Raw genomic sequence first — 83,620 nt, forward strand, 5'->3', positions numbered from 1 at the left:
TGGCGCAGTGGCCGAAGGCGATTCGCGCGTGGCGCAGTGGCCGAAGGCGATTCGCGCGTGGCGCAGTGGCCGAAGGCGATTCGCCCTGCACGCAGCAGTCCCAAATCCGAACTCCTAACTAAGCCTCACCCAAACCGGTCCCGGAACCCTCCAAACACCCCTCTTTTCCCCTCATCTTCGCCCTGATCCATGGCCGAATAGCGCCTGTGTCCTGAAACGGCACACCGGAGCCAGCCATGCACGCCGCATCGCCGCACAACCCACGCCGTACCCGGGTCTTCCTCCGGCTATGGATCGCGATGCTCTGCGCTTTGAGGCTTCTCAGCCCGCCTCCCGCGCTTGCCGGTGGCCCGCGCTGGGTCGCTGGCGCTGCCTTCTTCAACGCCTCGGCTCTCGGGCAGCCCATCGTCTGGTCCGGCGGCCGGATCAGCTATTATGTCGACCTTGGCCCGCTCAGCACCACCGAATCGAACGGCGCAGCCACCACGCTGGTCACCAACGCCGCCGCGGTCTGGAACGCCGTCCCCACCGCCGCCGTCCAGCTCACTTTTCAGGGCAATCTCGCCGAGGACGTGAACGGCAGCAACGTGAGCAGCGCCGGCGGCACGCTCTCTGAACCGTCCGACATCGAGCCCACCGCCACCACGCGCCCCGTCGCCGTCATCTTTGACGCGGATGGCTCGGTGCTCACAGCGCTCTACGGCGCCGGAGCCGCCGATCCCACCGTCTGCCCGCAGACCGGCGTCTACTCGCAGGTCGACAACATGTCCGCCGACGGCCACATCGCCCACGCGCTCATCATCGTCAATGGCCTCTGTGCCACCAACGCAGGCATGGAAGCGGTGCTTGAGTACCAGCTCATCCGCGCCTTCGGCCGCGTCCTCGGCCTCGACTGGTCGCAGGCCAACGAAGAGCAGTTCGCCACCAGCTCGCCCACCGACGACGACCTCGCCGGATGGCCCATGATGCATCCCGTCGAGCGGCTATGCAGTGAGAACGCCGAAACCTGCCTGCCCGACCCCACCACGCTGCGCACCGATGACATCGCCGCGCTCAACCGCCTCTATCCCGTCACCACAGCCAACCAGTCGTCGTGGCCGTCGAAACAGCTCACCGCCGCAAATACCGTCACCGTGCGCGGCACCGTCAGTTTTCGCAATGGACAGGGGATGCAGGGTATCAACGTTGTCCTGCAGCCGCTGAACCCGCTCACCGGGCTGCCCGATCTCCGCTATACCGCGACGGCCGTCAGCGGCGCGTACTTCACAGGCAATGCGGGCTCAGTCATCGCCGCCGCGCCCGTTTCGACCGCATATCTGACCGGAACCTTCGGTAGTAACGACACGGCTCTCGAGGGCTACTACGAGATCAGCGGCGTACCACTCCCCGCGGGCGAAACCTCCTCCGGCTATCAACTCACGCTCGAGGCCGTGAACTCGCTTTACACGCAGAAGGAGTCGGTCGGCCCATACGTCACCGGGCAGGTCACGCCTTCAGGAACGCTGCCTACCGTCCAGCTCGGCGCGCTCGCCGCCGGAGCCGACCTCACCCAGGACATTACCATCGATGATTCAGCCGGAGAGAGCTTCTCCGGAAATGACGGCTCTCAGGCTTCGCCCGCCGCGGTGCCGCCTGCTGGAGAATGGACCTCCCGTCTCACCGGCTACGGCCACGCCAGCTGGTTCGCCTTCTCCCCAAAGGCCAACCGCGAGTACACCGTCGAGGCGCAATCTCTCGACGACAGCGCCCAGCCCACCACCGCAAAAGCCATGCCGCTCATCGGCGCATGGAACGCCTCGGACGCCCTCGGCACTACGCCCGACGTCTCCACCACGCAGCCCTTCAACGGCGGCGCAACCGGCCTCAGCTCGCTCGCCGTCGTCACAGTCGCGACAGGCGAAGAGCGCACCGCCATCGCCGATGCCCGTGGCGACGGCCGTCCCGACTATCTTTATCGCGGCCGCATCCTCTACGCCGACTCCGTCCAGCCCAGCTCGCTGCCCGCAGGCGGCGGCCCCATCGTGATCGAAGGCATCGGCTTCCGCATCGATTCGGTCGTCAAGGTCAATGGCCGCGCCGCACAGGTCACCAGCGTCTCGCCCACCGAGATCACCGCCATGGCCCCGGCCTCGAACGGCGCCACCGGCACCGTGCAGGTCGAGGTCGACGATCCCCTGACGCTCGGCGTCACCATCATTGCCGACGGCCTCGCTTACACCGCGCAGTCCGGCGACACCCTCACCCTCATCGCCGCGCCCACCGGCTCCGTCCCGATGAACGTGCCGCAACCGCTCACCGTCCGCGCCATGAACTGGGACGATGAGTGGCCCGCACCCGGAGATGCCGTGACCTTCACCGTCACCGCCGGCACGGCCACGCTCGGCTGCGGCCAGAGCACCTGCACCATCATCTCGAACGTGAACGGACTGGCTTCCACCACCGTGAGCGCCGGCACAACCGCTCTCACGCAGGTCACTGCTTCGCTCGTGAGCGGCGCATCCGTCCTCAGCGAATTCTATGGAGCCGCGCCTCCCTCCATCAGCGCGCTCACGCCTGCGCTCTATCTCGCCATCGGCAGCGCCTTCCAGTGGACACCGCAGGCCCTCGTCCTGAACGCAGGCAGTCCACTCTCCGGAGCTGCCGTGGCATGGACCAGCACTGCTTCTGACATCACTCTCGCCGCCGGTTCCAGCATGACAAACGCAGCGGGCATCGCCGCGCAAACGCTCACCGCCGGGCCATTCTCCTCCGGCGAGACGGAGACCGTCCGAGCCTGCTACGCAGCGGTCTGCGCCCCCTTCACGCTCTATGCCGTGCATCTTGAAACCGCTGTCCTCGCGCCAGTCAGCGGCACCACCCAGCAGACCGCTCCCGGCGTAGGCTTCGCGGCCGTCACGCTCGCAGTCACTGACGCTGTCGGCCATCCCATGGCCGGGGCCGCTGTCACCTTCTACGAAACCCTCCGCGCCTGGACGGCGCCGTGCCCCACGCAGGGCAGCTGCCCGCCTGCGCCGGTCCTCGCCCAGGCCGCCGCGCAGTCCATCTCCGCGGCAGACGGCACTGTCACGCTCACACCCATCAGCCTCGACGGCCAGCCCGGACGCCTCTCCGTCCTGGCCGCCGCAGGTCCCAGCGCCACCTACAGCTTCGAGCTCGACAGCCCACCTCCGACTGAGTAGCGGGCGTCTTTGCGCTGAAGCGCGATAGGCGGAGCGGTACGAACTCCTCTGTGCTCTCCGTGTCCTCTGTGGTGAATGGGTTCTTTCCTTCCCGCCCAAGCGGAGCTTGGACGTGCCACCCTCATCCTCCCGGCTGGAGGAAAACCGCAGGTTCCTCCACTGCGCGAGACAAAAAAACGTTTCGCTTCGGTCGGAATGACAGATTCACTGAGATTCGAGGAAGACCCACCCATAACCAACGGCGTGTCATGGGTGGGGCACCCGGTCTGATCGCGACCAGCGGGAGCGGAGGCGGGTCGCCCTGCGCGAAGCAGCCGGAGGCGGGTCGGGCCACGCGCAGTGGCAAAATGCTGGGACGGGCAATACCCAAAACGCAACTCTCTGACCGAAATGTGTGTCAGATAGGCTTGTAATCTTCGGGACAGGCGCCCAAACGCTCGCAGGCGCCGCAACATCGCTCTTAAGCCCGGGAGATGAGGCTACGATGAACACGAAAACGAATCTGCACGACTCCGCCGCCCGCACCCTCTGGTCCTTTGGACAGAAAGCCATTGCCGGCGCGCTCGTTTATCTGATGATTCCCATGGGCGTTGCCGATATGTGGGCGCAGGAAGCCCCGCCCCCGCCGCCGCCCGACCAGGCCCAACAGGGCTATCCGCAGCAGCCCGGTCCTGACCAGGGAGCGCCGCCCCAGCAGTACAACGCGCTCAGCCCTGAGCAGCTCGACCAGCTGACCGCCCCGATCGCGCTCTATCCGGACGCGCTGGTGGCCCAGATTCTTGCTGCGTCCACCTATCCGACGCAGATCGTCGAAGCCGACCGCTTCGTCCAGTCGCACCCCGGCTATCCGCCGGATCAGCTCGGCCAGATGGTCGACGGCATGCAGTGGGACCCCAGCGTGAAGGCGCTCGTGGCCTTCCCCTCCGTGCTCTCCAACCTGGACCGTAATCTCGACTGGACCAGCCAGCTCGGCAACGCGTATTACAACCAGCCGCAGGATGTAATGTCCTCCGTGCAGGCCATGCGCCAGCGCGCCTACCAGGCCGGCAGCCTGCGCAGCAACCAACAGATCGCCGTCGACTACGCGCCGAGCGAAATCGTGATCGCTCCGGCCAACCCGGCGGTCGTCTACGTGCCCTACTACAACCCGTGGGTGGTGTACGGCGGACCGGTCGTCGCGTGGCCGGGCTACTATGTCGCCACGCCGCCGGTCGGCGTCGCCCTTGGCGTAGGCCTGGCGATCGGCTTCGGTGTCGGCATCGCGATCGGCGCCTTCGGTCATTTCGGCTGGGGATGGCATAGCTGGGGCATGGGCTGGGGCGCACACTCCCTGGTCTTCCAGCGCAATGTCTACATCTCCCGCAGCGTGACGGTCGTGAACCACGGCTACTACGGCCACTTTGACCGCGCTCCCGGAGCCCGTGCCTTCAATGCCAACATGGCTGCCCGCGCCGGTGCCTTCCACGGCGGAGCACCCGGTGGCTTCAACCGCGGCGGCGCTGCCGGCGGGTTTAACCGCCCCGGCGGAGCTGCAGGCTTCAATCGCGGTGGTGCGGAGAACTTCAACCGCGGCGGAGCCGGTGCCCAGAACTTTAACCGTGGAGCCGCAGGCGGCGCGCAGAACTTCAATCGCGGTGCAGCCGGCGGAGCCCAGAACTTCAACCGTGGCGCTGCGGGCGCGGCAGGAGCCAACCATGCTCCGGCCGGAAACGCGGCCCGTCCGGCAGGCAATGCCGCCCAGGGTCACGCCGCCGGTGGAGCTCAGCATGCGGCGCCGGCCTCCCACGGCGGTGGTGGCCATCCCGCAGCCAGCCATAGCAGCGGCGGTCACGAACACCACTAAACCGAACCACGAAAGAATAGCGAAGGGCGGAACCTCCGGGTTCCGCCCTTTTCTTTTCATCCGATGTCGAGAAAGCCTTTTCTTCTCCTATTCCCTGCCCTTTCTTCGCCTTTTTTACGCCGATTTTGGTCCTTGACCGTTTTGTCTGTGAAAATAAACAAAGGAACCCCTCGTTCATAACGAATAAGAGAGACGGTGCTAAACATCTCAGCGCCCAGAAGAGGGTTCCGCGCATCAAGAGGTAAAGAGGAGAGAGGATGAACGCGACAGCGCAAGGAGCAGTACGGATTCCTGCCCTGCAACAGGGTCGGCGCCCCCGTCTGCTTGTTCTGGGAGGCGGTTTTGCCGGTACTCATGTGGCCAAGGCGGCCGCGCATTTGCCCATCGACATCACCATTGTCGACCGACGCAATCACTTTACATTTCAGCCGCTGCTCTATCAAGTAGCTCTGGCTGTACTTTCGCCGGCCAACATCGCATCGCCCATCCGCAGCATCGTAAGCGGCAAGCAGAACGTCGAAGTCCTGATGGACGAAGCCATCGGCTTCAATCTCGACGGCCGCCGCGTGCAGATGAAGAGCGGCGTGGAACTCGAGTACGACTACCTTGTCGTGGCCACCGGCGCCACCCACTCCTACTTCGGCAATGACGCCTGGGCTGCCAATGCGCCCGGCCTCAAGACCATCGAAGACGCCATCGAAATCCGCCGCCGCGTGCTGCTCGCCTTCGAGCTCGCCGAGCGCCAGATGCTCGAGACCGGCTCGCACCCGCCGCTCAACTTCGTCGTCATCGGCGGCGGCCCCACCGGCGTCGAACTCGCCGGCGCCATCTCGGACATCGCCAAGCTCTACATGAAGGAAGATTTCCGCCACATCGACCCGGCCAAGGCCCGCGTCATGCTGGTGGAAGGCGGTCCTCGTATCCTCGCCGCCTACCCCGAAGAGCTTTCGAAGAAGGCTGTTGAGCAGCTCACCGACCTCGGCGTCGAAGTTCACACCAAGATGCAGGTCTCGGACGTCCAGGCCGGCTATGTCGTCGCCAACGGCGAGCGCATCGATGCCGTCGTGACCCTCTGGGCCGCCGGCGTGCAGGCTTCGCCCCTCGGCAAGCTCCTCGGTTTTGAGACCGATCGCCGCGGCTGTGTCGTCGTCAACCGCAACCTGAATCCTCCGAACCGCCCCGAAGTCTTCATCTGCGGCGACCTTGCCCACGTCGAAATCAACGGCAAGCAGGTTCCCGGCGTGGCGCAGCCCGCCATGCAGATGGGCGACCACACCGCCAAGATGATCGAGCAGGACCTCGACGGCAAGCCCCGTACCGAGTTCACCTACTTCGACAAGGGCGATATGGCCACCATCGGCCGCATGGCCGCCGTTGCCAACGTGAAGTGGCCCTTCAAGGCGAAGTGGAGCGGCTTCCCCGCCTGGATCACGTGGCTGATGGTGCACGTCATGTTCCTCGTCGGCTTCCGCAACCGGGTCACCGTCTTCTTCGAGTGGATCTGGAACTACTTCACCTTCACGCACGGCGCGCGCCTCATCACCGGCAGCCAGCAGCTGCCCGGCTGGACCGATCAGCGCGGCGTGCAGCCCGGCGCAACTGGAGCCCTCGATCCGAACTCTCCCGGCGAAGTCTCCAAGGAAAAGGCCGGCGTAGCGTAAGCAGCAACGCCATCTCTGCAGCACAAGAGCCCTGCGCGCAAGCGCAGGGCTCTTTTTGTTGGAACGGGCCAGACGAAGAGACTCGCACCTGCGGCGCTACACCGCGCAGCATCCGCACGCCTCTCGCGTCTCCTCGCTTATTTCTGAGGCAGACACCCTGCGCGGACCAAAGGTCAGCAGGCTCGCGAGCGCCAGTATCCATGCGCCCGCTCCGCCATAGAGCATCACCACGAGAAAGCCATGCGTGAGCGCTGCATGGTAGATTGCGCCGTGCCCATCCAGGGAAGCCTTACCCGCGGCGACGCCTTCCGCCAGAGCATGCAGCTGCGCCGCATCGAGCCTTCCCGACAAGGCACGCGCAAGCGAAGAGCTGACGCCTTCCACGAGAAGAAATCCCATCAGCGCGATATTGATCGCCAGCGTGATCAGCCGCGCGCTGATGTCGATACCGCTGGCCATGCCCGCGCGGCTGCTCGAGACAGCGCCGGTCGTCGTGTTCGTCACCGGCGTATTCGTGAGTCCCAGCCCGACGCCCGCCAGCAGCGAGCCGGGCAGAAGGGTGAGCCAGCTCGCATGGGGCGCGCTCGCGCCATACGCCATCAGAAACAGGCCAAGGCCGATCGTGAACAGACCCGCCGGAATCACCACGCCCGGACGGTACCGCAGCGCGAGGCGCTCCGCATACGGCGGAACCGCAAGCGTCGGCAGCGTGTAAGCCAGCAGCGACAGGCCCGCCGTCATGCTGCCGTATCCGAGCCCGCCCTGGAAATACATCGGCAGATAGATCATGAACGGCCAGAAGCTGAAGTTCATCCCGATGGACCCGAAGATCGCGCCCGAAAAATCACGGATGCGGAAGACCGAGAAGTCGAACATCGGATGCGGCTGCGTTTTTTCGACCAGGAGAAACAGCAGGAAGCTCAGCACCGCGCCGCTCAGGATGCCGATGGCCGCAAGGCTGGTGAAACCGAGATCCGGCCCCTGCGTGATGAAGTACGCCAGGCCGAAGATCGCCAGGGAAAGCGTGACGATGCCTCCCACGTCGAGCTTCTTCGCCTGCGGGTCGTTCGACTCCTGCACTCCGCTCAAGACGAGCACCAACGTGATGGCAGCCACCAGTACATGCACCAGGAAGACCCACTGCCAGTTGGAAACCGCGGCGATCGCGCCTCCGATCAGCGGCCCGAATCCCAGGCCGAAACCGAAGATGATCCCCCACCAGCTAAAGGCGCGGCTTCGCTCCTTCCCTTCGCGGAACTGGTTCGCAAGAATGGCGACCAGGCAGATCAGCATCGCGCCTCCGCCGATCCCCTGCAGAAAGCGGCTGAGGATCAGCACCGTCGCACTGTGCGCCAGCCCGCAAAGAAGCGAGGCTATCCCGAACAGCACGATGCTTATGACAAACATCCGCCTTCGCCCGAAGCGATCCGCAAGCGTGCCGGTTGCCATCAGCACGGTGGTACACGCGATCGTGTATGCATTCATGATCCACTGCATCTGCTTGAGATCGGCATGCAGCACCCGCTCCAGCGTAGGGAGAATCGTCGGCACGCTTGAAATTTCGAGGCCGAACATCAGGGCAGCCAGGCAGACTGCAATCAGGGCAATGGTGTCTTTCCTCACTCGGGACCGGATCATGAGCCCATTCTGAGCGGCTCTGCATTCATGAATCAAACGATTCTTTTTCACCTTACTCAGTAAGATCCGTCATATATTATCCGACTATGGATTTCGATCCCGCCCTGATGCGCGCTCTGTCCGCCGTGAACGAGACCGGCAGCTTTACGCGCGCCGCCCAGCGCCTGCACCTGACCCAATCCGCGATCAGCCATCAGATCCGCCGCCTCGAAGAACAGGTGGGGCGGCCACTTCTGCATCGCACCACGCGGCGTCTCCAGCTGACCGAGGATGGCAACGAATTCCTTCGCCACGCCGAACAGATCCTCGCCTCGTTCGACGCGCTGCAGCAGCGCTTTCAGTCCTCCCGGATCTCCGGAGTGGTGCGCTTTGGCGTTCCCGAGGCGTTCATGAGCGATCGCCTGCCATCACTCCTTGCGCAGTTCTCGCGCAGCTTTCCCGCCATCCGTCTCGATGTAAGCGTGAGCAACTTTCTCGATCTGCAAACCATGATCCGCAGGGGAGAACTCGATCTCGCGGTGGTGCTTTCAAGCGCCTCAAAGCTCAAGGGAACGACGCTGCAGAAGACGCGCTTCCTGTGGGCAGCCGCCGAAACCCTCGAACTGCCACGGGACGGTTCGCTTCCCTTTGTCCTGTCACCGGCGCCCTGCGTCAATCGGCGGATCGCGGTCGACGCGCTCCGGCCGGCCGGCATCGAGTGGCACATCGTCTACACCTCGCTCAGCCAGCAGGGCATCCGCGCAGCCGTCCTCGCAGGGCTCGGCATCACCGTCATCACGCACGACGAGCTTGAGCCCGGCATGAAGATCCTGGGCAGGGAGCACGGACTGCCGCCTCTGCCAGAGGCCGACTACCTCCTCGTCTGGAGCTCGAAGAAAAAGACCGAGGCCGCCGTCGAATTCGGAAAGCTGCTCACCGCCATGTCGCCTCCATCCGCGCGGACGAGAAAGAAACAGCAGCTCATGCAGTAGATAATGCGTTTTGCCGAAGAACCGGGTACTTCACGTCTCGATGCTGAGACCTGGGTTCGCAATTCAGCTCGATACAGAAGTAGCCACACCCGGAGTCAGCCACGTGAGCCTGTCCTCGATCGCCCCAGCCGCAAATGCTGCTGCGATCACCGCGCGCGATTCCGTGAAGTGCTTCCAGCCCTCGAAGTGCGCGGGCACAATTCGCGTCTTCGGAAGGGCCTGCGAAAAGCGCACCGCCTCCTCGGCTTTGAATGTCAGGTGCGCGGGGTTCACGACCACCTTCGCCGCGCCCAGAAACAGGATGGCCACGCGGATCGAAGGAAAACGCCGCACGATCTCCTCCACGCCCTCGAACCAGACCGTGTCACCCGAGACATAGAGCACATCCTCCGGCGCATCGTCGAAGGCCAACAGGAAGCCCGTCACCGGGCCACGATCAGCCTCTGCCGAACCATGCCTCGCCGGAGTGCCGGTCACGTGCAGCCGTCTTCCGCTGGGTGAAGTCAGTGTCGTCGTCTGCCACGGTGCAAGCCCCACCGCGTTGCCTCCACTGCCGGCCCCGTTCAGCCGCTCCGCTGCATCCGGCGTGGTGAGAACCGCACCGGCCTGCGAAAGCAGTTGCCGCCCCGCATGATCCAGGTTGTCGCTGTGATGTTCATGGCTCAGCAGCACTGCGTCGAGCGCGCCGAGCGAAGATGCCTCCACCGCAGGCCCGGCAATCTTGTAGAGCGTCACCGGCCCAGCCGTATATTCATTCCCACCGGCGTCGAAAGTCGGATCGGTCAGCAGGCGCAATCCGCCAAACTCGATGAGAACCGTCGGTCCACCGATATACGTCAGCCGCACATCCTCTGCAATCGACATGGCATTTCCTCCCGGCTCGCAGGATCGCCCTGCGGGCCGCGCATACAAGATGCCACAACTGCACGCAGGGCTTCATCCGGCATCTGTCGCTTCCGGCCGAAGCGAAGGCCCCTGTGGCTCTTCAGAACCGGCGCAAACCCTGCCCCACTATCCCCTGCACCCTCTCCGCAAATAGACTGTTTCCAGAAAACGAGGGCCGCCGCAGTGGAAGCATATCCAGGTCATGCGTACGTAGAACGCGTCGTCGATCTCACCGATCCCAGCGATAACCAGATCCTCAACCAGTCTGTAGAGGACGCACGCGCCGCTGTGCTGGCCAACGATGCCGAGCGTGTCCGCCGCATCTCGGGCTCCTTTGCGCTGCTCGCGCGTGACGGCAAGACTGTACGCATGGCCCGCTCGCTCGACCGCCCCATGCGCTACTTTCTTGCCAAGCGCGCCGAGGGCCCGGCGCTGATCGTCGCTCCGCGCATCGATGCGATCTACAAACAGCTGGAGCTCGAAGGCCTCGCCGGCCAGTTCCATCCCGGCTACACGCGTATGGTGCCCGCGCACTACATCACCGAGCTGCAGCTCATCGGCTGCCCCGATCCCGACCCGACCTATACCCGCTTCTTCACGCCTGTCTCGAACGCGCTTTCGACCGACACCGCCGAGATCGGTCGCGCCTACATCGGCTCGCTTGCAGACGAGATCGCCGAGTGGCTCCAGTCCATCCCCGAGCACGAACCCATCGGCGTCTGCTTCTCGGGAGGCATCGACTCCGGCTCGGTCTTTCTGGTTACTTACCATGTGATGCTCAGGCTCGGCATGAGCCTGAGCCGCCTCAAGGCCTTCACGCTCGACCTCGGCGATGGTCCCGATCTCCGCCAGGCCCGCGCCTTTCTCGATTCGCTCGGCCTCGGTCTCTTCCTCGAAACCATCGAGGCCGATCCCACAACCTTGAACGCCGAAGACACCATCCGCATCACCGAGGACTACAAGGCGCTCGACGTCGAGTCCGCCACCATGGCCCTTGCGCTGCTGCGTGGCATCCGCGCACGCTATCCCGAGTGGAAGCACCTCATCGACGGCGACGGCGGCGACGAGAACCTCAAGGACTATCCCATCGAGGAAAACCCCGAGCTCACCATCCGCAGCGTAGTGCACAACCAGATGCTCTACCAGGAAGGCTGGGGCGTCGGCCGCATCAAGCACTCGCTCACGTATTCGGGCGGCCTCTCACGCTCTTACACGCGCACCTTTGCGCCCGCACGCCATTACGGCTTCAGCGGCTTCAGCCCTTATACCCGGCCCAACGTCATCGCCGTGGCCGAAGCCGTGCCCTTCATCGAGATCACGAACTACAGCGTGCCGCGCCTTTACGAACTCAAGGGTGAGATCGTCGCCGCTGGCGTCCGCGCCCTCACCGGCCTAGACATGCCTGTCTACGAGAAACGCCGCTTCCAGCACGGAGCGCTGCCGAAAGAAGCCATGCAGCGACACCTGCCCATGCGCGAAGCCGAGTACCGCCGCCAGTTCCTCTCGCTCTACCAATAGCCGCCATGGCCGAGCCGTTACAACCCGCATCGTTCAACGAGCGCTACCCCACATCGCCCAGCGGGCGCGACCGCTGGATCGTTGAGCATCGCGGCGCGGTGCTTAATGACGATGGCATCCCCATCGCCGAGCACCGCGCCGCGCTCTCGCCATGGGAACCCTACGGATATTTCCTAGAAGAAGAACCTGCTGCCAACGGCCGCGTCGCGGAATGCGTAACCATCCTGCTCACAAATCGCGAATGCCCGTGGCGATGCGCCATGTGCGACCTGTGGCGCAACACGCTGACCGCCACAGTTCCCACCGGGGCAATCCCCGCGCAAATCGACTACGCACTGAGCAGGCTTCTGCGTCCAGGTGAAAACCCGGGTGCCCCACGTCTCGCTTCTGAGACGTGGGAATCGTCGCAGAGCTCTAGAGAAGCCCGCGGTGACCCATTCAAGCCCGAAGTTGGTTTGAGTGGGGAACACAGGATTCAGGGTGTAACACCCGCCACACCCTACACCCCAAACCCTACCCCCTCGCAGATCAAGCTCTACAACGCAGGTTCCTTCTTCGATCCCCGCGCTATACCGTCTGAAGACGACGAGGCCATCGCCGCACGCCTCCGGCATTTCGATCGCGTCATCGTCGAATGCCATCCGGCCCTGCTCGGGGACCGCATCGGCGACCGCTGCCTGCGCTTCCGCAGCCTGATACCCGGCAGGCTCGAAGTCGCCATGGGCCTCGAAACCGTACATCCTGAAGCGCTCGAAAAGCTGAACAAGCGCATGACTCTTGCGAGCTTCCGCGCTTCTGCCGACTGGCTCCGCGAAAACGACATCGACCTGCGTGCCTTCATCCTCGTGCAGCCGCCATTTGTGCCGGCAAGTGAGGCACTGCACTGGACCTGCCGCTCGCTCGACTTCGCCTTCGACTGCGGCGCCACGGCGGTATCGCTGCTCGCCACCCGCGGCGGCAACGGCGCGATGGAGTCGCTTGCAGCCGGAGGTCACTTCCTCCCGCCATCACTCGCAAGCGTCGAAGCCGCCTTCGACTATGGCCTCAGTCTGCAACGCGGCAGAGTCTTCACCGATACGTGGGATGTGCCAAAGTCCGCGGCCTGCGATGGCTGCAGCGAAGCGCGCATCGCACGCCTGAAAGCCATGAACCTCTCGCAACAGATACAGCCGCGCATTGCCTGCGAACACTGCAACACCATCGCTCCGTAAACCAGCACGAAAACGGGTGCCCCGTCCAAGCTCCGCTGCTTGGGGTGGGAGAACGCAAATCTCACGAGACGACCGCAAAGCATTCACATGAAAGCATCGCATCCGATTCAGCAGTACGACCTCGCCATCACAGGCTCCGGCTTCGCAGGAACCGTCCTCGCAGCCATCGCCCGCCGTCTCGGCCTCTCTGTCGTCCTCCTCGAGAAGCACGCGCATCCGCGCGTCGTCATTGGAGAATCCGCCACGCCGCTCTCCGCACTGCTGCTCGAAGAAATCGCCGCACGCTACGACCTGCCCGCGCTCGCTGCTTTTTCGAAGTGGGGCACATGGCAGCGCAAACATCCGGAGATTGCCGTAGGCCTCAAGCGCGGCTTCACCTTCCATCATCACGCGCCGGGCCAACCTGCCGCTTCAGGCCGCGACACACAACTGCTCGTCGCCGCAAGCCCGAACGATTCCATCGGCGACGTGCACTGGTATCGCTCCGACTTCGACCACTTCCTGCTAAAAGAAGCGATTCGCCAAGGCGCGGATTACTACGATCACGTCGAGAGTCTCACCCCGGTCTTTGACAGCGAAGGCGTCACACTTAAGGCCACGCGTCACGGCGAGCCAGTCCACATCCGCGCGCAGTTCCTTATCGACGCCACGGGCCCACGCGGCTTCCTGCACCGCGCACTCGCACTCGGCGACGCGCCACTCCCCGGCATGCCCGCCACCGAGGCACTCTACAACCACTTCACACATGCAGCAAAGCTGGAGAGTGGAGCACACGCGCGCCTGGATGGCCAGCACCCTCCCTACCCTATCGACGACGCCGCCGTACACCATCTTTTTCCTGGCGGATGGGTCTGGGTGCTGCAGTTCAACAACGGCGTCACCAGCGCGGGCGTTGCCTGCACGCGCGAAACAGCTGCGCGGCTCAACCTTCGCGAAGGCGAACCCGCATGGCATCGCCTGCTCGAAGAAATCCCCGCGCTGAAAGAGCAATTTGCGCACGCAAAACCCGAGCGAGCCTTTACACATATCCCGAGCCTGAATTTCCGGTCCGCCAATATCGTCGATCCATATGAAAGACCGCGCTGGGCGCTGCTTCCCTCCGCCGCAGGTTTCGTCGACCCGCTGCTCTCGACAGGCTTCCCGCTCACGCTGCTCGGCATCAGCCGCATCGCGCGCATCCTCTCAGGGCACGCACCGGGAGCATGGCACAAGACAGACTTCGCACAGGAGTTGCAAGCCTACGCCGCGGCCACGGATGCGGAACTCCTCGCAGCCGCGCGCCTCATCTCCGCGCTCTATGCAAATCTCAACAATTTCCCCGTATTTACCGCGCTCTCGCTGCTTTATTTCGCAGCTGTGAGCTACTCCGAGACTGCGCGCCGCCTGGGGCGCAACGATCTCGCCCCATCTTTCCTGCTCCATGATCGCGCAGGCTTCGGTCCCGCAATGAAAGCTCTCTGCGAACGCGCCCACTCCTCACGCACGCCGCAGGAATCTGTGGCCCTTCTCGATGCCATCTACACAGCCATCGGACCCATCAATGTAGCCGGGCTCGGTAATCCCGAGCGCCGCAACTGGTATCCCGTCGAAGCAGCAGACCTCTACACCAACGCCTACAAACTTGAAGCCACGCAGGAAGACATTGCGGCTTTGCTCCAGCGCTGCGGCTTCAGCTAGGCCCTATCGAAGATCCTGCTTCGCCACGATCCCTTTTCCTTCTTCCACGGTTACAAATTGGTTCGGAGCCACGTCGGCCACCGTCTCCCGGCGCCCACTCGGCCACGCAATCTCGATCTTCGCAACGTTTTTCGCATCCGGCTTGCCGAGTCCGAAGGTCAGCGGCAACTCGCTCTGCGAGAGATAGCTCGAGCCTGACTTCACGCGCTCCGTCACGCGCAGCCCGCGAGCCGTCGTCACCGTCACTTTCGCGCCAATGCCGTCTTTATTGGACTTCACACCCACCAGCTTCACACGCAGCGCATCATTCGCATTGCCATTGTCATTGCGCAACAGCTTTGCCGCGCCATTGCTGATGTTCAGCGCCAGGTCCAGGTCACCATCCAGATCGATATCCGCATAGGCCGCGCCACGCCCGACCACTGGCTGACGCAGCGCCGAACCAACCTTCGCCGTCACATCCTCAAACTTTCCGTGCCCGATGTTATGGAACAGCAGCGGAGCCTCCGCATAGCTCAACGTCGGCGTCGTCACCGCTACGTCATCGGCCACATGCCCGTTGAAGGCGAAAATATCCGGCAGCCCATCAAGATCGTAATCAAAGAAGAAGCTCGAAAAGGTCAGAGACTTCGCCGACGGCCCCGCGATCCCCGATGCATTCGCCACGTCTGAGAACAAACCGCCGCCGTCATTGTGAAAGAGCGCCATGCTCTCATTCGTGAAGTTGCCCACCACGAAGCTCTCGCGGCCCGAGCCATCATAGTCCGCCGCATCCGTGCCCATACCCGCACGCGCTTTGCCTGCATCGCTGAAAGCCACACCCGCGGCGAATCCACTCTCCGTGAACGTGCCGTTGTGATTGTTGCGGTAGAGCTTGTTTGGCTGCGTATCGTTTGTCACAAACAGATCGAGCCATCCGTCATCGTCGAAGTCCACCAGCGCCACGCCCAGTGACTTGCTCGTCGCGTCTTCGAGTCCCGCCGCCTTCGTCACATCCTTGAACCGGCCGTTGCCTTCATTGTGGTAGAGCGTAGCCGACTCGCCCTTATAGAGCTCCGGCGTGCAATACGACTTATGCGTGCCATCGAGCGAGCAGCGCTGGTCTGTCGCCACGGACCACGTCACATAGTGAGCAACATACAGATCGAGCTTCCCGTCATTGTCGTAGTCGAACCACACCGCACCACTGGCGAATCCCGGCGACGCCACGCCCGCCTTCGTCGTCACATCTGTGAAGGTGCCGTTCCTTGCGTTGTGCAGTAATCGGCCTCCGCCAACAGCGGAAATGTAAATATCGTCGTAGCCGTCGTTGTCGAAATCCCCCACCGCGCAGCCCATGCCGTAAATCTCTACATCGAGATGCGCAGCCTTTGTCACATCGGTGAACGTGCCGTCGTGGTTGTTGTGATAGAGAGCGGGCGTGGAACGCTGGCGCTCATGCCCGGGCCAGTCCTTACCGTTCACAAACAGCACATCCTGCCAACCGTCGTTGTCGTAGTCGATGAAGCACACGCCACTGCCCATCGTCTCCGGCAAATACTTTTCGCCAAAGGCCCCACTATTATGCCGGAAATGAATGCCTGCAGCAGCCGTCACATCGGTAAAACGCACGGGACCCGCACCACGCATGCGCGCTGCGCCCGTCGTGGGAGCAGACTGCGGCGTGGCAATGGGTGAGGACGCGGATGCTGGCTTATTTGAAGCAGCTACAGGTGAGGATGTTGATGGCGCCGAGGAACGCTGACATCCGCTCAACGCAACCGCAAGCGAGACAAGTAAGACAGAGAAAAAGCGACGAAGCAACAAGCGTCAGCACCTTTGTTTACAAGTTCAGTATCGTTAAGCCGCGACCGGCTCAGACGAAAGGATTTTCTTCCGCCGCGCATCCAGCCACATCTCGAGCAGCAGCGCTGGCGGCCCTACCAGGAACAGCGCGTACAGCGGCGCATAGGTACTCTGCTCCAGCCGCAGCAGCATCTCTACAATCGCCACCACGACCACCACCGCGCACTGCCCCCAGCGCGTCCGCACCGTCGTCTTCGGGTCTGTAATCATGAAGAAGATAAAGAGTTGGTACTCGGGCCCCGTGATCGGCGCAATCTCCGATTGCCATGGCTCGTGAATCATCCACGCCCGCAGCAGCGCCAGCAGCAGAAACGAGATCACGTAAGTCGCAGTGATGTGAAAGCGCCGCAGCCGCCAGATAATCGCTGAGCCCAGCAGCCAGATCACCGCCATCGCCACCAGGTTATTGCCCCATTGAATGCCGAGCATCGCCACCGTCTCCGGCAGCAGGAACAGCATCACGCAGATGGCGAAATTCGATGGGTTCCAGATGTGCCGCCCGCGCACCCGCAGCACATATTTCGACGTGATCGCCAGGGCCGCGCACACCGCGAAGGGCCAGAAAGCCGGCGTGCGCAGCAGAATGCCCACGCTGATGCCCGAGATATACGCGCTCGCCAGGTTTGGATATTTGCCGAGGAAGATCTTCCCCAGCAGCAGTTCTGTAACCACCGCGGTGGCAATTGCCAACGCCGTGCGCGAGTAGCTCTCGAGGATGCCGTAGCTCAGCTGTGCCGCCAACAGGATCACAGTAATGAACACCGGCGGCACGTAGCGATTTTCGAGCGACAGCCACTGCTTCCATAACGGCTTTCCCGCCGCCGGCGGCGCGGGCATCGCGACAGCTGCTTCACTCATAACGCATCCTCACAACTCGGGCTCTTTCACTTCGTACAGCTTGTCCGGCGAAAGGTTCTCGAGCGTCTGCACTTTGCCCGAGGGCCAGCGGATTACAGCCTTCTCGATCTTCGGATCCTTGCCGAGCCCAAAGTGTACGTGCCGATCGTTCTCCGCGGCAAAACCGCATCCGCCCGAGACCTGCTGAAACTGTTTTTGCCCATTCCAGTAGAGCTGGACCTCGGCACCGATCGCCGAGCGATTGCTCTTCGTGCCTTCCAGCGCAAACTCGATCCACCTGTTTCCCTGCGCAACCGTATTCCTGTAGATCAGCACCGGGCCGCGCTCGTTCGCCACCAGCACATCCTGCACGCCGCGATTCCACAGGTCCGCCACCGCTACCGCGCGGCCATCGTAGTCATCGCTCACGCCCACTGCTTGCGCCACATCCTCGAACTTGCCCGCGCCGTCGCTGACCCACACCTTCTTCTGCTGATAGCCCGAGAGGCTCCGCCCCTGCATCGCCGGCCAGTTCTTCGCGTCCTCAATAATCGAGCGATTCCCTCCGGCCACCTTCGCAAAGTCATACCAATAGCTCCTGCCATGGTCCAGCGAGACGTTGCCGTTCGTCAGATACAGGTCGAGGTTGCCGTCGTTATTCAGGTCCGCGAACTGCGCGCCGAAGCTCCATCCGCCCAGCTCCACACCCAGATCGCGCGCCAGGTTCTCATACTGGATGCTATCGCCCGACGTGCCTTCCTTCGGCGTCCACAGGTTGTTGCCCTGGATCAGGTACCCCTCTTCGGAGATATTGGACACGTAAACCGAATACTTACCCTGGTTAAATATGTCTCCGAATGCGACATCCATGCCGCTCTTCGGCGCGAAACCGATGCCCGTCTGCCGGCCCATCTCGCGGAATCGCTTGCCATCGTAGAAGTAAAGCTCCGAAACCCCGTAATCATTGGCGATGAATAGATCCTGATGCCCGTTGCCGAGCAGATCCGCCGCGCCTGATGCCAGAGCCCATCTTCTGCTGTCGATGCCCAGCTGCTGGCTCACCTCTTCAAACTTGCCACCGCCGAGATTGTGAAAGAGGTACTTCCGGCCACCGTTCGATGCATACTCGAAGCTGTCCGGCATCATCTTCGTCGTCTTCAGGTGCCATAGGTCCACGTCTTCGTTGTAATAGCCGCCCACAAACAGGTCGAGCTTCCCGTCGCCGTCGTAGTCGAACCACACCGCGGTATTCGCGTTGATCCACGGGGGCAGGCCTGCCTGTTCGCTCACCCGCGTGAAGCCCTTGCCGTGATCGTTATGAAAGAGCTCCGGCCGTCCCCATTTGATCAGGTAAAGGTCTTCATACCCGTCATTGTCGTAGTCACCCCATACCGAGCCCATCGAGACGCCAGTGCCCGGCTGGTTCACATCCGCGATGCCCAGTTCCGGAGCTACGTCCGTGAATGTGCCATCGTGATTGTTACGATAAAGCGCATTCTTACTGCCCTCGCGGCTGTTCGTCACATAGAAGTCCGGCCAGCCATCGCGGTTGTAGTCCACGACGGTGACCGACGCACCCATCGACGCCACATCCGGCATAATGTGCGCAAGCTTCGGATCCAGCGTCGGCGCTTCGTTCACAAAGTGTACGCCAGCCTTTTGCGAGACCTCGGTGAGATAGAAGCCGTAGCGCTCGAGCGCCGCCTGCTGGCTCAGCCGCATCCGCTCTTCACGCCGATGCGCCGCGATCCGCTTCACCAGCAGCGGCGTCACAATCAGCCCAACAAAGATGACCGCCAGCAGCAGCCTTGCAACAGGACCACGTTTCATCGTGCTTCCGAACTCCTTAACGCGTTCACAAATCTCTCCGGCGACACCCATCGTGTCTGGTATGTCTGCCAGTCCTCCGGATGATGCTTATACACCCACTCGTCCTCGAGTCGCCCAGGCGCCGCGTCATACACGGTGCGCTCGTGGTATGGCAGCGGCTGCACTGTGGATGAGAAGGTAGAGTTGTAGTCACCGTCCTTCACCCATCCATCGCCGGCGATGATGAAGTCCCGCACCCAGCCTGCGGGCGGCGCAGCCGGAGCCGCAAAGCGCAGGCTCATCTCGTCGCCCGCATTCATAATCACGTAGCGATCGTCGGTCTTCGCCAGCAACTCGCGCACATCGCCATAGCGTGTGTAGTAGCCACTCAGGTCGCGCCAGATCTGCGTCGTCGCCATCAGCCTGTCATACTCCGGCACCTCCGGCGACGAATCATTCGGCTTATCGATCGTCGAGTAGCCACGATAGTGCAGGTCTGCCGAGGTGGCTGTGAGCGGCGTCACACGCACCTGCGCCTCCGGCGCGCCCTTCGCCCACTCGATCTGATCCCAGTAAATTTCGAGATTCGTGCGCAGCCGGACTTTGTGCGGTGCCCCCGGCAGGAACACACCCGTCAGGTCGATCAGGCATGTCTTCTTACGTCCGGCGGGAAAGCCAAGATTCGCCTTCGCCACATGCCAGTGACCATCGCGATCCACTACCTCAAGGCTCAGCGCTTTCGGCGCAGGATGTGCGCCCTGCTCCATCGCCACATTCACGGACGAGTCCAAAGGATGCAACCATCCGCTGGCGATCAGGTAGAGCGGCCCCGCGTCCGGCGCGTCCTTGCCGAGATCGAGCTCAACATAGTGGTCGCGTGTCACACCCTGGTACTGACCGCGCCCAAAGGTATCGAGATACTGGCCATCGCGCGCGCGCAGCGTGGCCGTTACATCGTGCCCAAGATCATCCGTAGCCTGCGCGATCGGCTCCGGCTCGGCCGTCGCCGTCACCGCAGGCTTCACAGCGGGGACGACAAACATTTCACCTGTGAAGATTTCCGTGCCTGCCGGATGATCGACAGCCAGCAGCTTCAGATGGTCGTAGTAGTAGGTCTCCCACAGCTCGCCGGTAATGCGCAGGTCATAATTCCCGTCGCGTGCAGCAAGCTGATCGCCGCGAATCTTGTACCACTCCTCGGTCGCTGCAATGGCAGCCGTGCCTACACCGTCAATGCGCAGCCCCAGCGCCGATCCCCACGGAACCGTATCTTCGACAAACTTCATCTCCTTGCCGTCCCACGCAAAGAGGAACGGGCAGGAGCCCTTCAGCCGCTGCTCGGTGAGCACCTGCTGGTCGGCCTTGAGCGCAAACTCCGCGCGCACGCTGCCATTCGGCCAGATGATCCGCGCCACCTCCGACTGCGTGTGCGTACCGAGGCCGAAATGCAGCTGCGGCCCTGCGATCACCTGCCGCTGCGTCAGCAGGCCCGAGCGAATCTCGATATCGCCGCCGATGCCGAACGAGTTGATGCGCTGATCGCCCGTCGCCGTGCGCGCCTTCGGCCGCACCGTCTGCCAGTGATAGCGCTTCGTTCCCTGCACCGTCAGCGCGGCCGCATGACCATCCGCGGTGAGACCCAGCAGAGCCATCTGCCCGTCAGCCTTCAGATCAGCAATGCCGAAGGCCTTCGCCAGCCCCTGCGGCTGCGGCGCCGGCAGAAAATTACCATGTTCATCGCCGAGCCAGACGCGCACGCCGGCGGCATCGCCCCCCACGGGCGACAGCACCAGGTCCACCGCACCGTTATTGTCCAGGTCGGACGCATACAATCTCACCGGCCCCTGCGTTGCGGCTCCATCCGCGAGCGTAGCCGTCGTCCACTGCGCGCCCGTGCTGCCCGCGTCGTCCTGCGAGGCTGCCAGCCGCACCAGCTTGCCGTCCGGCGTGGCCACCACCAGAGACAGCGATCCGCCCACATCCGCAACAGTGACGGCCTTCGCCTCGCTCACCGGCACAGGCGTCTCCGCAAACGCGCCCAGCCGCTGATTGATGAACATGTGCAGCTTTCCGGCAGCATCGATCAGCGCCGCATCCGGCAGGCCATCGCTGTTCAGGTCCGCCCACACGAACTGCGCCAGCCCATGCACGCCCGCAAAAGGATGCAGCACCGCGAAGGTTCCGTCACCATTATTGCGAAGCACCGTCACCGGCCCCGCAGCCGTGCCCAGCACGATATCCAGATCGCCATCCGCCTCGATATCCGCGGCCCATGCGCCGGTATACGCTGCATGCAGCACCGGCTCGGGCAGCTTCGTGGCAGGGGTCACATCTGTAAATTGCGCAGGAGAATCCTGCCGGAAGAAGCGCACACCGCCCTGCCCCGCAAGCACAAGATCCGTCTTGAAGTCGTAGTTGAAGTCCACCGGCAACACGCTCTCCGGCGTGAGCACGCCGGAAGCGCCTCCGGGGAACGCCATCTGCGCGCCGGAACTCAGCGTCACAAACTGCGCATTCGCTGTCGCCGTTACCGGCGCACCCTCCCCGGTCAGAGAGATCGCGCCCGCCCACGCTACCGTGTCGCTGCCCAGCGGCTCGGCCTTCCACTGCATCGCGGTATCCGCCGGAGCAGGCTCTGCGCTCGGCGCGGCCATCTTCAGCGGACGCGTCAGCGGCTGCGCCTCGTCGCCCGGCGCGGGCTTCAGCAGCGCCAAATCCTGGCGCACCGCGGGCACCTGCATCAACACATTGCGCAAAAAGAGCGTGCGCCGCGCCGCCGGACGCACATCGGGCGCAGCCGCCGCGGCCGCAAGCAGCTTCAGCTGCGCCTGCGCATCGGCCGGCCATCCTGCAGCCTGTTTTTCCAGATCCTGCACCATCGGCCGCAGCAGCGAGGCATTCCCGCTCTTCGCGGCCACCCGCGCCAGGTCCAGCTCCGCCACCACGTTGTGCGGATACACCTGCCGGATCTGCATTAGGATGCGCGCATTCATCTGGTCGCTGCCCGCACTCCCCTGCCGCTCCACCGCCTCGCCCAGCGCATAATTCACGCGGGCGTTCTGCGGATCGAACCCCGCGGCCAGTCCGAAATCGCTGACCGCGGCCTGCATGTTGCCGCGCTCGCTCTCCAGAACCCCCAGCAGGTAGTAGACCTGCGCATTGTGCGGCGCCAGCTTTGCCGCCCGGTTCAGCCGCTCCGCCGCCACATCGAAATTCCTCTGCCGCAGCGCCAGGATGCCCCAGTTCACCCACATCGCAGGCTCGCCCGGAGCCACCGCCGCCGCATCCGACAGCGCACTCTCCGCGCGCACGTCATCGCCGACCTGCAGCGCAGAAAGCCCCACGTAAAAGTCGGAGATGGCGCGGCTGTAGCTCTCACTCCCCGGCGCAGGAACATACTTGCCGGAATGGCAGCCGATTGCCCCCAGCGCCGCACAGCAGGCAAGGGTCAACAGGGGCCGGGAGAGATTCGTGGCTGAAGTGGAGAAAGCGGAAAGACCGGGTATGCGCATCCAGTCATCCATTGTGGGGCCTGCCGCGAACCTGCGGCAATCCTCGTATGGCCCACTTTCGTTCTCCGCCTGCACTCCCGCCAGCCCCTCTACATCCGTCCCGCCACTATAGGGACCGGGTACCACGATGGTCATCCACCAAAAGGTGGAGGCGGCTCAGAGCTCAGATAAAACCATAAGTCGGACGCCCGGTCCGAGTTCCGCTTGGACGGGAAAACGGGACCTTGGATCGCGACCAAAGGCAGCGGAGGCCGAAGGCGATTCGCCATACGCGCAGTATGCATCCAAGGTGCGCAGGGAGAGTCTCAGCAATGCATGCAAAACGGGTCTTTAGCTTAGCCGCCTGTAGCCTTTTGCTCGTCGGAGCCGGCTGCCGTAAAACCAACATCGTCGACAAGACGGCCTTCGAGTCGGCCATCAACCACTACTACAGCACCTATCCGCGCTGCGTCTGGTCCAGTTCGGAGAAGCTGCCCGCCCAGGCCGACACCTCGAACGACGAGCAGACCAAGGGCTTCGACGCACTCACCGACGCCGGCCTCCTCCAGCGCAGCTCGCAGGAGAAGAAGCGGTTCCTCATCGGCTCCAAGCAGGTCAACGACTATGACCTTACCGACAAGGGCCGCTCCACCTGGACCGCCGATCAGAGCCAGCCCGGCTACGGCAACTTCTGCTACGGCCATCTCGAGGTGAAGTCCATCGATACCTACACCCCAAGCGACAACCCCGACGCCACGCAATACACCGTGAATTACCACTACGACGTGGCCTCGCTCGCCGACTGGGCCAAGTCCACCGAGATCACGACGGCCTTCCCCAAGATCGCCACCGACAGCTCGGGCCAGCAGACCGCCACCGCAACCCTGACCAAGAGCAGCGATGGCTGGCAGGTCACCAACGTGAACCCATCTGCCGCCAGCGCCCCGGCCACCAACCTGCCGCAGTAGGACTGGCCGTCCAGGCCTTTTGCCTCCGCTTCCGCTGGTCGCGATCCAGCGGGAGCGGAGCTACCTCTCTTCAGAAGTTGTCATTCCGACCGAAGCGAACCAAGTGAGCGAAGCGAAGGAACCTGCAGTTCTCTTCGCACGAACCAAGGTCGGTCTTACAGCAAGTCGGCATCGATCCTACAAACCGAATGGCCAACCCCAGGGAAGGATCCCCTCATGTCCGAACCCAAGCGGTCCGATCCTCGCTCTCATCTCCCTCTCGACATCGCCTTCTGGAATTACGACCGCACCCAGGCTCTTGCGGACGGCAGGGTGAAAATCCCCGGCGTCGACACCACCTTCCATAGCGCGAAGATCGTGACAGAGATATTCGAGGGCGCGGTCCACGGAAAATACCAGGTCTCCGAACTAGGCCTGACCTACTTTCTGCGCACCTTTCAGGGATCGCAGTCACCCTTCGTCGCCATTCCGGTCTTTCCCAACCGCGCCTTCCGCCATGCGGCCATCTACGTGAACAAGGCCAGCGGCATCCGGACACCCTCGGACCTGAACGGAAAGACCATCGGCGAGCTGGCGCTGTACAGCCACGACGCCGGCATCATGGCCAAAGGCATGCTCATGGACGAGCACGGCTTCCGGCCCGAGAGCTGCCGCTGGATCGTCGGCGGACTCGACTGGCCCATGAAGCCGATCGACTTCGTCGCGAAACCGCATCCGGAGAACGTCGCGGTCAGCGATATTGCCGAAGGCAAGGAGCTCGGAGCCATGCTCGACTCCGGCGAAATCGACGCGCTCATCTCAGCCGACAACCCGAAGTGCATCCTCGAGAACTCGCCGAATGTCACGCGCCTCTTTCCCGACTACCCCGACGTCGAGCGCGCCTATTACCAGCGCACCGGCATCTTCCCCATCATGCACACCGTCGTCATCCGGCGCGATGTGCTGGCGCAAAGCCCCGGCCTCGCGCAAATCATCTACAAGGGCTTCTGCGAAGCCAAAGACGAGGCCGTGAAGCAATACGAGTTCGGCCGCATCTTCAACAACATGGCCAACATGATTCCCTGGCTCACGCACCGTATCGACACTGACAAGGAGATCCTCGGCAGCGATTGGTGGCCGTATGGGATCGAAGCCAACCGCAAGGCCCTCGAAGCCGTCCTGCGCTACCACTACGAACAGGGCATCACCAGCCGGCGCTTTTCCCTCGAAGAAATATTCGTTCCGGAACTACTTCAAACGTAAGCGCCGATACAAAACACAGACCCGCAGGACGGGACCCCGTAGGTCCCGCCCTGCGCCAGGCTCTATCGCTTCCACTTGAACCCGTTGAACGTGAATCCAGCCTTGGCCATGAAGTTTCCGCTCCAGTCGCCGTCGGTCTGCTTCGAGGCTACATACTCCGCGGGAATCAGCTGGAAGCTGATCGTCCTCGAGACCTTGGTGTTGAAGCCGAAGCCGCCCGCCGTCGACGCCATCCAGTTCACGCCGTAGTCCTTCGAGTCGCGCACCGCGCCGCCTTCCGCGAAGACGAACGGCTGCAGGTGATGCATCGGCGCGAAGGTCCACTCCGGACCGCCCAGGAAGGCGCGCACATTCTCACCGGCATGCGCGTGATAGTTGCCCAGGTCGTCGAACTCGGCAATCGCGCTCAAGTGCTTCGTGAAATAGTACTGCGGCATCGCATACCAGCCGATCGTATAGCTGTTCGCGACCGCCGGCGTGTCCTGCAGGTCCGTCTGCAGATAGCTGAAGCCCGCGGAGAAAGCCACCGTCGGCACCGGCTGCAGCATGACCTGCTTCGGGGCAGGAGCAGGCGCCGACGTCATCTGCGCTGTCATGGTTGTCGAACTGGAAGAGTCTCCCGCTGCACTGGAATCTGCCTGCTGCGCCATGGCGGATAAGGAAAAGCATGCTGCAATCGCTGCAGCCGAAAGCATGGTGTACTTCATGGGTCCCAACCTCAGAACGCCGCGCCGTACTGCGGCGCTCGTATAAATTCACGTCCTGTTCACAGAGAGTGGGATCGCTCTCCAATGGTTGGGTATGGTTTCCCACAGGGAATCCATCATGAGTCCCACACCGATTTCCATGTAACCAAACGTCTCCTGCTGCGTCGCGCAAATCCGGCGCTCTTTCGCATCGTGTTTACGCAATGCCACACGACATCCGGAGACATCCTGCGCAGATTCCCGTCTTTACCCATATGTCTTTCGCTGTACCGCTGAGCTCTTCCGGCAATGCCTCTTCCCCTGAGACGGCCCACCGCAACGGTGGCCGCCTGCGCGACGCCCTCGAGCTCACCATCGGCTACGCCCTGATCGTCTCCGTGCTATGGACAGAGGGTCCCGCGCAGCGCGTCTGCTACTGGTCCGCACTGGTGGTCGTGCTCGGCATCAGCATCGCCCGACGCAGGCCACTGCGGGAGATGGGCTTCACACTCGGCGGCTTCCTGCGCTCGCTCTGGGTTCCCGCAGTCGCGCTCCTCCTTGCGCTGATCGAAGCCGCCGTCGCCGCGCACCTGCACACCCTCCACCGCAACGCTGTGCCCATGCTGCTGCACTTCCGCTTCGCGGGATATGCGCTCTGGGCTCTCGTTCAGCAATTTCTCCTGCAGGATTATTTCTTCGCGCGCCTGCGTCGCCTCGTCCCCGCCACGCCCACCGGCACACGAGCCGCCGCCGTCGTATCCGCCGCGCTCTTCGCGCTCGCACACCTGCCCAGCCCCATCCTTACCGCGCTCACCCTCGTCTGGGGATGGCTCTCCTGCCTGCTCTTCCTTCGCTATCGCAATCTCTACACGCTGGGAATCGCGCACGCCATCCTGGGCATCACCATCGCACTCACCGTACCCGGACGCATCGACCACCACATGCGCGTCGGCCTCGCCTACCTGCACTACCATCCGCACTGGCCGCCCTACGGCCGCATGCACGGTCCGCACGCGTCAGGTCAGCAGCCGATCCAGCTACCGCCGTTGCCCTCCGCACACTGATTCCAGGGTTTCAAAACACTGTCATTCCGACCGAAGCGAGCTGAGCGAGCGGAGTGGAGGAACCTGCAGTTCGCAAACCAGGGCAAAAAATCACGCCCGTGACCAAAGGGAGCGGAGGCCGAAGGCGATCCGCGCCACGCGCAGTGACGAAGGCGAAAAAGCCTGGACGGCCAATCCCTAGCGCAGCAGCAGGCCCCAGAGCGTGTCCACCGTGGCGTGCGTAATCGCCGATGCGCCGATCCGCCGCCTCTCCCGCCACGCCCCCCCATAAAAGACACCGGCCAGCGCCGCCAGCAGCACATACTGCCAGTTGAAGAAGTGCGTTCGCTTGTTGAAGTGGGAGAGCCCAAAGAGCGCCGCCGTCACCGCGAGCGCACCGCCGCGTCCGATCCGCCGTTCGAGCAGGTTCTGCATCCAGCCGCGAAAGAAGATCTCCTCCGGCAGCGCGATCAGCACAAAGGTAAACAGCCACATCGGCAGCGCCAACAGCGGATGCTTCGGCGGCCAGTGAATATGCAGAAATCCCAGCCAAAGCCCCAGCGGAATCGCGATCGGCGCATAAAAGCACCACTCCCGCAGGCCGGTCCTCCAATCGCTCCAGCGCAGCCGCAGATCGAAGCCTACGCCGGTAAGCCCGCGCACCACGAGGAAGCCGTACAACCCGGCATCGAGCAGCAGGATCTTGCCGAAGGCCGCAATTCCGCGAGGCCAAGCCGGCTCCAGCCATCGCAGATCCACCGCCAGCCCCAGCGCAAAGAGCACTACGAACTCGAGCCAGTGCCCGCGCTGCTGCGGATCGCGCCGCGCCACCCACTCCAGGCAGCACGCCACCGCAACCGGAGCCAGCAGATACACCGCGAACCATGACCATCCGAACACGCCCGCAGGCACAGCCACCAGGAGATAAGGAATCGCCAGCACCGCCGGCAGCAGCATCCGCAAAGGCAGGGAAGAAAGCCGCGCGCGCAGCCGCGCCACACCTGCCTCACCCGCGAAACCGAACCAGAACAGCGGGGCCAGCGCCAGGATCGCCGCGCTCAGAACAACAGGATGAAGCCAGGGACTCGTCACGTCCCGATCATAAGATAGGCAGCCCCCATGTCCCCTTCTTGACTGCGTGTATCCACCTGTCGCTCTCAACACTCCGGACGCCACGGACTGCTGCATCGCATGGCCGAACTGGAGCTCCAGATCCCCATGCAACAGCTGGAGCCGCTCTACGAAGCCTTCCTTCATCTTGCCGAAAGAAAGAAGCACGTGAGCGACAGCGACCCGGTGAGCCGGGCGCACAAGCTGGGTATTGCGGATGCCCATGCAGCAGGTCTTTCACCAGACCACCGGTAATCCGGACCCCGTCCGCCGCAGCTGGCTCGATACACTCGATATCTCCCGGCTTGCCACCGACGCTTAAACCCGATGCCCGCTGGCGCGTCATGCTATTACTGGAAACGATCCAAACCCGAAGCTCGCATCACATCCTCTCGCATTTCATCTGTAGACGGGCTACTTATGAATCGGTTTCTGATGGTTCTGGCTTTGGCAGGAGCTGTGCTCCATGGGCACGGCGAACAGATCGGATCAACGGCTCCGCCCCCAAATAAGGCCATAGAGGTTCTGCAACGCACGACACGTGTGCTCGAAGAGCCGCAGGCCGTACGCTACACAGTGGAGCGCATCCCGGCTCATCCAGTCACACCGGACGACTCCATTGCCTCCGGCCGCACCGATGTTCTCGCTGCAACACGCCAGCCTTCGCGGTATGAAGCAAGATTCCTTCCTGCTGAGAACTCACAGGTACTGGAGTTCGCGCTCTCCGATGGAGAACGGACGCAGACTATAGATGAGGGAAAGCGGACGGAAGGGCCAGCCCGTGCAATGATGGACCGGCCCAGCAGCGATGCACTCCCGACTCTTGGAGCGTTTGATGCCTCGACCTACCGCACCTCTGACGCTGTCTTCGCCGGCCAGGATGATGTCGAGGGCGACTTATGCGATGTCGTCGACATCACGTCGCTCTCTCAGGATGGGATTGGAAGTAAAACAACATTCTTCTGGATCTCCGTAAAAACGGGCCTGCCACGCTCTCTTCAGAGCTTCCGCATCATCGAAGGAAAAACAGTTCTCACCGATCGATGGATCTTCTCCGACATCGCGCTCTTGCGCGCGGTGCCGGACGGCAGCTTTACTCACCTGCCCAGCCTCCCTGCTCCGGTTCCATCTCGGAGGGAAAGCGTGGTACAAAATCCAAAATCTGCCGGGACAAAACCGCTGAAGGTATCGAGCGCAGCCACACTACATGTCGGCGATCAGGCCCCAGACTTCGATCTGCTGGCAGCAGACGGCCAGCGAACATCCTTCTCTCATTTACAAGGAAAAACGGCAGTTGTAACTCTCTGGGCATCATGGTGCGCGCCTTGCATCGAGGAGATGTCTCTCTTTCAATCAGCGCTCGAGCGGCACCCCAACGACCTGAGAATCATCGCCATCGCAGTGCAGGATTCGCGTCTGCACATTCAGGAATTCGTGCGTAAACATCCAGAGTTCAAGTTCACTTTCGTCACAGATCCGGATATTGCGAACGATCATTCCGCGATAAATACCTTCTTCGCTGGAGGCAGCATTCCACGCAACGCGATCCTCGATGCCCGAGGCAGGATCAGCACTTATCGGGTTGGCGCATACAGCGGGGAGGACGAACTATCGAAGCAGCTCAAACCAGTGCTCACTCAGCTCAAAAAGTAATCCCTGGAATCGACCTCTTACTTGCGTAAGGTGAACCAGAGCAAAGAGTCGTGTCGCCTTGGTACTCGACATCTCCTGGCTCTCCACCGACCTATAACTGGCAAAGCAAGAAGGCAGCGGCCGCAGCCCCTGCCTTTTTCTTCACAGATTCGAACCTCTGGCTTATGGATTCGTAGTCAATCGCTCTGCCAGCACCGACGCAGGCACCAGCCCCGGCTTCGCCGCGCCCGGTTCGTAAGACTTGTACACCGTGATGTGGAAGCAGGACTGGTAGAACTCCTCCTCCACGTCGATCTTGCCCGCCTCTTCCAGCGGATACAAGTACGCCCGCATCCACGAGACCTCCGAAGTCGAGAGCCCCTTCTTCGCGATGTCGATCGTCGCTCCGGTCAGGTGCGGCGAGGCGATGTCTCCTTCGGCCGGCGCGGCATTGCCGTTCACCAGTTGCAGATGCCGCTGATACTCCACCGTGCGCACAGCCGAGTTCACCTGCAGGCTGCGATGGAAGCGCGCCGCGTGTGCCCGCGCCAGGTCATCGAGGAAGCGCGCCGTCCACGGACGGCAGTACCGCCGGTTCATCGGCAGGTCTTCATTCACGCGCAGCTGCATGCTCACCGGGATCTCCACCAGCGCGCCCTGCTGCCGCATCTCGTTCAGCTGTGCGTCGTTTTCAATGCGCGTCAGGCCGTCCGCCTCGGTGCGCGTATTCTGCCGCACCAGCGAAGCGTGCGAACCCACCAGCGGGGGAAGAATCGCCCAGTGCGACAGGGGAGCCGCGGGGATCGCGTCCGCCACCTCGGTCCGCACAGGAGCAATCCGCGCCGGGCGCCGATGCGCCGCAATCAGCCGTTCCCGCTGCCGCGCCCGCCGGCCGCCATGCAGAGACACCGTCTCGGCCACGGGAGCACTCGCGCGGCTCCGCGAGGAGCGCCGCGCCACCGGAGTCGCCGCCTTATGCGCGGAAACCTTCTGTCCTGTGGTCTTCGAGGAAGCCGTCTGCGCCGGCTTTTTCTGGCCATGCGCGGTATGGCCGTGGGCTGAGCCCCGGCGCGTCGTGGTGGTGGCGTAGGCAGAGAACGTGATCCCGCTGCACAGCAATGCCGCCAGCGTGACCCGGAAATAGAACCGCATGAGGCAAAACCGCAAGGAGCCTCGCGGAGAATCAATCAGAGCAACTTCAGCCTATCCAACCCTGCCCACAATGAGAAGTAGCCAACCGGGTTCCTCCCCGAGCCCAGCTGCTTCGCGCACGGCGATCCGCCTTCGGCATCGCTCCCTCTGGCCGCGCGCAAGGAATAAGTAGCCGGGTGCCCCACCCATGACATGCCATTCGTCATGGGTGGGTCTCACTCGAATCTCAAAAGATCTGTCATTCCGACCGGAGCGAGCAAAGCGAGCGGAGTGGAGGAACCTGTGGTTCTCCTCAACCAAGCCAAGGCCCCACAGCTCACCCCTCAGTTGGGATCGGGTTTCCGGATGCCGTCAATCACCAGCATCTCGACCGGCGCTTTTCCCGGAACAAGCCTGAGCCCGAGTTGCTCCCGCACCGCGGTGATGAGGTCCGGACGCCCATCGTTCTCGCTGCGCGAATAGTCGAGCGTAATGCCAAACTTCCCGCTCAGGCCGGTATCGTCGATCACCGGGCGGCTTAACCAGTCCGAGAGGTGCACCGCCAGCTCCGCCATCGTCCAGCCATCCGGCCACTGCTGCGCGCCATGCGCATCCACCTGGACCGAGCTGTTCAGATGCACTCCGCCGCCCGGCCTCAGCTTCGAGCCCTTCGGATCTTCTCTCAGAAAATAGACGGCGGCTGGCCGCTTCTCCTGATGTGTCGCCAATTGAAAGCGCTCTGCGAACAGCGTACGCAGCATCGCCCGGCACTGCCCGTTATCGACGGCCGCCTCAGGCTTGGCTTCGATGTCATAGGTCGCGAATCGGGTAAGCCAGTCCGGCACTCCGGCAATCGCATACTCCGGCTGCTCGAAGGCGTATGCCAGAGACCAGATGAGCGGCGCGCCAGCCACGGCAAAGCTCCCGTCTGTCCGGCAGTAGTCCAGCAGAAGCTGGCCACCTCTCTCGGCCGGCGCAGGTTTTACTGAAGTCACTGCGAACTCTGCCTTCGCGCCAGAAGATTGTCCCACGGCAGGAGATTGTCCATGGACTGTTGCTGCTGACAACACCGCCAGCAGGAACAACGCCGGCATGTGGTCGTTTCGCATGCCGACGATCCTATCAGCGAGGACCAGCCGCGGATTCTCCGCAAATGCGATGTGAACCTAATCGAACTGCGGCGCGTGCGCCTGCTCCACTACGAGGATCGCGATCGGCCGCATCTCGTGCTTCACCCGCACGCCGAAGGTCTCGTACAGCACTTCCTCGAAGGACTTCGCATCCGGATCGTTGCTCTCTTCCCCGATCGGCGTCCAATGCATGTCGAAGTTGTAGATTCCGGTGAGCGCGGTATCGTCCTCGACCTTCTCCTGTAATGTCCAGGCCGCAGCATCGACGACAGCACGAAAAGGAGCGCCTTTCCCGCTCACGGCGCCATGGCCGTTTCGCCATCCACTACCCTTCCCTGTCACCGTCGAGACAGCCGGAGCGGCATGCTTCGGATCGCGGTACAGGATCGCGGTCTTATGCTGCCCCACGCGGCAGCTCAGCTTAAGCCCAAAGCGATCTGCCAGCAGCGCCTGCATGCGCTTCTGTTCATTGCGGTCATATTTCGTAACCGGACCACCATCCAGAGCATGGAGCGTTTTCGCATGGATGTCATAGAGCTGGTCACGAAGCACCTTCGGCAAGCCTTCCACCTGATATGAGGCGACACCATAGGCGTCCTCTATCAGGTGTCCGATATCTATGTCCTCCACATCCCACCTGCCATACTGGTTCGCACCTATTTGGGGCATTTTCTCCGAAGGATCGCCCGGCTTGATCGCCGCCACGTCGAAGACATACGCAGGGTCCGGCGTGAGAGAAAAGGCGCTGCAAGGGTCAGGATTCTGATCGTATGCGGCAGACTGCGCCACCAGAGGAGCGGCGCAGCAGACAAGAAGCAGGAAGGCGGAGAACGCACGCGAGCAGGAGGTCCGCATGGCGTTGAATCTACCATGCTGCCTCATGGCGACGAACTCGTGAGAGCGCATGCCGGATGGACGCGCCCTCCACGCATCCTGCTCGAAATCAAGGTTCCGACAAGAGCATAAAAACAAGTCTGTCATTCCGACCGAAGCGAGACGCTTTTCGTCTCGCGCAGTGGAGGAACCTGCAGATCTCTCAAGCAAGCGGAAATACAGGATCGCGACCAACGGGAGCGGAGGCCGGAGGCGGATCGCGCAGTGGCCGGAGGCGGATCGCGTAGTGGCCGAAGGCGGATCGCGCCACGCGCAGTGGCCGAAGGCGAAAGGCCTGGACGGCCAGTCCTTACTTGCCCGCGTTGTCCGCCTTCTCCATCGCCAGGTCGAAGGTCTGCTTCTGCTTCGGCAGCGGATGCAGCTTGTAGAGAATCAGCTTGTCGCGGTCCTCGTCGTCGAAGGCATCGAACTCCGCCACCTGTTCGAGCGAGTACTGCGTGTGCAGATCCTCGAGCGTGCCCGGATCGACTTCGTTCCACGCCGCGTACCACCCCGGCTGATACTGATGAATGCGCATCGGCAGATCGTAGGTCCCGTAGTCATCGCAGATCGCCGGCAGGTGCGTGATCAGCGTGATGTCGTCGCCCGAAATCGAGAGCAGCAGCCGCTTGCCGTTCGGATGCGTGTCGATATACTGCGTCACGCCCTCGGCCGCACTCAGAAACGTGTACTGCGGATGCCGCGCCCAGTAGAGCCCTTCGCGCGCATCGAAAACAGAACCTGCCACCACCACCAGCATCGCCGCCCACGCCAGTCCGCGCAAGCTGCGAACACGAGAGAACGACTCCAACTTCGCGACCGACGGGAGCGGGTGCCGAAGGCGCAACGCCTGGACGGCCAGTCCCACAAGCATCGCCAGCGGATACGCCACCACCTGGTAGTAGCGCGGCTGCATGTTGTCATGCCAGCCGATGAAGAAGATATAGCCGCCGATGGCCATCCACGCCGCCTGCACCAGCCGGCTCCGCCAGAAGCCGCGCGCGAAGAACGCCGTCGCAACAACCAGCGCCAGCATCAGCACACACAGCCAGCCGCTGATCCACACCGCGCCATGCACCGCGTACCAGAAGGCCCACAGCCAGCCCGACACCGTATCCGGCTGCGGCCACTGGTTCGAGGCAAAGAGATAGTGGTAGTCGTAGAGATAGCGCGGCCGCACGAACAGTCCGTAATAGAGCAGCCACGGCACCGCCGCGGCCACACCCGTCAGCACCGCGCGGCGCAGGCTCGGCAGCAGCCGCCCATCCCACAGCATCCACAGCACCGAAGGCATAAGGAAGATCGCCGTCGTCTTCGTCAGGATCATCAGGCACAACGTGAGCCCCAGCAGGATCGACCACACCGCCGTCTGCGCCGGGCCCTCCGCGCGCCGCAGCGCCATCGCCAGTCGCCAGCCAATGAGCAGGAACAGCACCAGCAGCGGTTCGAGGATCGCCAGCCGGCTGAAGGCATACAGGAACGCACTCGCCGCCAGCACCGTCACCGCCAGCATCGCCGACACCGTCGCGGTCTGCCGCGAAGCGCCCCACGCCCGGCTCTCCACCCGCACCAGCATGTACACCAGCACCAGATTCGCCGCGAAGGCCGCCAGCACCAGCAGCCGCACCGCCACCAGGTTCACGCCCGTGAAGTGGAAGAGCACCCACTCCATCGCCGGCAGCACCGGCAGAGCCACGCTGGGATTGAAGTCCCCATGCACGTACCAGTGACCCAGCACCTTGTGCTCGATCGCCGCCTTGCCGTACCAGCCCTCATCGGTGTACTTGGCGTAGTCCATCCAGGGCGAGAAGTTCGGGAAGTCCGCGCGCAGATGTACCGTATGCATGGCCACCAGCGCCAGCACCGCGGCCAGCCACAGCCCCCAGCCCAGCGTCTTCAGCCCATTGCGCTCTACGCGTTGCCGCTCTGTCGATTCGTAGCCCAATCCCCAGCCCTTCCGCACACAACCCGAAATACAGGAGCGGCGCACACACGCCTGTCCCGTCAAAACCCTGCACACCATCAATGTTTCTTAAAAAACGAACGGCCACTGCGCGTCGTGCGACATGCCTACGGTTTCCGCTCCCGATGGTCGCGATCTTCTTTCCGTCTGCCTGCCTGGAACGTAAAGCGGAAATCCCCGCATCCCGATCGCACACATTTCGAGCCTGCGGGACAGCCATGCCTGCAGCCTGCGTGGGGACAAGCCGCTTCAAACCGGCACATCGATCCGTACTCTTTAATAATAATCGGCGCAGCTCAGGTAATAGCCGCACTCCGCGCACAGCAGCTTGCACCGCTGCGAGTAGAGCCGGCTTGAGCAATTCGGGCAAAACAGCGAATGATGCTCCGGGGCTGGCTGCCCAGGCTCTCCGCCTTCGGCTTGCTGCGCGCAGGGCCGGATGCCATCGGCCTCCGCTCCCGCTGGTCGCGATCCAGGATGTATCTCTTCCGCCACGACAAAAGCTTACCGCGATCCAGCCCGGGGCCCGCGCAATCCCCGACGGTGGCCCATGCAAGCCGCGCCGTATGCGGCTTGAGTGGGGGCATAACAGGGCTCAGATAAAGCATAAGCAGGACTGCGACCAGCGGGAGGCCGAAGGCGAATCGCCCTACGCGAACTAGCTGTCATTCCGACCGAAGCGAGCAAAGCGAGCGCAGTAGAGGAACCTGCTGTTCTCTGCATAAGCGAGAACAAGGGTGCCCCGTCCAGGCTCCGCTTGGGCGGGAAGGAACAGACCCGGGATCGCGATCAAAGGAAGCAGCATGAAACCTACAGGGAAACGCTCCCGTCTACCCGTGCAGAAAGGCGCGCTCTGTGCTCCTTTCGGGAGGCAGTCATGCGCTGCAGCAGTTGGCTGGTCTTGTCTTTCTTCGTACTTGCAGGCAAAGCCGCACTCGCCCAGGATGCCACGCAACAAATCGTGCAGCAGCAATCCATCCAGATCATGCAGCAGCAGGCGCTCCAGGCGCAGCAGACGGCACAACAGAACGTCGATCTCATCAACCAGCAGCAGCTGGCCCAGAATACAAACCAGAACCTGGCCGGCTACCAGCTTGCCCTGCGCACGCCCCGCCTGAAACAAACCGCCGGGAAGGATCCGGGAACCATCCTCGTGGAAATGCAGGACGCCTCGCGCGGCGCATCGATCTTCTACACCACCGACGGATGGACACCCACCGCGATCTCATCGCGCTACATGGGGCCGGTCACCATCCGCCACAGCGGCGTGATACGGGCCATCGCCATTGCTCCCGGAGGACAGCGCAGCCGTGTCCTCGTCTTTCCGGTCACGGTTCCCGGCGGGGCAACGCCTGTGTCCGAGGTCTCTGCACAAAAGACGGCCCTCCAGCTCAGCAGCCTGACCGAAGGAGCCAGACTGCCATTGGTCTTTACGGAAGCCGTCACCTCGCGAGGAAAGAAAGTCGGCGACCCTTTGCCGATCGCACTGGCCGAGGATCTGCTCGTAGACGGAAAACTGCTGGCGCCAAAAGGCACTCCCGTACAGGCCGTCGTTACCCAGGTGGATAACTCCCACATCGCAGGCCTGCCCGGCGTATTGAGCTTCGCCGTGCAGTCCATTCATCCTCCCGGCGGCGAAATCATCTCGCTGCGCGGCGCGGAAACCATGGAGGGCGCCGATCGCACCGCCAGGGCAGGCGCACTGGGCTTCATTCCCTTCGCCGCCCTCACCGTGCACGGCGGAGACGCGCTCATCCCAGCGGGCACCCGGCTGAAGGCATCCATCACAAAACCACCGGCTGAAGAAAGCCTGTCCACACAATAGCCGCTGCAAAACACGGGTGCCCCACGTCTCGATTCTGAGACGTGGGAACCACTCCCGGCTCGCTGATGCGGAGGAACCTGCTGCTCTCCGCATCAGCGAGAACACGGGTGCCCCGTCCAAGCTCCGCTTGGGCGGGAAGATACGGACCCCGGCTCGCGACCAGCGGGAGCGGAGGCCGAAGGCGAAAGGCATGGACGGCCAGTCGTCGCCCTGCGAGAAGCAGCCGAAGGCGAGAGGCATGGACGGCCAGTCCCTCGACCGGGGACGTGGCTTTGGTTATGCTCTAGACGCGGCACTGCGCCGCGCTTCGCCGGCATCCTTGCCCGAAGCGACTCAGGTTCTGGCGGGGTTTCCGGAGTTCCTCCCCCGGCCCCGCATCCAATCACTGGCAACAACCCCCCGGAGTCCGAAAGCTGGGTCCAGAGACACGGCCCAGGGACTCCTGACAGAAAAAGGAGAGCAGTTATGGAGCGCACCGCGAGCGCCGTTTGGAACGGCGGACTGAAGGACGGAAAGGGCGTCATCTCGACGCAGAGCGGAGTCCTCAAGGAGACTCAGTATTCGTTCGGCACCCGTTTTGAGAACGGCATCGGCACCAACCCCGAAGAGCTCATCGCCGCCGCCCACGCCGGCTGCTTCACCATGGCCCTGAGCGCACAGCTCGGCCAGGCCAACCTCACCCCCGAGTCGCTGGAGACCACCGCCCACGTCAAGTTCGAGAAGACCGACGCCGGCTTCACCATCACCCACATCACGCTCGTGACCCGCGCCAAGGTCCCCGGCGCGACCGAAGCGGCCTTCGAGACCGCGGCCAACAACGCCAAGGCCGGCTGCCCCATCTCGCGCCTCTTCCAGGGCAACACCGAGATCACCCTCGACGCCAAGCTCGCCTAACCCCTCCGCGCAGGCGCGCGACCCGGAAACGCCGCAGCCCAACCAGGCTGCGGCGTCTTCTTTTTCAGGGCGGCTGCGCGCAGGGCGATCCGCCTTCGGCTGCCGCTCCCCCTGGTCGCGACTCCAAACTGATGGCCCATTCAAACCCGGTTTTGGCTTGAGTGGGTAAGCACGAAATCCAAAACAAACCTGTCATTCCGACCGAAGCGAGACGTCTTTTGTCTCGCGAAGTGGAGGAACCTGCAGTTCTCCTCAGCCAAGCGAGAAGCCAGACGGTGCCCCGTACAAGCTCCGCCTGGGCGGGAAGAAACGGACCCCGGATCGCGACCAAAGGGAGCGGAGGCCGAAGGTGGTCCGCCCTGCGCGAAGCAGCCGAAGGAGATTGCCTGGACGGCCAGTCCCGCCCTGCGCGAAGCAGTTAGTCGACAGTAGGAGCTTCGGCGCTATCCACCACCAGCACCTGCTCCGGACCGTGCGTGGGCTTCAGCTCCAACCCCAGCGTCTCCTTGACCGCCGTGTAAACAGAGGGCGCGGTGCTATCTGCAGGCGCGTCGTCCGAGCCGCCGCGCGAGTTCAGAGGCGCCCATTGCATCTCCACGTCATACTTTCCGGCAAGCCCGGTTTTGTCGATCACCTGCTGCTGCAGGATCATGGCGAAGGCGTTGGCCAGCTGCGCTACCGTAGTCCCGGAGGCCTTCAGGCCCACTGGGCTGATCATGCTCGAAGGCCCGCCCGCGGTGCTTGCCTGCAGCCTGCTGCCGCCCTTCGCGACGACCAGGTCGTATTCGGGCTTCTCGCGCGTCTCCCAGTGCGTCTTCAGGTGAAACCGCTCTTCGAGCACCGCCGCGAACATGGCCCGCCGCTGATCCTCCGTCAGAGCCTTGATCTGCTCCGGCGTCTGGTCCAGGATCTTCGCCTGCACATCGAACCGCTGGCTCTCTGCCCACTTCGGTACGCCTTCGATCAGGTAAGGATGGCGATGGAAAGCCTCCGAGAGCATGATCTTCAGAGTCGCGTTCTCCACCTGCAGCATGTCGCCTACCTGAAAGTTGATCATCGTCATCTGCGAGGCAGACTTGTTTTCCTTCACGGTGGCAACGTCATACTTCAGCGCAGTCGGAGCGGCCTCCTGGGCCACGGCCGACACCATCAACAGACAGCTCATTCCCGCAACCAGCAAAGCGCGCATGGATATCCCCCAGCCCTTTGACTGAAGAGCATACGAGAAGGCACAGCTGTTCCAGAGAAAAAACAGGGCTCAGGGCTGCTCCGCGCAGGGCGATCCGCCTTCGGCCTGCGCTCCCGCTGGTCGCGCTTCCCCTCGGGTGGCCCATTCAAGCCCGGTTTTGGCTTGAGTGGGGAAGCACAAACTCTAAAGCAGATTTGTCATTCCGACCGAAGCGAGCAACGCGAGCGAAGTGGAGGAACCCGCAGTTCTCACCCCGATACCCGCACAAACGCCAACCTCGCGACCAAAGGGAGCGGAGGACGAAAACGAAAGGCCTGGACGGCCAGTCCTCGTCCGGCGCGGAGCAGTTAGCTGTTGTGGTGAATGTATTCGCGGAGATTGCGGTTGACCCGCGCGGCCTGCTGCACGCCGTCGTCCAGAAGCTTGCGCCATTGCTCGCCGTGTTCGCCCAGGTCGAGGGTGCCCAGCAGGTAGCTGGTCTGGATGATGATTTCCAGCGCGTTGCTGAGATCGTGCGAATACACCCGGATCTGTTGCGCCTGTTCCACTGGAATGGGCGGAAGATCAGCTTGCTGGCTCATACGCGGACACTACTCCCCGAGACATGACAAAATCGTTTTCTTCGCACTACGATGCATCCTTCCGATTTTTCGTCGTATCTAAATTCGGATTTCCCGCCGCAAAAGTCACAGCCGTTTGACATTAGCGCCCGCCTCTGCAACACTAAGACTCACTGCCAGTCCAGTAGAAACAACCGCTGGATACCACATGTATGCCGAAGTGGCGGAATTGGCAGACGCGCATGGTTCAGGTCCATGTACTCGCAAGGGTGTGGAGGTTCGAGTCCTCTCTTCGGCACCATTCATTTACGAAGCAGCCTCTGCTTCAAGGCAAAAATAAGGCTCTCTCAAAATCGCTGAAAAGCGATTTTCGCCTTTTACGGGCAAATTCCTAAATCCCTACCTGCTTCCGCCTGCGCCGCACCAGTTCCAGGAACGACCGCAGCGCCGGCTGCTCCAGCTTCGGCGACCAGGCCAGAACCATATCGATGACCGCGTCCTTGTCGGACAGCGGGATCCACACAATATCGCTGCTGCTCAAAATCCGCGATCCCTGGGGCAGAATCGCGACCCCCTCGCCCGCCTCCACCAGCGCAATCACCCCTGACGACACGCTCCCCGTCGCGCCGATCTTCGGCGAAAAGCCGGCCTCGGTGCACAGCGTAATCACCTTGTCGAACACCGCCGGGGAATACCGCCGGTCGTTCAGCACGAAGGTCTCCTCGGAGAGCTCACGGATCGAGATCGTCTTCTTCCGCGCCAGCGGATGCGTCCGCAGCAGCACCGCGTAGAACGGTTCGTTGCGCAGCGGCTCGGAGCGCAGCTGCGAGGCGTGGATCGCCGGCAGCGCGCGCGTGAAGCTCACGTCGATGCTGCCCGCCTGCAGCGCCTGGTACTGCATGCCCGGCGCCATCTCCACCAGCGAAACCTGGATGCCCGGATACACCCGGCGAAACTCGCGGATGATCGACGAGAAGAACGGGCCCATGCCGCCGACGAAAAAGCCCACCGTCAGCTTGCCCAGCTCGCCGCGCTGCGAGCGCTGCATATTCGTCACCGCGCGGTTGGCCGCGTCCAGAACAGTCCGCGCATCCTCGAGGAACTGCTCGCCCTCATGCGTCAGCCGTACCCGACGGTTCTCCCGATTGAAGAGCGAGACTCCGAGCTCCCGCTCGAGGTCGCGGATCTGCTCGCTGATCGCCGACTGTGCGACGTGCAGCATCCTTGCCGCGCGTCCGAAGCCGCCGGTCTCGGCCACGACCGTGAAGTAACGCAGGTGTCTTAGTTCCATCGGAAAAATTTTACTTGATAATCAATCGGAATTTCCGATTGCTGCAAGCGGAATAAAGTGCGAATCCAATGTCAGAAAACTGGGTCAAAATAGACACAGCGGTTTTTCCGATGAGCGCCGGGCTGCCGTAGCAAGGAGACCTCCCTTACAGTGTGGATCGTTAAATTAGCTCTCGATCGTCCCTACACCTTCATCATCCTGGCCCTGCTCATTCTGATCATGGCGCCGGTGGTGATCCTCAGGACGCCGACCGACATCTTTCCGAACATCAACATCCCCGTCGTCTCCGTCGCCTGGCAGTACACCGGCCTGAACCCGGAGGAGATGGAAGGCCGCCTCGTCGCGCCCTACGAAAAAGCGCTGACCACGCTGGTCGACAATATCGAACACACCGAATCGGTCAGCTATAACGGCGTCGCCGTGGTCAAGGTCTACCTCCAGCCCGGCGCCAGCCTCGATACCGCGAACGCCCAGGTCACCGCCGCATCGCAGTACATGCTTCGCCAGCTGCCTCCCGGCACCCTGCCGCCTGAGATCATCAACTTCTCCGCTTCGAGCGTGCCCATCATTCAGCTCGGCATCTCCGGCGAGGGCCTCAACGAGCAGCAGCTCAACGACTACGCCCAGAACTTCATCCGCCCCGCGCTCGTCACCGTGCCCGGTGCCGTCATTCCCCAGGTCTACGGCGGCAAGCAGGCGCAGATCACCGTCAGCATGGACCAGGAGAAGATGCAGTCCAAGGGCGTATCGCCCGGCGACGTTCTGACCGCGCTCCAGAACGGCAGCGTCGTGCTGCCCTCCGGCACCGCCAAGATCGGACCGCTCGAGTACGACGTCCGCTCCAATGCCGCGCCCCGCACCATTCCCGAGCTCGAGATGCTGCCCATCAAGCAGGTAAACGGCGCCATGGTTTATCTGCGTGATGTCTCCACCGTCTCCAACGGCGCCGCCTTCCAGACCAACATCGTCCGCCAGGATGGCCGCCGCGGCGTGCTCATCAGCATCATCAAGGGTGGCAGCGCCTCGACGCTCGCGGTCGTCTCCGGCATCCGCGGTCTGCTGCCGCGCGTCGCCCAACTCGTACCGCCTGCCGTCAAGATGACGCCCATCGCCGATCAGAGCGTCTTCGTTCGCGCCGCGGTTCAGGGCGTGATTCGCGAAGCCGTCATCGCCGCTGCGCTCACCGGCCTGATGATCCTGCTCTTCCTCGGCAGCTGGCGCTCCACGGTCATCATCGCCGTCTCCATCCCGCTCTCGATCCTCACCTCGGTGATCGTGCTGAGCATGATCGGCGAGACCATCAACACCATGACCCTCGGCGGCCTCGCGCTCGCCGTCGGCATCCTCGTCGACGACGCCACCGTCACCATCGAGAACATCGAGCGCTTCCTCGAGAACGGCTACGAGATGCGCGAAGCCATCCTCGACGGCGCCGCCCAGATTGCTGTACCTGCTCTTGTTTCGACGCTCTGCATCTGCATCGTCTTCCTGCCTATGTTCTTCCTCAACGGCGTGTCGAAGTATCTCTTCACGCCGCTGGCCGAGGCGGTCATCTTCGCCATGATCGCCTCCTACATCCTGTCGCGTACGCTGGTGCCCACGCTGGCCATGTACCTGCTGCGTCACAAGCACACCGGCCACACGCGCAATCCTTTCACGCTCTTCCAGCGCGGTTTCGAGCGCCAGTTCGAGAAGGTGCGCTCCAGCTATGAGACGCTGCTCACGCGCCTGGTCTTCCTGCGCAAGGCCTTCATCCCCGTCTTCCTGCTGCTCTGCTGCTGCGCCTTCCTGCTGCTGCCGTTCCTTGGCCAGGACTTCTTCCCCCAGACCGATTCGGGTGAGTTCATCCTGCACATGCGCGGCCGCACCGGCCTGCGTATCGAAGAGACGGCGCGTCTCGCCGATGAGGTGGAAGACTCCCTCCGCAAGACGATTCCGCACGACGAGCTCGACAATATCCTCGACAACATCGGCCTGCCTTACAGCCCGATGAACACCATGCACATGACCAACGGCTCCATCGGCGCGTCGGACGTGGATATCCTCGTCTCGCTCCATGAAGACCACCATCCTACGGCGAACTACATCCGTACCCTGCGTGAAGAGTTGCCCAAGAAGTTCCCCGGCACCATGTTCTACTTCCTGCCGGCCGACATCACCACGCAGATCCTGAACTTCGGTCTGCCCGCGCCCATCGACATCCAGATCCAGGCCAACGATATGGAATCGAGCACCCAGGTGGCCGCAGCCATGATGCAGAAGCTGCGCCAGGTTCCGGGTCTCGTCGATCTCCGCGTCCAGGAGCCGCTCGATTACCCCACCCTCGATGTGGACGTCGACCGCACCAAGGCCGAACAGGGCGGATACACCGCGCGTGACGTGGCCCAGAGTATGCTGAACACGTTAAGCGGCAGCTTCCAGATCACGCCCATGTTCTTCCTGAATTACAAGAACGGCGTGAACTACAACCTCGTCGCGCAGACGCCGCAGTACCGCATGGACTCGATGCAGGATCTTGAGAATATCCCGGTCAACTCCGCCGCAGGCGGCACGCCGCGCGCCACGCCCACTACGCTCGAAGACCTCACCGCCGTCCATCGCGGACACGAGGATGCCACCGTCAGCGAGTACAACATCCGCCGCGTCGTCGATATCTACGGCGCCGTGCAGGATCGCGACCTCGGCGCCGTCTCCAAGCAGGTGCAGGCCATCGTCGACGAGCAGGCGAAGCACGTCCCCCGCGGCATGTTCCTTAGCCTGCGCGGACAGTCCCTGACCATGCGCAGCTCCTACATCTCGCTGCTCGGCGGACTGGTCTTCTCCATCGTGCTCGTCTACATGCTGATCGTGGTCAACTTCCAGAGCTGGCTCGACCCGTTCATCATCATCACCGCGCTGCCCGCGGCGCTGGCCGGCATCGTCATCTTCCTCTTCTTTACGCACACCACGTTGAGCGTCCCCGCGCTGATGGGCGCCATCATGTGCATGGGCGTGGCCACCTCCAACTCCATCCTGGTCGTCTCCTTCGCCAAGATGCGGCTGGCCGAGCACCACGATCCCATCCTCGCCGCCATCGAGGCCGGCGCCACCCGCTTCCGCCCGGTCTGCATGACGGCCCTGGCCATGATCATCGGCATGGTGCCCATGGCGCTCGGTCTCGGGGACGGCGGCGAACAGAATGCGCCGCTCGGCCGCGCCGTCATCGGCGGCCTCATGTGCGCCACCGTCGCCACACTGGTCTTCGTGCCCACCGTCTTCGCCCTGCTCCACGGAGGAGAAAAGGGCAAGGCGCCCGCCGAAGAGCAGGCAAATTCTCTCGCGCCCCAGCACGCATAGGCACAGGACAGGATCATGGATCATTCATCAGAAAGCAGGCACAACCAGATGATGCTCGACAACCAGGAAGGTACCCGCGATGCGAGGGAGAGCGTGCCCTCCGAAGAGCGCAAGCACCACGCTCAGAACGCTCCCCGCCCCGCGCCCGAAGAGCCCACCGTGGTCGTCGACCCCAACCGCCGTCTGAGCCCTGCGTTTCTCGTCGGTCTCGGCATCGTCGCCATCGCCATCGTGGTCTTCGTCGTGATCGGCATCGGCTCGCGTCACCACGACGAAGCCAAACTCGATCAGGTCACCGCGGAAGACGCCATCCAGAGCGTCCAGGTCACCACGCCGTCGCGCGGCGCCAAGGCCCTCGAGATCGTCCTGCCCGTCAACACGCAGGCCTACATCGATACCGGCATCTTCGCCCGCACCAACGGCTACATCAAGAAGTGGTACTTCGACATCGGCGCGCACGTGAAGCAGGGCCAGCTCCTCGCCGAGATCGAAACGCCCGAACTCGACCAGCAGGTACAGCAGGCGAAGTCCGATCTCGCCACCGCGCAGGCCAACCTCGAGATCGCGCAGATCACCGCCGACCGCTGGAAGAAGCTGCTGGCCAAGAATGCCGTCTCGCACCAGGAAGCCGACCAGGCCACCAGCGACTACGCCGCCAAGCAGTCGGCGCTTGCCTCCGCCCAGGCCAACCTCGGCCGCGTACAGCAGCTGCAGGGCTTTGAGAAGGTCTACGCGCCCTTTGACGGCGTCGTCACCGCCCGCAACATCGACATCGGCTCGCTCATCCAGGCCGGGGACTCCTCCTCGCCGCGTGCCGAGCTCTTCCACATGGCCTCGACCGACAGGCTGCGTATGTTCGTCCCCGTGCCGGAAGCCGATGCCCGCTTCGTGAACAACGGAGACAAGGTCGTCATCACCTCCGACGCCGCGCCCAACCAGAAGTTCGAAGGCGATGTCGTCCGCAACTCGAACGCCATCGACGCCAGCAGCCGCACCCTGAACGTGGAAGTCGACATCAACAACCGCGATCACAAGCTGCTGCCCGGCCAGTACGCCTTCGTGCACATCCCTGTGCCCGCTGAAGACCGCTCGCTCACCCTGCCCTCGAATGCGCTGCTCTTCCGCGCCGAAGGCCTGCGCGTCGGCGTCGTCCGCAACGGCAAGGTCGATCTCGTCCCCATCACCATCGGCCATGACTACGGCGCTACCGTCGAAATCACCTCCGGCCTCACCGATCAGGACGAAGTCATCCTCAACCCCTCCGACTCGCTCGCGCAGGATCAGCAGGTGCGCGTCTCGAAGGGAGCCTAATCATGAAACACGCCTCACTTCTCCGCGCGGCCTCGCTGATGGCCGCCGCACTGCTCCCGGCATCGTTGTTTGTAGCCGGCTGCAAGGTGGGACCGAACTACGTGCGCCCGAGCGTCCCCACGCCGCCTGCCTTCAAGGAGCAGCCGCCTGCGCCCGACAAGGCGGCACAGGACTCGGCCGCGCACGATCCTTCTGCGCAAAATCAGGACGGCTGGAAGCCCGTGCAGCCCGCCGACACCGCCTCCAAGGGCGACTGGTGGGCCGCCTTCAACGACGCCCAGCTGAACCAGCTCGAAACCCAGGTCGACACCGCGAACCAGACCCTGAAGGCCGCCGAGTCGAACTTCCAGGCCGCCCGCGCGCAGATCGGCTACGCCCGCTCCTATGAGGCGCCGACCATCGGCGTCTCACCGACCGTTGCCGCCCTGCGCGACTCCGCGCACGAGCCCTACTCGACGATCGTGAATGACGGCGAAGGCAACTTCAACATGCCCTTCGACCTCAACTACGAAGTTGATCTCTGGGGACGCATCCGTCGCGGCGTCACCGCTGCCCGCGAACAGGCGCAGGCGCAGGATGCCGACATCGAAAGCGTCCGCCTCAGCCTGCATGCCGAACTGGCCATGGATTACTACGGCCTGCGCACCGACGACGCGCAGACCCGTCTGCTCGAAGACACGGTGAAGGCCTACCAGCAGGCGCTCCAGCTCACGCAGGACCGCTTCGAAGGCGGCGCCGCGCCAAAGTCCGACGTCGCACAGGCGCAGACCCAGCTCGATCAGGCCAAGGTGCAGCTCACCGACATCGAGGTGCAGCGCACGCAGTATGAGCACGCCATCGCCGTGCTCATCGGCAAGGCTCCGGCCGAGTTCACGCTCGCGCCGATCCCGATCAACCAGCAGGCGCCCGTCATCCCCAACATCCCCGCCGTTCTGCCCGCGGAGCTGCTCGAGCGCCGTCCGGACATCGCCGGCACCGAACGCCGCATGGCCGCGGCCAATGAACAGATCGGCATCGCGCAGGCTGCGTTCTATCCCACGCTCTCGCTCAGCGCGCTGCTCGGCCTGCAGGGCACCTCGGCGCTCAACTGGTTCAACTGGCCTTCGCGCTTCTGGGCCGTCGGACCCACCTTCTCCGAGACGCTCTTTGACGCCGGCCGCCGCAAGTCGACCAAGCGGATGACGGAAGCGCAGTATGACGCGACCGTCGCCAACTACCGCCAGACCACCCTCACCGCCTTCCAGCAGGTCGAGGACAATCTCGCCGCGCTGCGCGTGCTCGCGCATGAGGCCGATCAGCAGCACCAGGCCACGGAAGCCGCCGAGCAGTCGCTCGACCTCTTCCAGACCCGCTACGAAGGCGGCGTTGACACCTACCTGCAGGTCGTCACCTGGCAGACCGCCGCACTGAACAACCAGCGCAACGACCTCACCATCATGCAGCGCCGCCTCGAAGCCAGCATCCTGCTCATCAAGGCACTGGGCGGAGGCTGGGACACCAGCAAGCTGCCGAAGATGTAATTGTAACGGCAATCGTTACAAATGAGCGAGACACAACCGGCCCGGATCATCGGGCCGGATTTTTTTGCGCTCTACTTTTGCTCAAAGTTCGAAGAGAAATACAAAAACACTGTCATTCCGACCGAAGCGGAGGAACCTGCAGTTCTTCTCCATCGAGCGAGAATCTCCCCCCGGGTGCCCCACGTCTCGCCTCTGAGACGTGGGCAAGGAAAAGCTCGACAACCTAAATCTACATATGTAGATTTAGAGCCATGAAGCTGCGACGCACTCCGCAGACAGCTCTGGTTCTCGGCGAACTGCTGCGCTCATCGCGCGAATGGCGCTACGGCTACGACATCAGCCGCGACACCGGCCTCAAGTCCGGCACGCTCTATCCGCTGCTCATCCGCCTTGCCGAGCAACAGCTGCTCGAAACCAAGTGGGAGGACTCACCGGAGAACGGACGCCCGCCCCGTCACCTGTACCGTCTCACCGCCAACGGCGTGCGCGTGGCGCGCGAGTGGGCGGATGCGCGGATCACAGTCAACACACGCAAACCCATCCTCGGAGTGTGAAAGCCATGAGCATCGTTCGCAGGGCAGCACAGCAGCTGGCAGGCTTCACCGTGAGATACGCCTCCCCCGGATCGAAGCCCTGGGCCCAGGCCATCGCCGCCGAACTCGATTGCATTGAGAACGACTGGCACGCCCTGGGATGGGCCTTCGGCAGCCTGCGCGTGCTCGCGCACTATCGCCCTGCGCCGATCCAGGACATGCAGGCCCTCACAGCCGCGGCAGAGAAGCACGCCTCCCGCCGGCGGCATCTGATGAACAACACCTGGCTGGGCAGAAACCTGGGCTGGATGAGCCAGGTCTTCACCGCAGCGGCTTACATACCCGGAGCACTGCACCGCAAAGACTCTGTCGCGATCAGCTTATTCGTCGCAGGCCAGCTCAGCGGAGCCTTCATACAGTGGCAACGCACCCGGGAGCCCAATGTCCCTGATAGTGACGATCCCGGCGCAATCATCCGTTTCTATCGTGACGAACTGGCGCGCTCCATCCCTCTCACGGCCTGCAATCTGTTCTCGCTTTCCGTGATATTGGCGAGTCTCGGTTACATGGTCAAAGCAGTTCCCATCCTGCTCGGAATCGTTGCGCTCGGCGGGGTCGCATGGGTCGCCATCGCACTGAATCTCTATCGCACCAAACAGCGCCAGCTCGCACAGGTCGATGCACTGCTCAACGGATACTGACGCAAAGCCTTTGAGAATCTCCGGGCGGGTGCCCCACCTCTCGATTCCAAGAGATGGGAATCACATTCCCACTCACGGCTGCTTCAGATTCACCCGCACAAAACGCGGAAAGTAAAGCCGCATATCGCCGAGAACCTTCTCGTCCGGGCCATTTGCTGCGTAGGTGAGCACCAGGTCCGCTCCCTGCAACTCCGCATGCGACTTCCCCGCATAGACAAAGGCACCGGGCGCATCGGATTCCGGAGGCCTGTAGAGCGGCATCGACGCGCTCCACGGGCCTGTAAGCTCCTTCGCCGTCTGCATCACGATGATGCTCCCGCCGAACCCCTTGCTGTACACCCCGATATATCCGCCCCCGCGCGGATCGGCCTGCACACTCGTCTCCGTTCCCGTATCCGAAGCAATCGCCTTGCGTTTCGCGTCCGAGGCATCCCACCCGCTGCCGGTCCACCACTCTATCGTGCCCAGCTCTCCCTTCTCGAGAGAACTCGCCTGCATGCGGGCCACGTAGAGATCATGCTGCGGCTCGCTCGCGCCGAAGGCATACACATACGCGCCTTTGCGGACAAGCGATGACGCCATCACGACTGCATCGTTCCTCTGCTCCACAACTCTCAGCGTCCATGCCGATGGCTCCTCGTCCGGATTGTCCACCCAATACGCATTCCACCCCAGCAGCTTGAATCCCAGTGAATGCGGTGCGTGATCGGCTCCGACCCGTGTGGCGAACAGCAGCAGACGGCTTCCGACGCGTATGCCGGAGCTCGGCCACATCCAGACATCGCCTTCGTTGGGATAGATTTCCGATGGCGCACCCTGCTTCGTCCGCCAATAAAAGTGGATCGTCGCACGGGATGGATCGTAGCCCTGTTGAATTGCAACTGTGTTATGCACAAATGCGGCGTGCCTCCTGTCATCGCCCTGCCGCTTTGCCACAAACGAGTCATTGAAGATCCAGAGCACTCGCCCTTCACCCAGATCAACCGAGAACGCGCCATCCGCGCCCAGCCATCGAGGATCGGCGTGAAACAGCCTGTCCGCCTCCGGCCACGAAGCCCCACTCTGCGCGTGCGCCGCAGAAAAACACACCACAATCCATACAGCGGCTAGAACGATTCTGTGCATGTGCGGAATGGCTCCTGAACGGCAACCCAATCCTAGGGCATACCGGCATACTCATGTTGCGGCTATTTTCACCTCAAAGCTGTCATTCCGACCGAAGCGAACGCAGGGAGCGGAGTGGAGGAACCTGCAGTTCCTCTCAATCGAGCGAGAATTCGGGTGCCCCGTCCAAGCTCTGCCTGGGCGGGAAGAAACAGACCCCGGCTCGTGATCAAGAAAAGCGGAGGCTGAAGGCGGTCGCCCTGCGCGAGACAAGAGGCGTCTCGCTCCGATAGGGATGGCACGCTTCTTCTAAAGAATCGTGCCAAGAGGCTGAAAAAGTATGTCGATACAACCTGGCATCCGTAATTCCTCCTGAACGCACAAAGACCGCCCATAAGGGCGGTCTTTGTGGTGATTCCAACGCAGCAGGTTTGCTTAGAACTGGATCTTCGCACCGAACTGCAGCTGACGCATGTAGGGCTGGCCCGAGGCTGAGATCGCCGTGTCCACTGCCGTGACCACGCCGGCATCCGCCGCAGTCGAGCAGTCCACGCAGCGAGCGCTCGCCGCACTCGGCACCCCAAGCGGCACGTGATTGAACACGTTAAACGCCTGGAGCTGGAACTGACCTTTCACGCTCTTCGCGATCTCAAAGTTCTTGAAGATCGACGCATCGGCGAAGTAGTCCGAAGGTCCGCGCAGCGAGTTGCGGCCCACATTGCCGAAGGTGCCGTAGGCCGGACGGAGGAACGGTCCGGACTGCGATCCATTCGACGTAAGCGGAGCCACCGGGGTAAAGATGCGGCGGCCATGGATCGCCGGATCGAAGCTCGAAGCGCTGTGTACGAAGGATCCCACGCCGCTTCCGTTGCCAACCTTGTCCGGACGGCAATCGCTCGACGTAGACGGGCTGCTGTAGTTCGAGTCCACATCTTCGTCGTCGCCGCACTCGGCATAGGTCGGGGTGAACGGCAGGCCGCTCTCCCACGTCGTGGTACCGGCCAACTGCCAGCCGCCGATGATCTCATTCACCAGCCGCCCGCTGTTGCCGCCGATCAGCTTGCCCTTGCCGAAAGGTAGCTCATACAGGCCGCTCAGCACGAACACGTTGTTGCGGTTCGTGTCGCTCGGTCCCTTTTCCACGTGCGGATCAATCGCGAAGTACGTGCCGTTGTAGTTGATCGCGCGCGACCAGGTGTAGTTCGCCGAGAGCTGGAAGCCGTGCGAAAAACGACGGTCCACCTTGGTCTGGAGCGCGTTGTAGTAGGAGCGAGCACTGGGTTCGACAGACTCGAGAGTCGCGCTGGAGCAGCACGTCTCTACGGTGCCGTTGTAGATGTTGGAGTACCGGCCGTAGTATGGGCGGCGCTCGTCCTGCGTCAGGTCGCTGCCGGCCGTCTCCACACGGTACTGGTTCAGGTTGAAGCCCGCAGTCTCGCTTGGATAGACGCGCTCACCGATGTTGCCGATGTACGCGATGGTTGCGGTGGTGTTCGCATCAATCTGCTGCTGGACGCTCAGGTTGAACTGGTCCACCTTGGGCAGAACCAGCTTGTTCAGCGGACGAATGTCGTAGCTGATGCCGTCGATGAGCGGAATCAGACCGTTGGCCGGAATGTTCCAGGGTGCGGTCTGCGCCGGAATCGTGCTGTAGCTATAGGCCGACGTGGTCGCACTCGTGCTGCCCACGTTCTCGGCAGTCACGGTGGGGATGTTCTCCGCCAGCGCGGTGCCGAAGATGGTGCCGAAAAAGCCTACATCGTCATAGACCTGGCCGACTGCGCCGCGGATGACCGTACCCGGCTTCGCCTGGTAGGAGAAACCGAAGCGGCCACCGAGGTTGGTGAGATCCACGCCCTCGCCGCCGTTGGTGCCAAAGCCGCCGTAGCCTGCGACCTGGATGTAGCCGCTTTGAAGATTCGTAAAGCCACCGTTACCCGGACTGTTCACCGTCTCGGGGAAGATGATGTCCCAGCGAACGCCATAATTCAGCGTCAGCTTCGGAGTCACGCGCCAGGTATCCTGCGCGTAGAAGCCGCCGCGCTTCTGGTGCGTGGCCGCGCTGTCCTTATAGACATCGAAGCGCTGGAACTCGGCGATCTGGCCTTCGAGGACTGCGGCGATACCGGAACCTGCGCCCGTCGCATCGTTGAAGGTGAGTTCGCCCGCGCGGTTGTAATCGCTGGCATCGCGCAGGTTCATCGCGTAGCGAAGATCGGCGCCCCAGCGGAAGGAGTGGTTGCCCCAGGTCTTGGTCCAGTTGTTATTCACCTGGAAGACCTGCTCGCTCTCGGTCAGCGGGCAGTTGCAACCCTGGGTGCCGAAGTTGGAAATAGAGCCGTCCTCGACGTTATACGTCGGCGAACCGGATGAGTTATAGAGATCCGTGTTCAGGTTCGGAATCCCATCGGCCGTCGCCGGCGTGGTGCCGTTGTCGATCTTGTTTTCCGAAACGTGATAGTCGAGGAAGCCGAAGCGGAAGTCCGTCAGCAGGCTCGAGCTGATCGCATCGTCGAAGCCCACCGCGGCGCTCTGGTTCTGCACCAGATCCGTGCCGGTGGTGTTACCCAGACCAAACCCCGTGCCACCTGCGGCGCCGAAGACCGGCTCACCCAGCAGCGAGAAGCGCGCGAAGTCATAGCGGCCGAAAGCGTGCAGGCTCTTCGTCACCTGGTCATCCAGGCGAAGATCGGCCACGTCGCCATTGTTGTTGCCGTTGCCGGAGGCAACATAGTTATTGGTCACAGAGGTGCCGGCGACATTCGGCGCAGGCAGAGCGCTCAGCAGCGCGCGTCCCTGCGACGTCACCAGGCTGTTCGCCGTCGTGGCACTGCCGCCGTACTGGGACAGATCGCAATACGTGCTCGTCGCGTCCAGGCAGGTGTTACGCACTTCCGCTGTCGGAACATTCTCCTGCAGGCTCGTGCCGACCTTCTGGCGCGTGCCCTGGTAATCCATGAAGAAGAATGCCTTGTCCTTCAGGAAAGGGCCGCCGAACGATCCACCGAACTCGCTGTACATCTGCGAAGGGATGTACGCACCGGTGACAGCATCCGCCTGGTATTCCGTGAAAGGATCGCGTGCTTCCAGTGCATCGCTGCGGCGATACAGGAAGGCGTCGCCATGGAACTGGTTGCTGCCCGATTTCGTCTGCGCCGAGACGAAACCCGCCAGCGCGCCGCCGAATTCGGCCGGGAAGTTTTCCGTATCCACATTCGATTCACTTAACGAATCAAGTGTCGGGTTGATGACGATAATGCCGTCCACCGGCTCGCGGTTATCCGTACCGTCGAGGTAGTAGCCGAGCGAACCGTAGTTCGAGCCGTTCACCTCAAGGCCCTGCGTGCCTTGCGGATTCTCCGTCGGCGCAATCGCGAACGAAGCACGCTGCACGCCCGGCGTCAGCAGTGCGAAGTCCGTGAAGTTGCGATTCTGGTTCGGAAGATCCTGCAGCTGCTGGCTGGTGAACTCCGTCTGCACATCCGCGCTGTCGGTCTGCAGCGGAGCAGGAGCCGCAGTCACCGTAACCGTCTGCGAAGCACCCGCAACGCCGAAGGTCAGGTTGATCTGCGCAGTATTGCCCGCGGTCACGGCCACATTGCCGACATTCGCAGGACCGAAGCCCTGCGCCGTGCCTTGAATGCTGTAAGAATCGGGAACAAGACGGAAGACGGAATAATTGCCGCTCGCATTCGTCGTGACGGTCTGGCTCGTGCCCTTGCTCTCGTCCGTGACCACGATGGTCGCATTGGGCACAACCGCCCCGGTCGAGTCCGTCGCTGTACCCACGATGCTGCCGGTGACAGCCTGCGCCATCAGACGAGGCGCGGTGAAATTGCTGAACATGAGAAGGGCAATTGCCCCTCCTAGAATCGAAAGAGCATTTGTCGATTTGAATTTCCGGATTCGCACTGCACACAGGCAGCTCCGGATCAAACCCAGGGGATGGGTTCCGGTCATTTACTAACCTCCAAAAACAAAAACGTTTACCAAGGCGTCGGCATATGGATTTCGCGGGATACGGGTGCCCCGCGGAAACGATGGCGTTGGCATTCTCGCAATTGGATGCTGCCGATGCAGCTATTAATTGCCTCGTAACCTACAAGTGAAGGATTTTGTGCGTATCCGGCGAGATGCGCCTTTGTAGAAAACCCGGGCGACATAAAACACATGGGCTGCATCGGCACGCGAAAAAGCAAGCGCATCCATGCATGCGGTCAATCAAAGTGCAGATTTTCAGTAAATCGATAGCGCGGGAACAGGGACCGTATTGGTCAGGACTTTTAGAAGAAGTGTCATTCCGACCGAAGCGAGACAGCCTCATCGTCTCGCGCAGTGGAGGAATCTGCGGCTCTTCGGCTCACAGATCAGGGAGCTTCCGGAGCCAGCATCATCCGCAGCACTTCATAATCTGTGCCAACACCGAACGAACCATTGCGCAGCCTTCTACGGAAGAGATTCGGGAAGAGATGGGCCAGGTATAGCGATCCTGCATGCATTCCCTACCCCCGGCACCTGGCTTTTGCTACCCTATCCACACCGCATGAAATCCAGAATGAAACCGTTATCATCCGCGATTCTCCTTTCCGCCTTCGCTTTCGGCGGATGCACGTTCCTTTCTGCCCAAACCACATCGGACTCCGCGCACTCCTTCAAGGTCGAGAACGGTCAGTTCCTGCTCGACGGCAAGCCCTTCCAGATCATCTCCGGCGAGATGCACTACGCCCGCGTGCCGCGCGAATACTGGCGCTCGCGCCTCAAGCTGGCCAAGGCCATGGGCCTCAACGCCATCACCACGTACGTCTTCTGGAACGAGCATGAGCCCACGCCCGGCGTCTACGACTTCTCCGGCAACAAGGACATCGCCGAGTTCGTGCGCGAGGCGCAGCAGGAAGGCCTTTACGTCATCCTGCGCCCCGGCCCCTACGCCTGCGCTGAGTGGGAATTCGGCGGCTACCCCGCGTGGCTGCTCAAGGACCCCGACATGAAGGTCCGCTCGCGCGATCCCAAGTTCCTCGCCGCCGCGCACAGCTGGCTCCTGCGCCTCGGCAAGGAGGTCGCACCGCTGCAGATCGGCAACGGCGGTCCCATCATCGAGGTCCAGGTCGAGAACGAATACGGCTCTTACGGTGACGACCACGAGTACATGGAGGACATCCACCACACCCTCGTCGAGGCCGGCTTCACCAAGGCGCAGCTCTACACCGCCGACGGCGCCGACGAGCTGACCAAGGGCTCGCTGCCTGAGCTGCCCGCCGTCATCAACTTCGGCACCGGCGAAGCCAAGGGCGAGTTCGAAAAGCTGCACAAGCTGCGCCCGCAGGGCCCGTTCATGTCCGGCGAGTACTGGGCCGGCTGGTTCGATCACTGGGGATCGCCGCATGAGACCCGCAGCCCGCAGCAGGAAGCCGACGAAGTCAGCTGGATGCTCAAGCAGGGCTATTCGCTGAGCATGTACATGTTCCACGGCGGCACCAGCTTCGGCTGGATGAACGGCGCCAATGCCGAGGGCGCGAACTCCGACGGCAAGAACTACCAGCCAGACACCACCAGCTACGACTATGACTCTCCGCTCGACGAGAGTGGCCGCGTCACGCCGAAGTACATGCTGCTGCGCAAGACCATTGCCGAGGCCACCGGCCACGAGCCGCCGCCGATTCCGGAAGTCGCGCCCGCGCAGGCCATCGCGCCTTTCGCCGTGACCGGCGCCATCTCGCTATGGAAGACACTGCCGAAGCCCGTCCACTCCGAGCAGCCGCTCAACATGGAGGCGCTCGACCAGGCCTACGGCTACGTGCTCTACCGCACCACGCTTGAGGGACCCGTCGAAGGCGAGCTCAATCTCGGCAAGCTCCACAGCTACGCGCAGGTCTACATCGATGGACGCCTGCTCGGCACTATCGACCGCCGCTACGACCAGCACACCCTGCCCATCGATATCCCGTCAGGTAAGGCGCGCCTCGACATCCTGGTCGAAAATACTGCACGTGTGAACTATGGCAAGGCCATCCCCGGCGAACGCGTAGGCCTGCTCACCGGCGTCACGGTCAAGGACAGCAAGGGCGCAGTAGCCACACTGACCGGCTGGGATAACTACTCCCTGCCCATCGACTATCCCGACACGGATGCGCCGCAAAAGCTGGCCTTCACCAGCGAGCCCTGCACCGGCGTCTGCTTCTATCACGCAAGCTTCGATGCTACCGAGCAGAAGGATACGTTCTTAGACACCAGCGCCTTCACCAAAGGACAGGTCTGGGTCAACGGACATAACTTAGGCCGAGTCTGGAACGTAGGTCCGCAGAAAGCGCTCTATCTGCCCGGCCCCTGGCTGCGCAAAGGCAAGAACGAGGTCGTCGTACTTGACCTGCAAGGCCAGCCCGGAGCCAAACTCTGGGGCCTGGACCATCCCTACCTCGACGGCGCAGTGATCGCACCGCCCTCGGTGAAGTAGCTTCACAAAGCAACAAACCAACCCTCGGGTGGCCCATTCAAGCCGCGCCTCATGCGGCTTGAATGGGAAGCACAGACCTCACCCAGCCTGCACCAAAAACAACAAGAGCGGCCCAAAGGCCGCTCTTGTTGTTTAGCTTCGCGAAATCTTTACAGAGCGCGAACGTTCTCGGCCTGCAGGCCCTTCTGGCCCTTGGTCACGTTGAACTCGACCTGCTGACCTTCGGCCAGCGAGCGGAAGCCCGACGACTGGATCGCGGTGTGATGAACGAATACGTCCTCACCGTTCTGGCGGCTGATGAAGCCAAAACCCTTCGCGTCATTGAACCACTTAACAATGCCCTGTTCCATTTGTATATCCCTCAATTTCCGATGTACCGGCGAACGCAATGTGGAATAAATGCGGACCAAGGGGTTACAAGGAACACGCAAAAAACCAATCGAATTCTACGATCACCCAGAGTCTATCAGGCCTGCCGCATTTCGCCGATACCCTAAAAGTTTTTTACACCCGGAATAGCCCCGCAACGACACAAAAAAGTCACCGAAAGCCCACATTTCCAGTCGAAATGTGGACCCCCCGCAGCCTGCAAGGCCACGACCAGAGGGAGCGGAGGCCGAAGGCGAAAGGCCGGACGGCCAGTCCTTATTTCCAGCCCAGCCCCGGAGCCACATACTTCAGGATCGACTCCAGCACGTGCGCGTTGTATGCCACGCCCAGCTGGTTCGGTACCGTCAGTAGCACGGTATCCGCCTCGGCAATCGCCTCATCCTGCTTCAGCTGCTCGATCAGCCGGTCCGGCTCCGCCGCGTAGCTGCGCCCGAAGATCGCTCGTGTCTTCGGATCGATGTGCCCGATCGAGTCAGAGCTCTCGCCGTTGCGCCCGAAGTACGCGCGGTCATAGTCATTCACCAGCGCAAAGATGCTCCGGCTCACCGAGACTCGCGGCGTCCTCGTGTGTCCGGCCTCCTGGTACGCCGCGCGATACTTGCGGATCTGCTTCGCCTGCTGGATGTGGAAGGGCTCGCCCGTCTCGTCATCCTTCAGCGTCGAGCTCTGCAGGTTCATCCCCAGCTTCGCCGCCCACACCGCCGTTGCGTCCGACCCTGCGCCCCACCAGATACGATCGCGCAGCCCTTCAGAATGCGGCTCAAGCGGCAGCAGCCCCGGCGGATTCGGGAACATCGGCCGCGGATTCGGCTTTGCGAACCCCTCGCCGCGCAGCAGGTCATAGAACACCTGCGCATGACGCCGCCCCATCTCCGCGTCCGTCTCGCCCTCGCGCGGCTCGTAGCCGAAATATCGCCAGCCCTCGATCACCTGCTCCGGCGACCCGCGGCTGATACCCAGTTGCAGCCGTCCCCCCGAGATCAGGTCCGCCGCGCCCGCGTCCTCCGCCATGTAATGCGGATTCTCATAGCGCATGTCGATCACTCCGGTGCCGATCTCGATCGTCTTCGTCCGCGCACCCACCGCCGCCAGCAGCGGAAACGGCGACGCCAGTTGCCGCGCAAAGTGATGCACCCGGAAATACGCGCCGTCCACGCCCAGCCGCTCCGCCTCCACCGCCAGGTCAATCGACTGGAGCAGCGTGTCCGCCGCCGACTGCGTGCCGGAATGTGAGGAGGCCGTCCAATGGCCAAACGAGAGGAAACCGATCTTTTTCTTCATAAAGAAAACCAACTTTCGTTGCTTATCTATCAGATGTATGGAAATCCCGAAAGATTCAGCCGTGCCCCTCCACGCAACTCCATCGCGAAATGCTGCGTCTGTCAGGGAGGACCGCTGAACCCGGCGACCGAAACCCCACGCAACCAGGCTGTATCCGGTTGTAACGCCCCAGAATCCAGGCCTCCCAGCCTGTCCGATCCCAACTTCGATTCTTTTTCGATCCCAGGAGAGTTCCATGATGATTCGCAAATTTGCCTCGATCGCCACCCTGGCCTGCACCCTCGCAGGCGGCGCCGCCTTCGCCCAGGACCATGGCCAGGACCACGGCGCCCCCGGCGGCCAGAAGTTCGTCAAGCATTCCGACTGGAAGAAGGGCGGCAAGATCCAGCCCGCCGACTGGAACCGCGGCCAGCAGGTCGATTACCGCCAGTACCACCTGAACGCGCCGCCTTCGGGCTACCAGTGGCGTGAGGTTGACGGCAACTTCGTCCTCGCCGCTGTCGCCACCGGCGTCATCTCGTCGGTCATCGTCGCCTCCACCATCCACTAAACATCAGCCCCGGTGCCCCACGTCTCGATTCTGAGACGTGGGAAAGCACACCCCCCATAAAACAAACGAACTGTCATTCCGACCGTAGCGAGCCAAAGGCGAGCGAAGCGGAGGAACCTGCAGTTCCCTCACCCCGGCGAAATTCCGGGTGCCCCACGTCTCGATTCTGAGACGTGGGAAAGCACAACTCCCAATAAAACAAACGAACTGTCATTCCGACCGGAGCGAGCCAAAGGCGAGCGTAGTGGAGGAACCTGCAGTTCCCTCACCCCGGCGAAATTCCGGGTGCCCCACGTCTCGATTCTGAGACGTGGGAAAGCACTTCACCCAATCCAGCAAACGAACTGTCATTCCGACCGGAGCGAGCCAAAGGCGAACGTAGTGGAGGAACCTGCAGTTCCCTCACCCCGCGGCGAAAATCCGGGTGCCCCACGTCTCGATTCTGAGACGTGGGAAAGCACAACGCCCAATAAAACAAACGAGCTGTCATTCCGACCGAAGCGAGCCAACGGCGAGCGAAGTGGAGGAACCTGTAGTTCTCCCTCACCCAGCGAGAATGCAGGCGTTCCAGCCCTACACCGTAAGCAAACCCGAAGCCGCCACCTTCGCATACCAGCGCCCCGAATCCTTGACCGTGCGCTTCTGGCTGCGAAAATCCGTGTAAATCAACCCGTAGCGCTCGGTGTATCCCTCGGCCCACTGGAAGTTATCGATCAGCGTCCACGCGTGGTAGGCGCGCACCTTTGCGCCATCCTGGATCGCCCGCGACAACTCGGCCAGTGTCTCGCGATACCATGCGATACGCCGCCCATCGGGCACGCGGCCTGTCTCCACATCCGTCTCGTCGAGATAGCCGCAGCCGCTCTCCGTGATCTCGATGATCGGATGGTCGTATTCGCGTGAGATCTGCGTCACCAGGTCGTAAATGCCACGCGGCCACACCTCGAGCCCCGCGTCCGTCAGCGGACCCTCGGTCGGCATCGCCGCACGAAAGCGCGTATACGGATCGCGTCCGCCCGGCGAGTTGTTCTCGATCTCCGTGCCGCTGAATTTGCCGCCGCTCTCGAAGTGCTCTTTGCTTGCATCGGAGACGATACGCCGCGTGTAGTAGTGGAAGCCCACCCAGTCCAGCGGCGCATAGAGCAGCTTCTCATCGCCTGCCCTGAACCCCATCTGCTCATACGGCGGCTCACCCACAAACGCCTTGGGATAGCGCCCCTTCATCGCCGCTTCGAGGAAGAAGACGTTGTTCATCGCGTGGTAGCGCGCCGCCGCGGCGCGGTCGTCCTCCGAGTCCGTCTTCGGATAGGCCGGAGCCATCTCGTACGCGCTGCCGAAGGTCGCACGCGGCGAGGCCGCCTTCACCGCGCGATGCGCCTCGGCCTGCGCCAGCGCAAGCGTGTGCGCAGCCTTCAGGAAGTCCGTGAAGCTTGTTCTGCACGGCGGAAACGCGCCCGCCGCATAGCCCATGAACGCGATCGCCCAGGGCATGTTGAACGGAGCCCACACCGTGATGCGGTCCCCGAGATGCTTCGCGAGGATGCCCGCATAGTCCGCGAAATACTGAGCAAGTTCACGATTCGGCCAGCCGCCCTTGTCTTCGAGCGCCTGCGGCAGATCCCAGTGGTACATCGTGCACCACGGACGGATGCCTGCCTCGAGCAGCGTATCCACAAAGCGGCTGTAGTGGTCGATGCCCTTCCTGTTCGGCGCGCCCATGCCCGTCGGCTGGATGCGCGGCCACGCAATCGAGAAGCGCTGGCTCTTCATGTTCATCTGCCTGGCCAGCGCAATGTCCTGCGCATAGCGGTGGTACTGGTCGCAGGCCACATCGCCCGTCACGCCGCCGCGCACCTTGCCCGGCGTGTGCGCAAAGCGATCCCAGATCGATTCGCCTTTGCCGTCCTCGTTCCACGCGCCTTCATTCTGATACGAAGCGGTAGCCGTCCCCCACAGAAACCCCTCGGGAAAACGAGCCGCGCGAATCACCGATTCCGGCACAGCGCCGGGACGATCGGCAAGCAGTCCGGGCAAAGGCTCCGAAGCCGGCGCATCCGATTGCGCAGCCGCGTTTCCACCACGCAAAAGCGAAACACCCGCGGCCGCAGCCAGGGAGCGAACGGCGAACTGACGACGATCCATGACGATCTCCTCACCAGAGAAAAATCAAACAGGGCCCGGCAGACAGCAATATGTAACGGTATACATTCCATATTGCGCAAGTAAAGAATGCACGGATTCTACCGCCGCAATTTTCATCCCCTCACACCGCTGTCATTCCGAGCGGAGGGAGCAAAGCGAGCGGAGTGGAGGAACCTGCAGTTCTCGCCGGATCGGGGAGAACTGCAGGTTCCTCCACTAGTCGAAGATCACCGTCTTGTTGTCATAGTGCAGAATGCGGTGCTCCAGCTGCCATCGCACTGCGCGCGAGAGCACCACGCGCTCCAGGTCTCTTCCCTTGCGGATCAGATCCGGAATCGTATCGCCCTGCGTCACGCGCGTTACATCCTGATCGATGATCGGCCCTTCGTCGAGGTCCGCCGTCACGTAGTGGCTCGTTGCGCCGATCAGCTTTACGCCGCGCGCAAACGCCGCGTGGTACGGCTTCGATCCCACGAAGGCCGGCAGGAACGAGTGGTGCACGTTGATGATCTTCGCCTTCCACTGCTCCACAAACTCCGCCGAGAGAATCTGCATGTAGCGCGCCAGCACCACCAGGTCGACATTATGCTCGCGCAGCAGCCGCATCTGCTCTTCCTCGACCGCAGCCTTATTGCCCTTGCTCATCGCCAGCGTGTGGAACGGGATGCCGTAGAAGTTCGTCAGCCCTTCGCCGTCGGGATGATTGCCGATCACCAGCGGAATCTCGCACTCCAGCTCGCCTGCCTTATGCCGTTGCAGCAGGTCGGCCAGGCAGTGCAGATGCTGTGAGACGAAGAGGCACACGCGCAGCCGCGCGTTGGAGTCCGCCAGCTTCCAGCGCATCCGGAACTCGCTCGCCACCGGCTCGAATGCCTTCGCGAAGTGCGCCGCGAGCGGCTGCCCTTCCGGTGTCGCGCACTCGAATTCCACCCGCATGAAAAAGCGGCCCTGCTCGGCATCCTGGTGCTGGCCGGCGTGCAGAATGTTCGCGTCATACTGGGCGACGAGGAAGTTCATGATCGCCGCAACCAGTCCTTTACGGTCGGGGCACTCGAGCAGAAGCACAGCTTTCGTCATAGGATCCTTTGCCTTCCAGTATCGCCGACCGGCCGCCGGCCTTTTCTTTTCCTTTTCTTCGCGTCCTCACTGGGACAGGCGATAGAATGGCTCACAGCCCTCCCCGCAGAAACTCAGGGGGCCTCATGCCGGTCGGTACCCCTCGTTCGTTCCACTTGCGCATAAAGCCGGGAAAATCCTAGTAAGGTAGCGCGCATGAACGATCGGGCCAGCCTCGAAACACCTGCCACGGAAAAGAAAACCGGCACCTCCCGCATCCGCGGCAACGGCCCCTTCGCCGATCTCTACCGCACGCACGACTGGTCCGCAACCAGCCTCGGCCCCATCGACTCCTGGCCGGATATCCTCATCGCTTCCGTCAATACCCTGCTCGCCGCCGACATCCCCATGCAGTATTTCTGGGGACCGGACGGCAACTGCCTCTACAACGAGGCCATGCGTCCGCATCTCTCCACCAAGCACCCTGCCTCGCTCGGCCAGCCCGCGCGCCACGTCTGGGCCGAAGCCTGGGAGATCATCGGACCGCAGATCGAATCGGTGATGGAGACGGCCACCTCCGTCCACTTCGACGATGTCTTTCTTCCGCTCATGCGCGAAGGCAAACTCGTCGGCCAGTACTGGACCTACAGCTACAGCCCACTCTTCGACGGCTCCGGACAAGTAGTCGCCGTGCTCGACATCTCGCAGGAGACCACCGAAAAGGTGCTGGCGCTGCGCGATCTCACCCTCGAGCGCGCACGCCTCGACGCCATCATTGAGAGCGTGCCCGTCGGCGTGCTCGTCGCCGACAGGAGTGGCCGCATCCTGCGCGGCAACACCGAGCTCGACCGCGTCCTGCGCCACCCTGTCCAGATCAGCAACTCCGTGTCTGAATATGGCGAGCGCTACGCCATGCATCCGGATGGCCGCCGCTTCGAACCGCACGAGTACCCCATGGCCCGCGCCATCATCGAGGGCAAGCGTATCGCGCGCGAGGAGTTCCTCTATCGCCGCGGCGACGGCACAACCGGATGGATCGGCGTGACCGCCGCGCCCATCCTCGATGAAGCAGGCACCGTGCTCGGCGGCGTGGTCGCTGTATCCGACATCCACGAAGAGCGGATCAGCCGCGATACGCTCCGGCGCAGCGAAGAACGCTTCCGCCAGCTCGTCGGCCGCGCCGGCATCGGCATCAACATCGGCGATGCCAGCGGCAACCTCACATACATCAATCCCGCCATGCTGCAGCTCATCGGCTACACGCGGGAGGAGGTCGAACGCGGCGATATCCGCTGGAGCGACATCACCCCGCCCGAGTTCAAGGACGCCGACAACAATGCCATCCGGCAGCTCAGAGAGCACGGCATCGCCGAGCCGTACGAAAAGGTCTACATCGCCAAGGACGGACGCCGCATTCCCGTGCTCCTCCACGCAGCGAACATTCCCTGCCTCTCCGGCGACTCCTCGCAGGAAGACATCGCCGTCTTCTTCACCGATCTCACGCAGCAGAAGCGTTCGGAAGCCGTGCTGCTCCAGACCGAAAAGCTCGCCGCCGTCGGCCGCCTGGCCTCCACCATCGCGCACGAGATCAACAACCCGCTCGAAGCCGTCACCAACCTGCTTTATCTCTCGCGGTTGAACACCACCGACCCCAACATCCGCACCTGGCTCGACATGGCCGATGCCGAGACGCGCCGCATGGCCGCCATCGCCCAGCAGACCCTGCGCTTCCACCGCCAGGCCTCCGCGCCGCAGTCCGTCACCAGCTCCAGCCTCTTTACCTCCACGCTCGATCTCTACGCCGCCCGCCTGCGCAACAACGGCATCGCCGTAGAAAAGCTCCGGCGCGTCGACACGCCCGTTCTCTGCTTCGAAGGCGATATCCGCCAGGTGCTCAGCAATCTCGTCGCGAACGCCATCGACGCCATGCCCAACGGCGGCCGCCTGCTGGTGCGCAGCCGCGAAGGCACCGACTGGAAGACCGGCCGCAGGGGCCTCTATCTCACCATCGCCGACACCGGCACAGGCATGAGCCGAGCCGTCCGCCAGCGCGTCTTCGAAGCCTTCTATTCCACGAAGGGTATCAACGGCACCGGCCTCGGCCTCTGGATCTGTACCGAGATCATGGAGCGCCACCAAGGCAGAATCCTGCTCCACAGCCGCGCCGGCACAACGCACCACGGAACCGCCGTCTCCATCTTCCTGCCCTTCGATAGCGCCAACCCCGCGCAATAGCTGCGTCGGACGACGTAGGAACGTATCCCTCGATCAAACAGACGATCAAGCAGACACCCCACTAACGCGACCAACGGAAGCGCCAGGCGAAGCGAAACGCCAGGACGGCCAGTCCCCGAAGGCGATCCGCCCGATGCGCTGTGGCGGTACACTAACCCCATGCAGAACGGTCGCGTGATGGCGCTCGATGTAGGCAAGGTGCGCATAGGCGTGGCGCTCACCGATCCGCTTGGTTACACCGCCCAGCCGCTGATGACCATCTGGCGCAAAACCCCGGGCGAGGACGTGCGCAATCTGCTGCGCCTCATCCGCAAGCACGAAGTCACCGAGATCGTCGTCGGCAACCCGCTGCACCTCTCAGGCGACGTGAGCCCGTGGGCCGCGAAGGTTCAGGCTCTCGCCGAAACGCTGCGCGAGCGCTCGGAGCTGCCCGTACATCTCTGGGACGAGCGCCTCACCTCCGTCGCCGCGCACGAAATCCTCGACGAAGCCGGGCACGACCGCCGCAGCAGCAAAGATCGCCAGGACCGCAAGCAGATCATCGACCAGGTCGCCGCAACCCTCATCCTCGAAGGATGGATGGCAGCTCGCGCCCGCGCAGCTGCTGCCTCTCACGAATAAGAGCAGCGGGTGCCCCACGTCTCGCGTCTGAGACGCGGGAGTCTCGTCCGCCATCCCTTCCAAGAACTCCAGACCCGCGACCAAAGGGAGCGCGTGCCAAAGGCGAACTGCTTCACGCGCAGTGGCCATGCACGTAGCAGCTGTCATTCCGACCGAAGCGAGCATCGCGAGCGAAGTGGAGGAACCTGCAGTTCTCCTCAGCACCGGAGACGAACCCGGGTGCCCCATCCAAGCTTCGCTTGGGTGGGAGAGTACTAACCCGGGTGCCCCACGTCTCGCGTCTGAGACGTGGGAGTCTCGTCCACCATCCCCTCCCGAAAACTTCAGACCCGCGACCGAAGGGAGCGCGTGCCAAAGGCAAACCGCCCTGCGCGAAGCAGATTTACACGCCGCTGCTTGCCGCCTCGAGCGCGCGCACTGCGAGCCGCTGGAAGGTCTCGCGCAGCTCCTCCGGCCCGTGGATCACCAGGCGGCGGCCCATGCTGAGCAGCATCGCGGCGAACATCTCCAGCCGGTCGCGCCCGCAGCGCAGCCGCGTGCCGCCCGACTCCGCCTCCATCGCGATCCTCCAGAACATGAAGCTCTGCTCGGCTATCTCGAGCGGCATATCCACCCACACATCGATCTGAAAGTTCGACTGCACGAAGGGCATGCTCTCCGCCAGATGCTTGCGCGCGTCGAAGCCCTCCGGCCGCTCGAAGCCCGCCGCACCTGCCTCAAGATGCGCCACGCGATCCAGCCGGAATGTGCGAAGCGCCTGCCGCGACAGGCAGCGCCCGATCAGGTACCAGCGGTCATCGGCATGCACCACCGCGTAGGGCTCGATCTCGCGCCGCGAGGCCCGGCCGTCATGCGCCTTGTAGGAAAAGCGCACGCGGCGGCTGGCACGCACCGCCGACGCCGCTTCCAGCAGCGACTCCATGCGCGTGGGCACCACCCACGGACGCTGCTCCATCGCAATCACATCTTCGGTGAGATCGAGGCTATCCCGCAGCGCCTCCGGCAGCACCCGGCGCAGCTTGCCGAGTGCGCCCTCGCTCGCCGGCGCAAAGGCAGAAAGCCCCACGCTGTGCAGCGCCCGCAGCCCCAGCGAGAGCGAGAACGCCTCTTCATTCGTGAACACCAGTGGTGGCATCCGGTAGCCCGGCCGCAGCCGGTAGGCGCCGCCGATGCCGGGCGACGCGCTCACCGGGATGCCCAGATCCCTCAACCGCCCGATATACCGCTGCACCGTGCGCAGGTCCACTTCCAGGCGTTCAGCCAGCTCTTCTCCCGTGACACTGTCACAGGACTGCAGGACTTCGAGGACGGCAAAGATACGCACGATCGGGTCTGACATATGAACCCAATTTTCACCCCAATTTACGACAGCTCCTGTCGGGAATGCCCCCTAGCCTGAATCCGGCGCGAAATTCGGCCCGCAATCAGGACGAAATCCCAACTCAACGCAATCACGGAGGACACCATGACCGGCATCGCCATCGAAAACCCCGTACTCACCCCCGAAGCCCTTCTCGAACACTGGCAGGGGCATCGCCGCCTCACCCGCAGAACCATCGACGCCTTCCCTGAGGACAAGCTCTTCCAGTTCTCGCTCGGAGGCATGCGCACCTTCGGCGAAATGGCCTGCGAATTTCTCGGCATGCCGCTGCCCATCGTCCACGGCATGACCACCGACACCTGGGCGAAGTTCGAGTTCACCAAACCCACCACCAAGGCCGAAGTGCTCGCCGAGTGGGACGCGCAGACCCGTCAACTCAACGAGGAGTTCCCCGCCATCCAGCCCGCCCGCTTCAGCGAGACGATGACGGCCTTCGGCCAGTGGCAGATGACCGGCACACAGCTGGTGCAGTACGCCATCGAAAACGAGGTTCACCACCGCGGACAGGGCTACGTCTACCTCCGCTCCCTCGGCATCGAACCGCCGCACTTCTGGGAGCGCGACTAGCGGCTCAACAGCGCTGTCATTCCAACCGAAGCGAGCCGTATCTTCTTGCATGTCATTCCGACCGAATCGAAGCGAAGTGGAGGAACCCGCAGTTCTCCTGAACCAGCGAGGACAAGGGTGCCCCATCCAGGCTTCGCCTGGGAGGGAGAGTACGAACCCGGGTGCCCCACGTCTCGCGTCTGAGACGTGGGAATCTCGTCCACCATCCCCTCCCGAGAACTTCAGACCCGCGACCAAAGGGAGCGCGTGCCAAAGGCGAACCGCTCCACGCGTAGTGGTCCTGCGCGAAGCAGCATGTCATTCCGACCGAAGCGAAGTGGAGGAACCCGCAGTTCTCCCAAACCAGCGAGGACGGGGGTGCCCCATCCAAGCTTCGCTTGGGTGGGAGAGTACAAAACCAATGCGTCTCCGCATCGAAAGCCCTCTCCCCACTCAAGCCAACACCGGGCTTGAATGGGCCACCCGCCTTCTTTGCATGTCATTCCGACCGAAGCGAAGCGAAGTGGAGGAACCCGCAGTTCTCCCAAACCAGCGAGAACGAGGGTGCCCCATCCAGGCTCCGCTTGAGTGGGAGAGTACAAAACCAATGCGTCTCCGCATCGAAAGCCCTCTCCCCACTCAAGCCAACACCGGGCTTGAATGGGCCACCCGCCTTCTTTGCATGTCATTCCGACCGAAGCGAAGCGAAGTGGAGGAACCCGCAGTTCTCCTGAACCAGCGAGGACGGGGGTGCCCCATCCAGGCTTCGCTTGGGTGGGAGAGTACAAACCTCACGCATGCGCAGATTCCAAAGCGGTATTCCATGTTTATGGAATAGTTTCGCGATCGCCGCATCCGTAGATTGGATAGTTGGAGACGGCGCAGTACGGATCGATCGCTGCGTCGCCCACAGTGCGGCAACGGCAGCAAGCACGCGCATCTCCAGCACCGCGCATGCCGAATCCTCAGGCGAGGCGATGCGGCATTGCTATCACCCCCACTGCATTCACACGGAGAAAGACCTCCAGGAGTTGCAAATGCCTTTCGTAAGAATTTCACTTCGGGAAGACACATCCCCCGAGACGCGGCAGAAGATCTCTGACGGCATCCATCAGGCGCTCGTCGCAACCGCGGGCACGGCGGAGACCGACAGGTTTCATGTGATCAGCGCACACGCCGCCGCAGACTTCATCATCACCCCGAGCCACAACGGGATCGACTATGAAAATGCCGTCTTCATCGAAATTTCGTTCATCCGCGGGCGCAGCGAAGAGAAGAAGCTCAACATCTACCGGGCGATCCAGGAGAACCTGACGAAGAACGCCGGTAAGCACCCCCAGGATGTCGTCGTGATCATCCAGGAAAACGAGCGGGTCGACTGGTCGCTGGGCAACGGCGAAGCGCAGTTCCTGGCGCCTCCGCGAGCCTAAGACGTATCCACATCTCGTATCCACATACAGACATGACGGAAGCAAACGGTTTACCCGTCCACTTGTCATTCCGACCGTAGCGAAGCGGAGTGGAGGAACCTGCGGTTTTGCATGCATGCAGAACTACAGGGTTCTCCACTCCGCAGGACGATAAAACTGTCCCGCTTCGGTCGAAATGACAAAGTTTCCACGCAGCGCTACATGTGGATACCCAGCGCCTGTCATCTCTTTTCCGGCAGTCGTTCTAACCGGAAGAAATCAACCGGCACCCCAGCGAGCCCATTGCGGGCTTAAGCCGCCACCCACCGGAACGAATCTGTTCGAATAGGCGCTTGACCCTCCCCTTACGTCATGCTCAAAGATGTCTCTGTGGAGACCTATGAGCACCTTCCGCATCCACTTCCGTATTCAGGAATTCGCAAAGCTGGCCGGCGTCACAGTTCGGACACTGCACCACTACGACCGTCTCGGACTGCTGACACCGGCACATCGTTCCACGCGAGGCTACCGGCTCTATTGCCATGAGGATCTCGGCCGTCTCGAGCGGATTCTTGTGCTGCGATATCTGGGACTGCCGCTGCGCGAGATCGGCGCGCTGCTGAACACGTCCGTCAACCGCGGAACAGAGCCGCTGACAGTCACACTCGCGCGGCAGCGAACGGCGCTGCACGAGCGGCGAGAAGGCCTGGATCGCGTCCTGCGCGCCATCGAACACGCGCAACAGTGCGCACAGAACGACACCGCGGAACCCGAGTGGCTTCTCTACCAGACCATCCTGAAGGAGATACACATGCAGGAAACCATAGATTGGACGGAGAAGTATTACAGTCCGAAGGCCATCGAGGTGCTTCGGGAACGGCGTGCCGCCATGACGCCAGAACAGATGGCCGAGGCCGGCACGCGATGGCAGGCTCTGTATGCCGATATCCAGAGCGCGCTCGATCGCGAGGTATCGCCGGACAGCGCTGAAGGCCGTGCACTGGTCGCACGCTGGATGCGCCTCGGAGACGACTTCACCCAGGGAGACCCGGAGATCGGCGAAGGCTTTCGCCGCATGTACAACGATCAGAGTCACTGGCCGGATGATGAGAAGGCAGCCAAAATCAGGGCAACTATGCCCAAACCCGAGTACTGGATCTTCTTCCGTCAGGCAGTCCAGGCCTGCCTGCGCCACGGCTGAGAGAGGTAGACCTTATCACGCAGCAAAAATCCGGGTGCCCCACCTCTCGCGTCTGAGAGGTGGGATGCCCTTCACGCCACATCCGGTTCCGCACTCGCTTCGCTCAGGTACTGCCTGGGCGAGCAGCCCCACTGCCGCTTGAACGCCGCGCTAAAGGCGCTCTCCGATTGATAACCCAGCGATGGCGCAATCGAAGAGATTGGCTCCCGTTTTCCCCGCAGGCGATTCGCCGCCAGGGTCATGCGCCACCGAGTGAGATACGCCATCGGCGCTTCTCCCACGGTGCGCCTGAAAGTCTCGGCAAAAGCCGTTCGCGACATGCCAGCGGAGTGCGCAAGCGCCTGCAGCGTCCACGGATGAGCAGGCGCTTCATGCATGCAGGAAAGCGCGCTCCGCATGCGCCGGTCCGCAAGCGCGGAGAGCCAGCCTGCATGCTCTCCCATGCCGCTGGCCAGATGCAGGCGCAGAGCTTCCACCAGCAGCGTGTACGCGGCCTGCTGCGCAATCAGGCTGCCTCCCGGCTGTGGATCGCCGATCTCGCGCTGAATGCGCTCCACCGTCCACCGCATCGATTCCCGATGCGTCTCCTGGTCCAGCATGACGATGAGGGGCAGCACATCCAGCAGAAAACGCGCGTCTCCCTCCAGGTCGAAGTGACAGCCGAGTACAAGAAACTCTTTCCCCGGACTGATCGCGAGGACCCCGTTCTCCTTCTTCACCGTGGCCAGAACTTCGCGCGCGTCCAGCGGCGGCAGCGTGAGATCACTTGCGATCACAAACGACCGCCCATGCGGCAGGATCAGGCAGTTGCCCTCGCGCAGGCGGATAGGCTGCTCCACTCCCTCCACGCGGAGCCAGCACTCCCCCGTCACCACCAGGTAGCACTTCAGCCCCCGGTACGCAGGCAGCTGCAGCGACCAGGAACCGCCCGCGGAGAGCGCGCCCGTCACATAGGCGCGAGGTTTCAGGAGTGTCAGCACATCGGAAAGCGGATCCACGGAACGATTGTACGATTGCGACGAATATCCGGACGCACCAGCATTGAGCGTACACATCCCGGGCGATAAAGTCGGTCTTGAGCACGACTCTACGCGGGGGATGAGGCATGAAAACAATTGTGATTGCAGGCGGAAACAGCGGGGTCGGCCTTCAGGCCGCGCGCCAGATCCTCGGCGAAGGGCACCGCGTGATCCTGCTGGGACGCGACAGCAAAAAGGGTGAGGACGCTCTGGCCTCCTTCGGCGCGGCGCGCAGCCGTGCGGAGTTTTTCCCGGTGGATCTCTCCACCCACGATGGCGTCCGGGCCGCGGCCGGCAAGCTCGCAGAACGAACCGATCGCATCGATGGGCTGATCCATTCCGCAGCCGTATTCGCGACGAAAGACGTCAGGACAGTCGACGGCCTCAATCTCTTTTTCGAGCTGAGCTACCTGAGCCGCTATCACCTCACACAGCTCCTGCTGCCACAGCTTCTTCGTTCCGACCGGCCGCGCGTGGTCATGCTCATCGCCACGCTCAAAGAGGTCCCCAAACTCGACCCCAGGCTCTTCCCGTACTTCGAAGGCTTCCGGTTTCTCACAGCGGTCTATCAGGTCAACGGCGCGTGCATGTATTACGCCGATTACCTGATGAAGAACTATCCGAAGATCTTCGCGGGCTGCGTCACCCCGGGCTTTGTCCGCACGGGCATCTTTCGCGAGGCTCCCTGGTTCCTGAAAGCCTACGTCGCGCTCACTGCCCCCTTTCGGGCGAACAGCGTCGAGACCGCCGCGCACAATGTCGTGGAAGCAGTGCTCCGGGGTGAGGGTTCATCCGCCTACAACTGGAACAAGCCCGGCGACTTCGAACACAGGTTTGCCATCACCGTGGACCCGGCCGTGCAGAGCGCAGTGATGGACGCGTCGCGTGCCGTCACAGGAGCATGAAGCCTTCAAACATGAAAGGCGTGCGCAGCCCTCACTCAAGCCCGAAGCTCATCTGAGCGGGGAGCAGGCAGCCGCGCAGCCGAGATGCATAACAGCGCATGCAGCCCCGCGAACAGCACGAACGCCGCGACAAACGCAGCGGACAGCGTTGCGTGCGACGAACCCGCACCCAGCTTCCACCCGAGAAAGGTCGCGCACACCGTCGTCAGTGTCGGCCCGCCCAGCCTTTGCACGATGTTCATCGACGTCGTTGCCAGCGGCAGGTCTTCCTTCGCCACGGATGTATAGGCGCCGGCAGCCGAAGGCAGCCCCACCGCGCTGAGTCCCGCGCCGCGCAGGAACAGGGCGCAGACGAGCGCCGCAACCGACAGTCCATGTCCTGCGAAGTACACGAACGCCAGCGTGCCCGCCAGCGCGAAGACTGCGCCTGTCACCGCCAGCCGCCGCGTGCCCATGCGCTCCACCAGCGTGCCCATCAGAGGAAAGGTGCAGAGCATGCCCACGCCCATCGGCGCCAGCAACCACCCGGTCGCAGCGGGCGACTCACCGCATCCGCGAATGAGATACACCGGGATCAGCATCTGTCCCGCGAACGCAAGGCCGTTCATCAGGAACTGGTTAGTAGCCGCGACCGAAAACATCCGGCTGCGAAACAGCCGCAGGTCGACGATCGCATGCTTCTGCTTGCGCAGCGCCACGCGAAAGAAGCCCGCAAGCAAAAGCGCCGCCAGCACCAGCGCGATGGCGCCAATGCGCTCGCGGATGTGATCGCATCCGTAAAGGAAAAGCACCAGTCCCGGCGACAACAGCAGAAATCCCGGAAGATCGAAAGAACGCGGCTGCCCCTCTGCGCGCTCACGTGGAAGAAACACGACGGAAAGAAGCAGTCCCAGCGCGCCGAGTGGCAGGTTGATAAAGAAGAGCCAGCGCCACGACGCATGCTGCAGGATCGCCCCGGCCAGCACCGGCCCAAGGATCGGCCCCAGCATGATCGGCACCGTCACATAGCCGAAGACGCGCGCCAGGTTCTCCTTTGGCGTCACCCGCGCTACCATCATCTGCGCCAGCGGAGCCATCAGGCCGCCGCTCATGCCCTGCAGCACGCGGAAGGCGACCAGCGACGACGCCGACCACGCGAATCCGCACAGCGCCGAGGTAAGCGTGAAGCCCGCGAAGCAGACGAGGTACAGGTTGCGCGCGCCGATGCGCTCCACCAGCCAGCCATTGAGCGGCAGCATCAGCGCCAGCGCCAGCAGGTAGCCGCTGATGATCCACTGCATCGCCGAGAGGCTGCTGTGCAGGCTCACCGCAAGGCTTGAAAGCGAGACGTTGACCACCGTCGCATCCATCTGCGCCATCAGCGATCCGAGGATCGCGACCGATGCGACCTTCCAGACCTGAGCCGGGATCGCAGCCGGACTTCGGCCCTTTGCAGCGGACAATGGAGTTCCGGATTCTGCCATGCATCCTTCTATCGCGCAAAAATCGAGGACATCCTCAACTTCTAAAGCCTAGAATATGAGGATGTCCTCGATTTCGTCAAAACCGGCCACACTCCCGGCCAGAAAGACGGCCCGCACCGTAACCCGAAACACGACCCGGACCGTTCCCCAGCAGGAGCGATCCGAGCGCCGCGTCGCTGCCTTTCTCGCCGCCGCCGCCCAGCTCTTTGCAGAGAAGGGCTACGATGCCGTGACGATGACCGAGGTCGCCGCACGCAGCGGCTCATCCATCGGCGCGCTGTATAACTACTTCCCCGACAAGCCGTCGCTCGCCTACACGCTCGCCGTCAGCTACACGCACGATCTCGAGAGCCGGTGGAAACCGATGATCGAGCAGGCCGCAAGCCTCACGCATCGCGAGTTCGCCGAACTCTTCGTCGACATCCTCATCGGCTTCATCGGCGAGTGCCCGGCCTACCTCAGCCTGGTCCTCGCGCCGGTGCGCTTTCGCCGCAATCCCGAGGCGCGCCGGGCCTCGCGCCTCATGCTCTCGAACGCCTTCCGCGCGCGGAACCCCGCGCTCACCGGCGACGAATCCTTTCTCATGGCAAATATCTGCCTCATGCTGCTCCCCGGCATGATGGCGCTCTACGCTGAAGCCGAGCCAAAGGCCAGGCCCGCGGTCGTGCGTGAGTGGAAGAGCCTGCTCGCCGGCTACCTCAAGGCGCATCTCGCCGCGAAGAGCGCGCCCAGCCGGAAGCCCTCCGCAGCACTTCGGTAAACTGAATACACCGCTCACGCGCAGCCGCATGTCCGCAGAAATCATCCTCCAGCCACGCTCCGAAGACGCCGATCTCGCCAGCAAACGCGAACAGCTCGCCGAAGCACGCGCCACGCTGTCCGAACGCGAGTCCGAGCTCGCGCAGCTGCGCACACAGCTCAAGGCATTCGAGAGCCGTTACATGCGGCAGGTAGGCGTGCTCTACGCTGACCTCGACGACATCGAGGCGCGCATTGCTGAACGCGAAGTGGATCTCTACGACTCCGACGCCGCGCGCAGCCGCGCGGAAGAAGCTCGCCAGCGCGCGCAGGAAACGCACGACGCAGCCTTCGGCCACGACGAAGAGCCTCAAGAGATTGAAGCGCCGCCGAACCTGAAGACGCTCTTCCGCGAGGTCGCGCGGCGCATCCATCCCGACTTCGCACGCGACGACGAAGAGCAGCAATACTTCACCCTGCTGATGGCCCGCGCCAACCAGGCCTACGGCCGCGGCGATATCGAAACACTCCAACGCATGCTCGACGACCAGATCGAGATCGGCGCGCCTGTTTCCAGCGACCGCGCCTCCGCCGAGTTCCTCCGCCTCGCGCGCCAGCTGCAGCATGAGCGGCGCGATATCTCCCTGCTCGAAGCCGAGCGCCACACCCTGCTCTCGAGCGAAATCGCGCAGCTCTTTGTCGAGTCCGAAGCCGCCGAGCGCGAGCATCGCGACCTGCTCACCGAGCTCGCCACCGGCCTGCGCGAACAGGTCGAAGAGGCAAAGCGCCGCTTCGAATTCGTCGAACGCCAGATTGCGGCGCAAGGCAGATGATCCGAATGCGCACGGCAGAGAGATGACAGAGAAGAACCAGACCGGCCTCCAGCACGTGCCCACCGGCGCAGCGCTCTCCGTCAGCGGCTCGCGCTCCGGCATCATCGCGCGCGGACGCCGGGACGCCGCCAGCACCGCCGCGAATCCCAACTTCAAACAGGCCGCGGAGGATTACAATGCCGGCGACCTCAGCGCCGCCGCCGCGGGCTTCCGCCTCGCCGCCGAGCAAGGTCATGCCGAGGCGCAGTACATCCTGAGCACCCTCTATGACAGCGGCCAGGGCCTGCCGCAGGATGACGCCGAGGCCGCCTACTGGGAGCGCAAAGCCGCCGAGCAGGGCCACGCCTACGCGCAGGCCAATCTCAGCTTCCGCTATTACTCCGCGCAGGATTTTGCCGAGGCCTTCCTCTGGTGCCAGCGCGCCGCGCACAGCAAGCTCGCCTGGGCGCAGTACAACCTTGGGCTCATGTATCGCAAGGGCGAGGGCGTGGAGGCGAACAACACCGAGGCCGCGCACTGGTATCGCCTGGCCGCCACGCAGGGCTTCGCCGAAGCCCAGCAGAAGCTCGCCGAGCTCTATTACTTCGGCTACGGTGTGCCGCGCAATTACGCGCAGGCCGCGTCGTGGTATCGCAAGGCCGCCGAGCAGGGCAACGCCGAGGCGCAGTTCCAGCTCGGGCACCTCTATGCCATCGGCCAGGGCGTCGATGTCGACTACACGCAGTCCCGCCACTGGACACGCCAGGCCGCGCTGCAGGGCCACGAGCAGGCCGTGCGCGAGCTGAAGCGCCGGCAATACCGCGATCCGTAAACGCAACAGCAAAGCCAAACGCGACCGCAAAGCAAATCGGACAACAGAGCGAGAGCGGGAGAACAGAACACATCCGCCCCGTCTCACGCGCCGTAACAGTACCGGAGAGCATCACGAAACCAGGTAATCTTCGCCTGCGCCGCGTAACCCCAAGCTCTCCGACTCTTTGCTCCTCACCTCACAACCTGCCCCGTCACAGAACACCGCGTACAGGTCTCTTCCTACGTGCAGATCCCATGCGCAACTGACGCATGGACAGAGGATGTACGCATCCACCGTGGCCGCATACGTCCTCCATCGCACAGGGAACCTGCGATACCTCCGTCACCTTCCGGTCCCGCAATCGTCACCGAAAAGGAAGACGCCCCGGAACCACGGCCGCATATCCCGCCGATACATTAGTCATAGCAACATCCAAATCCTGTAACTTATGCGGTGATTGCCTTGGACTTACTTATTTCCCCATTTCTTCACACGCAAGATATCCCTCTGCATGCGATTTCCTTCTATGCGTTGACATAGATCAATCGCGGCTCTGACCTTACCCCAGAAGGTCTCCGGCATTTCCTCGCATGCCCTTGATACACATCAAGAAACTGGCCAATGCCAGGATGAAGCGCTAAGAAAATTCTCATTGCGCGCCGGTCCCACGCGGCTCGATCAAGCAGAAGATATCGCGCAAGATATCCAGATTTTCTGCCGATAGATCCCTGTGTCGCCCAGGCCGGGAATCAATGATCTTGACCGATATCAACGCGTAACTTACCCACGCGTACCAGAATGAGACCGCATGTGACCTTAGATAGGGATTGCCCCCTGTCATAGATAGCGAATAGGTCGCAGGTTGAGTTTTCTTAACGTCAAGGACCCCCAACTGAGTAACTGCCGTGCAGGCAATAAAAGCCACGGCAGCAGGAGGCCTACCCTGAGAACCCCATCTGTTCCGTTGCTATTCGCCACCCTGTCGCTTCTCTCCCCTGCCCTGCTGTGCCAGAACACGGGAAGCGCAACCGCCAGCGCCGAGCATCGCCTGGAGGCATCCAACAACACGCCCAGCCCTGTCTATCCCGATGCGCCCATGCCCGCAGGCTCGGCCGCATCCGCGGCGGCGCCGCCCGCGCCGCAGGAGCAGACAAACCCGCTCCGCTACCAGAGCAGTGTGATCGTCAACGGCTACGATGAGAGCACCAAGCCCGGCGGCGGCACCACCGAATATCACGCGACATCGAAGCAGATCGAGTCCTCCGCCGGCACCTATGGCGATCTCTCGCGCTATCTGCAGTTATTCCCCGGCGTCGTCTTCAACAGCGACGAGAGCGATGACGTGCTGGTGCGCGGCGGCAATCCCATCGAGAACCTCTATCTTCTCGACGGCATCGAGGTGCCGAACATCAACGCCATCGCCACCGAAGGCACCACCGGCGGCCTTGTCTCGATGATCGACAGCTCGGCCATCAATAACATCGATTTCCAGACCGGAGGTTATGACGCAAGTTACGAAGAGCGCCTCTCCTCGGTCGTCTCCATTCACTCGCGCGAGCTGGCCAACCGCCAGCCCTACAACGCCTTCGACGCCGGCTTCGTCGGCGCGGGCTTCATCAGCGAGCGTCCCTTCCGCGATGACGGCTCCATCCTCTTCACCGCACACCGCAGCCTGCTGAACCTGTTCACCAATAACATCGGCCTCGACGGCGTTCCGATTTATACCAATGCGCTGACCCGCGCCGAGTGGAACCCCAGCCCCTCCGATAACATCTCGATCGATAACCTCACCGGCGTAGACTCCATTAACATCACGCCCGACCGTCTCGATCCTTATGAAACAAATCTCATCAACACGCAGTACAGCGGCTGGCGTTACACCACCGGCATCCGCTGGCGGCACATGTACTCGCCCAGCAGCTTCGGTATCTGGACGCTGAGCGACTCCGAGCAGAAGCAGTACATCAACCAGCAGGACCAGTTTTTCGACACCATCAACGGCCCCGGCACCAGCACCCCCATCCCCGTCTACGCCGAAGCCACCGGCGACAGCATGACCAACCTGCGCTATGACGGCTATCTCTCGCTCACGCCGGGATGGACGCTCTCCTTCGGCCTCTCCGGCCATCTCTACCGCATCAACTACAACGTCGCCCAGCCCTATGGCGAGCAGTCGCCGCTCAGCACCGATCCCACGCGCTCCGACGCGACCTCGTTCTATCCGCACTTCTGGACCGGCGAAACCGGCTACTACACGCAGCTCGGCAAAACCATCGGCAAGTGGACCTTCGACGGCGGCGGCCGCGTGCAGCAGTTCGCCTACGGAAGCCACGTAACCGTGACCCCCCGCGCCGGCATCAGCTATCAGGTGAATGACCGCGTGGCCCTGCACACCGGCTTCGCCGAGTACCGCCAGCTGCCGCCGTTTCTCGAGCTCACCGCCTATGAGCAGAACAACAGCCTCGAGCCCATCAAGGTGACGCACTACACCGCCGGCGTGCGGATGAACGTCGCCCGCGGCATCGGGCTGAACCTCGAGGTCTACCGCAAGCAGTACAGCGCCTATCCGGTATCCTCCGAGTACCCGACGCTGTCGATGGCCAACATGGTCGACACGCTCGGGCAGGAATTCATCTGGATTCCCTTCGTGAGCGCCGGCCAGGGCTACGCCAACGGTGTCGAGCTCTCGACGATCATGCACTTCGGCTCCCGCCTGGAGATGCAGGCCAACGCTTCCCTCGCCCGCAACGCCTTCACCGGGCTCGACGGCGTCTACAAGCCCGGCAACTTCGATTACCCCCTGGTGCTGAACAGCGCCGGCCAGTACCAGATCACCCGCAAATACGGCTTTTCCTGGCGATACGAGTACACCACCGGCCGGCCCTACACGCCTTTCAACACGGCGCTGTCCGTCGCACAGGACCGCCCGATCTACGACCTCACCCAGGTGAATGCCCTGCGCGGCCCCTTTTACAGCCGCCTCGACTTCCGGGCAAACCGCGTCTTCAACTTCGGCTCGAAGCAGCTCAGTCTTTACGGCGGCCTCGAGAACGCGCTCGACCGGCAGAACTTTCTCGGACTCGCCTGGATGCCCAAGGAGCTCTATGCGCACTCCTGCGACAAGGACCCCTCGGGCTGCATCTCCACCCAGAACCAGATGGGCCTCTTTCCGGATTTCGGGACCATCTTCACCTTCTAACCAGCGCCCCGCACCTCCGAAGCCACCCTCCGGGCAGCCCTCCGCTGCCCGGCTCAACCCCTTGCGCTTCCCCGGATGAGAAAATACCCTTAGAGGTTTTGCAGGTCTCATCCATGCTGAAAGTCATCTCGACGCACGTTTTCCTCCGCAATCGCCTCCACCCCGGGCTCCTGGAATCGCTGCAGAAATCCGGTGCGCAGGGGGTGGAGCTGTTTGCCGCCCGCCAGCACTTCGACTACAGCGACCGCCACGCGGTGCGCGACCTGGCAGGCTGGTTCCGCTCCAACCCGCTCGAAGCCTTCTCCATGCACGCCCCGCTCTACCCGGACTATGAGATGGGCCGCGCCGGCGCCCCGGCGGTCAACGTCATCCATCCCGACAAGGCCCGCCGCATCGATTCGATGGACGAGATCAAGCGCGCCCTCGAAGCCGCCGAGCAGATTCCCTTCCGCTTCCTCAACCTGCACCTGGGTGAGCGCGAGGACGGATGGAGTCCCCGCGCGCTTGAGTACTCGCTCACCGCGCTCGAGCACCTGCGCGCCTTCGCCAACCCGCTCGGCGTCAAGCTGCTGGTCGAGAACCTGCAGAGCGAAGTCACCCGCCCCGAACACCTCCTCGAGATCCTGACCATCGGCCACTTCGCGGATATCGGCGTCTGCCTCGACACCGGCCACGCGCACCTCGGCGAAGGCCTCGCGTCCACGCTCGAAACCCTCAAGCCGCGCATCCGCTCCGCCCACATCCACGACAACCACGGGCAGAGGGACGAGCACCTGTGGCCCGGCGACGGCACCCTCAACTGGGACGAGACCTACAACGGCCTCAAGTCCGCACCGCAATCCCCGGCCGGCGTGCTCGAAATCCACCACGCGCTCGAGGAAACACCGGAAACCATCGCGCAGAAGGCCGCCAAAGCCTTCGAGAACTTTTAGAAATTTGACGGTGGCCCATTCAAGCCGCGCCCTTTGCGGCTTGAGTGGGGAAGCACGAAAAGCTATCAGCACAAACCCGGGTGCCCCACGTCTCGATTCTGAGACGTGGGTGAGCACGAACCCGACACCGGGCCGCATCGCACGAACAGAAACAAGATCAGGAAACCCGCATGACCGAACCGACAAACTCCGTACCCGCGCCCTTCACCACCATCGCCAAGATCGGCGACTTTGAAGGACAGACCGTGCTGCTGCGCGGCTGGCTCTACAACCTCCGCGAGAGCGGCAAGCTGCTCTTCCCCATCTTCCGCGACGGCTCGGGAACCATCCAGGGCATCGTGCCCAAGGCCGCCGTCACGCCCGAGGTCTTCGACGCCATCAAGGGCCTCACGCAGGAGTCCTCGGTCACCGTCACCGGCAAGGTCCGCGCCGACAAGCGCGCCCCCGGCGGTTATGAGCTCGATGTCGAAAACGTCGAGGTCATCCAGCGCGTGCCTGAAGAGTCGCCCTTCCCCATCTCGCTCAAGGAGCACGGCACCGACTTCCTGATGGAGAACCGGCATCTCTGGATCCGCACCCCCCGCCAGGCCGCCATCCTCCGCATCCGCGCCGAGATCATCAAGGCAGCCCGCGACTTCTTCGACGACCGCGGCTTCACGCTCACCGATCCGCCGATCCTCACCCCCGCGGCCTGCGAAGGCACCAGCACGCTCTTCCCGGTTGAGTATTTCGGCGACGAAGCCTACCTCACGCAGTCCGGCCAGCTCTACATTGAGAGCACCGCGCTCGCGCTCGGCAAGGTCTACTCCTTCGGCCCCACCTTCCGCGCCGAAAAGTCGAAGACCCGCCGCCACCTCACCGAGTTCTGGATGGTCGAGCCCGAAGTCGCCTACTGCGATCTCGCCCAGCTCATGGAGCTCGCCGAGCAGTTCCTCAGCTTCATCGTCGACCGCGTCCTCTCGCGCCGCGCCGCCGATCTCAAGACCATCCAGCGCGATACCGCCAAGCTCGAAGCCATCAAGGCGCCCTTCCCGCGCCTCAGCTACGACGAAGCCGTGGCCATGCTCAACGACGCGCACGCCAAGGGTCTGCTCGAGCACCCGTTCGAGTACGGCAACGACTTCGGCTCGCCCGACGAAACCTACATCTCCTCGCAGTTCGACCGCCCGGTGATGGTGCATCGCTACCCCGCCGCGGTGAAGGCCTTTTACATGGAGCCCGATCCCGAGAACGCCAAGTACGCGCTCTGCGTCGATGTGCTCGCGCCCGAGGGCTACGGCGAAATCATCGGCGGCTCGCAGCGTATCGCCTCCTATGACCTGCTCAAGCAGCGCATCGAGGAGCACGGCCTCCCGCTCGAATCCTTCCAGTGGTATCTCGACCTGCGCCGCTACGGATCGGTCCCCCACTCCGGCTTCGGCATGGGCATCGAGCGCGCCGTCGCGTGGATCTGCGGCCTCGACCACGTAAGAGAGACCATCCCCTTCGCCCGCACGCTGAACCGCATCTACCCATAACTGCTGCGCGGACTGGCCGTCCGAGGCCTTTTGCCTTCGGCCTCCGCTCCCGCTGGTCGCGTTGCAGGGCTTACGAGAAGTTGGAATAAGGTTGTCATTCCGACCGAAGCGTAGCGAAGTGGAGGAACCTGCAGTTCTCTCAACAGGCATGCAGCCCGGGTGGGCTCACACAAACCAGCTTTCAACAGGGCACAAAAGGGGAAAGGGCACGGCTTCAGCCGTGCCCTTTGTCTTTCCAAAAACAAAAGATCTGTCATTCCGACCGAAGTGGAGGAACCTGCGGTTCTCTCGACACGCGAGGAGCCCGAACCCGTACTCAACAGAGACCGGGTGCCCCACGTCTCGATTCTGAGACGTGGGAACTATCCGCCTCCATCTCCACACGACCAAGGGCCGAAAGCGAACGCCCGTACAGTCAGCCCCGCTCCCCTTGCCAGGGCTGGCGATCCCGTGCTCTGCTGGCAGGTCGGCTCCGGCACGTATCGGGAGCCGCCGGAAAGCACACCATGTCCCGCACGAGCCCGTATGTTCCCGAATCCGCCAGCCTGCACGGCGGCATCCAGTCCCTCCCCACACGCCCCATCCACATCCTCGGAGTACCACTCGATCTCGGCGCCTCCCGTCGCGGCGTCGACATGGGGCCATCGGCGCTGCGCGTCGCCGGACTCGAAGCGCGCCTCGAAGCACTCGGCCACGACGTCACCGACGCAGGTGACGTGCCTGTGCCCATCGCCGAAACCCGCCATCTCGGCGAGACCAACGCCCGCTACCTCGCCGAGATCACCGAGACCTGCACCCGGCTGGCGGAAATGGTGGAGCAGGCGCTCGAGGCCGGCGCAACCCCGCTGGTCCTCGGCGGCGATCACTCCGTAGCAGCCGGAACGGTCGCCGGCGTCTCGGCCTTTTATCGGAAGCGCCAGCAGAAGATCGGTCTCATCTGGATCGACGCACACTCGGACATCAACACTCCTGCCACTTCGCCCAGCGGCAACGTGCACGGCATGCCGGTGGCCGCGCTGCTGGGCCTCGGGCCGGACGCGCTCGCGGAGATCGCCGGCTTCACGCCGAAGATCGCACCCGAGAACACGGTGCTGGTGGGCGTGCGCGACATCGACGCAACCGAGAAGGAAAACATCCGCCGCGCCGGCATCTCCGAGGTCTACACGATGCGCGACATCGACGAGCGCGGCATGCGCGCCGTGATGGAAGAGGCTCTCCGCGCCGCCGGACGAGGCACCGCCGGCTACCACGTCTCGCTCGACATGGACTGGGTCGACCCCGAAGACGCCCCGGGAGTAGGCACGCCGGTGCGCGGCGGAGCGACCTATCGCGAAGCCCACCTGGCGATGGAGATATTAGCCGACCACGGCCGCCTCCTCAGCTTCGAGTTAGTCGAAGTCAATCCGGTGTTAGACGAACGCAACCGCACTGCGGATTTGGCTGTGGAGCTGATCTCGTCGGCGTTTGGGAAGAAGATTTTGTAAAGCCAAACATCTTTCAAGTCAGAAAAGCACTGTCATTCCGACCGAAGCGAAGCGCAGTGGAGGAACCCGCAGTTCATCTCAAACCAGCGAGAATGAGGGTGCCCCATCCAAGCTCCGCTTGGGTGGGAGAGCACAAACCCTCACACCTCCGCATCGAAATCCTGCTCCCCCATTCAAGCCAACATCAGGCTTGCATGGGCCACCTGAGTCATCCCACGTCTCAGAAGCGAGACGTGGGGCACCCGGCACATTTTCCACACTGGACCAACTGCAAGAGCTGCCCTATGCTGTCGCTACCCATGAGCCTCGCGATTGTTCCGCTCCTGCTTTCCCTCGCCGTTAAATCTCAGATGGCAGACGCAATCAATCGCTCTTGCGCCGAGTCGAGTACATCCACTTCCTATGTTGAAGTGCACGGCAGGCTGGCGATTTATAACGGCGGCTATCCGAACTTTCGTCTCTGGCAGATTGGCACCCATCACCTCTTCGGTATTTACGGCGGCCCAGCCGATTTCCAATGCATCCGCAGTTTCAAATGTGGCGGAGAGGAAGAAACGAATCTGCCCGATAGCGTCACCCGGCTATTTGACGCTCCAAACTCGTTTACCGTAGAGGTCTTTGGCGACTTCAACATCAGGCTTCTTGAACCATTCAAGCAGGAGCACATGCAAGCCGCTTGCATCGTTAGTGCCCGAAATCTGGTGCGTCAAAAGAAGGACTAGCACCCGAACTCGGCCAGGAAGAACACTATCCCTGTTTACTCCCCAAAGACCGCGCCGAAGGCACAACCGCTTAGACGACCAGTCCCTACTACACTAAACACGGAATGAAAAAACTCCGCGTAGGCGTTCTCTTCGGTGGCCGCAGCGGCGAGCATGAGGTCTCGCTGCTCTCCGCCGCCTCGGTCCTTAAGGCCATCAACCGTAAAAAGTATGAAGTGGTGCCCATCGGCATCACCAAGGCAGGCCGCTGGGTCACTGCGTCCGACGCCGAGCGCCTGCTCAACGGCGAAGCCTCGACCCCAGAAAAACAACTCCGCGCAGGCGATCCCGAAACCACCTCCGCAGCGGCCGTGCTCGCGCGCGGTGAGTCGGTCATCGTGCCGCCGGTGCCTTCGGGCAACAGAACCGGCGCACTCGTCCCCTTCGAGACGAAAGCATCTGGTCTCGAGATGCAGGCCGCCGCGGCCTCCGGCTCCGTCCTCAATCTCGACGTGATCCTGCCCGTCCTGCACGGGACGTTTGGCGAAGATGGAACCATCCAGGGCCTCTTCGAGTTGGCCGACATCGCCTATGTCGGTTCAGGCGTACTCGGCTCCGCCGCCGGCATGGACAAGGGCGTGATGAAGAAGCTCTTCGCCGCGGCGAAGCTGCCCATGGTCAAGCACGTCAGCTTCCTGCGCGCCGACTGGGAGACAAAGCCGAAGAAGGTCGTCGCGCAGGTTGAGGCCGCGCTCAAGTACCCGCTCTTCGTCAAGCCCGCGAACCTCGGCTCGTCGGTCGGCATCAGCAAAGTGCATGACCGCAAGGAGCTCGCCCCGGCCATCGATCTCGCCGCCAGCTTCGACCGCAAGATCGTCATCGAGCAGGGTGTCGGCGGCAAGCGCGGCAAAGCCCGCGAGCTCGAAGTCGCCGTCCTCGGCAACGACAACCCCGAGGCCTCGGTCGTCGGCGAAATCGTGCCCGGCAAGGAGTTCTACGACTACGAGGCCAAGTACCTCGCCGAAGGCTCCTACCCGGTGATCCCCGCGAAGATCAGCAAGGCGCAGGCGAAGCAGATCCGCGAGATGGCTATCGCCGCGTTCCGCGCCTGCGATTGCGCCGGGCTCGCCCGCGTCGACTTCCTCATGGACCCGCTGACCTCGAAGACCCCGAAGATCTACCTCAACGAGATCAACACATTGCCGGGCTTTACGAACATCAGCATGTATCCCAAGCTGTGGGACGCCTCCGGCGTGAAATACCCCGAGCTGATCGACCGCTTGATCCAGCTCGCGCTCGAACGCCGCGCTGAAAAGGAACGCAACCAGTACAGCCGGTGAGGCAGCTCTTAGCTCCTAGCTTCTAGCTCTTGGCCTCTAGCGAAAAACAAACCGGGTGCCCCACGTCTCGCCTCTGAGACGTGGGACGGAAAATCTGTCATTCCGACCGAAGTGGAGGACCCCGCAGTTCTTCCGAAACAAGCACGGCCATCGGACCGCCGCCGAAGGAAGCGCCACGCGAAGCAATCCCACCCCACGCGAAACAGCGGTCAATCCCGGGAACCAACCATTCCCAACCGGTGTCAGAATAGAAAGGACTATGCGGAAGAGCCGCTTTCCGCATCTGGATAAAGGAAGAGTGCTGAAAGGACCACGATGACCCTGCTCGACGCCCCCGCCTACGACGCCCGGAAGGCGAGGCTGATCCGCAACACCATCCTGACCGCCGTGATCGCCATCGTCGTGCTCGGCGTAAGCGGCTTCCTGCTGCGCCACTGGCCCGCCGAGCACCGGCTCAACACCTTCTTCGCCGCCGTCGAGTCGCAGGACCTGAAGAAGGCCTTTGCCATCTGGAACAACGATCCCAACTGGGAGCAGCATCCGCAGCAGTACAAGGATTACAACTTCGCCACCTTCTCCAAGGACTGGGGCCCGGCCAGCGATTACGGCGTCATCCGCTCGCACACCATCCTGATGACCACCACGGTCGGCAACGGCACCGTAATGGGCGTGGACATCAACGGCGGCAAGACCCCGATCTTCCTCCGCGTCGACGACAAGAACAAGACCGTAGGCTTCTCGCCGGTCGAACTCTACACCGGCCCGTAAGGCAGCTTCTAGCTTCTAGCTTCTAGCTTCTAGCTTCTAGCTTCTAGCTTCTAGCTTC

61 protein-coding genes and 1 tRNA gene are annotated in these 83,620 nt (G+C 62.7%); 38 read left to right on the forward strand and 24 right to left on the reverse strand.

Annotation, left to right across the window (positions count from 1 at the left end; translation table 11 throughout):
- Window positions 1–236: 236 nt before the first annotated feature.
- The 3 genes from QM649_RS08880 (at window position 237) to QM649_RS08890 (ending at window position 6,683) form a co-directional block, all read left to right on the forward strand.
- A complete protein-coding gene (locus tag QM649_RS08880) occupies window positions 237–3,179 on the forward strand; it encodes an IPT/TIG domain-containing protein (protein WP_415198674.1) in 2,943 nt (980 codons plus the stop codon).
- A 484-nt stretch (window positions 3,180–3,663) separates the two neighbouring features.
- Window positions 3,664–5,022 carry a DUF3300 domain-containing protein gene (locus QM649_RS08885; protein ID WP_415198675.1) on the forward strand — a complete coding sequence of 453 codons (1,359 nt, stop codon included), beginning with the start codon at window positions 3,664–3,666 and terminating at the stop codon, window positions 5,020–5,022.
- A 257-nt stretch (window positions 5,023–5,279) separates the two neighbouring features.
- On the forward strand, window positions 5,280–6,683 hold the full coding sequence (locus QM649_RS08890) for an NAD(P)/FAD-dependent oxidoreductase (protein WP_415198676.1): 1,404 nt from the start codon (window positions 5,280–5,282) through the stop codon (window positions 6,681–6,683).
- A gap of 96 nt (window positions 6,684–6,779) precedes the next feature.
- On the opposite strand, the gene QM649_RS08895 is transcribed toward QM649_RS08890, so the two are convergent.
- Window positions 6,780–8,321 (reverse strand): MFS transporter, encoded by a 1,542-nt coding sequence (locus QM649_RS08895; protein WP_415198677.1) that lies wholly within the window; start codon window positions 8,319–8,321, stop codon window positions 6,780–6,782.
- 107 nt (window positions 8,322–8,428) lie between these two features.
- Here QM649_RS08895 and QM649_RS08900 point away from each other — a divergent pair, with 107 nt between their 5' ends.
- Entirely contained in the window at window positions 8,429–9,292 is an 864-nt protein-coding gene (locus QM649_RS08900) for a LysR substrate-binding domain-containing protein (protein WP_415198678.1), read from the forward strand.
- 63 nt (window positions 9,293–9,355) lie between these two features.
- On the opposite strand, the gene QM649_RS08905 is transcribed toward QM649_RS08900, so the two are convergent.
- On the reverse strand, window positions 9,356–10,156 hold the full coding sequence (locus QM649_RS08905) for an MBL fold metallo-hydrolase (RefSeq protein ID WP_415198679.1): 801 nt from the start codon (window positions 10,154–10,156) through the stop codon (window positions 9,356–9,358).
- Between the two features lie 204 nt (window positions 10,157–10,360).
- On the opposite strand from QM649_RS08905, the gene QM649_RS08910 reads away from it, so the two are divergent.
- The 3 genes from QM649_RS08910 to QM649_RS08920 all read left to right on the forward strand — a co-directional run bounded on the left by QM649_RS08910 (window position 10,361) and on the right by QM649_RS08920 (window position 14,583).
- Window positions 10,361–11,695 (forward strand): asparagine synthase-related protein, encoded by a 1,335-nt coding sequence (locus tag QM649_RS08910; RefSeq protein WP_415198680.1) that lies wholly within the window; start codon window positions 10,361–10,363, stop codon window positions 11,693–11,695.
- A gap of 5 nt (window positions 11,696–11,700) precedes the next feature.
- The gene (locus QM649_RS08915) at window positions 11,701–12,906 is read left to right on the forward strand and encodes a hypothetical protein (RefSeq protein WP_415198681.1); all 1,206 of its coding nucleotides are present in this window, start codon (window positions 11,701–11,703) and stop codon (window positions 12,904–12,906) included.
- 87 nt (window positions 12,907–12,993) lie between these two features.
- Complete coding sequence (locus QM649_RS08920; RefSeq protein ID WP_415198682.1) at window positions 12,994–14,583, forward strand: NAD(P)/FAD-dependent oxidoreductase; 1,590 nt, start codon at window positions 12,994–12,996, stop codon at window positions 14,581–14,583.
- Between the two features lie 3 nt (window positions 14,584–14,586).
- On the opposite strand, the gene QM649_RS08925 is transcribed toward QM649_RS08920, so the two are convergent.
- The 4 genes from QM649_RS08925 to QM649_RS08940 form a co-directional block, all read right to left on the reverse strand.
- The gene (locus tag QM649_RS08925; RefSeq protein WP_415198683.1) at window positions 14,587–16,212 is read right to left on the reverse strand and encodes a CRTAC1 family protein; all 1,626 of its coding nucleotides are present in this window, start codon (window positions 16,210–16,212) and stop codon (window positions 14,587–14,589) included.
- Between the two features lie 210 nt (window positions 16,213–16,422).
- Window positions 16,423–17,286: a hypothetical protein gene (locus QM649_RS08930; protein WP_415198684.1), complete on the reverse strand. Its 864-nt coding sequence runs from the start codon at window positions 17,284–17,286 to the stop codon at window positions 16,423–16,425.
- A 9-nt stretch (window positions 17,287–17,295) separates the two neighbouring features.
- A complete protein-coding gene (locus tag QM649_RS08935; RefSeq protein WP_415198685.1) occupies window positions 17,296–19,095 on the reverse strand; it encodes a CRTAC1 family protein in 1,800 nt (599 codons plus the stop codon).
- Window positions 19,092–22,721, reverse strand: a complete 3,630-nt coding sequence (locus tag QM649_RS08940) for an FG-GAP-like repeat-containing protein (protein ID WP_415198686.1) — start codon at window positions 22,719–22,721, stop codon at window positions 19,092–19,094. The genes QM649_RS08935 and QM649_RS08940 overlap by 4 nt, the downstream gene beginning before the upstream one ends.
- A 218-nt stretch (window positions 22,722–22,939) precedes the next feature.
- On the opposite strand from QM649_RS08940, the gene QM649_RS08945 reads away from it, so the two are divergent.
- Both QM649_RS08945 and QM649_RS08950 read left to right on the forward strand, forming a co-directional pair.
- A complete protein-coding gene (locus QM649_RS08945; protein WP_415198687.1) occupies window positions 22,940–23,533 on the forward strand; it encodes a hypothetical protein in 594 nt (197 codons plus the stop codon).
- 216 nt (window positions 23,534–23,749) lie between these two features.
- A complete protein-coding gene (locus QM649_RS08950; protein ID WP_415198688.1) occupies window positions 23,750–24,775 on the forward strand; it encodes a 4,5-dihydroxyphthalate decarboxylase in 1,026 nt (341 codons plus the stop codon).
- A 62-nt stretch (window positions 24,776–24,837) separates the two neighbouring features.
- Here QM649_RS08950 and QM649_RS08955 read toward each other — a convergent pair whose 3' ends face one another.
- Complete coding sequence (locus QM649_RS08955) at window positions 24,838–25,470, reverse strand: hypothetical protein (protein WP_415198689.1); 633 nt, start codon at window positions 25,468–25,470, stop codon at window positions 24,838–24,840.
- A 266-nt stretch (window positions 25,471–25,736) separates the two neighbouring features.
- On the opposite strand from QM649_RS08955, the gene QM649_RS08960 reads away from it, so the two are divergent.
- Complete coding sequence (locus QM649_RS08960) at window positions 25,737–26,525, forward strand: CPBP family intramembrane glutamic endopeptidase (protein WP_415198690.1); 789 nt, start codon at window positions 25,737–25,739, stop codon at window positions 26,523–26,525.
- 177 nt (window positions 26,526–26,702) lie between these two features.
- Here the strand turns inward: QM649_RS08960 and QM649_RS08965 are convergent, their stop codons facing one another.
- The gene (locus tag QM649_RS08965; RefSeq protein ID WP_415198691.1) at window positions 26,703–27,596 is read right to left on the reverse strand and encodes a type II CAAX prenyl endopeptidase Rce1 family protein; all 894 of its coding nucleotides are present in this window, start codon (window positions 27,594–27,596) and stop codon (window positions 26,703–26,705) included.
- A gap of 99 nt (window positions 27,597–27,695) precedes the next feature.
- Here QM649_RS08965 and QM649_RS08970 point away from each other — a divergent pair, with 99 nt between their 5' ends.
- On the forward strand, window positions 27,696–27,869 hold the full coding sequence (locus QM649_RS08970; protein ID WP_415198692.1) for a hypothetical protein: 174 nt from the start codon (window positions 27,696–27,698) through the stop codon (window positions 27,867–27,869).
- Between the two features lie 165 nt (window positions 27,870–28,034).
- Window positions 28,035–29,267, forward strand: coding sequence for a TlpA family protein disulfide reductase (locus tag QM649_RS08975; protein WP_415198693.1), 1,233 nt, complete (start codon window positions 28,035–28,037; stop codon window positions 29,265–29,267).
- Window positions 29,268–29,429: 162 nt separating this feature from the next.
- On the opposite strand, the gene QM649_RS08980 is transcribed toward QM649_RS08975, so the two are convergent.
- From QM649_RS08980 to QM649_RS08995, 4 genes are all read right to left on the reverse strand, one after another.
- Window positions 29,430–30,398 (reverse strand): DUF5715 family protein, encoded by a 969-nt coding sequence (locus tag QM649_RS08980; protein ID WP_415198694.1) that lies wholly within the window; start codon window positions 30,396–30,398, stop codon window positions 29,430–29,432.
- A gap of 323 nt (window positions 30,399–30,721) precedes the next feature.
- Window positions 30,722–31,486, reverse strand: a complete 765-nt coding sequence (locus QM649_RS08985; RefSeq protein ID WP_415198695.1) for a TIGR03435 family protein — start codon at window positions 31,484–31,486, stop codon at window positions 30,722–30,724.
- Window positions 31,487–31,543: 57 nt separating this feature from the next.
- Complete coding sequence (locus QM649_RS08990) at window positions 31,544–32,362, reverse strand: TIGR03435 family protein (RefSeq protein ID WP_415198696.1); 819 nt, start codon at window positions 32,360–32,362, stop codon at window positions 31,544–31,546.
- Between the two features lie 328 nt (window positions 32,363–32,690).
- The gene (locus tag QM649_RS08995; protein WP_415198697.1) at window positions 32,691–34,370 is read right to left on the reverse strand and encodes an ArnT family glycosyltransferase; all 1,680 of its coding nucleotides are present in this window, start codon (window positions 34,368–34,370) and stop codon (window positions 32,691–32,693) included.
- An 850-nt stretch (window positions 34,371–35,220) separates the two neighbouring features.
- On the opposite strand from QM649_RS08995, the gene QM649_RS09000 reads away from it, so the two are divergent.
- Entirely contained in the window at window positions 35,221–36,168 is a 948-nt protein-coding gene (locus tag QM649_RS09000) for a chitobiase/beta-hexosaminidase C-terminal domain-containing protein (RefSeq protein WP_415198698.1), read from the forward strand.
- Window positions 36,169–36,633: 465 nt separating this feature from the next.
- A complete protein-coding gene (locus QM649_RS09005; RefSeq protein ID WP_415198699.1) occupies window positions 36,634–37,062 on the forward strand; it encodes an OsmC family protein in 429 nt (142 codons plus the stop codon).
- A 418-nt stretch (window positions 37,063–37,480) separates the two neighbouring features.
- On the opposite strand, the gene QM649_RS09010 is transcribed toward QM649_RS09005, so the two are convergent.
- Together QM649_RS09010 and QM649_RS09015 are read right to left on the reverse strand one after the other, a co-directional pair.
- Complete coding sequence (locus QM649_RS09010; protein ID WP_415198700.1) at window positions 37,481–38,227, reverse strand: TIGR03435 family protein; 747 nt, start codon at window positions 38,225–38,227, stop codon at window positions 37,481–37,483.
- 371 nt (window positions 38,228–38,598) lie between these two features.
- On the reverse strand, window positions 38,599–38,832 hold the full coding sequence (locus QM649_RS09015; protein WP_415198701.1) for a hypothetical protein: 234 nt from the start codon (window positions 38,830–38,832) through the stop codon (window positions 38,599–38,601).
- Between the two features lie 193 nt (window positions 38,833–39,025).
- Here QM649_RS09015 and QM649_RS09020 point away from each other — a divergent pair.
- A tRNA-Leu gene (locus QM649_RS09020) sits at window positions 39,026–39,112 on the forward strand.
- 90 nt (window positions 39,113–39,202) lie between these two features.
- On the opposite strand, the gene QM649_RS09025 is transcribed toward QM649_RS09020, so the two are convergent.
- On the reverse strand, window positions 39,203–40,102 hold the full coding sequence (locus tag QM649_RS09025) for a LysR family transcriptional regulator (RefSeq protein WP_415198702.1): 900 nt from the start codon (window positions 40,100–40,102) through the stop codon (window positions 39,203–39,205).
- 150 nt (window positions 40,103–40,252) lie between these two features.
- On the opposite strand from QM649_RS09025, the gene QM649_RS09030 reads away from it, so the two are divergent.
- The 5 genes from QM649_RS09030 to QM649_RS09050 all read left to right on the forward strand — a co-directional run bounded on the left by QM649_RS09030 (window position 40,253) and on the right by QM649_RS09050 (window position 47,503).
- Entirely contained in the window at window positions 40,253–43,438 is a 3,186-nt protein-coding gene (locus QM649_RS09030) for an efflux RND transporter permease subunit (RefSeq protein ID WP_415198703.1), read from the forward strand.
- Between the two features lie 15 nt (window positions 43,439–43,453).
- On the forward strand, window positions 43,454–44,749 hold the full coding sequence (locus QM649_RS09035) for an efflux RND transporter periplasmic adaptor subunit (protein WP_415198704.1): 1,296 nt from the start codon (window positions 43,454–43,456) through the stop codon (window positions 44,747–44,749).
- 2 nt (window positions 44,750–44,751) lie between these two features.
- A complete protein-coding gene (locus QM649_RS09040; RefSeq protein ID WP_415198705.1) occupies window positions 44,752–46,269 on the forward strand; it encodes an efflux transporter outer membrane subunit in 1,518 nt (505 codons plus the stop codon).
- Window positions 46,270–46,520: 251 nt separating this feature from the next.
- Window positions 46,521–46,823: a PadR family transcriptional regulator gene (locus QM649_RS09045; RefSeq protein WP_415198706.1), complete on the forward strand. Its 303-nt coding sequence runs from the start codon at window positions 46,521–46,523 to the stop codon at window positions 46,821–46,823.
- A 5-nt stretch (window positions 46,824–46,828) separates the two neighbouring features.
- On the forward strand, window positions 46,829–47,503 hold the full coding sequence (locus tag QM649_RS09050; RefSeq protein WP_415198707.1) for a hypothetical protein: 675 nt from the start codon (window positions 46,829–46,831) through the stop codon (window positions 47,501–47,503).
- 72 nt (window positions 47,504–47,575) lie between these two features.
- Here the strand turns inward: QM649_RS09050 and QM649_RS09055 are convergent, their stop codons facing one another.
- Together QM649_RS09055 and QM649_RS09060 are read right to left on the reverse strand one after the other, a co-directional pair.
- Window positions 47,576–48,628 carry a DUF4185 domain-containing protein gene (locus QM649_RS09055; protein ID WP_415198708.1) on the reverse strand — a complete coding sequence of 351 codons (1,053 nt, stop codon included), beginning with the start codon at window positions 48,626–48,628 and terminating at the stop codon, window positions 47,576–47,578.
- Window positions 48,629–49,042: 414 nt separating this feature from the next.
- A complete protein-coding gene (locus QM649_RS09060) occupies window positions 49,043–52,453 on the reverse strand; it encodes a carboxypeptidase regulatory-like domain-containing protein (RefSeq protein ID WP_415198709.1) in 3,411 nt (1,136 codons plus the stop codon).
- A gap of 709 nt (window positions 52,454–53,162) precedes the next feature.
- Between QM649_RS09060 and QM649_RS09065 the strand changes: the two genes are divergently transcribed.
- Window positions 53,163–55,058 carry a glycoside hydrolase family 35 protein gene (locus tag QM649_RS09065; protein WP_415198710.1) on the forward strand — a complete coding sequence of 632 codons (1,896 nt, stop codon included), beginning with the start codon at window positions 53,163–53,165 and terminating at the stop codon, window positions 55,056–55,058.
- A 149-nt stretch (window positions 55,059–55,207) separates the two neighbouring features.
- Here QM649_RS09065 and QM649_RS09070 read toward each other — a convergent pair whose 3' ends face one another.
- Window positions 55,208–55,408, reverse strand: coding sequence for a cold-shock protein (locus tag QM649_RS09070; RefSeq protein ID WP_415198711.1), 201 nt, complete (start codon window positions 55,406–55,408; stop codon window positions 55,208–55,210).
- 295 nt (window positions 55,409–55,703) lie between these two features.
- Entirely contained in the window at window positions 55,704–56,729 is a 1,026-nt protein-coding gene (locus QM649_RS09075) for an LLM class flavin-dependent oxidoreductase (protein WP_415198712.1), read from the reverse strand.
- A gap of 235 nt (window positions 56,730–56,964) precedes the next feature.
- Between QM649_RS09075 and QM649_RS09080 the strand changes: the two genes are divergently transcribed.
- Complete coding sequence (locus tag QM649_RS09080; RefSeq protein ID WP_415198713.1) at window positions 56,965–57,279, forward strand: RcnB family protein; 315 nt, start codon at window positions 56,965–56,967, stop codon at window positions 57,277–57,279.
- 573 nt (window positions 57,280–57,852) lie between these two features.
- On the opposite strand, the gene QM649_RS09085 is transcribed toward QM649_RS09080, so the two are convergent.
- On the reverse strand, window positions 57,853–59,421 hold the full coding sequence (locus tag QM649_RS09085; RefSeq protein ID WP_415198714.1) for a family 1 glycosylhydrolase: 1,569 nt from the start codon (window positions 59,419–59,421) through the stop codon (window positions 57,853–57,855).
- Between the two features lie 216 nt (window positions 59,422–59,637).
- Window positions 59,638–60,498, reverse strand: coding sequence for a formyltetrahydrofolate deformylase (purU, locus tag QM649_RS09090; RefSeq protein ID WP_415198715.1), 861 nt, complete (start codon window positions 60,496–60,498; stop codon window positions 59,638–59,640).
- 195 nt (window positions 60,499–60,693) lie between these two features.
- Here purU and QM649_RS09095 point away from each other — a divergent pair, with 195 nt between their 5' ends.
- Together QM649_RS09095 and ruvX are read left to right on the forward strand one after the other, a co-directional pair.
- Window positions 60,694–62,712 (forward strand): PAS domain S-box protein, encoded by a 2,019-nt coding sequence (locus QM649_RS09095; protein ID WP_415198716.1) that lies wholly within the window; start codon window positions 60,694–60,696, stop codon window positions 62,710–62,712.
- Between the two features lie 159 nt (window positions 62,713–62,871).
- Window positions 62,872–63,333: a Holliday junction resolvase RuvX gene (ruvX, locus tag QM649_RS09100; protein WP_415198717.1), complete on the forward strand. Its 462-nt coding sequence runs from the start codon at window positions 62,872–62,874 to the stop codon at window positions 63,331–63,333.
- Between the two features lie 382 nt (window positions 63,334–63,715).
- Here ruvX and QM649_RS09105 read toward each other — a convergent pair whose 3' ends face one another.
- A complete protein-coding gene (locus QM649_RS09105) occupies window positions 63,716–64,672 on the reverse strand; it encodes a helix-turn-helix transcriptional regulator (protein WP_415198718.1) in 957 nt (318 codons plus the stop codon).
- A 126-nt stretch (window positions 64,673–64,798) separates the two neighbouring features.
- Between QM649_RS09105 and QM649_RS09110 the strand changes: the two genes are divergently transcribed.
- The 3 genes from QM649_RS09110 (at window position 64,799) to QM649_RS09120 (ending at window position 67,870) form a co-directional block, all read left to right on the forward strand.
- Entirely contained in the window at window positions 64,799–65,281 is a 483-nt protein-coding gene (locus tag QM649_RS09110) for a DinB family protein (protein WP_415198719.1), read from the forward strand.
- Between the two features lie 1,016 nt (window positions 65,282–66,297).
- Window positions 66,298–66,690 (forward strand): tautomerase family protein, encoded by a 393-nt coding sequence (locus tag QM649_RS09115; RefSeq protein ID WP_415198720.1) that lies wholly within the window; start codon window positions 66,298–66,300, stop codon window positions 66,688–66,690.
- A gap of 379 nt (window positions 66,691–67,069) precedes the next feature.
- Entirely contained in the window at window positions 67,070–67,870 is an 801-nt protein-coding gene (locus tag QM649_RS09120; protein ID WP_415198721.1) for a MerR family transcriptional regulator, read from the forward strand.
- A 71-nt stretch (window positions 67,871–67,941) separates the two neighbouring features.
- On the opposite strand, the gene QM649_RS09125 is transcribed toward QM649_RS09120, so the two are convergent.
- Window positions 67,942–68,925, reverse strand: coding sequence for an AraC family transcriptional regulator (locus QM649_RS09125; RefSeq protein ID WP_415198722.1), 984 nt, complete (start codon window positions 68,923–68,925; stop codon window positions 67,942–67,944).
- A gap of 50 nt (window positions 68,926–68,975) precedes the next feature.
- Here QM649_RS09125 and QM649_RS09130 point away from each other — a divergent pair, with 50 nt between their 5' ends.
- The gene (locus QM649_RS09130) at window positions 68,976–69,794 is read left to right on the forward strand and encodes an SDR family NAD(P)-dependent oxidoreductase (RefSeq protein WP_415198723.1); all 819 of its coding nucleotides are present in this window, start codon (window positions 68,976–68,978) and stop codon (window positions 69,792–69,794) included.
- Between the two features lie 35 nt (window positions 69,795–69,829).
- Here the strand turns inward: QM649_RS09130 and QM649_RS09135 are convergent, their stop codons facing one another.
- Window positions 69,830–71,257: a DHA2 family efflux MFS transporter permease subunit gene (locus tag QM649_RS09135; protein ID WP_415198724.1), complete on the reverse strand. Its 1,428-nt coding sequence runs from the start codon at window positions 71,255–71,257 to the stop codon at window positions 69,830–69,832.
- Between the two features lie 61 nt (window positions 71,258–71,318).
- On the opposite strand from QM649_RS09135, the gene QM649_RS09140 reads away from it, so the two are divergent.
- The 10 genes from QM649_RS09140 to QM649_RS09185 all read left to right on the forward strand — a co-directional run bounded on the left by QM649_RS09140 (window position 71,319) and on the right by QM649_RS09185 (window position 83,562).
- A complete protein-coding gene (locus tag QM649_RS09140; protein ID WP_415198725.1) occupies window positions 71,319–72,017 on the forward strand; it encodes a TetR/AcrR family transcriptional regulator in 699 nt (232 codons plus the stop codon).
- Window positions 72,018–72,045: 28 nt separating this feature from the next.
- Window positions 72,046–72,828 carry a hypothetical protein gene (locus QM649_RS09145; protein ID WP_415198726.1) on the forward strand — a complete coding sequence of 261 codons (783 nt, stop codon included), beginning with the start codon at window positions 72,046–72,048 and terminating at the stop codon, window positions 72,826–72,828.
- Between the two features lie 22 nt (window positions 72,829–72,850).
- Window positions 72,851–73,639, forward strand: coding sequence for a tetratricopeptide repeat protein (locus QM649_RS09150; protein ID WP_415198727.1), 789 nt, complete (start codon window positions 72,851–72,853; stop codon window positions 73,637–73,639).
- A gap of 946 nt (window positions 73,640–74,585) precedes the next feature.
- Complete coding sequence (locus QM649_RS09155) at window positions 74,586–76,820, forward strand: TonB-dependent receptor plug domain-containing protein (protein WP_415198728.1); 2,235 nt, start codon at window positions 74,586–74,588, stop codon at window positions 76,818–76,820.
- Between the two features lie 113 nt (window positions 76,821–76,933).
- Window positions 76,934–77,752 (forward strand): sugar phosphate isomerase/epimerase family protein, encoded by an 819-nt coding sequence (locus tag QM649_RS09160; RefSeq protein ID WP_415198729.1) that lies wholly within the window; start codon window positions 76,934–76,936, stop codon window positions 77,750–77,752.
- Between the two features lie 170 nt (window positions 77,753–77,922).
- On the forward strand, window positions 77,923–79,269 hold the full coding sequence (gene asnS / locus QM649_RS09165; RefSeq protein ID WP_415198730.1) for an asparagine--tRNA ligase: 1,347 nt from the start codon (window positions 77,923–77,925) through the stop codon (window positions 79,267–79,269).
- Between the two features lie 506 nt (window positions 79,270–79,775).
- Window positions 79,776–80,753: an arginase gene (rocF, locus tag QM649_RS09170; RefSeq protein ID WP_415198731.1), complete on the forward strand. Its 978-nt coding sequence runs from the start codon at window positions 79,776–79,778 to the stop codon at window positions 80,751–80,753.
- Between the two features lie 284 nt (window positions 80,754–81,037).
- On the forward strand, window positions 81,038–81,475 hold the full coding sequence (locus QM649_RS09175; protein WP_415198732.1) for a hypothetical protein: 438 nt from the start codon (window positions 81,038–81,040) through the stop codon (window positions 81,473–81,475).
- A 104-nt stretch (window positions 81,476–81,579) separates the two neighbouring features.
- Window positions 81,580–82,794, forward strand: coding sequence for a D-alanine--D-alanine ligase family protein (locus QM649_RS09180; RefSeq protein ID WP_415198733.1), 1,215 nt, complete (start codon window positions 81,580–81,582; stop codon window positions 82,792–82,794).
- A 315-nt stretch (window positions 82,795–83,109) separates the two neighbouring features.
- Window positions 83,110–83,562, forward strand: coding sequence for a hypothetical protein (locus QM649_RS09185; RefSeq protein ID WP_415198734.1), 453 nt, complete (start codon window positions 83,110–83,112; stop codon window positions 83,560–83,562).
- The last annotated feature ends 58 nt before the right edge of the window (window positions 83,563–83,620 follow it).

Origin of the sequence: Silvibacterium sp. (assembly GCF_047605705.1) — a bacterium.
Taxonomy (GTDB): domain Bacteria; phylum Acidobacteriota; class Terriglobia; order Terriglobales; family Acidobacteriaceae; genus Silvibacterium.

Coding starts and splice junctions, on each gene's coding strand:
- QM649_RS09075 (WP_415198712.1), bottom strand. CDS start 56,729: ATGAAGAAAAAGATCGGTTTCCTCTCGTTTGGCCATTGGACGGCCTCC.
- QM649_RS08985 (WP_415198695.1), bottom strand. CDS start 31,486: ATGCGAAACGACCACATGCCGGCGTTGTTCCTGCTGGCGGTGTTGTCA.
- QM649_RS09185 (WP_415198734.1), top strand. CDS start 83,110: ATGACCCTGCTCGACGCCCCCGCCTACGACGCCCGGAAGGCGAGGCTG.
- QM649_RS09050 (WP_415198707.1), top strand. CDS start 46,829: ATGAGCATCGTTCGCAGGGCAGCACAGCAGCTGGCAGGCTTCACCGTG.
- QM649_RS08960 (WP_415198690.1), top strand. CDS start 25,737: ATGTCTTTCGCTGTACCGCTGAGCTCTTCCGGCAATGCCTCTTCCCCT.
- QM649_RS09180 (WP_415198733.1), top strand. CDS start 81,580: ATGAAAAAACTCCGCGTAGGCGTTCTCTTCGGTGGCCGCAGCGGCGAG.
- QM649_RS09110 (WP_415198719.1), top strand. CDS start 64,799: ATGACCGGCATCGCCATCGAAAACCCCGTACTCACCCCCGAAGCCCTT.
- QM649_RS09125 (WP_415198722.1), bottom strand. CDS start 68,925: ATGTGTACGCTCAATGCTGGTGCGTCCGGATATTCGTCGCAATCGTAC.
- QM649_RS08970 (WP_415198692.1), top strand. CDS start 27,696: ATGGCCGAACTGGAGCTCCAGATCCCCATGCAACAGCTGGAGCCGCTC.
- QM649_RS09115 (WP_415198720.1), top strand. CDS start 66,298: ATGCCTTTCGTAAGAATTTCACTTCGGGAAGACACATCCCCCGAGACG.
- QM649_RS08935 (WP_415198685.1), bottom strand. CDS start 19,095: ATGAAACGTGGTCCTGTTGCAAGGCTGCTGCTGGCGGTCATCTTTGTT.
- QM649_RS08925 (WP_415198683.1), bottom strand. CDS start 16,212: ATGCGTGGTGCGGGTCCCGTGCGTTTTACCGATGTGACGGCTGCTGCA.
- ruvX (WP_415198717.1), top strand. CDS start 62,872: ATGCAGAACGGTCGCGTGATGGCGCTCGATGTAGGCAAGGTGCGCATA.
- QM649_RS09080 (WP_415198713.1), top strand. CDS start 56,965: ATGATGATTCGCAAATTTGCCTCGATCGCCACCCTGGCCTGCACCCTC.
- QM649_RS09145 (WP_415198726.1), top strand. CDS start 72,046: ATGTCCGCAGAAATCATCCTCCAGCCACGCTCCGAAGACGCCGATCTC.
- QM649_RS09000 (WP_415198698.1), top strand. CDS start 35,221: ATGCGCTGCAGCAGTTGGCTGGTCTTGTCTTTCTTCGTACTTGCAGGC.
- QM649_RS09055 (WP_415198708.1), bottom strand. CDS start 48,628: ATGCACAGAATCGTTCTAGCCGCTGTATGGATTGTGGTGTGTTTTTCT.
- QM649_RS08990 (WP_415198696.1), bottom strand. CDS start 32,362: ATGCGGACCTCCTGCTCGCGTGCGTTCTCCGCCTTCCTGCTTCTTGTC.
- asnS (WP_415198730.1), top strand. CDS start 77,923: ATGACCGAACCGACAAACTCCGTACCCGCGCCCTTCACCACCATCGCC.
- QM649_RS09120 (WP_415198721.1), top strand. CDS start 67,070: ATGAGCACCTTCCGCATCCACTTCCGTATTCAGGAATTCGCAAAGCTG.
- QM649_RS09070 (WP_415198711.1), bottom strand. CDS start 55,408: ATGGAACAGGGCATTGTTAAGTGGTTCAATGACGCGAAGGGTTTTGGC.
- QM649_RS09035 (WP_415198704.1), top strand. CDS start 43,454: ATGGATCATTCATCAGAAAGCAGGCACAACCAGATGATGCTCGACAAC.
- QM649_RS08880 (WP_415198674.1), top strand. CDS start 237: ATGCACGCCGCATCGCCGCACAACCCACGCCGTACCCGGGTCTTCCTC.
- QM649_RS08975 (WP_415198693.1), top strand. CDS start 28,035: ATGAATCGGTTTCTGATGGTTCTGGCTTTGGCAGGAGCTGTGCTCCAT.
- QM649_RS08885 (WP_415198675.1), top strand. CDS start 3,664: ATGAACACGAAAACGAATCTGCACGACTCCGCCGCCCGCACCCTCTGG.
- QM649_RS09130 (WP_415198723.1), top strand. CDS start 68,976: ATGAAAACAATTGTGATTGCAGGCGGAAACAGCGGGGTCGGCCTTCAG.
- QM649_RS08895 (WP_415198677.1), bottom strand. CDS start 8,321: ATGATCCGGTCCCGAGTGAGGAAAGACACCATTGCCCTGATTGCAGTC.
- QM649_RS08930 (WP_415198684.1), bottom strand. CDS start 17,286: ATGAGTGAAGCAGCTGTCGCGATGCCCGCGCCGCCGGCGGCGGGAAAG.
- QM649_RS09025 (WP_415198702.1), bottom strand. CDS start 40,102: ATGGAACTAAGACACCTGCGTTACTTCACGGTCGTGGCCGAGACCGGC.
- QM649_RS08940 (WP_415198686.1), bottom strand. CDS start 22,721: ATGACCATCGTGGTACCCGGTCCCTATAGTGGCGGGACGGATGTAGAG.
- QM649_RS09060 (WP_415198709.1), bottom strand. CDS start 52,453: ATGTTCAGCAATTTCACCGCGCCTCGTCTGATGGCGCAGGCTGTCACC.
- QM649_RS09045 (WP_415198706.1), top strand. CDS start 46,521: ATGAAGCTGCGACGCACTCCGCAGACAGCTCTGGTTCTCGGCGAACTG.
- QM649_RS09140 (WP_415198725.1), top strand. CDS start 71,319: ATGTCCTCGATTTCGTCAAAACCGGCCACACTCCCGGCCAGAAAGACG.
- QM649_RS09005 (WP_415198699.1), top strand. CDS start 36,634: ATGGAGCGCACCGCGAGCGCCGTTTGGAACGGCGGACTGAAGGACGGA.
- QM649_RS09105 (WP_415198718.1), bottom strand. CDS start 64,672: ATGTCAGACCCGATCGTGCGTATCTTTGCCGTCCTCGAAGTCCTGCAG.
- QM649_RS08980 (WP_415198694.1), bottom strand. CDS start 30,398: ATGCGGTTCTATTTCCGGGTCACGCTGGCGGCATTGCTGTGCAGCGGG.
- QM649_RS09065 (WP_415198710.1), top strand. CDS start 53,163: ATGAAACCGTTATCATCCGCGATTCTCCTTTCCGCCTTCGCTTTCGGC.
- QM649_RS09015 (WP_415198701.1), bottom strand. CDS start 38,832: ATGAGCCAGCAAGCTGATCTTCCGCCCATTCCAGTGGAACAGGCGCAA.
- QM649_RS09010 (WP_415198700.1), bottom strand. CDS start 38,227: ATGAGCTGTCTGTTGATGGTGTCGGCCGTGGCCCAGGAGGCCGCTCCG.
- QM649_RS09095 (WP_415198716.1), top strand. CDS start 60,694: ATGAACGATCGGGCCAGCCTCGAAACACCTGCCACGGAAAAGAAAACC.
- QM649_RS09150 (WP_415198727.1), top strand. CDS start 72,851: ATGACAGAGAAGAACCAGACCGGCCTCCAGCACGTGCCCACCGGCGCA.
- QM649_RS09135 (WP_415198724.1), bottom strand. CDS start 71,257: ATGGCAGAATCCGGAACTCCATTGTCCGCTGCAAAGGGCCGAAGTCCG.
- QM649_RS08955 (WP_415198689.1), bottom strand. CDS start 25,470: ATGCTTTCGGCTGCAGCGATTGCAGCATGCTTTTCCTTATCCGCCATG.
- QM649_RS09085 (WP_415198714.1), bottom strand. CDS start 59,421: ATGGATCGTCGTCAGTTCGCCGTTCGCTCCCTGGCTGCGGCCGCGGGT.
- QM649_RS08905 (WP_415198679.1), bottom strand. CDS start 10,156: ATGTCGATTGCAGAGGATGTGCGGCTGACGTATATCGGTGGACCGACG.
- QM649_RS08900 (WP_415198678.1), top strand. CDS start 8,429: ATGCGCGCTCTGTCCGCCGTGAACGAGACCGGCAGCTTTACGCGCGCC.
- QM649_RS08915 (WP_415198681.1), top strand. CDS start 11,701: ATGGCCGAGCCGTTACAACCCGCATCGTTCAACGAGCGCTACCCCACA.
- QM649_RS09040 (WP_415198705.1), top strand. CDS start 44,752: ATGAAACACGCCTCACTTCTCCGCGCGGCCTCGCTGATGGCCGCCGCA.
- QM649_RS08890 (WP_415198676.1), top strand. CDS start 5,280: ATGAACGCGACAGCGCAAGGAGCAGTACGGATTCCTGCCCTGCAACAG.
- QM649_RS08950 (WP_415198688.1), top strand. CDS start 23,750: ATGTCCGAACCCAAGCGGTCCGATCCTCGCTCTCATCTCCCTCTCGAC.
- QM649_RS09160 (WP_415198729.1), top strand. CDS start 76,934: ATGCTGAAAGTCATCTCGACGCACGTTTTCCTCCGCAATCGCCTCCAC.
- QM649_RS09175 (WP_415198732.1), top strand. CDS start 81,038: ATGCTGTCGCTACCCATGAGCCTCGCGATTGTTCCGCTCCTGCTTTCC.
- QM649_RS08920 (WP_415198682.1), top strand. CDS start 12,994: ATGAAAGCATCGCATCCGATTCAGCAGTACGACCTCGCCATCACAGGC.
- purU (WP_415198715.1), bottom strand. CDS start 60,498: ATGACGAAAGCTGTGCTTCTGCTCGAGTGCCCCGACCGTAAAGGACTG.
- rocF (WP_415198731.1), top strand. CDS start 79,776: ATGTCCCGCACGAGCCCGTATGTTCCCGAATCCGCCAGCCTGCACGGC.